We start from the raw sequence: 104758 nt of genomic DNA, 5'->3' as shown, positions 1-104758 counted from the left end.
ATCGAGGACTTAACTAAAAGAAAAGCGGAAGAAGCCCGCTTAAATCGATAGGATGTTGGAACTCGCAAGAAGAAGTCGTTCTTTGACTTCGTACGAGTGAGTGAAACAGCCGTACGATTTGGCTTCTGCAGCTGGACAAAACAAATGATTACTCATTCTTTCTTCTTACACATAATCTAGTTTTGAGGGAATAACTCTCTAAACAAATAAATAGTCTGGTGGCGATAGCGAGAAGGTCACACCCGTTCCCATACCGAACACGGAAGTTAAGCTTCTCAGCGCCGATGGTAGTTGGGGGCTCTCCCCCTGTGAGAGTAGGACGTCGCCAGGCAAAAAAAGAGTTAAAAACATAATTGTTTTTAACTCTTTTTTTGTAGATTTTTATAAATAATTAAAATATTTATAAAAATTAAAACTTCCATCATTGAGGATTTTTCACGTCCCTCAATGGTTGTTATTAAGCCAATCAGACCTTTACTCAGAAAGCTTCTACCCACCTAGGTTTCTCATTTTCTCTTATCATCCCTTAGGTGGGGAGCGAAAAGACCCGTTAATGCGTGATAAATAAAAAGCGTTAATTACTATGCTATGCTTTAAGGCGAAATTATAGGAAATCCCAACATTCTAGGCGATCAGTTTTATTGATATGCTCCTTGGAAGTTCGAGGATGTAAAACAAAACGTAGAAAAGAGATTTTACTGATACAGCTGACAAAATAAAGGGATCAAGCAGCCTTTTTTATAAAGCTAGAAGCGAGGTTAACGGAAAAATCGGCAGTTACAAAAATGTTGCATTTATAAAAACTGAAAAGAAATAATAGTATGTTGCTATCATTCCGTAATGATTTGATAAAGAGTATAAAAGACGCATATAATAATGAAAATGCATGGTATCTGAAATAATGATAAACGTTTTACAATGATTCTGTGAATGAAGTTAAGGAGGGAGTTAGGTACAAAAAGTATTAGATAAAAAAGGTACATAAATAGCCTCAATACTATTTTTTTGAAATTAAAGTACAATTGCTTAGAAAGCCTATAAAGATCCCTCTTTCATTTTTTAGAGATTTTCCACAATCAGCCCCTTCCAATGTTTACTTCCTTATCTATAGGCAATTATAATAGTAATGCCTGCTGGCCTTTCTTACATACTATTTAAAATAGCAATATTAAAGAGGAAATGGAAGTGAATTAATTGTTAGCAAATAGTGTTACAATGGTTATAATTATACTGCTTATCAATATTGTTTACGTATCTTTTTTCACAATCAGAATGATTTTAACTTTAAAGGGACAAAGATATTTAGCGGCAGCATTAAGCGCTGTAGAAGTGGTTATTTATGTAATAGGATTGGGGTTAGTATTAGATAACCTAGATCAAATCCAAAACTTAATAGCTTATGCAGTAGGTTATGCAATTGGAGTAATTGTAGGCATGAAAATAGAAGAAAAATTAGCATTGGGTTATATAACTGCAAATGTTATTACAAATGCTTATGATCATGATTTGCCTAAAGCGTTAAGAGAACAAGGTTATGGTGTGACAAATTGGGCTGCACACGGCTTAGAAGGGGATCGAATGGCTCTGCAAATTTTAACTCCTAGAAAATATGAACTCCGTTTATATGAAACAATAAAAAAAATTGACCCAAAAGCATTTATTATTGCATACGAACCAAAAACTATATACGGGGGCTTTTGGGTAAAAAGTGTTAAGAAAGGAAAATTATTTCATGGCTCAAAAAATGAAGTATGAAGTGCAAGAAGATGAAACCGTGATAGAATGTTTAGATCGTATAAAAAAAGATGGATATACACCCATTAAAAGAGTAGAAAAGCCTATATTTAAAGAAGTAATAAAAAGTGGATTAAAAACATATGAGCCCATTTCAAGTAAAATTATTTTTGAAGCAGTGAAGATTGATTAGTAAATCACGAACATTAAATGTAAAGAAAGTTTAATTGTTCGATTTTTCTTATTGACAATTTATGAAATTGCTTGTTAATATGATATAGTGCTAAACAAATAAAAAAACAAATTTAAAAATTTAATAGCCCTCATATAATATTGGGAATATGGCCCATAAGTTTCTACCCAGCAACCGTAAATTGCAGGACTATGAGGGAAAGTGAATGATGCCGGCGAAAGAAAATACCTTGTTTTTATTTTCTTTCTATTAGCCCTAGACAGATACTTTCTCTCATAAGTAGAAGCATCTGACTAGGGCTTTTTATATGTAATTTATGTATCAGGAGGGAAAAGATGACAGCTCAAATTGGCGTTATCATGGGAAGTAAATCAGATTGGGAAACAATGAAACATGCATGTGACATTCTAGATCAGCTTGAAGTGAGCTATGAGAAAAAAGTAGTTTCAGCACATCGAACTCCTGATTTAATGTTTAAATATGCAGAAGAAGCAAGAGATAAAGGCATTAAAGTGATTATTGCAGGAGCGGGAGGAGCGGCGCATTTGCCAGGTATGGTTGCAGCAAAAACAACATTGCCGGTTATTGGTGTACCTGTTCAGTCAAAAGCGCTAAATGGTCTAGATTCTCTATTGTCGATTGTTCAAATGCCAGGAGGAGTACCAGTTGCAACGGTGGCAATTGGCAAAGCAGGTGCAATAAATGCGGGACTGCTGGCAGCACAAATGCTTGGCACAACAGACCTTGCATTGGCAGAAAAACTTAATCGATTGAGAGAAAAAACGAAAAATGAGGTTATAGAAAGTAGTGATGAGCTTGTCTAATTCAATGATTCTGCCAGGTCAAACAATTGGTATCATTGGCGGTGGGCAATTAGGAAGAATGATGGCACTAGCGGCAAAGGCACAAGGCTTTCGAATTGCAGTCTTAGATCCGGTGGAAGATTCTCCTTGTGGGCAAGTAGCCGATTATAAAATAGTCGATGCATATGATAGTATTACTGCAATACAGGAACTGTCAAAGGTAAGTGACGTTATTACGTACGAATTTGAAAACATCGATGCTGCTGCATTAGATTGGCTGAAAAAAAATGCGAATGTGCCTCAAGGATCAGAATTATTGGAAATTACACAAGATCGCATCAAAGAAAAACAGGCTATAGAGCAAGCGGGCGTTAAAGTAGCTCCATACAAAATCATTGAAGAGCCTGTGGATATTAGAGAAGGTTTATCTGAATTAGGCTATCCAGCTGTTTTAAAAACAGCTCGTGGAGGTTATGATGGAAAAGGCCAATATGTTATAAAGGAAAGCAGTCAAATTGAAGAGGCGGAATTGCTGTTAAACAATGGTCCTTGTGTATTAGAGAGCTGGATTCCATTTGAGAAAGAAATATCGGTTATCGTTACAAGAAGCCAAAAAGGCGAAAACACTGTTTTTCCTGTAAGTGAGAATATTCATATCAATAATATTTTACATGAGTCCATTGTTCCTGCAAGAATAACTGAATATGCAAAAGAATTAGCGATTGAAAAAGCGAATAAATTAGCAGAGTTTCTAAATTTAACAGGTACATTGGCTGTTGAAATGTTCTTAGCAGCAAACGATGAAATTTATATTAATGAGTTGGCTCCAAGACCACATAACTCAGGACATTATACAATTGAGGCTTGTGAAACTTCTCAATTTGAACAGCATATCCGGGCTATCTGCAATTGGCCACTTGCTAGTACTAGACTACTAAGACCTGCTGTAATGGTTAATATTTTAGGGGAACATCAAGAGAAGATTATCAACAAAATAGGGGACCTTCAAGATTGGAAAATCCATCTATATGGAAAAGAAGATCCCAAGGAAAAAAGAAAAATGGGGCATGCAACATTGCTTCGGTCATCTGTTGAAATTGCTTTAGATGAAATCGAAAATACTAACATATGGAATTTACAGACAGAAAAAATCGGAGGATAAGAGATGATCGATCGTTACACAAGACCAGAAATGGGTAATATTTGGACAGAACAAAATCGTTTTCAAGCATGGCTAGAAGTAGAAATACTTGCATGTGAAGCATGGGTAAAACTAGGAGAAATTCCAGAAGAAGATGTAAAAAAAATTCGTGAAAATGCTTCTTTTGATATCAACCGAATTCAAGAAATTGAGCAAGACACAAGACATGACGTAGTTGCTTTTACAAGAGCAGTTTCAGAGACGCTTGGGGAAGAAAGAAAATGGGTGCACTATGGGTTAACTTCTACAGATGTTGTAGATACAGCACTTTCTTACTTGATTAGACAGGCGAATGAAATTATTTTAAAGGATATCGAAAGCTTCATTGAAGTATTAAAAAATAAGGCACAAGAGCATAAATATACCGTAATGATGGGACGTACACATGGGGTACACGCAGAACCAACTACTTTTGGTTTAAAATTAGCTTTATGGCATGAAGAAATGAAGCGGAATTTAGAAAGATTTAAAGCTGCTGCTGCTGGCATCGAATACGGTAAAATTTCAGGTGCAGTAGGAACTTATGCAAATATTGATCCATTTGTTGAACAATATGTATGTGAACAATTAGGTTTAAAACCAGCACCAATTTCAACACAAACATTACAGCGTGATCGCCATGCTGATTATATGTCAACACTTGCATTAATTGCTAGTTCCATTGAAAAGTTTGCAGTAGAAATTCGTGGGCTTCAAAAAAGTGAAACAAGAGAAGTAGAAGAATTCTTCGCAAAAGGCCAAAAAGGTTCTTCTGCAATGCCGCATAAACGCAATCCAATCGGTTCAGAAAATATGGCTGGTCTTGCAAGAGTTATTCGTGGATATATGCTAACTGCATATGAAAATGTTCCATTATGGCATGAAAGAGATATTTCTCATTCTTCCGCAGAACGCATTATCATCCCAGATGCAACGATTGCTCTAAATTACATGTTAAATCGCTTTAGCAATATCGTAAAGAATCTAACTGTATATCCGGAAAATATGAAACGAAATATGGACCGTACTTTAGGTTTAATTTATTCACAACGTGTATTGCTTGCTCTAATTGACAAAGGTTTAACAAGAGAAGAAGCATATGATACGGTACAGCCGAGAGCAATGGAATCATGGGAAAAACAAGTTCCTTTCCGTGAACTTGTTGATGCAGATGAATTGATTTCTTCTAAGCTGACAAAAGAAGAAATTGATGACTGCTTCGATTATCATTTCCATATTAAACATGTTGATACAATTTTCACCCGTCTTGGTCTATAAAAAAAATAATGCTGGACTCTCTCCCAAATGAGGGAGGTCTAGCAGTTCAAAAATTTTGAATCATGCTAAAATTGAGTTTATAGATTTTCGTTTTATCCCTAATTTTTTTGATAAGGAGACTCTTCAAATGGAAAAGAGAGCTTTATTGTATGAAGGAAAAGCAAAAAGAGTATACGGAACCGATGATGAAAATATTGTTTGGTTAGAATATAAGGACTCTGCAACAGCTTTTAATGGCGAAAAAAAAGCGGATATAACTGGAAAAGGCCGCTTAAATAATGAAATTACTAGTTTATTATTTTTAAAGTTACAAGAATTAGGAATTCAGTCTCACTTTGTGGAAAGAATTTCTGAAACAGAACAGTTGGTTAAAAAAGTAAGCATTATTCCATTAGAGGTAGTTGTAAGGAATGTTGCAGCAGGCAGTTTTTCAAAAAGATTAGGAATAAAAGAGGGACTACCGTTATCAAAGCCGATTGTTGAATTTTATTATAAAGATGATGCACTAGGCGATCCGCTAATTATCGAGGCCCATATCGAAGAGCTAAAACTTGCTGAGGCAGAAGAAGTTGAGTTGCTGAAGAAGAAAGCATTAGAAGTAAACGGCGTGTTAAGCAAATTTTTCTCAGCATTAGGCATTCAATTAATAGACTTTAAATTAGAGTTTGGGAAAGATAAAAATGGTGAGGTTCTTCTTGCAGATGAAATATCGCCTGATACTTGCCGACTTTGGGATAAAAATACAAATGAAAAACTAGATAAAGATGTTTTTCGCAGAGATTTAGGAAATTTAACAGAAGCATATGAGAATATCTTAACAAGATTAGGGGGACAACAACATGTTTAAAGTTAAAGTATATATCACATTAAGAGAGAGTGTATTAGATCCACAGGGGAATGCTGTAAAAGGTTCTCTTCATTCTTTAGAGTATAAGGAAGTAAGTGATGTACGTATTGGTAAATACTTAGAACTCACAATTGAAAAGTCAGAAAGAAATGTGGATGAAATAGTAAAAGAAATGTGCGAAAAATTATTAGCTAATACAGTAATTGAAGACTATAGCTATGAGATTGAGGAGGTTGTTGCACTGTGAAATTCGCAGTAATCGTATTTCCAGGATCCAATTGTGATGTCGACATGTTCCATGCAATTAAGGATGAGTTAGGGGAAGAAGTAGAATACGTATGGCATGATACTGAAAGCTTGGAAGGGTTTGACGGAATTCTACTGCCAGGCGGATTCTCATATGGAGATTATTTGCGTACTGGTGCAATTGCAAGATTCAGTAATGTGATGAAAGAAGTTATAAAAGCTGCTGAAGCTGGAAAACCAGTATTGGGTGTGTGTAATGGATTTCAAATTTTATTAGAGGCAGGACTTCTACCAGGTGCTATGAGAAGAAATGACAGTCTAAAATTTATTTGCCGTCCTGTGGAATTAAAGGTAGCAAACAATCAATCGATGTTTTCTTCCGTGTATAAGGAAGAAGAAGTGATAACTATTCCTATCGCACATGGTGAAGGAAACTACTATTGCGATGAGGAAACACTTGCTAAATTACAAGAAAATAATCAAATTATTTTTACTTACAATGGTATAAATCCAAACGGAAGTTTAGAAAATATTGCAGGAATTACGAATGAAAAGGGAAATGTCCTTGGAATGATGCCACACCCTGAAAGAGCTGTCGATGAACTATTAGGTGGAGCAGATGGTCTGAAAATATTCCAATCAATCGTTAAACAGTGGAGGGAAGCAAATGTCGTTAATGCTTGAGCCAAGTCCAGAACAAATTAAAACAGAAGAAATTTACAAACAGATGGGTGTAACGGACGAAGAATTTGCGATGGTGGAGAAAATTCTAGGCCGACTTCCTAATTATACAGAGACTGGATTGTTCTCTGTTATGTGGTCTGAACATTGCAGCTATAAAAATTCAAAACCTGTCCTAAAAAAATTCCCAACAACAGGTCCACAAGTATTACAAGGTCCTGGAGAAGGAGCGGGAATTGTAGATATTGGTGATGGTCAAGCGGTTGCTTTCAAAATTGAAAGCCACAACCATCCATCAGCAATTGAACCATATCAAGGGGCTGCAACAGGAGTAGGCGGAATTATTCGTGATGTATTCTCTATGGGTGCAAGACCGATTGCTATTCTTAACTCTTTGCGTTTTGGTGAATTAGATAATGAACGTACAAAATATTTATTTAAAGAAGTAGTAGCAGGGATTGCAGGATATGGAAACTGTATTGGGATTCCAACAGTTGGTGGAGAAATAGCATTTGACAGTTCTTATGCTGGCAACCCACTTGTTAATGCAATGTGTGTAGGATTAATCAAACATGAAGATATTAAAAAGGGGCAAGCACATGGTGTCGGTAATACAGTAATGTATGTTGGTGCCAAAACTGGCCGAGATGGCATCCATGGAGCAACGTTTGCTTCGGAGGAATTAACAGAGAATTCCGATGAAAAACGTCCAGCAGTTCAAGTTGGGGATCCATTTATGGAAAAATTGCTGTTAGAAGCATGTTTAGAATTAATTCAATCAGATGCATTAGTAGGAATTCAGGATATGGGAGCAGCAGGTCTTGCAAGTTCAAGTGCAGAAATGGCAAGTAAAGCTGGTTCTGGAATTGAAATGAACTTAGATTTAGTGCCTCAGCGTGAAACAGGGATGACAGCATATGAAATGATGCTTTCTGAATCACAAGAACGTATGTTGATTGTTGTCAAAAAAGGAAGAGAACAAGAAATAAAAGATCTTTTCTATAAATACGATTTAGAAGCAGTGTCAATTGGAGTAGTAACAGATGATAAAATGCTTCGTCTTCTTCATAAAGGGGAAGTAGTGGCAAATGTTCCTGCTGATGCATTAGCAGAAGATGCTCCAGTTTATCATAAGCCATCAAGTGAACCAAAATATTTCCGAGAGTTCCAAGAAATGGAAAATGTTATTCCTGCCGTTGAAAGCTATGGAGAAACTTTAACTAATTTATTAAAGCAGCCAACTATTTCAAGCAAAGAATGGGTTTATGATCAATATGATTATATGGTTCGCACAAATACGGTAGTAGCTCCTGGTTCTGACGCAGCCGTTGTTCGCATTCGCGATACGAAAAAAGCATTAGCGATGACAACAGACTGTAACGCTCGTTATCTATACCTTGATCCAGAAACAGGCGGAAAAATTGCCGTTGCTGAAGCAGCAAGAAATATTATATGTTCTGGTGGAGAACCTTTAGCGATTACAGATAACTTAAATTTTGGTAATCCAGAAAAGCCAGAAATCTTCTGGCAAATTGAAAAAGCAGCAGATGGCATTAGTGAAGCATGTCTTGCTCTAAATGCACCAGTAATTGGTGGAAATGTATCTTTATACAATGAAACAAATGGAACAGCAATTTATCCAACACCAGTAATTGGGATGGTTGGTTTAATAAAAGATACAGACCATATTACAACACAAGCATTTAAAGAATCAGGAGATATTATTTATCTTCTTGGAGAAACTAAGCAAGAGTTTGGCGGAAGTGAACTGCAGAAGATGGTAGAAGGTTCTATTTTCGGAAAAGCTCCTGAATTAGATTTGGAAAAAGAAAAAGCGTATCAAGCTATGGTATTAGAAGCAATTCGTGCAGGTGTAGTGGAATCAGCGCATGATTTAGCAGAAGGCGGCTTAGCGGTTGCAGCTGCTGAAAGTTTATTTGGATCTAAAGGATTAGGTGCTGATATTAAAGTGGATGGAACACCAGCTGCAGCATTATTCAGTGAGACACAATCAAGATTCCTACTTTCTGTGAAACCTGAAAACAAAGAAAAATTCGAACAACTAGTTTCTGCACAATTAATTGGAGAAGTAACAAACACAGCCACACTTACTATTAGCCAAGGGGAAAATATTCTGATTAATGAGCAGGTAGACTCATTAGAAGCTGCCTGGAGAGGAGCAATTCCATGCTTGCTGAAATAAGAGGCTTAAATGAAGAATGTGGAGTATTTGGTGTTTGGGGACATGAAGATGCTGCACAAGTAACTTATTATGGTCTTCATAGCCTGCAGCATCGAGGTCAAGAAGGTACAGGCATTGTTTCAACAGATGGAAAAAAGCTAAAAGGAATGAAAGGGGAAGGTTTAGTTTCAGAAATATTCACTCCAGAAGCAATGAGTGAATTAACTGGAAAAGCTGCTATTGGTCATGTGCGTTATGCAACAGCAGGCGGCGGGGGCTATGAGAATGTTCAGCCTTTACTATTTCATTTCCAAAGCGGCAGTATGGCACTTGCTCATAATGGGAATTTAGTTAATGCAACAGGCTTAAAAAGCCAATTAGAAGCACAAGGCAGCATTTTTCAAACAAGTTCTGATACAGAAGTTGTGGCTCATCTAATTAGAAGAGGCGGATTTCAAGCATTTAATGAGCGTGTGAAAAATGCGCTGACAATGGTGAAAGGTGCATATGCTTTCTTAATTATGACAGAGACAGAACTAATGGTTGCACTAGATCCAAATGGAATGAGACCACTTTCTTTAGGCAAATTAGGGGATGGTTATGTAGTAGCATCGGAAACATGTGCATTTGATGTAGTAGGTGCTGAATTTATCCGTGATGTTTTACCTGGAGAGTTATTGATTATTGATGATAATGGTTTCCGTTCTGAAATGTTTTCTGTAGCATCTAATAATGCGATGTGCACAATGGAATATGTTTATTTTTCCAGACCTGACAGCAATATTAATGGCATAAATGTTCACACAGCCCGCAAAAACCTTGGGAAACGTCTTGCAATTGAAGCTCCAATAGAGGCAGATGTTGTAACAGGGGTACCAGATTCCAGCATTTCTGCAGCGATTGGTTACGCAGAAGCTACAGGTATTCCATATGAATTAGGATTGATTAAAAACCGTTATGTAGGAAGAACATTTATCCAGCCTTCCCAATCATTAAGAGAACAAGGGGTTAAAATGAAACTTTCCCCTGTTCGTGGTGTTGTAGAAGGAAAACGGGTTATTATGGTGGATGATTCTATCGTTCGTGGTACTACAAGCAAACGAATTGTAACAATGCTTCGTGAAGCTGGTGCAACAGAAGTGCATGTATTAATTAGTTCACCACCAATTAAAAATCCATGTTTCTATGGAATTGATACATCGACAAAAGAAGAACTGATTGCCTCAAAATATTCTGTGGAAGAGCTCCGCGAATTAATTGGAGCAGATTCTTTAATATTCTTAAGCACTGAAGGAATGATTGATGCAATTGGCAGAACCGATGAAGGGGAAACAAAAGGGCATTGTTTAGCATGCTTTACAGGAAAATACCCTACAGAAATTTACCCATCGACACTGCATCCATATGAAAAAGTGTAATAGGTGGAATGGTTTATAGAAAAAAGAAAAAGCGGCATGTTAGGATGTCGCTTTTCTTTTGAAAAAATACTCTAGCAGGAAGAGTTTTTTTAGCTGCAAAAAATGGAATAATACGAAATTTGGATTTGTTTTAATCATAGGAGGATTAAGATGGCTGAAGCTTATAAACAGGCAGGAGTTAATATTGAAGCAGGATATGAAGCTGTAACAAGAATGAAAAAACATGTAAAGAAAACAATGAGACCAGGTGTTATGGGCGGACTTGGCGGATTTGGCGGTATGTTTGATTTATCTGTTTTAAATTTGAAAAATCCTGTATTAGTTTCGGGAACAGATGGTGTTGGAACAAAATTAATGCTTGCATTTATGATGGACAGACATGATACCATTGGAATTGATGCTGTGGCAATGTGTGTAAATGATATTGTTGTACAAGGAGCAGAACCAATTTATTTCCTTGATTATATTGCTTGTGGAAAAGCAGAGCCAGCAAAAATTGAAGCAATTGTTAAAGGAATTGCAGAAGGCTGTGAGCAAGCTGGCAGTGCCTTAGTTGGTGGAGAAACAGCTGAAATGCCTGGGATGTATAGTGAAGAAGAGTATGATTTAGCAGGGTTTGCTGTTGGTGCTTGTGAAAAAGACCAATTGATTACAGGGGAGAATATCAAGCCTGGGGATGTATTGATTGGACTAGCTTCAAGTGGCATTCACAGCAATGGTTATTCATTAGTTAGAAAACTATTTTTAGAGGAAGCAAAAATGTCTCTAACTGATTATGTGGATGAATTGGGATGCACATTAGGAGAAGAATTGTTGAAACCGACGAAAATTTATGTGAAATCTGTATTGTCTGCACTAAAGCAATTCGAAATTAAAGGACTAGCTCATATTACTGGTGGCGGATTCATAGAAAATATCCCAAGAATGTTAAAAGATGGATTAGGGATGGAACTTTATGAAAGCAACTGGGAAGTGCCAGCAGTTTTTGAATTAATGCAATCCATTGGAAAACTAGAGCGTCAAGAAATGTATAATATCTTTAATATGGGAACAGGAATGGTTGTAGCTGTAGATCAAGCAGTAGAAGAAGAGGCTTTAGCTCATTTTGCTAGTATTGGAGAAAAAGCATATACAATTGGCAAAGTGACAGGAGACGGAGAAATCAATATCGTCTTGAAATAATAGCGGAGGAAATGAAATGAAGAATATTGCTATTTTTGCATCAGGCAGTGGATCGAATTTTCAAGCAATCGTTGACGCTGTGGAAAAAAAAGAAATACAGGCAAATATTAGATTATTGGTTTGTGACAAACAGGAAGCTTACGTAATTGAAAGAGCAAAACAACATGGTATCCCTTCGTTTGTGTTTACTGCAAGTGACTATGTAAGTAAACATGAGTTTGAACAAGCTATATTAAAAGAATTACAGGCTAATGAGATAGAACTGATTATATTAGCTGGTTATATGCGTTTAATTGGTGAAACGCTTTTGAAATCATATTCGCAAAGAATAGTCAATATTCATCCTTCCTTACTTCCGCAGTTTCCGGGAAAAGATGCGATTGGACAAGCACTAACAGCAGGAGTGCAGCAAACAGGTGTAACCGTACATTATGTAGATGAAGGGATGGATACAGGTCCTATTATTGCACAGCAAGAAATTAGCATTGCAGCTAATGAAACAAAAGAAAGTCTGCAAGAAAAAATTCATGCATTGGAACATGTGCTTTATCCTAAAACGATTAAAACCATTATTTAGCAAGAACAGGGAACTCTAACGATTCCATGTTATGAAACTGGCAAAAATGCGTTAAATATTAATTTTTGGGGGAAAAACAACATGAAAAAAAGGGCGTTAATAAGCGTATCGGACAAAACGGGTATTACAGATTTTGCAAAAGAACTTCATGAATTAGGATATGAGCTAATTTCAACGGGCGGTACAAAAAAGGCTATTCAAGACAGCGGCATTCCTGTATTAAGTGTAAGTGATGTAACAGGATTTCCTGAAATTTTAGAAGGCCGAGTGAAAACATTAAATCCATATATTCATGGCGGCTTGCTTGCGAAATTTGACGAACCAAGTCATCAAGAGCAATTAAATGAACATAAAATTGATCCAATTCAGATTGTTTGTGTGAATCTTTATCCTTTCCAAGAGACAATTGCCAAACCAGATGTAACAGTCGAAGATGCGATTGAAAATATTGATATTGGCGGACCGACTATGCTTCGTGCTTCGGCGAAAAACCATCAGTATGTAACAGTAGTAGTTGATCCTAGCGATTATGCTACAGTTGTGAAAGAATTAAAAAGCAAGGACGAAGTAACCTTTGACACAAGACGCAGACTTGCTGCAAAGGTATTCCGCCATACAGCTAGCTATGATGCGATGATTGCACAATATATGACAGAATTAACAGAAGAAAGTACGCCGGAGAAACTAACAGTAACCTATGAATTAGCACAATCATTGCGCTATGGTGAAAATCCTCATCAAAAAGCAGCGTTTTACCGAAGACCACTAGGTTCGGCTTTTTCGATAGCAAATGCAAAGCAGTTACATGGCAAAGAATTATCTTACAATAATATTAATGATGCTGATGCAGCTATTCAAATTGTAAAAGAATTTAAAGAACCTGCAGCAGTAGCTATAAAACATAGCAATCCTTGCGGAGTAGGAACAGGATCTGATATTTTTACGGCCTTTTCAAAAGCATTTGCAGCAGATCCAGTTTCTATTTTTGGCGGCATTATTGCATTAAATAGAGAAGTTGATGCTGAAACAGCGAAAAAACTTCATGAAATTTTCTTAGAAATTATCATCGCTCCATCTTTCTCTGAAGAAGCATTAACTATTTTGAAAGGGAAAAAGAACTTGCGTTTGCTGACAATTCCTTTTGATGCTCTAAATACAAAAGAAATGAAATTTACTTCTATTGAAGGCGGATTGCTTACACAGGACTTTGACTGTTACACATTAGACGATGCAACAATTTCTATTCCGACAGAAAAGAAACCAACAGATGAGGAATGGGAAGCTTTAAAATTCGGTTGGAAAATTGTAAAACATGTTAAATCGAATGCTATCGTTGTTAATGATAAAGATATGACATTAGGTATTGGGGCAGGACAAATGAATCGTGTTGGCGCAGCGAAAATTGCGTTAGAACAAGCTGGTGAAAAAAGTGTTGGAGCAGTTCTTGCTTCGGATGCATTTTTCCCAATGGATGATACGGTAGAAGCTGCTGCTAAAGCTGGAATCACAGCGATTATTCAAACAGGCGGAAGTATTAGAGATGAAGATTCTATTAAAAAAGCTAACGAATATGGAATTGCGATGGTCTTAACAGGAGTAAGACATTTCAAACATTAAGGATAAGCTGGAGGATGGAAAATAGATGAAAGTACTTGTTATTGGGCGCGGCGGCAGAGAACATGCAATTTGTACAAAGATAAAGGAAAGCAATCAAGTAGATACCATTTTTGCAGCACCTGGAAATGTAGGGATGATAGATGTGGCAGAACGTATCGCAATTGAAGAAACGGAAGCAGAAAAATTAGTTGATTTTGCTTTAACAAATAAAGTAGATTTAACGATTGTTGGTCCGGAAGTTCCTTTGCTTCTAGGAGTAGTAGATAAATTTGAGGCAGCTGGCTTAAAGGTATTTGGTCCAAGACAGAAAGCTGCTGAAATCGAAGGCAGCAAATCTTTCGCAAAAGATATTATGAAAAAGTACGATATTCCTACAGGAGATTATGCAACTTTCTCTAATTATGAGGATGCAAAAGCTTATATTCAAGAAAAGGGTGCACCAATTGTTATTAAAGCAGACGGTTTAGCCGCAGGTAAAGGTGTAACAGTTGCATTGACTTTGGAGGAAGCATTAGCAAGTATTGAAGAGATGCTAGTAGAAGAGAAGTTTGGCAGTGCATCTGCAACGATTGTTGTGGAAGAATTTTTAGCGGGCGAGGAATTTTCGTTAATGTCTTTTGTTAATGGAGAGACAGTTATTCCTTTAGAGATTGCCCAAGATCATAAACGTGCATTTGATGGAGATCAAGGACCTAATACTGGTGGAATGGGAGCATATTCTCCAGTTCCTCATATCTCTGAAAGCATTGTTCAAACAGCAATTGAAACGGTTGTAAAGCCAACTGCTAAGGCGCTTGTACAAGAAGGAAGATCATTTACAGGTGTGTTATATGCGGGATTAATTGCAACAGATCAAGGACCAAAAGTAATTGAATTTAATGCGAGGCTTGGAGATCCAGAAACACAAGTTGTTCTTCCTAGAATGAAATCTGATCTGGTAAGTGTATTACTAGCTGTGCTAGATGGAGAAGTTCCTGAAATCGAATGGCATGAGGAAGATATGCTTGGTGTTGTAATTGCATCAAAGGGTTATCCTGAGGACTATGAAAAAGGCGCAGTAATTAGAGGATTAGAAAAAATGGAAGATGTGTCTATTTTTCATGCTGGGACAAATGTAAATGAAGCTGGCGAGTTCGTTACAGATGGCGGCCGTGTTCTGCTTGTAGCAGCTAAAAGCAGAACCTTAAAAGAGGCGCAGACAAAAGTCTATGCACAATTAGAAAAATTAGACAGCGATGGCATATTTTATCGCCATGATATTGGATTTAAGGCAATAAAGTAATGTTTTAAAAACCCTATGTCATAATGAAAATAGAACCAGACTAATTACTCTTGTAATTAGTCTGGTTTTTTATTAATCTTTTTTCATATCCTCTGGAGAAAATATTTTCTCTGGATTAAAATCTTCCATTATTTTTGCCACTTCTTTTGAAGAAGATGCCTCCACATGATCATTTTTTTTCTTTATTTCGTGATTATAATTTTGTGTAGAATGCACCTGTTTATTTGGAGGAAATTCTTCTTTTTTATCATATAATGCAACAAGTGGACAATATCGGACAATACCCTCTGCAATTTTCATGCCAGCGAGTAAAGCTATCCATAAATAGGATTGATTATGAGGCTTTTTTGATAATTTTGCTGTGCTCCACGCTAAGAAAGTGAAACCACATGTAATACGAATTAATGCATTAATTAAACTAATATTTGGTTTTGGATTCAAAATAAATCTCTCCTTTGTAAATTTTATGAAAAATTTCTATAATAAAGGAATATTATTGGTAAGATTCCCTTTTATAGATTAAAATTGAATATAAAATAAACATAAAAGTAAAAAAACAGAAATAGATTATTTTAAAAAATAAACAAAAACAAATGGTGAAACAAAATAAAACAGACTAAAACAAAAAGGGGGAAATCATAAATGTTAGATCAACGTTATCGCTGGAAAAGCAAAATTTTAAGAAACCATGTTGCTGTACTTAATGGTGAAAAATCGCCAACCATTATTCTCAAAGATGCTACCTACTTAAACCAAACTCTTCGCAAATGGATAGTTGCAAATATATGGATATTAGAAGATCGTATTGTATATGTTGGCAAAGATATGCCAGAAATGATCAACCAATCTGAAATAGTTGACTGTAAAAATCAACTTCTTGTACCAGGATATATAGAACCGCATGCGCATCCTTTTCAAATTTATAATCCCCTAACACTTGCACAATATACATCACAGTTTGGGACGACAACATTAGTAAATGATAACCTTATGTTAGCTATGCATTTAGATAAAAAGAAAGCGTTTACTTTAATGGATCTTATGCAAGAGATTCCATCAACTATTTACTGGTGGTGCCGATATGATTCACAGACAGAATTAGAGGATGAAGAAATGGTATTTTCACATAGCAATGTGAAAAATTGGATTCAACATGATGCCGTTTTGCAAGGAGGAGAATTAACGGCGTGGCCGAAGCTTTTGGCCGGAGATGATATGATGCTGCACTGGATGCAAGAAACGAAAAGAATGCGTAAGAAAATCGAAGGCCACTTTCCAGGTGCATCTGAAAAAACATTGGCAAAGATGATGCTTTTAGGTGTTGATTCTGACCACGAAGCAATGATAGGGAAGGAAGTGCTTGACCGCCTGCTTCAAGGATATATGGTTTCGTTGCGATATTCTTCGATTCGTCCGGATTTGCCAAGATTATTAGATGAAATTCATCATTTAGGGATAGATCAATATGATAAATTTATGTTAACAACAGATGGCTCGCCTTCTTATTTTTATGAACAAGGTCATATCGATCAATTGATTCGCATAGCTTTGAAAAAAGGAGTTCCAGTGGTTGATGCCTATAATATGGCGACAATTAATATTGCTAAATACTATCATTTGGAGCATCTTCATGGAAATATTGCAACAGGCAGAGTTGCTAATATTAATTTTTTAACAAGCAAAGAAAACCCTACTCCTATTTCTGTATTGGCAAAAGGTGTGTGGGTGAAAAGGGATGGAAAGGAAGTAGAAGGTATATATCCAACTATTGAGTGGAAAGATTGCGGATTAAATCCAATGCAAATCAATTGGGATTTAAGTTATAATGATATGCAATTCTCTATGCCTTTTGGAATTAAATTGGAAAATTCAGTTATTACAAAACCTTACTCTATTTCAATGAATGTATCAGGCAATAAATTATCTGAGGAACATGACGAATGTTTTTTTATGCTATTAGATAGGCAAGGTAAATGGAGAATCAACACTTTATTAAAAGGGTTTTCTAATGCAATTGGTGGATTGGCCAGTTCTTATACAGGCGATGGAAATATTATTTTATTAGGAAAAGATCAAAGTGATATGATGAAAGCTTTTAATCGATTAAAGGGGATTGGTGGGGGAATTGTACTCATTAAAGATGGAAGGATATTGATAGAACTTTCTCTTCCCTTAAAAGGATTGATGGCAGACATACCATTAATGAATCTAATAACAAAAGAAAAAGATTTGATTAAAATTATAAAAGAGCTAGGTTTTGTATATGAGGATCCTATTTATACTTTAGCATTTTTTTCTGCGACACATTTGCCATATATAAGAATTACACAAAAAGGATTGTATGATGTATTAAATAAAAATGTACTCTTTCCAGCAATAATGCGTTAAAATATAAAAGAGTATATTTGTTAAATTGGAATTTTCAGAAAATGCTGCAGTGGTTAAGAAAAAACTTGTTTATTATAGTAGAGAAGTTTTGAAAGCACTATTTAAAACCGGTATAGAGGTCTTAGAAATAGGAGGGCGTATGAAGAAAAGTATTATTTTTCTTTTTATGACAGTTCTTTTAACAGCATGCAGCGATGATCCAAAAAAGGTTAACGGAAATAATGAAAATCAACAAAGCAGCAATATCAGTAACGAACAACAAGAAAGTGAAGAGTTGGCATATACATATCCGCTGACAGGTTTGAAAAGCAAAAAGGAAAGTTCAAATCGAGCAATTGGTGTGATGATTAATAATCACCCTGCTGCAAGACCACAGTCTGGTTTATCGCAAGCAGATATTGTGTATGAAGTTTTAGCTGAAGGGGATATCACAAGATTTCTTGCTATATTTCAAAGTGAAAAGCCAAAATTAATTGGTCCTGTGCGAAGTTCACGAGACTATTATATTGAACTTGCAAAAGGATATGATACATTATATATTGCCCATGGCTACAGTCCAGAGGCAAAAAAGCTTTTAACAAATGGATATATTAATAATTTAAATGGCATGCAGTATGATGGAACCCTGTTTAAAAGAGCCTCATACCGAGTAGCTCCCCATAATTCTTATATTAGCTACAGCAACATTTTAAAGGGAGCAGAGCAAAAACAATATCGCCTAAATAAATCACCAGACAACCTTTTATTCATTAAAAAGGCTGATTTAGATAAAATAGCTGGGGAAGAGTCAAGTGCTGTTTCTGTTAAATTTAGTTCAGATGCTACGTACAATTCTCAGTTCAAATACAACAGTGATTCACAGAAATATTTGCGGTACTCCAATGGAGAACAAACAGTAGAGTACGAAACAAAATCTCCTGTTGCAGTAGACAATGTTTTTATCCTTGAGGCAAAACATTCTATTGTAGATAAAAAAGGAAGAAGAGAAGTAGATTTAACTTCAGGAGGAAAAGGCTACTTATTGCAAAAGGGCAAATGGAGAGAAGTAGAATGGAAAAATATAAATGGACGAATTCTTCCATTTGATAACAATAAACAGGCAGGGTTGGTTCCTGGAAAGACATGGATAGATATTATACCTTCTAATCTTGGACTGAATGCAGCCGTTTCTTTTGAAACAAGATAAAATTTAATGGAACTTTGTGGAGGTATGAAAAAATGCAAATTGATAAACTAAGAGGAAAAGAATTGGACCAATTATTTAAGTCCATTCTCTCATTAGAAAATTTAGAAGAATGTTATTTATTTTTTGACGATCTTTGCACAGTAAATGAGATTCAATCATTGTCCCAACGCCTTGAAGTTGCCAGAATGCTAAGAGAAGGAAATACGTATCATATGATAGAAAAAGAAACTGGTGCCAGTACTGCAACGATTTCTCGGGTAAAAAGATGTTTGAATTATGGCAATGATGCCTATGAAATGGCTTTAGATAGAATTAAAGAAGAAGAAAAAGCAACTGAATAGTGAGATAATGAAAAAGAGCAGGAAGGCTAATAATCCTGCTCTTTTATTATGCCAATTTATATTGAGGGACTATTTAAGAAATAAAAGAATAAATAAAGTTTTTTTAGTTTAGTCAGCCAAATGAAAAAAGAATGAAACCTTTATCTTTATTAATCGTCCTATTAGTGTAAATATTATGGAGATTTACACGCAATATTAGGGAAAAATGATTATAGTTTATCAAGAGAATCTGGAACAAATTCTATCTTTCTTTTTGGAATATATTTATATAGAAATTAACCATTGTGTATTCTTTTTAGATAGTAGCACTAGTGCTATAATGGTTTAATGTAATGGTAGAATGGAGGAAGTATGCATGTATGATGTTCAAAATTGGCGTCATGTTTTTAAATTAGATCCAAATAAAGAAATATCAGATAAGAACTTGGAAAGAATATGCGAGTCCGGTACAGATGCAATTATCGTTGGCGGAACAGATGGAGTAACATTGGAAAATGTTTTAAGCATTATGTCAAGAGTTCGCCGATATACGATACCTTGTGTTTTAGAAATCTCTTCAATTGAATCTGTTACACCAGGTTTTGATTTATATTTTGTCCCAACTGTTTTAAATAGTACGAATACATCATGGGTGACAGGGTTGCATCAAAAAGCAGTTAAAGAGTATGGAGAAATCATGAATTGGGATGAATTCTTGATGCAAGGTTATTGTATTCTAAATAAAGAGTGTAAAGCGGCTAATGTAACAGAAGCAAATACGGAATTGTCGAAAGAGGATGTTGCGGCATTTGCGATGATGGCAGAAAAAATGTTCCATTTGCCGATTTTTTATGTGGAATACAGTGGAACCTATGGGAATCCAGAGATGGTGAAGGCTGCGAAAAAGCATTTAATAAATACTACACTTTTTTATGGTGGAGGAATTAAAAACTTGCAAGAAGCAGAAGAAATGGCAAGTATTGCTGATGTAATAGTGGTAGGAAATATCATTTACACGGATATTGATGCAGCACTAAGTACTGTTCATATAAAAAGATAGTTTTTATTGAACTTCAAAGTAGGAAAAACTAAAATAGAATATATGTTCTTATGGTGGTGAAAATATGCAATTTTTAACAGACAAAATATTAAATGGTTTAAATCCTGAACAAAAACTTGCTGTAAAAGCGACAGATGGTCCTCTGTTAATCATGGCAGGAGCAGGAAGTGGAAAAACACGGGTACTGACGCAAAGAATTGCTTATTTAATGGTAGAAAAAGGAGTAAATCCTTATAATATTCTAGCAATTACGTTTACAAATAAGGCCTCAAAAGAAATGAGGCAGAGAATTGCATCTGTTTTAGGTGGAGCGAGTGAAGATATATGGATTTCCACCTTTCACTCTATGTGTGTAAGAATTTTAAGAAAAGATATCGATAGAATTGGATATAACCGCAATTTTACGATACTAGATACGACAGATCAGCTTTCTGTTATTAAAGGAATTCTTAAAGACCGCAATCTTGATCCGAAAAAAAATGATCCCAGGGCAATTCTTGGAAGCATCAGCTCAGCGAAAAATGAGCTCATTACGGCAGAGGAGTTTGCTAAGACTGCTGGTGATTACTACTCTCAAACAGTAAGTGATGTATATACAGAGTATCAAAAAAGACTACGCAAAAATCAAGCCTTAGACTTCGATGATTTAATTATGCAAACCATCCATCTTTTTCAAAGAGTTCCTGAGGTATTAGAGTATTATCAGCGGAAATTTCAATATATCCATGTAGATGAATATCAAGATACCAATAGATCCCAATATTTTTTGGTTAAACAATTGGCAAGCAGATTCCGCAATCTTTGTGTTGTTGGGGATTCGGATCAATCCATCTATGCATGGCGCGGTGCAGATATTACAAATATTCTATCCTTTGAGAAAGATTATCCGAATGCAAAGGTTGTAATGTTAGAGCAAAATTATCGTTCGACAAAAACAATTTTAAGTGCTGCGAATAAAGTAATCGGAAATAATAGTGGCCGAAAAGATAAAAATCTTTGGACGGAAAATGAAGAAGGCAATAAAATCTACTATTACCGTGCAGACAGTGAACAAGGAGAAGCCCAATTTGTTATCGGGAAAATTCAAGAATTAAGAAGAGAAACTTCCTTAAGTCTATCGGAGATTGCTATCCTTTATCGCACAAATGCTCAATCCCGTGTTATGGAGGAAATGCTTTTAAAAGCAAATATTGAATATTCCATTGTTGGTGGGATAAAGTTCTATGACAGAAAAGAAATTAAAGATATATTAGCTTATTTGCGGTTAATTGCAAATCCAGATGACGATATTAGTTTGCAGCGTGTCATTAATGTACCAAAAAGAGGCATCGGTTCTAGTTCTATTGATAAAATTTCAAATTTTGCAGGAATGCATGATATGTCTATGTACCAAGCGCTTGATGCTATTGAGTTAATAGGATTGAGCCCGAAAATTACCAAGGCGGCAACGGAATTCCGCAATTTAATTCGGCAATACAGTGAGATGCAAGAGTATCTATCTGTTACAGAATTGGTGGAAGAAGTAATTGAGAAATCTGGCTATGAGGAAATGCTAAAAGCAGAGAAATCAATTGAAGCACAGAGTCGTTTGGAAAATATTGAGGAGTTTTTATCTGTTACGAAAAACTTTGAAAGCGCAAATGATGATAAATCATTAATTGCCTTTTTAACAGATCTTGCCCTTGTTGCTGATATTGATAAGCTGGACGAAGATGGAAAAGAGGCAGATTCTGTCGTTCTTATGACCCTTCATTCAGCAAAAGGATTAGAGTTTCCTGTTGTTTTTCTAATTGGATTGGAAGAGGGCGTTTTTCCACATTCCCGATCACTGATGGAAGAAGCAGAAATGGAAGAAGAAAGGCGCTTGGCCTACGTGGGCATTACAAGAGCAGAAAAGCATTTATATTTAACGAATGCACAAATGAGAACACTTTTTGGACGAACAAATATGAATCCACCTTCAAGGTTTGTAAAAGAAATTCCAGAAGAGTTATTGGAAGGAATTATGCCGCAGACTAGGAGAAGTAATAGTTCTTTGAATAACTCAAGCAACAGCTCTTATAATCGTTCTCCGCAAGCTGCCAGAAAAGCAGTGATTCGTCCTGCCACTACAACAACTGGGGGCGAGGGAATTGATTGGAACGTTGGCGATAAGGCCGCACATGGAAAATGGGGCGTTGGAACAGTTGTTAGTGTAAAAGGAGAGGGAGACTCTAAAGAACTTGATATTGCTTTTCCAAGTCCAGTAGGAATTAAAAGACTATTGGCGAAGTTTGCGCCAATTCAAAAAACATAACGGATTTTATAATAAGTGTAAGTAATAGGGAGAACAGAGCAATATGTAGGCATGAATCGAAAAAATGCTGCATTTTTTCTAGCTTTTCCCTATGTTAGCTGATAGGTTTGTTTGGTCAAATAAAAGCCATACAAAAAATTTATACAGTATCCGATCTTTTGGAGAAAACGGCTAAGTTAATATTTTTATGATTTCAAAAATTAATCTAGCCTTAAATGGATAGAAAGGAGTGGATCTTTTGGATATACAAGCAGCGGAGAAGCGAATAAAGGAACTGCATAATCTCCTCAATAAATATAATTATGAATATCATGTGCTCGATAATCCATCTATTCCTGATGCAGAGTACGATAGATTATTAAAAGAACTTATTTCTTTAGAGGAGCTATTTCCTGCGTTAAAAACAAGTGATTCCCCGTCTCAACGCGTAGGTGGAGAGATTTTGTCAATGTTTTCTAAAGTTCAGCATCAAAAGCCTATGCTTAGTTTAGGAAATGCTTTTAATGAAGAGGATTTAAGAGATTTTGACCGAAAGATACGTCAGGCAATCGGCGATAAATTTTGTTATGTCTGTGAATTAAAAATAGATGGATTAGCAGTTTCTCTTCGATATGTAGATGGGCTATTTGAAATTGGTGCGACAAGAGGGGATGGAACTACAGGGGAAGATATTACTGCAAATTTAAAAACAATCCGGTCCGTTCCCTTGCGTTTAAAAAAGCCAGTTAGCATTGAAGTGCGGGGAGAAGCATTTATGCCAAAAAAATCATTTTTGGACTTAAATGCTGCCAAAGAAGAAAATGGAGAAGAGCCATTTGCTAATCCTCGCAACGCTGCTGCCGGTTCATTAAGACAGTTGGATCCACGTATTGCAGCATCTAGAAATCTGGATATTTTCTTATATGCCATTGGTGATGTTGGCCAAACAGGGGTTGAATCACATAGTGGAGGTTTGGACTTATTAGATGAATTAGGTTTTAAAACAAATAAAGAAAGAAGAAAATGCGACTCAATTGAGGAAGTAATGCAATATGTAGAGGAATGGCAAGAGAAACGGCCGAATCTTCCATATGAGATAGACGGTATCGTTATTAAAGTGGATGGATTAGCAGATCAGGAAAAGTTAGGAACAACTGCTAAAAGTCCAAGATGGGCTATAGCTTATAAATTCCCTGCAGAAGAAGTGGTAACAAAACTAATAGATATTACATTAAATGTTGGCAGAACCGGTGTTATTACTCCAACAGCTGAACTAGTACCAGTGAAAGTAGCGGGAACAACGGTTAAAAGGGCATCTCTTCATAATGAGGACCTAATTCGAGAAAAAGATATAAAAATTGGCGATATGGTGGTTGTGAAAAAGGCGGGAGATATTATTCCTGAAGTAGTGAATGTTTTAGTGGAAAGACGGACAGGGGAAGAAAAAGACTTTCATATGCCAACACATTGTCTAGAATGTGAAAGTGAATTAGTTAGAATTGAAGGAGAGGTTGCCCTTCGATGCATTAACCCAAAATGCTCTGCTCAGATTAGAGAAGGGCTTATCCACTTTGTTTCCCGCAATGCCATGAATATAGATGGGTTGGGAGAAAGAGTCATAAGCCAGCTTTTTAAAGAAAAATTAATAGAAGACGTCGCAGATTTATATGTTTTAACATATGATCAGCTTATTCAGCTAGAAAGAATGGGCGATAAGTCAGTCACAAACCTTCTGAATGCTATTGAAGTATCGAAGAATAATTCTCTTGAAAAATTATTATTTGGTTTAGGAATCCGGCATGTTGGGGCAAAAGCAGCCAAAACCATTGCAATGGTATTTGAATCAATGGAAAATCTTTTATATGCTACAAAAGAGCAGCTAATAGAGATTAATGAAATTGGTGAAAAAATGGCAGATTCTATTGTTACCTATTTCGAACAAGAAGAGGTAGCAGCACTAATTAGTGAACTAAAGTCTGCTGGAGTAAATATGTTATATACAGGGCCAAAATTCACTGCAGCAGAAAGTTCTGATTCTATTTTTGCAGGTAAAACAATTGTGCTTACAGGCAAAATGGAGATTCTTTCCCGTAATGAGGCAAAGGAAAAGATTGAAGCATTAGGAGGAAAAGTAACTGGGAGTGTCAGTAAAAAAACTGATTTAGTCATTGCTGGTGAAGATGCTGGAAGTAAGCTGACAAAAGCACAGGAACTAGAAATTGAAGTTTGGGATGAAGAAAAGTTGTTGGAAGAATTAAAGATTAAAGGTGTGTTCGGAGAATGAAAAAAAGCTTTGCATTAGCGTTAAGTCTCGTCCTATTGTTATCTGCTTGTGCGCCGAATTTTCAAAAGGAAGAAGAAGTGCAGGACAATACAGCAAATAATAGCTCAGAAGATACAGCGATACTTCCTAAATATAAAATATCCGATGATTATTACAGCATGAAGCTGCCATTTAAGTCGTCTGCAGCAAGAGGATTAGTAGTCAATAACTTAAATACAAGATATGATATCAGCGAATTGGAAACAGGTTTAATGCGTGTTGCCCAAAATACATTTGATCCTGACAAATATTATTTTCAAGAAGGACAGTATTTAAGCAAGGAAGTTGTTTCAAGTTGGCTTAATCGTCAATATACTGCAAAAGAACTAAAGGCAAATAAAATGTCCGAAAGTGATAATGTTGGCTTGAATCCTTCTGATGAAAATAAATCTCTAAAAGAAAGCAGTGAGATGGAGCCGATTTATTTGGCTCATATATTAGAACATGATTATTTAATCAAAAGCAAAGATTCTGATAAAGTAGTGCTTGGTGGAGTAACGATTGGACTTGCTTTAAACTCTGTTTATTATTATCAAAAGGAAAAGAATGGCGCAACCTATAGTGCTCCAATATCAAAAGCAAAACTAGAAAGTGAAGGAAAAAAAATCGCTGCTGAAGTAATAAAGCGAATGAGAAAAATGAAAGGTTTAAGTTCTGTTCCAATTACGATTGCGTTATTTGAGCAGAAGGAAAGCTCATCTGTTGTACCAGGAAACTTTATCGCTTATTCTTCAGCTGAAAAAGGAAGTTCAAATTTAGAAGATTGGAAAGACATTAATGAAGAGTATGTACTATTTCCAAATGGAAAAAGTAAATATAAGTCTGATGAAGATCCATTTTCTTATTTTAAACAAGACATTGAAGAGTACTTTCCGAATTTTAATGGGGTAGTCGGCAGAGCATTTTATGTTAATAATAAACTGCAAAATTTAAATATAGAAATACCTATCCAGTTTTATGGAAAAGCAGAGGTTATTGGCTTCACACAATTTACTGCTGGAAACGTAGTAGAACATTTCCCAGCAGATATCTCTGTACAGGTCAGTATAACGTCTGTAAATGGCGCAGAGGCGTTAATTGTGCGGGACGCTGGTGCAGATGAGCCATATGTTCATATTTATAATTAAAAAATAACTAGCACAGAAGCTTTTAGACTGCTTATTCTTTTTTAGAAAGAATAAGCAGTCTGAATGGCTTTTTTATTTTGCAGATATATTATAGAAAGAAAAATCAGGATTTTTGTTGAATAGAGCCATTTATAAAAAAGGATGTATCACAGATATTCACAAAAATTTACATAGGTACAGGTTTTTTCTCAAATGTTTAGAGTATAGTAGTAAAGAGAAATTTAAGGGAAGGAGATAGATGTAAGATGTCAAATCCAAATGTAGATGATTATATAAAACAAGGAGTTTATGGAGCAAAGGAAACAAAACCAGAGGAGCGCCGGGAATTTCTTGGCACCTTGCGAGAGCGAGTAGTAATAGCTCTTAAACAATCACAAGTTCTAGAAGATTGTGTTTATGAAGAAGTAGAAAATGCAATAAAAAGCAGCATAGGCGCCAAACTTTACTTAAATGGGCATCTTGATTATGCTTATTTGTCTAAATATATTAAGGTGGCTAATACGTATAAAATGGAATATACGATGGTTACTAATAAAGACTATGTAAGTGAGATTGGTTTATTAGTTGCTTATGGTCATGCAATCGAGAAAGCGGAAATATTTGTATCAAAGAACAAGGAAACTGAAGACCAGCAACAAACGGAAAAAAAGGGTCTTTTTTCTAGTTTAGGAAGTTTGTTTAAAAAATAAGCAATTCAAATGAGAAGACAGCTTTTAAAAATGAATTAAAATGAGGATGGGACATAAGTATTCTAGCTGAAGAAAAACACGAACCATTATACGGAAATTACGTATAATGGTTCGTGTTTTTAGGTTTTTAAAAGGGCGATTTCAGTAAAGTTTGTTGTTATTACCCGCAGCCTGAATACACTTCGCTTTCCGTGGGGCTCTTCGGCTTCGCCTGCAGGGTCTAAGCTGTCTCGCTAATCCCATAGGAGTCTACGTGTATTCAGGCTGCTCAGTTTTTCCAAATAATTAATTTTTTCTATTTTTTTAAATTTTTTTTAGATAACAACCTTTAAAAACGAAGTGGAATGGAGCGGAGGACACTCCACTCCTGCGGGAAGTAGAGGAAAGGCTGAGAACCCGCAGGTGTGCCGAGGAGGCTCAGCTTCCTCCCCGCGGAAAGGGAGCGTCTGTAGCGCAATGGAACAAATTAGTTTTTACACTTGACTATATTTAAAAACACAAGTAACCAAGATTGCGAAACCAGCCTTTATTTTAAAGCTAAATTAGAGATTATTCGTCTTTACAAACTATCTAATTAGTTGTGTCCCAACCTCATTTTTTTTTGAAAAATAGCTACTTGAAAAAAATTGAACCAAAGCATTAGAAAAATGAAGCAATGGACCAACTATTATCCATATAAAGATATCTAAGCTATACAGCTTATGGGGACAATCCTTTGAAGTCAGTTATTTAAACTAATGTAATGGCGAAAAGGATTTTAGCACTTATGTTTATAAATAAGCCTATTGTGCAATAAAAAGAAGAGGGATATTAATCAATAAAGACTTAATGCCGCCGTTAACGAGGAAGAAAATTAGAAGAGAAAATTTATATTGCACAATTAAATTGTGTGCAATATAATTAATTTAATGAAATGCAACTACAAATTTATACTGGAGGGATCTATTATGTCAGAAACAATATTTACAACGTCTGTAACAGCTATTGGCGGAAGAGAAGGAAGAGTGGAATCCGAGGATTATGTTATTCAGCTTGAAACGGCTATGCCAGGAACTCCTCGCGCTAAGGAATTAGAAGATGCAACAAATCCTGAACAACTTTTCGCAGCAGGATATGCAGCCTGTTTTGATGGTGCATTACAATTAATTGCAGGAAGAGAAAAGGTTAAATTTGATTCTGAAGTAACAGCAAGCGTTAGTTTAATGAAGGATGCAGCAGATCAAGGGTTTAAACTAGGAGTAACTTTAAAGGTTAAAGGCACTGGTATAGAAAAGGCAAGATTAGAAGATCTAGTGCATAAAGCGCATCAATTCTGTCCATATTCTAAAGCGACTAGAGGAAATATTGATGTGAAATTAGAAGTGGCTACAGCTTAATATAAAAAATGCCTCTTTACAATAAGGAGGCATTTTTTTTTACGTATTTGTAAGCTGCTGCAGCAATTGTAATAGAGAGTCCTTCAGTGCTTGAAATTCTTCTTGGTTTTTTCCAGATAAATGAAAGATTTCAATAGGAATATCTTGTGCCTTTTCTTTTAAAGAGCAGCCTTTAGCCGTTAACGTTATTAAAACAGAGCGTTCATCTTGCATGGAGCGCTCTCTTTTGATTATCTGGTTCTGCTCCATTCTTTTTAACATGGGGGTTAACGTTCCTGAGTCTAGATAAAGCTGTTGGCCAAGCTCTTTTACAGTAAATGTTTTATGTTCCCATAATAGAAGGAGAACTAAGTACTGTGGATAGGTTACTCCTAATTCATCTAATAATGGTTTATATTTTTTTGTCATTTCTCTAGAGCCAGCATATAACAAAAAACAGAGCTGATTTTCTAACTTTAATAAATCTGTTTCTTTATTCAATTTTTTCACCCCATTTTCTGCTGTATTTCTTCTATATAAGATTGTTGAAAGAGGTTAGAGTTGTTAATAATGCCTGTAATTAGGAGCAAGTTTAAAATGGACAAACTATACTATCACTTATTGTATAAGATTTTCAACGTTTTTACTAATCAAGTATAATATTGAAGAAGTTTTTATGATAAATACATCTTAAAAGTAAATAATCTATTATAATGAAGTAGGATCTTTTGCACACTTATCTACTTTTTTGCGACAAGATCGACGATAAAGTGATTTTACTTTATGGTTCTTGTTGCCTTACTTAAGCGTTGTTTGATATTATCAGATTATTGTGCTGTTCGTATATTTTGGAGGTGACAATTATGTCAAGAATTACAATTGAAGAAGTAAAGCATGTTGCAAACTTAGCCAGACTTGCTATTACGGAGGAAGAAGCAGAAAAATTTCAAAAACAACTGGATGCTATCATTTCCTTTGCTGAGGAGCTAAATGAATTAGATACAGAAGGAATTGAGCCAACATCTCATGTGCTAGATATGAAAAATGTAATGCGTGAAGATGTAGCAACAAAGGGTCTGTCGATTGAAGAAGTAATAAAAAATGCACCAGATCATCAAGATGGACAAATAAAAGTGCCATCTATTATCGAATAAGGAGGGAACTAAATGAGTTTGTTTGATCATAAGATTAGAGATTTGCATGAATTGCTGCAAAAGAAAGAAGTATCTGTTACTGATTTAGTAAAGGAATCATATAACCGCATCAAAGATGTAGATGATAAAGTACAAGCATTCGTAACATTAGATGAAGAAAATGCCTTAACAACGGCCAAATTATTAGATGAGAAGCTAGTTGCAGGGCAAATGAAAGGTTCCCTTTTTGGCATGCCTATTGGAATCAAAGATAATATTGTAACGAAAGATTTGCGTACTACATGCTCTAGTAAAATTCTTGAGAATTTTACTCCTATTTATAATGCAACTGTAATGGAAAAATTACATACTGCAGAAACAATTACGATTGGAAAATTAAATATGGATGAGTTTGCAATGGGCTCTTCTACGGAAAATTCCTATTATCAAAAAACAAAAAACCCATGGAATCTGAACACTGTGCCAGGTGGTTCTTCAGGCGGTTCAGCAGCTTCAGTTGCTGCTGGTGAAGTTTTATTTTCTCTTGGTTCTGATACAGGTGGATCCATCCGCCAGCCAGCAGCATACTGTGGCGTAGTCGGTTTAAAACCAACTTATGGACGCATTTCCCGTTTTGGTCTTGTGGCATTTGCTTCATCTTTAGATCAAATTGGCCCAATTACAAGAACGGTAGAAGATAATGCCTATCTTCTACAAGCAATTTCAGGTATGGACCCAATGGATTCTACATCTGCCAATGTAGAAGTTCCTGATTTCGTTAAAGGTTTAACTGGTGATATAAAAGGTTTAAAAATTGCGGTGCCAAAAGAATATCTTGGTGAAGGTGTACAAGAAGATGTACGAAACTCTGTGCTTGAAGCATTAAAAGTTCTAGAAAAATTAGGAGCAACTTGGGAAGAAGTTTCATTGCCTCATAGCAAGTATGCTTTAGCTACTTATTATTTACTATCTTCTTCAGAAGCATCTGCTAATCTTTCTCGTTTTGACGGTATTCGTTATGGTTATCGTGCGGAAAATGCGGAAAGCTTAATCGATCTATATAAAAAATCACGTGCGGAAGGCTTTGGAGATGAAGTAAAACGCAGAATAATGCTAGGAACTTTTGCGTTAAGTTCAGGCTATTATGATGCTTATTATAAAAAGGCGCAAAAAGTGCGTACATTAATTAAAAAAGACTTTGAAGATGTATTTGAAAAATATGATGTCATTATTGGACCTACAACGCCAACGCCAGCATTTAAAATCGGAGAAAATGTTGAGGATCCATTAACGATGTATGCTAACGATATTTTGACAATTCCTGTTAACTTAGCAGGTGTTCCTGGAATATCTGTACCATGCGGTTTTTCAAACGGTTTGCCATTGGGTTTACAAATAATTGGAAAACATTTTGATGAACAAAGTATTTATAAAGTTGCTTACGCATTTGAACAAGCAACAGACTATCATAATCAAAAACCAACACTGTAAGGGGTGAAAATTATGGAATTTGAAACAGTCATTGGACTAGAAGTACATGTAGAGTTAAAAACAAAATCAAAAATCTTCTCAAGCAGTCCGAATCATTTTGGCGCTGATCCAAATACAAATACAACCGTAGTTGATTTAGGATATCCTGGTGTTCTGCCTGTATTAAATAAAAAAGTAGTCGACTATGCAATGAAAGCATCGATGGCACTAAATTGCGAAATTGCTACAGATACAAAATTTGATCGCAAAAACTATTTTTATCCTGATAATCCGAAAGCATATCAAATATCTCAGTTTGATAAACCAATTGGCGAACACGGATGGATTGAAATTGAAGTCGATGGCTATAAAAAGAAAATTGGTATTACACGTGTGCATATGGAAGAGGATGCTGGAAAATTAAATCATGAGAATGGCTATTCATTAGTGGACTTTAATCGTCAAGGTACACCTCTTATTGAGATTGTATCAGAGCCAGATATTCGTACACCAAATGAAGCATATGCTTATTTAGAAAAATTAAAGTCCATTATTCAATATACAGATGTATCGGACTGTAAAATGGAAGAAGGATCTCTTCGCTGTGATGCGAATATTTCTATTCGTCCAGTCGGACAAGAAGAATTCGGCACAAAAACAGAATTAAAAAACTTAAATTCTTTTAACTTTGTTCGCAAAGGATTAGAGTATGAAGAAAAGAGACAAAGGGAAGTAGTAACAGCAGGCGGTGTAATTGAACAAGAAACTCGCCGTTTTGACGAGGCGACAAGCAAGACACTATTAATGCGTGTAAAAGAGGGTTCAGATGATTATCGTTATTTCCCAGAGCCTGACCTGTTAGATCTTTATATTGATGAAGACTGGAAAGCACGCATTCGTGCAGAAATTCCAGAACTTCCAGATGCTCGCAAAAAACGTTATATAGAAGAACTTGGATTGCCAGAATATGATGCAAATGTTTTAACTGTCACAAAAGAAATGGCAGATTTCTTTGAGGAAACTGTTGTCAAAGGTGCAGATGCAAAATTAGCTTCCAACTGGTTGATGGGCGATGTTTCTGCCTATATCAATGCAGAACAAAAAGAGCTAGCTGAAGTGGCTCTTACACCTGAAAACTTAGCTGGAATGATCAAATTAATTGAAAATGGAACGATTTCCAGCAAAATAGCGAAGGTAGTATTCAAGGAGCTAATTGAAAAGGGTGGAAGTGCAGAAATCATCGTCAAAGAAAAAGGATTAGTGCAAATCTCTGATGAAGGTGCATTGCTTAAGATTATTGGAGAAGCATTAGATAATAATCCACAATCCATTGAAGATTTTAAAAATGGCAAGCAAAAAGCGATTGGTTTCCTTGTAGGACAAATTATGAAAGCCACAAAAGGACAAGCAAATCCGCAAGTTTTAAATAAATTGTTAGTACAAGAAATTTCTAAAAGATAAAAAGGTAAAAAGCAAAGGAAAACATTCCTTTGCTTTTTGTCTTTTTTCGACAAGATCGTATTTCATTTCCCAGGAAAAGTGCTGATTTGCAATTTTTATCGACAAAAGAGTTCCAACATAAAAATTCATGGTTTTTTCTTCGGGTTAATTCGATCTTTTTTAAGATTTTTATCATTAAAAACTGGTTCCTGATGATGAATAAAATTGATAATATTAGAGCGATGAAGATAGATTAATAAGATTAGATAGAGAAAAAAGAGCAGTTCATGCTTTAAGCCTGGTTCAATGAGAACATATAGGAGTAGTGTCATTCCAATTGAGATGCTGCCTAAAAAAACGTATTTTGTAATAAAGATAACAAGAAAAAAAGTAATATAAGAAATAAAAAGCATCAAAGGATTTGCAATAAGCAATGCCCCAGCTGTTGTTGCAATAGCTTTTCCCCCTCTAAATCCAGCTAGTATTGGAAAACAATGGCCAAGAACGGCAGCAAGACCAAGGTACAAGGGGTCTATATCTACTTCGAAAAGAAAGGGAAGTGCAGCAGCCAGCGCTCCTTTGCTGACATCGAATAGTAAAACGGTTACTCCGGCTTTTTTTCCAAGTACTCTTAGAGAATTAGTTGCTCCTGGATTAAAACTGCCATACTTCCTGATATCAATTCCATAAAACACTTTACCGATTATTAATGCAGTAGGGAAGGAACCAACTAGATAAGCGAAAAAAAAGAGTGTAAACAAAGGCATTCTCCTTCTTGTGAATTTCTTGCTACTAATAATATATGCCAGGAGAAGTTTAGGTTTGTCCATTTATCCTTTATTTTTGTTTTTTTTGCATGAGGATAACGCTGTTGATTTTTATGCAAATAAAAAAAGGGAGAATTGTTCCCTCCCTTTTTAAAGCTATTGAAGACTTTCAATTGTGAGACTATCTACAGAAACAACTAGTTCTTCTGTATCTATATAATCAATAGATACGTTCATCCCTTTTTCGATAAAAATACTATAAGGAAAATCAGTAGATGAGACTTGGAAGATTTTATTCTGTCCAGACAACATAAATTTCACCATCGTACTATTTGTTTCCTCTGCTTTATATACATAGCTAATTTTTCCTGCTGTTTTTTTCTTGTTTGCAATATCTGTTGGAATACTTTTGTCATCCTTTAATTGTGTAGCAAGTGCGTATTTATAATCATTAAATAGTTTAGCTTTTGCATTGCTGTGACTGTATATTTTTTCATCCTTTGCGTTTACAAGCATCATTTCTCGGAGGACACTATTGCTGTCCATAAGTGGCACTACCCATGTAAATTGTCCATAAATTGTGTAAAGCAATGGAGTGCCAGCCTCATATTTTTCCGCTCGGAATGTTTTTTCAGCAACATTTATGGCAGCTTTTCCATTTAGTGATCCGTTGGCATCTGTATAGAAGGTTAATTTCCCTGTACGAGCATTCATCATGGAATAGCCAACCATTGAGCCGCTTCCGGATTTTGAACGAGTGAAATCAGTAAACCAGTTTAACTGCAAATCTTTATTAAATACACCGTTGACTTCATTGATATCTTCCCATTTTGTTGGAGAAATGATGTCTTCTTTAGAGAAGATAGTATTCCAAAAGCCATGGACATATTTTCCGTACCATTCATTCCAATCTTCGGCCACACTTGTTGGAATAACATGATCAATATATTCTGGGATATTATTTAACAAATAGTTTTGAATATCTCCTGTTTGAGGATTTACCACATAGATTCCTTTTATATCGACCATTTGGCGGAATTTATTATAATCACCATATGGAAGAACATAATATGGGTTATCTTGATCATCAGGTTCAAAACTTGCTTCTAGCAAAATAGTATGTTTATATTTGCTGCGAACGAGCCTCTTTAAGTCTTCTTGAAAATAAGCGGATGGCACATATTTCATAGCTGCTTTTACTAATACGGCATCTTTATTTTCGTCTTCTGCGCTCATTTTAATATATCCTGGTACATCTTTTCCTTTTGTCCATTTAAAAAAACCCGTATATTCAATAGGTGTGACCCAAAACAGTTCTCCATCAATTTTTTGCAGTGTAGAATCCCCAAGGTCATAGTAGGAGGAATGAGCGAGTTCTCCTAATTTTTTTTCACTTCGGTATCTGGCATAGCTTTCTGGCACTACTGCAATATGCTTTTCATCCATAGATTCTTTTTCACGACTTGCTACTGTTGTTTTTTTTACGACAAATTCATATTTATCATTTGCGATTGTATAAGGGTACACAAATTGCAAATAGGCACTTATCAATAAAAAAAGAATGGCGAGTGATCCAAAAATGAAATATCCTTTTACATGTGGATAAATTAAATCACAAAGAAAGAAAAAAGCCATATAAAGCAAACCGAATTTTATTAATGCTTCTGTAGAATAATCAATCAATTGGATATAATCTAAAATAAATAAAAAGAATAGACCGAAAGTAACACGAAAAATTTGAAAATAAATAAAGCTTCTTTTTTTGTAATAAGCGATCCAAACAAAGGGATTTAAAGTTAATGCAAGTAAAGCAAATAAATAAAGCATTGTTTTCCTCCTTTTTAATAATTCCCACCATTAATACGTAAAGAAGGATAAATAGTTTCATTATTATCCTTTTTTCACATAAAAAATGCCAAAAGGAAAAGCTATTTTTTAGCAAATATATGATAAGACAATTGTATAATTCCTCATGAATTCTTAGAACAGTAGATACTTAGCTTAGGGATGCTCCTTTAAAATGTAGTCTTAAGAAAAAAATTTTAGAGAGTGTAGGGATGATATGGATATATAACGTCTATTGGTATAGAAGCGGGTTAAAGAAGGGGGAGAGAAGGATTAGTGACTCGATATTAATTGAAAAAGTAAAGCTTGGAGACGACGAAGCATTCCGACTATTAGTGGAAAAATACCGCAATGATTTGTTTCGGGTCATCTATAGTGTTCTAAAAGATCAAAAGGAATCAGAAGATGCTGCACAAGAAGTTTTTATGAAAATCTATACTTCTCTCCCCAAATACGAAAACCAGGGCTTTAAAACATGGATTACTAGAATTGCTGTTAACCATGCCATTGATATAAAAAGAAAACAGCAAAGAAGAAGAGAAAATATCGCAGAAATCGTGGAATTTGATATGGAAGATAAAGATGGAAAAGACTTAGAAACAGAAGTTATCCATCGAGAAAGGCGGAGATTAGTAAGAGAACGGTTAAATGAACTGCCAGATAATTATCGAGATGTTATATATGGGTATTATATTGCCGAAAAAAGCTATCAGGAAATGGCACTGGAGCAAAATGTCCAAGTGAAAACAATTGAGACAAAGCTGTATCGAGCGAGAATTTGGATGAAAAAGCACTGGAGGGAGGAAGACTTTTTATGACAACCCATTATACTTATGACCAATGGCTAAAATATGTAAACGATAAATTGGATGAGGATATGCGAATTCTGTTAGAAGATCATTTATATAGTTGCGATGAATGTCTTGATTTATATGTAGGTGCGGTAGCAGAACAAGAAACAGTACTTCCTGCTATCTCTAATGAAACCACTTTTACAGATCAAATTATGATGAAAATAGCTTATGCAGAAGAAGAAAAAGAAGTCAAACAGCAAAAGAAAAAACGATTGTTTTATCAATCTTCTCTTTTTCATTATATGCTTGCCGCAGCTGCTACAATATTTTTAATGTCTACAGGGGTCTTCCAAACCGTCATTCAACATACACAGACGATTCAAAGAACCGAGGTTTCAGCAAATAAAGAATCTGAAATGAATAGATTTGTGGATAAAACATTTTCTTGGATAGATACATTGGAAAACAACAAGAAGGAGGAAAAGAAAAAATGAAAAATCCGATCGTCGCATTTATATTAGCATTTTTTCCCGGAGGAGGGTTGTTTTATATCGGAGAAAAGGTCAGGGGGTTTTTGTACGGCACTGCTGTATTTGGATTAGCATTAATGACAATTTTCATCCAAAGCACCATGTATACTGTAGGAGAGATAATAATCTTTTTGGTATTGCTTGGATTTATCATTTATTGCATCAGCATAATTGATACTTTTATTACAACAAGCAGATATTTAAAAAGGAAACTTCCTGTTGAAAAACAAACAGTTGATGGGGAGCCGTTATTAGTAAATACAGTGGAATCTGAACGATTTTATACCATTGTTCTGTCTTTTGTACCAGGTTTAGGACATATTCAATTAGGTTTAATGAACCGAGGCTTGACTTTATTAACTTCATTTTTAGGACTAGGAATGATGGTGCTGTTTGTTACATTTCTGACAAGCAGAGAAGAATTTCTTGTATTTCTTGCTTTTCTTCCTATTATATGGATATATGGATTTTTTGATGCGATGCAGCAGTTTACAAAAAAACAAAATGGAGAGCCTTTAATCGATCAAACCATTTTTCAAGATTTTGAGAAGCATAGAGAAGAGGGTAAAAAGAGCAAAGTGGTTGCTACTTTTTTATCGATTTTTCCGGGGGCTGGTCATCTGTATTTAGGGCTGCAGCAAAGAGGAATTCAGCTAATGGCAGCTTTTTTATTTTCAATCTTTATATTAAATGAATTAAGAATGGGCATTTTTTTATTCCTAATTCCTCTAATTTGGTTTTATAGTTTTTTTGATGGATTGCAAAAAGCATCTAAAGCAGGAGAGGAACGGCCGTTAGAAGACACGCCTGTTATTTCCTATCTGATTAACCATCAGAAATGGTTTGGTATAGGCCTTGTTCTCTTAGGTATATATTATTTAATGTTAAATATTTTATTGCCAATTTTTTCTCCCAAATTAAATGGGATATTTAATATCGATCTTCAATACTTGTTTTATCAATATTTTCAGACGGGAATTGTATGCATAATCCTTATTTTTGGCGGAATATATTTATTAAAGGGAAAGAAAAAAGCAACGAATAAATAGAAAAACATTCGCAGTTTTTGTTTTAAAAACTGCGAACTTAAGGGGGAGCAAATTTGAGAACATGGCGCGTTGGCACTTTTTCCATGGGGATGTCATTACTTTTTTTAGGAGTTTTTTTGTTATTATCTCAATTTCTTCATTGGGATTCCACAATGGTGCTAAGAGTTTGGTGGCCTGCTCTTTTAGTTATTTTAGGAATAGAAATTTTGATCTATTTAATTACTTCGAAACAAGAGAAACCCTATTTAAATTTTGATTTGTTTAGCATCATTATAGTCGGTATTGTGGGAACAGCAGGTATAGCAATTGTTTTTTTGCAATCTACTGGATTGATGCATTTATTCGAAGAGGAAATGACGAAAGAAGAAATAACAATGGATTTGCCGGCATTAGATGTTTCGATTAAAGATAATATAAAAAGAATTGTTATTCAAACACAAGGACAAAATATGCCCTTAAATATTGAGGGAACATCTGAAGATTTTGTTTCTTTATTTGGAACCTATCGAACGGTCAATTCAGAAAATAAAGTTATTTTAAATAAATCAAAAGATTATGTGCTTGTAAAAGAAAAAGGAGATACTGTTTACTTGCAGATGAAAGAATTGCCTAAACATTCATCAGGTTTTTCATCTTCCTATGCCACTACTAATGTGACTTTTCTTATTCCAACTTCTGTGAAATTAGAGGTTGAGGGAAATAATGAAACAAAAGTAAATCCTCGCCATTTGCAAAATGATTGGAGCATTATAAACGCATCATCTCTAGAACTGAATTTAAAAGATACAAATAATGTAATGGTTTCTGTCAAGGATACTGAGATTTTAGACAGCGAAAATCAACAATGGAAAACAGCGGATAAAAAGGAAAACGATGCGGACGGGGATTCGGTGGAAGCAGAATCTTTAACAGAAGCAAAGTATTTAAAAGGAAAACAAAATACAAAAATTTCTATCGTAAACAGTGGAACTTTACATATAACAAATAATTAATGAGGAAAGACCTGTAACATACAGGTCTTTCCTTTTAGATATACATCAGATATTCTACAAAGGATTAAAGGTAAGAACTAGGTTGAGAATATAGTGATAAGGGTATAATATGGAAAGATCTTGCTTGCGATAAGAATGTGAAGTTTATTAAAGGCGAATAAGGAAAGTAATCCTTATTTATTGTGTTAAATATTGCCTATCGAACTAGTTATCGTTTATTATGTTAGTTGGTAATATAGATCGAAATCTTGAAAAATAGGATGGATGAGTATGAAACGGGCAAGAATTATATATAATCCTACTTCGGGGCGTGAAGCATTTAAAAAGCATTTGCCAGAGGTGCTTAAAAAGTTAGAAAATGCTGGATATGAAACGTCGTGCCATGCAACAATAGGACCGGAAGACGCTACAAAAGCGGCTAGAATTGCAGTGGAAAGACGGTTTAATCTAGTTGTGGCTGCAGGCGGCGATGGTACGATTAATGAAGTAGTAAATGGATTGGCTGAACTTGATTTTCGTCCGAAATTGGGCATTATACCTGTAGGAACAACAAATGATTTTGCAAGAGCATTACATATTCCAAGAGATATAGAAGCTGCTGCAGATATTATCGTAAAAGGTGATACTATTCCTGTTGACATTGGTCGAATGAATGACAAATATTTTATTAATATTGCTGGTGGAGGCCGTTTAACAGAACTAACATATGAAGTGCCAAGCAAACTAAAAACAATGATTGGACAACTTGCGTACTATTTAAAAGGGATTGAAATGCTTCCATCTATAAAAGCGACGAGTGTAAAAATTGAATATGATGGCAAACTTTTTGAAGGCGAGGCAATGCTATTTTTAATAGGATTAACAAATTCGGTAGGTGGTTTTGAAAAATTGGCTCCTGGAGCATCTATTAATGATGGACTTTTTTCCTTGCTGATACTAAAAAAAGCGAATTTAGCAGACTTTATTCGAATTGCCACACTTGCTATTCGTGGGGAGCATATTAATGATTCGAATGTTATTTATGCAAGCGCTAATCATATAAAAATTACATCAGAAGAAAAGGTACAATTAAATCTGGATGGTGAATTTGGTGGCTTGCTTCCGGCAGAATTTGTGAATTTATACAGACACTTTGAAGTGTTTGTGCCACTAGATAAAATTCGGGAAGAAGATCGTCCGGAAAATATAAAAATGATAGATCAGTAATGTATTGGAACGGAGTGGGCCACTAGTATAAGCTCACTTCATTTTCATATTTCTCCTCTAAAAACTTCCTATAATAGATTCCCTCATTTTATGTTATGATTAAAATTTATGAACTAATTTTCTTTAATCTCCTATTTCCAATAACAATACGTAAAGGAAGAAGTATATGAGTCGAACATTACCCGTTCAAAAGAACGATATAATAGATATAGTATTTGAAGATTTAACACATGATGGTTCTGGAGTGGCAAAGGTCGAGGGTTATCCACTTTTTATCCCCAATGGACTTCCAGGAGAGAAAGCGAAAGTAAAAGTAGTAAAAGTAAATAAAAATTATGGCTTTGGAAGATTATTAGAGCTACAAGAAAAAAGCCCTTATCGTGTAGATGCGCCTTGTCCAATCTATAAAGAATGTGGTGGATGCCAGCTTCAGCATTTAAGCTATGAAGGGCAGATGCAAATCAAGCATAAGCATGTGAAAGATGTTTTAACGAGAATTGGAAAAATAAATACACTTGTTCATCCTACTATTGGAATGAGCGAACCTTGGCGCTATCGAAATAAAGCACAAGTTCCAATTGGTGAACAAGAGGGCGGTTTAATCGGTGGATTTTACCAACAGCGTTCCCATCAAATCATTAATATGGAGGCATGTCTTATTCAACAAGAAGAAAATGATGCGGTGGTGAAGCAAGTAAAAGAAATCTGCAATAAATATGGAGTAAAAGCATATAATGAGGCAAATCATAAGGGAGATTTACGCCATATTATGGTGAGAAGAGGATTGATAACGGGAGAAATTATGGTTGTATTGATTACCCGTACCAATGAAATTGTTCATAAAAATAAAATTGTGGATGAAATAGTGAACAATATTCCTTCCATAAAATCAATTATCCACAATGTGAATAATAAGAAAACAAATGTCATCATGGGTGACAGTACAAAAGTCCTTTGGGGAGAAGAAACGATTACGGACTATATTGGGGATGTTAAGTTTGCTATTTCAGCACGTTCCTTTTATCAAGTAAATCCAGAGCAAACGAAAGTTCTTTATAATAAAGCCCTTGAGTATGCTGATCTAAAAGGTGAAGAAAATGTAATAGATGCATACTGCGGTATTGGTACGATTTCACTTTTCTTAGCGAAAAAAGCAAAACAAGTGTTTGGCGTTGAAATTGTTCCGCAAGCAATAGAAGATGCAAAAAGAAATGCAGAGTTAAATGATATCCACAATGTAGACTTCGCTGTTGGAAAAGCAGAAGAAGTTATTCCAGCATGGTACAAAAAAGGGAATGAGGCAGATATATTGGTAGTAGATCCGCCAAGAAAAGGCTGTGATGATGCTCTATTGCAGACGATTGTAGAAATGAAGCCCAAAAAAGTGGTTTATGTATCCTGCAATCCGGCAACATTAGCAAGAGATTTGCGTGTATTAGAAGACGGAGGTTATCAAACTCTTGAAGTGCAGCCTGTTGATATGTTCCCGCAGACCATGCATGTAGAATGTGTTGCACAGTTAATTCTAAATTAAATAGCTACTAAAAAGACCTGAAAATTGTAAAAACTTTTGCGATTTTTAGGTCTTTTTTTGTCTTCAGTTCTCTTTATTTCGATTTTTCTTCCTAGGATAATCTTTTTCTGAGTCTAGTAGGGCGTAGAATAGAAGAGGGCAAGCAAGGACGGATACTTAATGTGAGAAAATATTACGTGTTCGACAATGAATAGCTATTGCAATACTTTTTTACTAGTCATATTATACAAAAAATTCTGATCATTTCGTAAAAAAACCTAATGATTAATTATTGTTAACTGTATAAAATGAAGTTATATCACAGATTATGTTATAAAAAATAACATTTTAAGTAATATTAAACGACGTTTGAGTATGACGGAAATCTAGTTTCAAGATCATTCTGTCTAAATATTTGGAAAGAAATAAATAGAAACATACATAGTAGACAAACAAAATGTCTTTAAAAAATAAAATCAAGAACTAGGCAATTATTAAGGGGAGGGATAACATTGACTGCTAATAAAAATCAAATCGTATCATTTCAACAAGTGGATAAAATCTATAATACAGGTACAGTAGCTTTAAGTGGTTTGGACTTAAGCATAAATGAAGGGGAATTTATTAGTTTCTTAGGTCCGTCTGGATGTGGAAAATCAACTGCGCTGCGGATGGTAGCGGGTTTAGGAGAAGCGACAAGAGGGAAGGTGGAAGTTTTTGGGGAAACTCCTAAAGAGGTGATTAAAAACAGCAATGATATAGCATTTGTTTTTCAAGATGCTAATCTGCTTCCATGGAGAACCGTTCTAGATAATGTGATGCTGCCACTCGAATTAAGGAACTCTAATAAGAAAAGCCAAAAAGAGACAGCGTTAAGAGTGCTTGAGATGGTGGGGCTAAAGGATCATGTGAAATCATATCCTAGACAGCTTTCAGGTGGGATGAGAATGAGGGTTTCTATCGCCCGAGCATTAGCAGCAAAACCTAAAATGCTTTTAATGGATGAACCATTTGCTGCATTAGATGAAATGACAAGACAAACTTTGCAAAATGAATTGTTAGAAATTTGGAAAAAAGAAAATACAACCATTCTTTTTGTGACACATAATGTGTATGAAGCAGTATTCCTTTCTACAAAAATTGCCGTGATGTCTGCAAGACCAGGAAGGTTATCATCCATTATTGATGTAAACCTCCCTTATCCGCGGGAAAGAATCGATAATCAATTTAATGAGTATGTGGATTTAGCATCCCATAGTCTGGAAAACAGTGCGATTGAAAGGAGCATTTAATATGATGACACAATCAGCAGTAACAAAAGGTCAAAATGTAGTGGTTGAACAGCCGAAGAAAAAATCATCGAATGTATGGAATATCTTTAAACGTTCATTTTTAGGACCGATTATAGCGTTAGTTCTATTTCTTTCTATATGGCAGTTTGTGCCGATGATGCTGGATATAAAACCATTTATTTTGCCAAAGCCGACAGATGTAATCAATGCAGCAATAGCTGATTGGGCGTTACTATGGCCTGCTATACGAATTACGATTACGGAGTCTCTAATTGGATTTTTATTAAGTGCTTTCATTGGAATTGCTATTTCAGTTGTATTGGCTAGTTCCAGAATTCTTGAAATTAGCATTTATCCATATGCAGTTATTTTGCAAACTATACCTGTTATTGCAGTAGCACCAATTGTTGTAATTTGGTTTGGCTCAGGGTTTAACTCTATCGTTATTATTTCTTTTTTAATTGGATTCTTTCCTATTGTTTCTAATACACTAATGGGATTGAATTCTGTTGATAAAAATATGCAGGAATTATTTACATTATATAATGCTTCCAAATGGAAAACGATGTGGAAACTTCGTATTCCTGCTGCGATGCCATATATTATGACAGGTTTGAAAATTTCTAGCACACTATCTATTGTTGGTGCCATTACTGGTGAATATATAGCTGGTATCGGTGGTGGAAAAGGCGGCTTAGGCTATGCAATTACTGTGGCAGCTGTACAGTTAAAAACTCCATATTTGTTTGCCTGTGGAATTGCTGCAGCAATTTTTGGAATTTGTTTTTATCTTATCGTAAATTTATTTTCTTATTTGATGCTTAAATCATGGCATGAATCTGCGATGAAGAATGAAAAATAAAGAGAAATAACAGTAAAGAGGGGGATATTATGAAAAAATTGCGCAAAATTAATTATTTATTGTTAGGACTAGTATTTTTATTCGCACTTACAGCTTGCGGCGGCGGAGAATCAGAAAAAACGTCAGCAGGAACAAATTCAGAAAAATCGAAAGATGTAAAAATTGTCTTAAACTGGTTTGCGAAAGCGCAGCATGGTGGAGTTTATGCGGCTCAAGAAGACGGAATATTCAAAGAAAATGGTTTAAATGTAACAATTGAACCAGGAGGCCCTCAAGTATCCTCTATCCAAATGGTTGCATCAGGTAAAGCACAATTTGGACTTGCACATGCGGATCAAATTGTTATGGCAAAAAATGAAGGGATTGACTTAGTGGCAGTAGCAACTGCTATGCAAGGAAGTCCGCAAGCATTAATGTTTCATAAAGGAGAAGGAATTAAAGATTTTGACGAATTAAATGGAAGAGAAGTATATATTCAGCCGGGTATTACATACTGGGAGTTTTTAAAATCAAAATATGATTTAAGTAAAGTAAAAGAAATGGCTTATACTGGCCAACATACTAACTTTATTGCTAATAAAGATTCAGTGAGTCAAGCATTCGTCACATCAGAACCTTTTTTCTTAGAAAAAGAGAATATTGAAACAGAAACAAAATTAATCTCAGATGCAGGTTATGATCCATATAATGTTGTATTATATGTGTCAAAAGATTATCTAGAAGAAAATGAAGATACTGTTAAAGCATTTACTGAATCCTTTGTAGAAGGCTGGAATGCTTATAAAGATTCATATGAAGAGATAAATAAAGCGATCAAAAAGGATAATAGTGATATTGAATTAGATTCTTTAAAGTTTGAGGCAGAAACACAAGCTGATTTTGTCTATGGCAAAGATGCTGAAACAAATGGAGTAGGTTATATGACAGAAGAGCGTTGGGCAACGCTTATTACTCAATTGCATGATTTAAAACTATTAGATAAAACGTTTGATGCAAATGATATTTTCACAACTAAATATTTACCTGGAAAAGAATAGGTTCCTAAAATTTAAGCTGAGTTTCCTTTGGGGAGCTTAGTTTTTTCTATGTAGGTATAAATAATTAGTTGGTTTTCTAGAAATAAAAGCTTTATATTGCACATAACGGAGGAAATTTATGTTTAAATTATGGAATAATCTTGCATTAAGCTGGAAATTTGGACTTGGACAAATGGTTACAATCTTACTATTTTGTATTTCTACTTTAATAGTTTTTAATCAGATGAATGAAGTGAAAATAAATATTCAAGAATTGCAAAAAAAGGGAGACCAATCTATCGAAATCACGGAAATAGGATCATTATTTAGAACAAAGGATATTAATATTGCTGATTATATTAGTTCTAAGACTCTTAGTACAATGGATGAATATAATAAAGTAGGAGCAGAATTCAATAAAGTATATAAGTCTATTAAAGAAGATATGAGTACGGAAGAACAAAAGAAAATGTTAGATAAAATTGCTGAAAATAATGAAAAGATGGATGTGTTATTTTTAGAAAAAATTGTACCAGCAGTTCAAACAGGAAATGAATTTCAATATTTATCCTTTCGCACACAAGCTCAAATGATTAGGACAGTTACTTTAGAGCAATTAGAAAAGCTGAATGCAATTGTAAGTAAAGAAAGGATTGTACAAATAAAAAATGCCAATGAAAGTTTACAGCAATCAATTATTGTGCTGATATTATCTATTATTATTTCAACAATACTTGGAATTATTGCTGTAACCATAATAAATGGATTAATCAAACAAAAGCTAAATCAAGTTGTAGAAATGGCAGAAGAAATAACGAAAGGAAATCTAGATATTAAGGAATTATCTTATAACGGAAATGATGAAATCTCCCAACTTGGCGGTTCTATGAATCGAATGGCCAGACAACTCCGAGAAATGGTTACGCACATCTCTCACTTATCAAAGGAGGTAACCAGTAAATCTGGCATATTAAATCAATCTGCTTTAGCGATAAATGAGGGAAGCCAGCAAGTTGCAGTGACCATGGAGGGAATTTCGGCTGGAACAGATACCCAAGCACGTTCTGCTATGACGTTAAATGATGAAATGAAAAAGTATAATTCTCTTGTAAAATCTTCTGCTGAAAATGGGGAGTATATAAATCAGGCTTCTATTACTGTATTAAACTTTACGAAGAGTGGAAATGACTTGATGAAATCTTCTATTAGTCAAATGAATGCTATCGATCAAATTGTCAGTCAGTCTGTAAAAAAAGTAAAAGGATTTGAAAAGCATACGAAAGAGATCTCAAAAATTGTTGAAGTAATAAGTGGTATTGCTAAACAAACGAATTTATTAGCTTTAAATGCAGCAATTGAAGCATCAAGAGCAGGAGAACATGGAAATGGCTTTGCGGTGGTTGCAGAAGAGGTGAGAAAACTGGCTGATCAAGTAACCTTATCTGTTAAAGATATAATAATAATTGTAGAGGATATACATGAAGAATCCAGCGGGGTAGTTTTATCCCTTGAAAAGGTTTATAAAGAGGTTCGAGAAGGCTCTAAGCAAATAGAAATGACAGGAATAACCTTCGAACAAATAAATCAATCTGCTTTAAAGATGGCAAAAATGATAAAGGATGTATCACAAAACTTAATGATGCTAGCAAACAGCAATGAAATGGTTTATCAGTCAATTGAAACAATCTCCTCTATTTCTCAAGAATCGGCAGCGGGCATTGAAGAAACAACAGCAGCAATCCAAGCATCCAATAGCTCTATTCAAGAAGTAACAAGTCAATCTAATCAACTAGCAAATCTTTCAGGTGAATTAAATAACTTAATTCTGCATTTTAAGCTATGAGAGAGGGTAAAATGTAATTTCTATGACTGAATGGAATACTGTTTTCAGTAGACATATAAAGGAAAATAATTGGATAAAAAAATCCAGCATTACGCTGGATCAACAAAAGCTATCTATTTTCAAGGGGGAACTTGAAAAAGTTTAGTGCTTGCTATAGAACTATCATACCCGTTAGTTGTGACTAAATGATGACAAAATGAATACAAATTGTTTAAAAAAAAATGAAGTTTTATAAAACAATTGCCTCAAAGTCATTTTGAGGCAATTGTTTTATTTAGATAAGCAAGGGGCTTATTTTTTTAGTTTAGCCCATGATGCATCAAGTGCTTTTTCTGTTTCTTCTTTTGATTTTTGACCGCCTACATATGCTTGAAGGCTTGCACCGAATTCTTGGCCAGCGCCATCAGGATATTTCATGAACTGCCAAGCATATGTTTTGCCTTCTTGAGAGTATTTTTGAAGGTCCGCACCTAAAGGTCCGATCTCGTCTGCTGATGCTTCAATTGTTTTAAATGCTGGCAGGTATTTAAATTCTTTTACCAATGCTGTTTTACCTTCTTCAGAAGTTACCATCCAGTTTAAGAAATCTTTTGCAGCTTCTTTATCTTTATCTGGAGCCCCGTTATAAACAACCCAGTTAGATGGTACATCAACCATTAATTTATCTGATTTTGCTTCATCGTCATTGATTGGTAGTGGAATAAAGCCAACTTCCATGTCTGGAGTGATTTTATCAATCATTGGTTGAATCCAGTTACCTTGTTGAATCATTGCAGCTTCACCAGTTGCAAATAATGTTACTTGTGTATTGTAATCTGTTGTTAAAGGATTTTTGTTTCCATATTTTACAGTAAGATCTAAGAAATTAAAGTAGTCATTGAAGTATTCGTTGCCTTCGATTTTGCCTGTACCATCATTAAGTGATTTGATGAATGCATCAGTATCATCTTGGTAAGCGAAAGGTAAGTTTAAGCCATGGTTTGCAAGCACCCACCATTCTCCATAACCGATTGCAAATGGTGTAATTCCTTTTGCTTTAAGCTTTTTCGCTGCAGCTTCTAGTTCAGAGAATGTTGTTGGAAGCTCTGTAATACCAGCTTTTTTGAATAAAGTTTTATTATAAGCTAAACCGTAGCCCTCCATATTAATTGGTTGGCCATATACTTTTCCATCGATTGTCATGCCATCTAATGCACCATCATATACATCTTTTACCCAAGGCTGATCAGATAAATCTTCAAATTTGTCTTTCCAAGCTACTGCTGCTTGATCACCGTCATTTGTGAAAATATCTGGAGCTTTATCAGAAGCGAATCTTGCTTTTAGTGAAGAGGCACCATCTGCACCGCCACCCACTGTTTCAATATTAAAAGTAACATCAGGATGTTCTTTTGTGTATTGATCTGTTAACGCTTTCAATTGATCAGCAATTTCCACTTTTCCTTGGAATATATCTACAACTACTTTGCCGTCTTTACTAGAACCATTGCTGCTAGAAGATTCACTATTGCCACATGCTGCTGTAAAAAGAAGTGAACTAGATAAAACTCCTGCTAATAATGCATATTTTTTATTTATGAAACCCATTTGTTTCCCCTCCTGGTTTTTTAGGAAATAATATATTAATCTTTAACGTTTAATTCATATCGAGTTAGACGTTAAAGGGTTAACCGTAACTAAAATTATTTAATAGAACCGCTAGTAATACCTTTAATAATATGCTTTTGCATTGCAAAGAAGAAAATCAATAATGGAACAATACCGATCATTAATGCTGCTAATGCTAAATCCCATTGTTTTGTATATTGACCAAAGAAGAAGAAGGTCGCAAGTGGGATTGTTCTTAGCTCCGGATTTTGTAATACTAGTGAAGGCAATAGGAAGTCATTCCAAATCCATAAGCTGTTTAAGATGACCGTTGTAACAGTAATCGGTTTCAAAAGTGGGAATACGATTCTCCAAAATACGCCGAATCTTGAACAGCCATCAATGATTGCTGCTTCTTCAAGTTCAACTGGAATACCTTTAATAAAACCATGATATAAGAAGATTGTCATACCGGAACCAAATCCTAAATACATGATAACAATGCCCCAAATACTATTTAGCAGATTTAAGCTTCCTGCCGTTTTAATAAGAGGAATCATGATGGACTGGAACGGAATAATCATAGCAGCAACAAATGTCATAAAGATAATATTGCTGATTTTCTTTTTTGTTCGAACAAGCATATATGCTGCCATTGAACAAAAGACAACAAGGACAATGTTGCTGGCAACGGTGATAATCAGTGAGTTAGTGAATACTTTAAAAAAATCTAATTTTTCAAATGCATTTATATAGTTTTCAAACTGAAGCACTTTTGGCAATGCTGACGTTGATGTCAGAATTTCTGAAAAAGGCTTTAATGAGTTTGAAATAACATAATAGAATGGCACTAGAAAGAGAAGGCCAAGGATAATTGCAAATATCTCGACAGTGAATTTTTTTCCAGTATATTTGTTGCCCATTAGGATTCAACCTCCTTCTTCTTATTGTAAGTTACTTGGATGATTGAGATTGCTGCAACGACAATGAAGAAGATTAAAGCTTTAGCTTCTCCTAATCCATAGCGGTTATTAACAAATGCTTCTGTATAGATATTAAGCGCTAACATTTCAGTTGATTTAAATGGACCACCATTTGTTAAAGAAAGGTTTACGTCAAATACTTTAAAGGATGATGAAATAGTTAAGAATAAACAAATCGTTACGGCTGGCGCTACTAATGGCATTGTAATATTGCGTAAGATTTCCCAGCGATTTGCTCCATCAATTTTAGCTGCTTCAATTAATTCTTGTGGAACGTTCTGTAATGCTGCGATATAGATAATCATAATATACCCTGCACCTTGCCATACACTAACAATAACGATTCCCCAAAATGCTGTATGCTGATCACCTAACCATGCTAAATTGAAAAGAGGAATACCTGTTATTTGTCCAATTGATGCAAAACCTTTAACAAAAATGAACTGCCAGATAAAACCTAATAACAATCCGCCAAGCAAGTTAGGCATAAAAAATACGGTGCGAAGAATATTGCTTGTTTTTAACATTTGTGTAACCAACAAAGCTAAACCAAATCCGATTCCATTTGTTAAAATGATTGTAACAACGGTATACTTAATAGTTAGTAAAAAGGATGCTTGGAATTGTTTATCTTCGGTAAATAAATATTTAAAGTTATCAAGTCCGACCCATGATACATTACCGGTGACTCCATTCCAATCTGTGAAAGAATAATAAACACCAGTAAAAAAAGGAATTAATACGATAACTGCAAAAGTAAGAAAAACTGGTCCAACAAATAAGGAAAATAAACCTGCATCTTTCCATTTCTTCTTTCGATTTAAAGAAACAGATTCTTTTGAATTTAATTTTTTGTGAGGAGATAATGCTGGTTCTCCTATTTTTTCTATATTATTTTGGCTATTCAATTTAAGCACCTCCTGTATGTCTTTAATTTAATGGAAAGAAGGATTTAATGAAACTGCTTACATTGTCGAGAAGGGTGGAAAATATTGAACAACTAAAATTAGAGTGATGAATATTGTGCTAAAATGAGGGATGTTATAGAAAAAATATAACAAAAGGGAGGGAAGGTTAGCGGATAAGCGGCGGCTTATAGCTAGCTGATTGAAATGAAGTGGGGCATTCGGAAAAAATTAATTTTATTATTAACATTAGCGACAATTCTCCCTTTTGGAGCAGGAATTCTCATTACGTATCATTTAACGATTGAATCAATAAATAAAAGATCTCTTTCTTATAATCATGATTTGATTGAAAAGGGAAAGGAAGAGCTGGTATCTTATTTGGATGATGTATCTCAAATGTCTACCGTATTGTACCGTTATACTCCTTTTATGAATGTTCTTGCAAAGGGGATTTCTGCAAATTTAATAGACAATCAAGAAGAAGTAAGCAGAGTACTTGCTTACCTCTTTAATACAAGGCCTGAAATTGAACAAATGCATTTATATATAGCAACTGGCAATGATTCTTATACCAATTACCATTCAAGCATAAGTGGACGGACGAAGAATACAAATGTTTATTCCCAACCTTATTATAAAAAGTATCTAATGGGAGAAAAAGGTTATTCTCTGATTGAACCTCCACATACAATCTATAGCTATAATAATCAATCATTTATACCAAATTCCCAAAAGCAAAATGTTTTAAGTTTTCATAATATTATCCGGGATATTCCATCAGATGAATTTTTAGGATTTTTATCTATTGATATTAATCTTTCTAAAATTGATGGAATTGCCAATCGATTATATACAAAAAATGAAGAAGAATTTTACATAATGGATGAAAAAGGAGTAATTATCTACTCCTCCAATGAACATGAAGAAGGAAAACAAAATAAAGAAAAATGGTATAAACAAGTAAAAAAAATGACTGTTCAAAAAAGTTTGGAATGGAAAGATGATAATTTCTCTGGTGTGATTGTATTTGATCAATTTCTCGTTCAGCATAAGAACTGGTCAATTGTCAAAAAAGTTCCTTATAATGTTTTATATAAAAGCGCACGAAGCACCGCCTTAAATAATATTGTTATTGGATTAGTTTCCCTGATAATTGTTTTAATTACTACAATGATTATTTCTTTTAGAATAACAGCGCCTATTAAAGTACTGATTGCCAATATGAAAAAGGTGGAAAAGGGGGAGTTTAAAGCGAATTTTGATTCATTAGGAAATGATGAAATCGGCAAACTCGGTGAACACTTTAAATTGATGATTGCAAAGATTAATGAATTAATTGATCGGGAATATAAGTTGGAGATTGAAAATAAAGCATCACAGCTCCGAGTTTTGCGTTCGCAAATAAATCCACACTTTCTCTATAATTCTTTACAGTCCATTGGAACACTTGCGTTAAAATCGAAAGCTGTGCAAGTTTATTCTTTGTTGACAGCACTTTCTTCCATTATGAGATACAGCATGAACATGAAAGAGGACATTGTTCCATTGGCTGCAGAGATAAAGCATGTGAAATCTTATTTATTATTGCAAAAACAGCGATTTGATGATCAATTCAATTTTGACATATCTATTGATAAGGAAGGGGCAGAGCTATTCGTCCCTAAAATGATATTACAGCCAATTGTTGAAAATACATTTAAACATGGTTTTTTAGAGCATAAAGCAGATTCTTATATTTATATAGAAGTTCTAGTAAAGGGCCAACAGATTATTTGTACGGTAAAAGACAATGGAAATGGGATAAATGAACAAGAATTAAAAATCATTAGACAGGAACTAGCAACAGGAAGCACAGAAAAAAAAGGAAGAGAGTCGATTGGCTTAAAGAATATACATGATCGATTAGCTATTTATTATAAAAATCAAGCTGAAATGACAATAGAAAGCATCGCAAATGAAGGGTTTACTGTGAGAATTTGTATGCCGAAGCATGTGCCAGGTGAGGTGGAAGAAGAATGAATGTATTAATTGTCGATGATGAAAAGCATGTTCGGGAAGGAATTCGCCTCCTTGCTGATTGGGAAGCATTTGGGATTTGTGAGATACGCGAGGCAAGTAATGGGGAAGAAGCTGTTCAAATAATAGATGAATACAAACCTGAAATAATTTTTTCCGATATGAAGATGCCTAAAATGGATGGAACAAAACTGCTGGAGTGGATTAAGGAACATATGCCTACAAGCAAAACGATTGTCGTGACAGGCTATGATGATTATCAATATATGAGGAAGGCGATTCATTATGGGAGCTCGGATTATTTATTAAAGCCAGTAGATCCAGAGATATTAAATACTACATTAGATAGAGTAGTACAAGAATGGAAAAAAGAAGAGTCGGAAAGAAAAAGCAAAGTAGACAGTTATCAGCTCATTAATAAAATGAAACCAGTATATCGGGATAGAAGGCTAACTTATTTTATTAATAATAAACATATAGAAGCAGAATTATTAGAAGAATTAGGATTTCATCTTGCAGCAAGTTATGCGATTGCCGTCATTCCCATTAGCGAAAAGGTTATGGAGGAGTTTTCCTATGATCGTGACTTGGCCTATTTTTCTGTATTAAATATCATCAACGAACTATTAATGGAAAAAAAATGTGGCATTGGATTTCGCTATTTGGCTAATAAAGGAGAAATAGTCGTTATATTCTGGGACCGATTTGAAGATATTCAAGAATATCTTAATGAAATATATGTAGAAATAAAAAAATCATTTGCTGTCTCTTGTCCAATTGGATTAGGTCCTGTAGAAGCGGTTGATAATTTGTTGCATTCTTATCATGAAGGGAAAAAAATTCTTTTAGAAAGCAATGTTTTAGAAGAGAAGGAACTTCGAGTATACACAAAAAATGATAATCCTAATGTAGAATTTAAAAGTTTGATGGTCTATTCATCAGCTATTAAATTGGCTGTACAAGCAGGTGAATTAGGTGCATTTGATGAATTAATTCAACAAATAAAGGCAGATTATATACAAGAAGGCTACTTATCGGTTAGACAGATGGAGCGTTTTGAACAGGAGTATTTGTTGATTAGCAATAGATGGTATAAAGATTATAATATTCCCGTAAAGTCAGCTAATTTGCTGGAAAAAAGAGCGATGCTTTATTTTAATAAGGACGGAAAATTTATGCTTGAAAATTATGAGCATAGAATCCAACGAGAAATTTCCGTTTTTTTGAAAAAAGTAAAGAAAAAACAGCAAAAAAAGAATACAAATATTATTTATGAGATTGAAAAATATTTACAAAATAATTTTAATCGGGAAATAAAGCTTCAAGAAATTTCGGAGCAATTTTATATAAGCAGGGAGTATGTGTCAAGAAAGTTTAAACAAGAGTTTAATGTAAATATTTCAGATTATATTGTGCAGGTGCGGATTAATAAAGCGAAGTCTTTATTAAAAAATAGTCAATTAAAAATATATGAAATTGCCAATATGGTCGGGTATCAAGATGATAAATATTTTCGAAAGGTATTTAAAAAGGTAGCGGGAATAACACCAAATGAATACCGAGATCAATAGCTTTAATAAAGGCTGTTTTTTAAAAGTTTGTTGCTTTATGAGAAGATGAGCATCAATTTAGAAACGCAAAACAGTCTGAATGCACGTAGACTTCTGCGAGAAAAGTGATCCTTTGAGATACGAGCAAAGAGGCTCACGGTCATCCGTGAAAAGTGAAGTATATTCAGACGGTGATTTAAATAACAAGAAAAAAGATAAAGACGTCCTTTACAAGAGCTACACCTTTTAAAGAACGTCTTTTTTATGGTTTAAGCTTTTTTAACAAACTCCGACTTTAATTTCATTGCACCAAATCCGTCGATTTTGCAGTCGATATTATGATCGCCATCGACTAAGCGAATACTTTTTACTTTTGTGCCTATTTTTAAAGTAGAAGAGCTGCCCTTTACTTTTAAATCCTTAATAATGGTTACAGAGTCTCCGTCATTTAAAAGATTGCCATTTGCATCTTTTACGACTTTTGCATCGTCTATATTTTCTTCTGCTTGTTCAGCTCCCCATTCATGAGCGCATTCTGGACAAACCAAAAAGTTTCCATCTTCATAGGTATATTCTGAATTGCATTTCGGACAATTTGGCAGATTAGACATCTTTTTGCCTCCTAAATAGTGTTTATTTTAAATATTTTATTAATTAATAGTGACGATATCCTTAATAGTAGGCGCCTTCTTAGTTAAAATCAGAGTTCAATATTTTCCACCCTATCTGTCAATGTAAGCAGTTTCATATGTATTCTCAATCTCTAATAATGGAGAAGAAGATATTTTTAAAGGGATAACCGACTAAATCAAGAATAATAATTATAGCAGATTTTTTATAATAAAAGAATTGGAGTTTTGTATATGAATAAGAAATGGTGGAAAGAAAGTGTAGCATATCAAGTATATCCTCGCAGTTTCATGGACAGCAATGGAGATGGAATTGGAGATTTAAAAGGTGTTACTTCTAAATTAGATTATTTAAAAGATTTGGGAATAGACGTAATATGGTTATCGCCAATGTATAAATCTCCTAATGATGATAACGGATATGATATAGCAGATTATCAGGATATTATGGATGAGTTTGGATCAATGGCAGACTTTGATGAGCTTTTATATGAAGTGCACAAACGGGATATGCGAATGATTTTGGACCTGGTGATTAACCATACGAGCGATGAACATCCATGGTTTATTGAATCAAAATCTTCGAGGGATAATCCCAAAAGAGATTGGTATATATGGAAAGATGGCAAAGACGGGAAAGAGCCAAATAACTGGGAATCTATTTTTTCAGGCTCTGCTTGGAAATATGATGAAGAAACAGATCAGTATTTCATGCATATTTTTTCTGCACGCCAACCAGATTTAAATTGGGAAAATAAAGAAGTGAGAGATTCATTGCATGATATGGTTAATTGGTGGCTGGATAAAGGAATTGATGGGTTCCGAGTGGATGCGATTTCTCATATCAAAAAGAGACCTGATTTTCCCGACATGGAAAATCCAGAAGGGTTAGACTATGTTCCATGTTTTCCAAATATGATGAATGTGGAGGGCATAGATGATTTTCTGTCAGAGTTTAAAGAAAAGACACTAAAAAACTATGATGTTATGACAGTCGGAGAAGCAAATGGAGTAGGCTTGGATGATGCTGATAGATGGGTCGGAGAAGCAAATGGCTATTTTAATATGATATTTCAATTTGAATTTTTGAATCTTTGGGAAAAGGATGCAAAAGATAAAGTAAATGTCGTAGCATTAAAGAAAATATTGTCAAAATGGCAAAATGGTTTAGAAGGCAGAGGCTGGAATGCTCTTTTTATTGAAAATCATGATCAGCCCCGCCGTGTTTCTACATGGGGAGATGAACAAAAGTACTGGAAAGAAAGCTCGAAAATGCTTGCAGCCATGTATTTCTTAATGAAAGGAACGCCGTTTATTTATCAAGGACAAGAAATTGGTATGACTAATGTAGAGTTTTCGTCGATTGATGATTATAATGATGTCGGCATGATTAATTATTATAAAGTAGAATCAGAAAAAGGGGTTCCACACGAAGAAATTATGAAAGTAGTTCGTGCACAAAGCCGTGATAATGCCCGAACGCCAATGCAATGGAATGCAGAAAACATGGGCGGATTTACAACCTTCAATCATACTTGGCTTGGTGTGAATCCAAACTATACAGAAATTAATGTGGAGCAGCAAGAAAAGGATCCAGATTCTATTTTATCCTTCTATAAGGAATTGATTAAATTAAGAAAAGGCAGTCCTTTATTCACATATGGCAAGTATGATCTGCTTCTTGCTAATCATTCTAGACTATTTGTTTATACACGTACATTAGGAGCGAGAAAAGCAATTATCATTAATAACTTCAGCGATAAACAAACAATGTTTAAAGTGCCGTCAAATGTTTCTTATAAGTATTCAGAACTGGCACTTCATAATTATGAAGTGAAAGAGAAAAAGTTAAAGAAGAATTTCTCATTAAAGCCATATGAGACAAGAGTATATTTTATCCATTAATCCTTGCAAACTCAGGAGAACCTCATTCTTTAAAAAGTCCTTTCTTATAAAGAATGGAGTTCTTTTTTTAGTTAGTAGCTAGTCAAAATGAAGAGGTGGAAGATGAAAAAACATTGGTGGAGTGAAAGTGTTGTATACCAAGTGTATTGGCGAAGTTTTTATGATTCTAATGGAGATGGTTATGGAGACTTGCAGGGTGTTATAGAAAAACTAGATTATATTAAAGCACTAGGCGTAGATGTCATATGGCTAAACCCTTTTTATGTCTCTCCAGATAAAGACAATGGCTATGATATAGCAGATTACTATGGGATTATGCCTAAAGCAGGAACAATGGAAGATTTTCTGAAATTAATGAAAGAAACAAAAAAACGGGATCTTAAAGTGATTATGGATTTAGTAGTCAATCATACTTCCGATGAACATCCATGGTTTTTGGAATCAAAAGCAAGCAAAGATAATCCAAAAAGAGATTGGTACATTTGGCATGATGGAAAGGATGGGAATCCTCCTAATAATTGGCGATCCTATTTCTGTCCTTCTGCATGGGAGTATGATGAAAAGACAGAACAATATTATTTTCATTCTTTTGCCGTAGAGCAGCCAGATTTAAATTGGGAAAATAAAGAAGTTCGTGAAGAGATTTATAAAATGATGCATTATTGGCTACAAAAGGGTATAAGTGGATTCAGGTTAGATGCAATTGCGCTGCTTGCCAAGCCAGCAGGATATCCGAACGCCAAAAATCCTGAAGATATTCGCTATTTAACAAATAATCCAGGTGTACATGAGTTTTTGCAAGAGATGAACGAAAAGGTTTTTGCTCATTATGATGCATTAACGGTTGGTGAAGTTGCATTTGTTTCCCCAGAAGAAGGTTTGCTTTATGTAGATGAAAGCAGAAATGAATTAGATACTTTATTCCATTTTGAAGTATGCGATGAAATGCCGAAATGGGATTTAAAACGATTTAAAGCTATTCAAAAACGCTGGTATGAAGGATTATGGGGGAAAGGATGGAATTCTCAATTTTTGAATAATCATGATCATACTCGATTGGTAACAAGGTATGGGAATGATAAAGAATATCGTGTTGCTTCTGCTAAATTATTCGCTACGATGCTGCATACACTGCCGGGAATACCTTATATTTATCAAGGTGAGGAGCTTGGCATGACAGGCGTCAAGTTTCCTTCTATTATGGACTATAATGATATAGCAATGATAAATAAGTATCAAGAATTAACAGAAAAAGGCATGGAACCTTCCGTAGCTTTAGCCAACCTTCAACCATTAAGCAGGGATAACAGCAGGACACCAATGCATTGGGATACTACCGTTAACGGAGGCTTTACGACAGGCAAACCATGGATAAATATGAATCCTAACTATAAGGAAATTAATGTTGCTAATGAACTAGAAAACTTAGATTCTATTTTCTATTATTATCAGCAATTAATTGCATGGAGAAAAAAACTTCCTGTATTTGTTTATGGGGACTACAAGCAAATAGTAGAAGAAGAGGAATCAATTTATGCTTATATCAGAACATATAAAGGAGAGAAACTAGTCTTCGTCGGAAACTTTTCAGAAAAGAAAGTACAAATTCAATCAAACGAATGTTTAAATCTTTCCTATGATCATTTAGTGATGTCTAATTATTCTTTAGAAGATAAGCCGCAAGCAGTAAATATGGAGCCATATGAAGCAAGGCTTTATTTGATGAAGAAATAAATAGGAGAGAAGTCGAAATCTAAAAGGATAGACAAGTCTTGTCTATCCTTTTAGATTTTTCTAGTTTCACGAAAAAATTATATAGAAAAAAATCCAGCTAAATGCTAGCTGGAATAAAAAATATATTTTTCAAGGGGGAACTTGAAAAAGTAAACTTCTTAAGATAGTTATAGCTTATCTTATAGATATGAACAAACTATGACAAGAAATGGACATTTTTTTTAAATATTTATCACGCATTAACGGGCTTTTGACCCCCATCTCAAAGATTGTAAGAGAAAACGAGAAATCTAGGTGGGGGATAACTGCCCAGAAAAGCCTGATTGAAGTTTCACTTTATGAAGCAGTTTGTTTCCTTTCTCCTTCTTTTGGTTTGGATAAAATCCATCCAAGAATCCCGATAAGCAATAACAAGGACCAAAATATAATTTTCCATGTTGTACTTTTGCCGAAGCTTTTAGAAATGATAGCAGGTTCTGGGTGCGAAAGAGCATAAACGGCTAATTTTACACCTGCCCAAGCTACTACAACAAATGCAGATGTTTTTAAACTAGGACGTTTTTTAAGCAAGATGACAAGAAAGGTTCAATATTCGTAATTCTCCTTTTAATAGCTGAAAGTAAGTTTTTTATAAAAAAATTTGTTATTATCATTTGCAAAAAGGGGTTCCTTATATCGATAATATGGAAGGGAAAAGTTTTATAGATTATTTTATTGCCATGATTAGAGGGGAATTCAAAGCTTCTTGTTGGAAGCCAGGAGGAAACAATGAAAGAGAAAGATTATGAAAAATTGCTTCATATTAATACAGAAGGTCATCAGCAAGGATTCCATAAATCTTTGCATTATCATCGATATGAGCCTACTCCTTATGAATATTTGGAATTGCTATTTAGCGAATATACATTAAGAAGCAGTGATCATGTTGTTGATTTTGGCTGTGGAAAAGGGAGATTGAATTTTTTTATTCATCATTTTTTTCAAGCAGCAGTAACAGGAATAGAATTTAATGAATTATATTATCAGGATGCCTTAAAGAATCGTAAAGATTATAGCTGTAACAGAATAAACAGCATGGAGAAAATCCATTTTCAATTATGTAAAGCGGAAGAATATGAAATTGCACCATTAGATAATCGTTTTTATTTTTTTAATCCTTTTTCTATCCAAATTTTCATCAAAATAATAAACAATATCCTGTATTCATTAGAAAAAAACAAAAGGGATGCAGAAATAATTTTGTATTATCCTTCAGATGAGTATTGTTTGTATTTAGATAATCATCCATCTTTTGGGATAAAACAAGAGATACAACTCTCTAAAACAAGGCAAAATGATAGAGAAAAGTTTTTGATTTATCAAGTGGTAGGGTATGAGTAATGATGAGGAAAAATAGATTTGTTGTGATTTCTTTATCGACCTAGTATAGTGGATAAAAATACCTATTTGTTATAGAAATATTTAAAGGAGAATGGTATGTTCCTATTACCGAGTACGGAAAAATTTATTTATTTGGACGGGCATTATTCGATTTTATTGGTTGCTTTATCGATTATTATTGCCTGTTTAGCTTCTTATACAGCCATTTCTTTAAATGAGCGAATTATATCTCATAGTTTTTTCCCTCGATATATTTGGTTAATTCTTGCCTCTATTTCGATGGGAATCGGCATTTGGTCTATGCACTTTATAGGAATGAGTGCTCTACAGCTTCCAGTTAAAATGGAATATGATCTTTTATTAACAGCCATTTCTATATTGCCAGCGATGTTAGCTTCTTTTCTTGCTTTTTTTCTTGTAAGTTTTCCGAAAAAGACATTGTTAACCTATAGTTTATCAGGCGTTACAATGGGGTTTGGAATATCTTCCATGCATTATCTCGGGATGGTGGCGATGGAAGTAGAGGCAAAATATGTCTATCATTTTGGTTATTTTGTACTTTCTATCATGATTGCCGTTCTTACCTCCTTTATCTCTTTATATGTTTTGACAAAATTATATAAATGGATGAATAGAATTTGGATAAAACTTACAACGTCTCTTGTTTTAGGAGTCTCGGTTGCAAGCATGCATTATACAGGAATGTATGCTGTCAGATATTATGTGCCTAAGGAAAAAAATATTTCTCATGAACATATGCATCACATGGATATGGGGATTTTAATTATGACTTTGACATTAGGTATTACTTTATTTTTACTGTTGCTTTTTTTATCCAGTTTATTAGACCGGTATGTGGACTATCGATTTAACTATTTCGATGCATTAACAAAGCTGCCAAATAGAAAACAATTAGAAAAAATATTGGAAATGTCTAACGTATCAAAGGGACTGGCAGTAATGCATCTCCACGAATTAAAAAAATGGAATAATTCATTTGGCTATGCTTTTGGCGATGAAATTATTAAGTATATTGCTTATTTATGTCAACAAATTAAGCCAGTAAAAGTCAGCTTGTACCGTGTAGAAGGGAATCGTCTAGCCTTTTTATTTGACCAAGCAGAATCAGCTGCATTAATAAATGAATTAAAGAAATTATCTGAGACTCTTTCTAACCCAATTACCGTGTGCGAGCAAACGATTTATGCAAAGGTTGCAACAGCCGTTTCTTTACCAAATGAAATAAATAAAGGGAAAATGCCTCTAGGGGAGGTTAATGCGGTCTTAAGTCATCATTCTATAGTATATGAACATGAAGTTATTCTATATAATCCTGCTATTCATCAGCACTCATTTGATAAACGACTACTTCAAGATATAGATGAGGCAATGAAAAATAACCACCTTTATTTAGTGTATCAGCCGAAAATAGCTGCCCATAATAATAAAACATTAGGAGCAGAAGCGTTATTACGTTGGCATCATCCTGAATATGGATCTTTATCTCCAGGAATATTTATTCCAATTTTAGAAGCGGGCGGGAAAATGTTTGATGTCACAGATTGGCTGATTAATGAAGTATGCAAACAGATTGTGGAATGGAAAAAAGACGGACGGGAAATGCAGGTAGCTATAAATATACCAGGAACATATGTGACTAAACCTAGACTTTTGGCATTCTTAAAAGATTGTCTAAAAAGCTATCAATTGGATACAAATGTTTTGGAGCTAGAAATGACCGAAACTAGTGCGGTAATAAATATAGAGGCAGCGATAAAATCTGTTTCTCGATTTAGAGAATGTGGCTTTTCCGTTGCTTTGGATGATTTTGGTACAGGTGTGTCGTCCCTTTCGTATTTAAAACGATTGCCTGTGTCTACACTAAAAATAGACAAGTCCTTTGTGGATGGAATACCAAATTCCCAAAAAGATTCAGAAATTATTCAAGCAATTATTTCACTTGGCCAATCCCTTCATTTAAATATTATTATTGAAGGAGTAGAAATACAAGAACAAGCAGATTTTTTAGCAAGTTTTAATGGAAGTATTGGTTTTCAAGGTTTTTATTTTGGGAAACCAATGAAAGTGGAAGAATTAGATCAATGGAGAGAAAGAAGCTTACTAGCTTAATTTAATGTTTACAATGCAAAATAGGCTGCATCATATATATTTATAACAGCGCAACCTATTCATTAAATGCAACGCTACATTTGTTCATCTTTAAAGATGGATTGCTGCCCATTATGATAACTCTAAATAACGAAAGAAGTAAATAGGAGAATTAACTAATATTTCCTATTGTGATTTTATTATATTTTCCACTCCAATTATGCTTAATAGTGGAAGGATGTCAAAGCATACTAAAGCCTCCATTATTAGCAATACAGCTATTATTGGACAGTAGTATAATTGCGATGATGGGGATGCATCCAAATAGAATAAAAAAATGTTGAATAGGGTAGGCTAGTGTTTTTCAGAGGTAGAAAGGAATGTTTTGTAAAAAATAAAACCAAATGCCATAGCGACTTCTAATAAAAACAAAGTATTCATTACCATCATCATTTTTGGTTTTCCTCCCTTTATTGTATTCCCATTGTTTTGGCATACTTAAAACAAGGTTAGTATGCTATATAATGAATATAACAAATCTATTTATTAAATGTATAAAGGCTATAATAAGCATTTGTAAAGAAAATGTAATTGATAAAAGCCTACTGATATATTGGCTCCATATAGTTCAATAATTGATAAAAGCATAGGAAAGGAGTGAAAATATGTATTTAACAACAAAAGAAGCAGCGGAACTATTATCTGTTGCCGAATCAACGGTGAAGAAATTAATTTTAGAAAAAAAGATTCGAGCGTTGTTTGACGGACAACAATATTTAGTAAATAAAGAACAGTTTAACACTCATTTAGAACAAGTGGAAAAATATAAAAGATATGTAGAAGAGATTCTAAATGAGCCGATTCCAGAAGATAAAGATATTAAAGATGAGGATTAGTAGTCTAGGAATAGGCGGCGGATTATTTTTTGAATCAGTATTTCCTCTATAGGCCATTAACCGTACACTATAGCATATCCTTTATTATATTTATATGAAAAAAAGAGGAGAATCATGAAGAATCCCCTCTTTTTTTCATTCATTTTTATTGTTATAGCGAACAGTACTTCCTTTATATAATCAAAGTTAGTTTGTTTAGTTGAGCTGCTGGTATTAAAGATCCTGCTCTTTTATCCATGCTTGCGACCATTTTTCTATTTCCTTCATAAGAGGCTCAAGGGTTTTACCTTTTTCCGTCAGAGAATATTCTATTCTTACGGGGGTTTCCGGAAAAACCTCTCTACGTATAATTCCTTGTTGCTCTAAATCTTTTAGACGTTCAGAAAGTAATCTTCCACTTATTCCTATAGATGATTCAAGAGAACAAAAACGCTGGGAACCATTGAGTAGTTGATAAATAATGAGACCAGTCCAACGCTGGCTTAAAATTCCCATAGCTTTTTCAAATTTTGGACAAATAGCGGATGTGTTCATTTTGCATCACTCCTTCCTATTAGTATACAACATCTATTATTTTAAGTAAAAATATTATTAAATATAATTAAATTACTTTACAATAAATACTTATTAAAATATAATTACTTACATAAAGTAAGTTGGTTGAGAATTTAATTAAACAAATTATAAAGAACATAGGGGGAATCCATTATGAAATTTCATTCATATCCTAATATATATCCGGCTAGTTTAACTTTAAAAATTCAGGACTTAGAAACATCTATAAAGTTTTATGAAAATATAATTGGATTTAAATTATTGGATAAAACCGATAAAAACGCAGTATTGACAGTAGACGGAATAACACCTTTAGTATATTTAGAACAATTAGAAAAGGCAGAGCCGAAAAATACCCGAACTACAGGATTGTATCACTTCGCCATTTTAGTTCCATCTAGAGAAGATTTAGGAATTATATTGCAGCATTTGCTGAAAAGTGGATATCCGTTGCAAGGAGCTTCTGATCACACTGTAAGTGAAGCGATTTATTTGGCAGATCCCGATGGTAATGGCATTGAAATTTATCGTGATCTTCCAGCAGAAAATTGGGAATGGCAAAATGATTTCGTTAGTATGGCTACATTGGCAATGGATGCAGAGGGAGTCTTAGAAGCAGGAAACAATGAAGAATGGAATGGTCTGCCTAAAGGAAGTATCATTGGACATATCCATCTGCATGTAGCTGACTTAGAAAAAACGGTAGCCTTTTATGTAGAAGGATTAGGATTTGATATTGTACAAAAATATGGAACACAAGCATATTTCATCTCGACAGGAAGATATCATCATCATATCGGTTTAAATATTTGGAATGGAAGAGGTATACCTGCTCCGAAAGCAGAAAATATAGGCTTGAAGTATTTTGATCTGAAGATACCAACTGAGGAAAAAAGAAATGAGATAGCAGAGAGATTGGAGAAATTAGGAGAAGTTATTGAGAAAAAAGAGAACGTTTTTTATGTATCAGATCCTTCAGGGAATAAAATTCGATTAATCAGTAAGTAAAAGGCTGCTGATAACGTTTATTCTACTGCTAATAATCAAACAAGACTTATTTTTATTATAAATCCTCTAAGTAGATAAAATACTTGTATTTTTTTCATAGAAGACTTAAGTTTAAGATATATAACTTTGTAAAAGTATAAATAGAGAAGGCGAGTTTGTCTAAAAGAGGGTGGAATTATTTGCAAAGGAATGAACAGTTATATCAGTTTTTTATTAATAATGCATCACGATTAACGGATGAATGGTATAAAAACTTGGATAAAAGTGATGCACAAGGCGTTTATTCTTCTAAAGACCCAGAGATTATAAACACATTAAAGCAACAAAATAATGAATTTCATTATTATTTGTCCAAAGTTTTTATTGAGGAAAAATCTAGTTTTTTTGAAAAATTTCAAAAGTGGATTTTAGAAATTGCCTCAGATGAAGAACACCTAAGTACACCCATTCATTATATTATTCGAGAATTTATTCGAACAAGAGAGCAATATTTTGAATTAATACAAGAATTTGCAGCAGAGGATTCGAGCGCTGAAGAGCGAATAAATAAATGGAACCGGTTAATTGTAGAAATATTCGATATTATTATTTTGAAATATACAGAGGAATATCATTCTTATTCAAGAAGGCAATTGATTGCACAACAAGAAATGATCAATGAATTAAGTTCTCCTGTTATTTTATTAAGCAAAAACCGTGCTCTTTTACCATTGGTTGGTGATATCGATACAGCACGGGCTGCTTCCATTTTAGAAAATACAATAAAGCAATGTGCGGAAAAAAAAGTATCACAATTATTTATTGACTTATCTGGTGTGGTCATCATTGATACAATGGTTGCACATCAAATTTTTCAATTAATCCATGGATTAAGTTTAATTGGGGTACATGCAACACTATCTGGAATTAGGCCAGAAATAGCTACAACTGCTATTCAGCTTGGCCTGTCTTTTGATAAAATCGCAATTGCTTCTACTCTTTCTAAGGCAATTGTTCAAGATAAAGAGTTTTTTAACTGATGAAAAATACAAGGGGCTTAAGCAAGCCCCCTAATAAAATCTACCTGCCTAAGCTGGTCTTACCCCTTCCTAAAAACTTACCCAAACTTTACGATTATTTGGAAATTGATGAATAAAGAGCACTTATAGAAGCCTCTTTAGCATGCAAATAAGTAGTATTAAATAAGGGAATATCGGTATCTTCTTCTGTAATTAGCAGGGGAATTTCAGTGCATCCTAAGATGATTCCTTCTGCTCCCTCTTCTCTTAATTTGTTCATAATTTTTTTGTATTTTTCTTTTGATTCGAAGAGGAATTTTCCTTGGCACAACTCGTTAAAAATAATGTCATGAATGATTTGTCTATCCGTTTCATTGGGAATAATAGTGGAAATTCCCCATTGGGCTAATTTTTCTTTATAAAAATCTTGCTCCATTGTAAATTTTGTTCCTAATAGTCCTACTTTTTTTAAAGCATGGTGAGTAATGTCTTTTGCAGTAGCATCTGCTATATGAATTAATGGAACAGATAAGGATGCTTGAACTTCTGAGGCCATTTTGTGCATAGTATTAGTGCAGATTACTATTAATTCCGCTCCAGCATTTTCTAGTGTTTTTCCTGCATTTATCATCAGTTCTGTTGCTTTTTCCCAATTTCCTGACTTTTGCAAGGAAACAATTTCTTCAAAATTGAAGGAATATATTTGGCATTTTGCTGAATGCAAACCACCTAATTCTTCTTTGATAAATGTATTAATAAGACGATAGTAGTCAGCAGTAGACTCCCAGCTTAGTCCCCCAATTAGACCGATTGTTTTCATATAAATCATTTCCTTCCTAATTTCTTTTTCAAATAGTAACATGTTATTCTGGTATATAATAGTGCCAGAAAATAATTAGAATTATAGTGCCAGATGAAAGGTGATGCTAAAAATAAGATGATTTTTACAACGGTTGATCGGAAAAGCTCCAAGTCTCTTACACAGCAGGTTTATGAACAAATTCGAAATGGAATTTTAGATGGGAAGCTTAAAGAAGGCCAAAAGCTATTATCTTCGAGAGAGTTAGCTAAAATTATTAATGTGTCACGAAATGTAGTTTTAGAAGCATATCATCGTCTTTTAGCTGAAGGATATATTGAAGTTAAACCAAGATCGGGGACATTTATTGCAAAAGGTACTTCTCTAGAACATATTGGTGCCAAAAAGTTGGATATAGAAAAAAAGCAAAAAGAGGAATTAGAAGATTCTATTATTGATTTTCGAGGAGGCAATCCAGCTATTGATCATTTCCCAAGAAAAAAATGGGGAGATCTAACAAAGAAGATTTGCAATGAGTCCCCACAATCCATATTTGGCTATAGCAGCGCTTGCGGCATACAAGAACTGCGTGATGTTTTAGTCAGCTACTTGCGGCGAGCAAGAGGTGTCCATTGTCAGCCAGAGCAAATTATTATTACTTCAGGAGCAACTCAGGGACTAAAGCTTATAACCGAGTTGCTTATCACAGATAAAAAAAGAGACTATATCGCAGTAGAAGATCCGGTTACAGATGAAATGCGTAATATTTTTACATATGCAAAAGCAGAAATCTATCCAGTTTCTGTTGATGAAAATGGCATTATTCCAGAATTATTGCCAAAAGAAAAACCGAACTTTGTATTTGTTATTCCATCCCATCAATATCCACTTGGCGGCATCTTATCCATTCAAAGACGTTTAAAACTGATTGAGTATGCAAGAAGGATGAATTGTTATATTGTAGAGGATGACTATGATAGTGAATTTACATATGAAGGAGCTCCAGTACCTGCCATGCAAGGTATTGATCAAGAGAGAGTACTGTATGTCGGCACGTTTAGTAAAATATTATCCCCTGCTTTAAGAATAGGATATGTAGTGTTGCCGGCACATTTAGTGGGGGAATTTCAAAAATTGAAATGGTTTACAGACCGCCATACCTCTACTCTTGAGCAGCATACCTTAGCAAGATTTATAGAAGGCGGTTATCTGGACAAACATATACGTAAAATGAGAAAAATATATCAGGAAAGAAGACTAGTGTTGGTAAATAGTATTCAAAAGTATTTCCATCAGGCAAAGATTATTGGCAAAGCTGCAGGAATGCACCTAGTTGTCGAAATGGCAGGCATTGATTTTAAAAAAGAACTAGTACAAAAAATAAAAGAAAAGGGGGTATGTATATACCCTGTTGAAGAATATAGTATAAAAAAAGGAGAACATACACAAAAAATTATTATGGGGTATGGAGGATTAACACCCGAACAAATTAAAAAAGGAATTCTTTTATTACGGGATGCTTTAAACGAATATAAAGGATAGGCTTTACTCGAATGTTTTAATTACTTGATTAAAGAGGAGAGGAAAGGGGAAGGTAAAAATTTCATATAAAAACATGTTTTTTAAGCTTATAAAAGAAAGTTATGATATAAATGTAGGTAGCAGAAATTAATCAAGGAGCAGGAAATAATATGAAAAACAAAAGAAATAGTAGAAATTTTAAAAAAGTATATATAAGCATCATTGGGATATTGTTAATATTACTATTTATACCAACGCCTTATTATCTAAACCAACCGGGGTCCATTGAACCACTTGCTTCTAAAGTAACGGTAGAAGATGGACAGAAAACAGAAAAAGGCAGCTTAAATTTGACGACAGTATATTCTATTAAGGCAAGCAATCCATACATATGGTTATACGGTTTAGTAGCTCCACATACAGAAATGAAAAAGGAAGAAGAAGTAAAGGGAGATCTCTCAGACGAAGAATACAATAATTTGCTTCTTCATATGATGGATTCCTCTAAACAAAATGCGATTATTGCAAGTTTTCATGAAGCAAATAAAGAGGTTGAATATCAATATAATGGGGTGTTTGTAGCAAATGTACTTCCTATTTCAAAAGCAAAATCCATTATTAAAGTGGGAGATATAATTCATAAAGTAGATGGAAAAACATTTAATCAGGCAAAGCAGATGATTGCATATTTAAAAGGAAAAAAAGCCGGAGATAATATAGAAATACAATATACGCATAATAAAAAAACAGAAACGGCAACGGTGGAAGTCATCAATCTTGATAAAAAAACAGGCCAAGTTGGTATTGGCATCAATCCAGAAGATAATATAAGCATCAATCCTTCTTTAGATGTAGATATCAATAGTGAGAATATTGGAGGGCCATCGGCTGGATTAATGTTTTCCTTAGAGATTTATAATCAAATTGCAAAAGGAGATCTAACAAAGGGTTATAAAGTAGCAGGCACAGGTACGATGGATGCTGAAGGAAATGTAGGGCAGATTGGCGGTATTCGTCATAAAATTGTTGCTGCACATAAAGCAGGAGTAGACATTTTTTTCTATCCGGAAGATGTAACTAGTCAAGATACAAATGAAAAAGAAATTAAAGATCAAGTGAAAAAAGAAGGATATGCAATCAAGATAGTGCCTGTTCGAACTTTGCATGAAGCAATTGAGTATTTAGAGAAACTTCCTGAAAAAAAATCGTAAGAAATTACGTTTTTTTTTATTTAATACTTCCATTTAAACCCGTTTTATTTTTAAGCAAATAGGGAATGGTATAACTATCAGTTAAAAAGTGCGAAGCGTTTTAATTTGTTGGTTTTGCGAAGGAGGTTCATAATGGTAGACTTTTTAAATAGTATTTTCGGTTTGCTTTATGGTTTAATTGGTATTCCTATTTTTTTAATATTTGTTATTATTGTCATTTTTTCTGTCATGAGAAGTAGAAAAAAACGAAAAATGAAAAGCGAAGATTGGCATGGGCATTCACCAGTAGAAAAAATAGAAAAAAGCAAAAAAGATAAATAAAAGATAAAAGAATTTTAAAAAGAATTAATGTACATTCATTAGTTCTTTTTTTTTTGCGTCTTGATACAATATGTTAAAATGAAAGATAAAAATAGAAACTAGGGTAGCAAAAAGGTAAAAAGGCACTAGAGGAAGCCTTGTTTTTTCAGTAATCTAATGATTAAGAAGAAAATATGCCAGCTATTTTTTTAGAGTTATATACAGAGAATTCTGTAATTATATTTTAACAGTAAAACAATTGTAATAGAATTGAACTATAATCGCAATAAAGAAAGAATTGAGTTTTGCTACAATGAATACAGCTTAATTTCAAAGTGATGTGAAAAGGTTATTTTCCTTATAAAATGTGCATACAATATTTTATTCATAAGATTTAACGGTCAATTTACCAAATAAGGCAGGGGGAAGTTATGACTTTAGAAAGAAAATTAATAGAAAAAAAATACTATGAAGGCTATATACAAGATAGAAATGAGTTTCCTATTGAAGTGTTAGGAAAATTATATGTAGGGGAACAAAGTAAAAATGTACCAGACCTAACGTCTATTCGGTTTGCGCAAGGAGAATTGTATTTTTACTATCAGGATTATGAAACGGCTATTTTTAAATGGGAAAATATCAGCAATGAGCTAGAACCATGGGCAAAGAAAAATTTGGCTGACGCATACATGCAATTAGGAGAATTATCTACTGCAGAAAGCATATATAAATCGGTCTTATCAGAATCAGAACTATTGAATGTGGAAATCTCTCTGCAATTATTTGCTCTTTATATCGAAAAAGAAAACTTTGAAATGGCACACGCTACAATAAAAAATTTAATTGTCAGCCATCCTGATTATAATAATATGACAACACTTGCACGTTCTTATTTTGAGGAGCAAAAAAATTGGGATGATGCTATTGAACTAGCAGTGAACGAAGGGATGCGAACGGAATCACTAATATGGTATAAAGCACTTGTAGAATATGCTGATCTAGGATTAACTTGCAAATATGAACCATTATATTTTTTAACTAGTTTAAAAAATGTTCAACAGCTTGATCATTTATTATTTGAACAATTTGCTTTAGCATTATGGAAAAGTTACCGGAAAACAGCCTATTATTTAGACTGGCTAAAAGAATTTAATCTTTTATTGCATGAAGTAATAAAAGAAGAAACAGTATCCTGGACAGATATGCCATCTATATTGGGAGAAACTTATATGCATTTAATTGCAGGAGGATACTCACTCAAAGAAATTGAAGGCATTATTCCAAGTATATTAAGCAATTTCTTATCTTCTTCTGATGATCAGTTATCTATTGTTGCAGCAGCAAGTATATTGGCATGGAATGATATGTTTCCATCTACCATAGAATCTTATTACATAGATACGGCAGAAAGTTTAGTGAATAAAATTTCTGAATCAGAAGTTGATTTAGAAGATATTCTGCGATTATTTGAAAGAGTGTTAGAATGGGCTGATCAGCATGATATTACAATCGATAAAATGTTTGCCAAAAAAGTATTGGCATGTATTCCTTCAACAGCATATCATCTGTTTATAGTCGGAGCACCAGGCAGCGGAGTAAATGAATATATTAACGAGTTAGTAGGACAAACCATTTTAGCTGAAGAGATAACTAGTCTCCTGTCAATCAAAGATGATGATTATCTTGAAATTAAGGAAATAACGGCTGAAGATGATGACATAATTGAAAATTTATCTAATTTTTATGACGAACAGTTAAGCAACAATAGAACAGATGATCAAGTACGAGCATATGAGCTAAGTGTGCCATCTAAATATTTGCATGAAAATAATTGGATTGTTACAACAGCGCCATTTAATAATAGTCACCAGTATTTAGAATATGGATTGCTAGCAGATAGTTTAATCTATGTAATAAATGAAAAGTCATTATTCTCCAATAATGAATATGAAAAACTAATAGAAATCCAGGAAAAAGTGCCACAGCTCACTATTCAGTTTTTAGTGTATATAGATGAAGTTGATAATGAAAAAGTAGCTGCCAAAAGGCTGCAAAAAGTCACGACTACCATCCAGCATTATTTCCCTGCAAGTGAAATTACCATGTATGCAAAACATGGGGAGAAAAGTGTGCAATTAAATAAGATAAGCAGATTCTATCAAGAGCATTTTGCTGCGAGAAATATACAAGAAGAGCGCATGGCAAAAAGCATTATGGTGACACAAGATATTATAACCAACTTATTAGATAAGCGAATAGATATGGAAGAAAGTTTAAAAATAACACTTGGTATGTATGAAGAAATGGTCAGCAAGCTAAAGGGAGCGAAAAATCAACTAAATGATGTAGTGGCAGAAAAGTCGCAAACAATTACGGAAGGTTTTGAATCCCTTAAGGAAAATGCAGTACATGAAATCAAAGAAGAAATTCCAAAACTTTTAAGGTCATGCAAAGATATCATTAAGGAAGAAAGCGACTTTGGAAAAATTCATCTTCTTCTTAATGACGAGATGAATAGCAGAATTAATTCTTATGTGAATCAAACATTACTCCCTAATTTATATAATAAAATCTCTGAGTGGATTGAACGTTCTAAAGAAGAGTTCATGAAAAGTCAGCAGGATCTTGATGAATTATGTGATGGATTTAATAGCCTTTACGAAAAGAATCATATGCAATTAACGGGCGAGTATTCTCTTTTGGAGGATTGGAAAAGGGATGCACATCGTATGACTAGTGGAGTTAGAATGGATAAAATGAATATATTGCTGAGATTTAAGGCTTCCCAAGTTTTATTAAAAAGTGCAGGGAAGATATTTGGAAATATTCCGCAAAATAAAAAATTACTGCACTCAAAATACCATAAATATTTGGAAACGGAAGATTTTTCAGAAGCAGTTGCAAATATTGTAGAAACATTAATTGCACCATTTGATTTCTTTGAAAAAGGAATTGACAGGGATGTTAGAATGTTCTTTTATCCGCCGCAAAATGTTCTGGAAAAAACAATAGAAGAAAATTCAAAGGAAATACAAGAATATAAAGAGGTATTAGAGAAACTGAAGAATAATCCGGAGATGTTCCACGATCCTTTAAGATTATTTGAATTGCGTTTGCTTCAATATGATTGGCTTGCAAATACGTCAAAACCTGCTATAGCTGGAAGTTTCCAAGAAAAACACTAAATAAGTAAAAGGGGAGGTTCGTAAAGAACCTCCCCCTTTTCAGGCAGTTGAAAAACGCTCGCTCTCTTCGTCACTCCTCTTTTTTGCGGTGCTCATTACCCCCAAAAAGGTAACTCCGCTCCTCGAAAAGGGGGATTCCTCGATAGTCGAGCGTTTTCATTCAGCCTGAATTTTTACTTTACAACTTTTTCGACACTCTGTAAAAGGGGGAGATTCGTAAAGAACCGCCCTTTTAATTTAAAAACATGCAAATCATTTAAAGTTTAAAGGAGCTTTTTAATGAAACAATACGGTTAAATACAGATTTTTCTTTTGTTGTATACTTTGGATCTACACTAAAGTATCCATGTCTGAAAAATTGAAACTTATCATATGGTTGAACATCCTTCATATTTGGCTCAATAAATCCTTGCACAATTTCAAGGGAATTATTGTTTACATAATCTAAAAATGTTTTTCCCTCTTCCATTTCAGCATCCTCGTCTAAAATAAGAGGTTCGTACAGACGGAATTCTGCAGGAATAGCATGTGTTGCATCGACCCAGTGTAATGTTCCTTTTACTTTTCTGCCAGTAAAACCAGATCCACTTTTTGTCTCTACATCGTATGTACAATGCAGTTCTACTACATTTCCGTTTTCATCTTTAATAACCTCTTCACATTTAATGAAATAAGCATGTTTTAAACGAACTTCATTTCCAGGGAACAAACGGAAATATTTTTTCGGCGGGTTTTCCATAAAGTCTTCTTGCTCAATATAAATTTCACGAGAAAAAGGAATTTGTCTTGTACCCATTTCCGGATTTTCTGGATTAATTTCAGCATCAAGCATTTCTACTTGTCCTTCAGGATAATTGGTAATAACAACTTTTAAAGGATTAAGGACACCCATGGTTCTTGGTGCTTTTAATTTTAGGTCTTCCCTCACAAAATGATCTAACATAGCGGAATCAACTGCTCCAGATCCTTTAGAGATGCCTAATTCTTTACAGAAAGCTTGAATAGCTTCAGGCGTTACCCCTTTTCTTCTTAATCCAGAGATGGTAGGCATGCGTGGATCATCCCAACCATCCACATACTTTTCATCCACTAACTGTTTTAGCTTACGTTTACTCATAACAGTATTCGTAATATTTAAACGTCCAAATTCAATTTGTTGTGGAGTGCTTTCCATTTCACATTCTCTAATAACCCAATCATATAATGGACGTTGGTCCTCAAATTCTGTTGTGCAAAGAGAATGTGTTACTCCTTCGATTGCATCTTCTAAAGGATGTGCAAAAGCGTACATCGGATAAATGCACCACTTATCTCCTGTATTATGATGTGATGCATGGGAAATGCGGTAAATAACAGGATCGCGCAGATTGATATTAGGTGAAGCCATATCTATTTTTGCACGAAGAACCTTTTCGCCATTTCCAAAATCTCCATTGCGCATTGCTTTAAAAAACTGCAGACTTTCATCAACGGATCTAGTTCGAAAAGGACTTTCTTTGCCCGGTTCTGTAAGGGTGCCTCGATATTCACGAATCTCATCGGCTGATAGATCATCTACATATGCAAGGCCTTTTTCGATTAATAGGATAGCACGATTATACATTTCCTCAAAATAGTCGGAAGCGAACAATAAGTTTTCCCATTTGTATCCAAGCCATTCGACATCTTTTTTTATTGCATTAACATACTCGACATCCTCCTTTAAAGGATTGGTGTCATCAAAACGCAGATTTGTTTTTCCGTTAAATTCGTCTGCTAAACCAAAATTAATAAAAATTGATTTTGCATGTCCAATATGTAAATATCCATTTGGTTCTGGCGGGAATCTAGTGATGACAGAATTATGCTTCCCTGTTTCCAAATCTTCTTTAATAATATTCTTAATAAAATTAGAATTGTTATCCAAAATATATCCACCTTTCTTTTTTTCATTTTTAGAAAGTAATCAAAAACAAAATCCATTATAATTAAGCTTTTATTGGGAGAGTTCTTGATTATATAAATAAAAAATTAGTTCTTAATATGATTATATCAATAATATAACCAAAATTTTATTATAAACTTCATAGAAAAGAAACGAAAGTACAATAATATGCAGTTTTTCAATTATTAGAGTTCTATAAGGCCAATAGAAAAAAGAGATATTCACATATCTTCTATTTATTTGCCTATAGAAGCAGTAGTGATTCATTTCAATGAACAGAAAAGAATATTCTTTTGCTATAGCTATTCTTTAGATTATTATTTCTTGATTGATTAAGTATTTTGCGTATTAATAGAAAAATGAGTAAACGTTTAATGGCTGTATGGAGAAGGTTTATTTAATTAAAGCAATTTACTTCTTTTTTAGATTCAGAAAGAATAGAAGGTTTTTCAAGAAAACATGTGGAAAAAACTTCCGATAAATACTGTTAGATTTTCTGACAATATAGTAGCATTTGACAATTTTCGCTGTTAATCTAACAATTGTAAGAAAAAGTTACATAATAAATGGCAAATGGGAGAGAAGTATTAGGGTTTTTTGTTAATAATTTTGGATTAGTTGTATAGGGATTTGCAGTTGCGTACTAAATTTTTTAGTAAACTACAAATTTAATTTTTTAAAAATTCAGAAAATGAAAAGGTTTATATTATTAATTGTCGAATAATTCTTAAATTAAGGTAGGTGTTTAAGCGAATGATAAAAAAATATGAGACAGCAGACCACTTTTTTGATGAAATGTTTATAAATGATGACAAGCCACATAAGCATTACCAATCGTTAGTGAATAATATGTCTGCATTAGATGAAGATACGATAAAAAATAGACATTTGTTGGCAGAACAGGATTTTATGCGTCAAGGCATTACGTTTACTGTTTATCATAATGATGAAGGAACAGAAAGAACGATGCCTTTTGATCCGTTGCCTCGAATTATTCCAGCCGATGAATGGGAGATCGTTGAAAAAGGGCTTTACCAAAGAGTTAGGGCATTAAATTGTTTTCTTGATGATATTTATACAGATCAAAACATTTTAAAAGATCAAGTAGTGCCAAGAGATTTGATTGTGAATTCTCCTCATTTTTATCATCAAGTATATGGAGTGGAGGTGCCAAAAAAGAATCATATTTTTATAGCTGGCATCGATTTAATTAGAGATGAGAACGGAAATTATTTAGTTCTTGAGGATAATATTCGCAATCCATCTGGACTTTCTTATGTTTTTCAGAATCGTTATATTATGCGGAAACTTTTTCCTGAACTATTTAAAGAATATACATTGCAATCATTAGATAATTATTTATACGAGATGCATGAAGCGTTAAAATATATTGCTCCAAAAGAAAAGGAGAAGCCAGTAATCGTCTTGTTAACTCCAGGAATGTACAATTCCGCTTATTATGATCATAGCTTTTTAGCAAAACAAATGGGGATTGAGCTGGTCGAAAGCAGAGATCTTCTTGTGAAAGACAGAATTGTTTATATGAAAACAACAAGGGGATTGCAGCAAGTGGATGTCATTTATCGAAGAATAGATGATGACTATTTAGATCCGATTGAATTTAAAGAAGATTCTTTAATAGGAGTACCAGGTTTATTAGACGCATATCGGGCAGGGAATGTTTCAATTGCAAATGCAATTGGAAATGGAGTTGCTGATGATAAAGCAACATATGCATATGTACCTGATATGATTCGTTATTATTTGCAGGAAGAGCCGATTCTATCCAATGTAAAAACCTATATTTTATCCAAAAAAGAAGATTATCATTATGCTTTAAACCATTTAGATGAACTTGTTTTCAAAGAAAGAAATTCTTCTGGAGGATATAATATGTTAATTGGTCCCCATGCAACTATGGAAGAAAAAGAGCTATTTCGAGCGAAAATTATCAAAAATCCTGAAAACTTTATTGCTCAGCCTACTATATCATTGTCTACACTGCCAACCTATACAAAAGAAGGTATTCAAAGCAGGCATATTGACCTTCGTGCATTTGTACTTCTCAATGAAGTGCCTCATATTGTTCCTGGTGGTCTAACAAGAGTTGCATTAAAAAAGGGTTCTCTTGTTGTCAATTCTTCACAAGGTGGGGGCAGCAAAGATACTTGGGTATTGGGAAACAACATCAATGATAGGAGGCAAAAAGGATGTTAAGCCGTGTTGCTGACTCGCTTTATTGGATTGCGCAGAATATGGAAAGAGCAGATAGTATGGCAAAACTGTTATCTGTAAGATTAGTTAGTATTTTAGAAAATCAGGATCCCCTATTAGGTACAGAAAATGATTGGAAAGAAGTTATCGAAATCACAAGCAATAAAGAAGATTATCAAGCTCTTTATACGCAATACGATCGTGAGTCTGTTATACACTATGTCGGATTTGCAAAAGAAAATAGCAATTCTATTTATTCATGCATTAAAATAGCTAGAGAAAATGCAAAAATGATCCGTGAGATGATACCGATTGAATTATGGGAAGTGATAAACGAATTATACTTACAAATACAAAAGTTCTCTTTTTCTGTAGTAAGAACAGAAGAATTGAATAACTATTTTAAGAGTATCAATGAAAAATATTTTCTATTTCAGGGAATCATATCAGGTTTAATGTCTCGAGAAGAAGGTTATTTATTTATAATATTCGGCAAATACTTAGAGGTCATAAGAAAACTGGCATGTACTCTTGATGTATATTACAATCAAAAGCGGACAGAAAGATTTGATAAAGAGGGAATCCATTATCATTATTGGAGTTCAGTGTTGAGCAGTTTAAGCGGGTATGATTCTTATATTCAGAAATATCAGGCTTCGATGGATCCCGTGAAAATTGTAAACTATTTATTGTTTGATGATTCATTGCCTCGTTCGGTAAGTTATAGTGTACAGCAGCTAGTAAACGCTTTTCAAACATTAGAGCACAGGCAAGTAAATGGATATTCTGAAAAGTTATATGCAGTACTAGAAGAATTAAATAAAGAAGTTCGCTGTAAATCAGTAGATCAACTTCCAGATTCTCTGCATAAGTATTGTCAAAGATTACAGTCTCTATGTGATTCGATTGGCCTCGCTATCATGGAGACCTATTATTTAGGAGAGATAAGTCCAAGATGAAATATGAAGTGTTCCAACGCTCCCATTATAAGTATAGTTTGCCAGTAAGCAAAAGTATTAATCATTGTCTTTTTAAACCATTATCGAACAATAATCAAATGCTATTAGAATATGATTTAATGATATCTCCAAAAGCAAATTCTTATAGTCATATTGACTACTGGGGAAATGAAGTGACAACCTTTTATATTTGGGAGCCTCATAATGAATTGCTTGTAGAAACAAAGTCGGTTTTACATGTTCAATATGAAAAGCGAAACATCCTTTTAGATGAACAGATGCTGCATAAAATGAAGCTGGAATCCTTTCGACAACAGTTCGCAGAGTTTTTAAAACCAACCGATTATACGACTTTAAGTGAAGAAATGCTGAAGTCTGTCACAAGTGCACTTGGGGAAGAAGTTAATCCATATATCTTTTTGCAAAAGTTAAATGAATATATATTTAATCATTTTTCCTATGTACCTGGAGCAACTCATGTTAAAACGATTGCAAGTGAAGTGTTTGAGAAAAAATCAGGAGTTTGCCAAGATTTTTCCCATGTAATGTTGGCAATATGCAGGCATGCAGGCATTCCTGCTCGCTACGTCAGCGGCTATATTTATGGAGGTGAGGACGCAGCAATGAGAGGGGATTCTCAAACACATGCATGGGTAGAAGGATATATTCCTGAGTATGGATGGGTTGGATTTGATCCAACCAATAATATGGTGGCAATGAATCAGCATATTCGTGTTGCTACAGGACGAGATTATGGGGACATTACACCATTAAAAGGTGTGTATATGGGCAATGGAACACAGGAATTATCGGTTTCAATTAGTGTAAGCAGATTAAAGGATAATGATAAAATCTGCTGTTAAATAAGGGCTTCCTATCAGACGGTTATACCGATGTATAGGAAACCCTTTTTTAAAAAAAGAAACGAATAATTGCCATGGAAAATACTCCAACTAAAACGGTTGTCAGCAAGCTCTTTGTAAAAATGGCAATAAGACATGTAGGGATGGCCGCAGCTAATACTGTCCAGTTTATTGCAAGGCCACTATTTGTTTTGGCAAGCAGACTTTCCACAATTAATCCTGTGAAAATGCAAATGGGAATATAGGAGAGCCATTTTTTAATTGGTTTAGAAATAGTAAAGTTTCGAACAAGAATAAAAGGAAGTATCCTTGGCAGCAGTGTAACAATGGTGCATCCAACTAAAAGCAAAACAAATGCAAGGGAGGTATTCATTTATCTGTCACCACCCCAACCGTTGCTACAATGATAGTAGAAATAATAACTGCAAGGCTGCTGTTGATGAAAGAAGAAAAGATAAGCATACAAATAATCATTAGTAACATGAGTAATAGATAATGCTTTAATTTAGTGTGTTCAATGGACTGTAATTGAAGAATAAGCAGTGCAATAAACATAGCTGTTAAAGCATAATCAAATCCTAGAATTTCTGGATTTGGAAACCATCCTCCTAAATAAGCCCCTAATGTACAAGAAAAAATCCATACAATATAGGCTGTTATATTTAAACCATTCATCCATTTGTCATTAATTGGTTGTTTTTTAGCTGCTTTTACAATAGCAACACCAAATGATTCATCTGTAAGCAAACTGCCAAAAGCGATATTTTTTCGTATGGAGTAGGCAGTAAACAATGGTGCAATTGCTGAACTAAGCAGTAAATGGCGCAAATTCACAATAAATGTTGTTAAAATAATGGCACTTATAGGGCTAGAAGCAGCAATCATAGCACAGATAATAAATTGTGCAGCACCTGCATAAACAAAGATAGACAAAAGCAGTATTTCGAAGATAGATAAACCAGATGAAATACCAACTATGCCCATTGCAATACCAATGCTAACATAGCCTAATAATGTTGGAACACAATCTTTCGCTCCGTCGAGAAAGGTAGGAGAGGGCGAAGCTGCTTTAGTAATAGAATTTAACGTTTCCACAAGGTTTCTCCTTTTGTATTATATATTGTCTGTATGTATGATATAATGAACAGTATATAAGGAATTAATCATTAATGCAACTATTCATTTAGAAGGAGAAACGACATGCAGCCTTTAGCAAATATAATTGGACAAAATCTAGAGAAATTAAGAAAAAAAAGAGGCCTTAGCCTGGATAAAACTGCTGAGTTGACAGGAGTAAGTAAAGGTATGCTTGCATCCATTGAAAAGGGGAAAACAAATCCAACCGTATCAACACTTTGGAAAATCGCGATGGGGCTGCAAGTATCATTTTCTTATTTTATGGCAGAATCTAAAACAGAGATAAAAAAAGTTAAATTAAAAGAGCTAAAGGCATTTACAGATGACAGTGATCACTATCATCTGTTTTCCCTGTTTCCTTTCCATCCAGGAAAAAAATTTGAAATCTATACGATACGATTAGATGCATATGCAAGCCATGTTTCTGAACAGCATGCGGGAGAAGAATATATTTTAGTAGGTGATGGAGAGCTATTAATAGAAATTGGAGAGAATCACTATAAACTGGAAACAGGAGATGGACTGCAATTTTCCCCGAATCAACAACATATTTATACCAATCCATTAAATAAAACTGTGACTATTTTTAATGTTATTTATTATCCAGAATAAGGAATGAAGATAAAAACCATCCTCGTTTACACAATGAGAATGGTTTTTGCATTTTTTAAACTTTTTATCAATAACTTCTGTTTTTGTTTTTTTTCGTAAACTTTGTTGTTTTATAGCGGAAATAGTCGAGGCAGCTAAATGAAACTCTATACAAAAAATAAAAATCGATGTGAAAATGGCCTATTAAATATATGAAAAACAAAATAAAAAGATATTACTTTTTTAAAATAATAATGAAAAATGATTAAAAATACATTATATTTTGAAAATAGATATTTTTTATTCGGAATGTTTTTTAAGGATAAACAAATGTTTATTTGGAGTGGAAGTGTTCTTGCTTCTTCAAAAAGAAAACGTAATAATAAAGAAAATAGATTAATATTAGCAATGGAAAAGAATACAATACTAATTTAATAATGGGAGATGTAGAAATGAAGGTTGTTAAGTTTGGCGGAAGTTCATTAGCAACGGGAAGCCAATTGGAAAAAGTATTGGAAATTGTCAAAGAAGATGCAACGCGAAGAATTGTTGTAGTTTCAGCTCCAGGCAAACGTTATGAAGAGGATATGAAAGTAACAGATCTTTTAATTGCTTGTGGAGAAAAAAAACTAGCAGGAGAAGAAATAGGAAATCTTATTGATACCATTTTAGAAAGATATGTAAATATTGCAAAAGAATTAGATCTTTCCAATGAGATAATTGCAAAAATTGAAGAAGATTTATTAGATGTGCTTAATGCAGATAACACAAATAAAAATGCTTATCTAGAAGCAGTAAAAGCATGCGGAGAAGATAATAATGCAAAATTAGTTGCTCATTTTTTTAATGCAAAAGGTGTGGAAGCTGTATATGTTAATCCTAAAGATGCTGGTTTAATTGTGAGTGATGATCCGGGGAATGCGCAAGTGCTTCCAGCGTCATATGATCGCCTATATTCTTTAAGAGAGTATAAACCTATTGTCGTATTCCCAGGTTTTTTTGGATATAGCGAAAAAGGCGATGTTATCACTTTTTCAAGAAGTGGGTCCGATATTACTGGAGCTATCTTAGCCAATGGTGTAAAAGCAGAACTTTATGAGAACTTTACAGATGTTGATGCCGTTTATTCTGTGAACCCATCAATCGTTTCTTCACCAAAAGAAATAAAAGAATTGACATATAGAGAGATGCGAGAATTATCTTATGCTGGCTTTTCTGTATTTCATGCAGAGGCTTTAATACCGGCGTATCGTGCGGGAATACCTGTTAATGTAAAAAATACGAATAACCCAGGAGTGCCGGGAACAAGAATTGTTGCTTCTAGAAATAATACAAATGGACCAGTAATTGGCATAGCAAATGATAAAGGATTTTGTTCTATTTACATAAGCAAATATTTGATGAATAGAGAAGTAGGTTTTGCAAGAAGAATCTTATCTATTTTAGAGGAATTTCAAATTTCTTATGAACACATGCCTTCAGGAATAGATGACTTAACGATTATTTTGCGAGAAGAACAATTGGCTGGAAAAAATGAACAAGAAATTATAGGGAGAATTAAAGAGGAGCTACAAGCAGAGGAAATAGTGGTGGAACATAACTTGGCACTCATAATGGTAGTTGGTGAGGGAATGCGCCATAATGTTGGTACAACGGCAAGAGCAACAAAGACTTTGGCTGATGCAGGGGTTAATATTGAAATGATCAATCAAGGTTCTTCAGAAGTAAGCATGATGTTTGGTGTAAAAGAACCGATGGCAAAAAAAGCCGTAAAAGCGTTGTATGAAGAGTTTTTTAGTCAAAAATCTCTGCAAAATTAAGGAGTCAATTATGAATATTAAAGCAATTATTTTAGATATGGATGGTACGATGCTGAATGAAGAAAGCAAAGTCAGCGAGGAATTGCATCGATATTTAAGACGCTTGCGACAAGAGGGATTAAAGATATTTATTGCGACAGGAAGAACATTGCTGGAAATAGAAAATGTTGTTCCGGAAGAGTTTGAAGTGGATGGGTTCGTCACTTCTAATGGAATGGCAGCTTTTGTAGAAAAAGAGCAATTATTTCAGCATTCCTTGGAGCCTAGTTTAGTTGAGGGGCTAATGGAGGAAGTTCAAAAAAGAAATCTTTATTATGAAATCCACCCAGCAGTCGGAAATCGTTATGTGTTGAAGGAAGATCAAGGGATGATTTTGCACATGATAAAGGGTGAACGTCCATCGTCGGTTGAGGAAAATGAGTGGCTCTCTAGAAAGTCAGCAATAGAAGAACATATCGATTGGAAAAGGGAACTTCATCCAAACAATATCAGCAAGATCTACTTCTTTCATACAGATAAAGGAAAAATAAAAAGCTGGATATCTTTTTTGGAAAAATTAAAGCTGCAGCACGGTTTCTCATCTTCATCTTCTACAGAAAATAATGTAGAGATAATGGCGGAAAACATCAATAAAGCAACAGGGGTAGAGTATCTGTTAGAAAGATACAATCTCTCGTTTGAAGAAGTGCTTGCAGTCGGAGATGGTGAAAATGATTTGCCTCTTTTAAAGCGTGTTGGTTATGCGGTTGCTATGAAAAATGCTCCAAATTCTGTAAAAGAATATGTTGATGAACAAACTGATTTTTCTTATAAGGAAAATGGTCTTTATTATTATTTATCCAATAAGTTTAAGTTGGATAAATAATGAATATTACTTTGAAATAATGAACGAAAAGAAAAAAAGACATAAAAACAAAAACATTTGTCTGAAAAATATTATATTTAAAACATTAAGGGTCTGATCTTTTTAATAAGAACAGGCCCTTTTTATATATCAATGGCAGTGTAAAAAGAAAAAAGAGAATTATTTACTTAAATGTAAAATATATAAAAATTTCAAAAAAGTTTTCTTGTATATGATTCGACAAAAAAATCTCTTGCAAAACAAAAATTGATTATTTTGTTGCATAAAATAATCTGCTGATTTAGTTGATTATCTATGCAAAAGAAAGGTATTATTAACATAATATTTAGTGTTGCTAAATAATTCTAACTATTATGAGTGGATTTTTTAGGAGGAGAATATGGCAAGGATATTTGGAAGACTTTCTGCATATTGGGTTGCTATTGCAATTGCGCTTTTTCTTATGTTTACCGAATTAGCAGTGGAACTAGTTCAACCGCTTATTATGGCGAAGATTATTGATGAGGGTTTGCTGAAGGAAGATATACATACTGTTCTTATTTGGGGAGGCATCTTGGTAGGTATGTCTTTGCTTGCATTTGCAGCAGGTATGATTAATACTTTTTATTCTGCACATGTTAGTCAAAGCTTTGGATACAGTCTACGCAAAGATCTATATAAAGTAATACAATATTTTACAAATGCAACAAGCAGTATGTTTGCTACTTCCTCTCTCATAACAAGACTAACTAATGATATTACTCAAGTGCAAAACACTATTTTTATGAGTTTAAGATTTTTGCTTCGAGCCCCGTTGTTAATCATTGGCGGTATTGTAATGTCATTAATTGTTGATGTAAAACTTGGACTTATACTTGCTGTCACGATTCCAGTCATTATTTTTATGTTTCTTTACGTTATTAATAAAGGAAGTAAATTATTTAAGCTTGTGCAAGAAAGGTTAGATCGTGTTAATAGTGTCATGCTGGAAAATTTAACAGCTATGCGATTAATTCGAGCGTATGTACGGCATCAATACGAAAAAAATCGTTTTTTACATGCAAGCAATAGCTTAAAGAAGAATACGGAAACCGCATTAAGGCTGATGGAAATAACAGTGCCTCTTGTTTTATTTTTAATGAATATGTCCATTCTTTTTATACTCTGGTTCGGTTCTATACAAATAAACAATGGAGCAATACAAGTTGGCAAAGTAGTAGCCATCATAAACTACTCATTAAGAATCACTTCTTCTTTGTCAGTTATTACGATGCTAATTATGGTCATCTCTCGTTTAAAAGCATCTACAACGCGCTTAAATGAAGTGTTTGAGCAGGAAAGCAAGGATGATGAGAAAAGTGCTGATGGAGAACAACAATTGCTGAATGGGAAAATTTCTTTTGAAAATGTATCATTCCGCTACCCCACTTCTCAATTTAATGTCCTAAACCATTTAACCTTTACCATCCAAGAAAAAGAACTAATCGCAGTATTAGGTGCAACTGGATCTGGCAAGAGTTCGCTCTTTTATTTAATCCCACGCCTTTTCGAACCAACAGAAGGACAGATATACATAGATAATCAGGAAATTGATTACTATTCATTAGAAAGTCTGAGAAAACAAATAGGCTATGTTCCCCAACAATCTTTGCTATTTACAGGGACAATAAAAGAAAATATTTTGTGGGGCAATCCAAAAGGTTCCTTTGAAGAAGTAGTAAAAGCGGCAAAGGATGCGCAAATTCATGACACTATTATGCTTCTGCCAGATAAGTATGAAACGAAAATTGGCCAAAAAGGCGCTAATCTTTCCGGTGGACAAAAACAAAGGATTGCGATTGCGAGAGCACTTGTAAGGAACCCAAAAATTCTTCTAATGGATGATAGCACTAGCGCTTTAGATATAAAAACAGAAAGACAGCTTCTTCAAGCATTAACTGCATATAACTGTACCATTTTTCTTATTACCCAAAAAATATCAACAGCACAAAAAGCTGATAAGATAATGTTAATTGATGCTGGAAAACTTCTTGTTTTTGATACACCTGAAAATGTTCAAAAAACAAGCGCCCTTTATCAAAAAATAGTGCTATCGCAAAGGGAGAAAGGGGAAGAACAAACATGTTTAAAGCCCTAACAGATCCATTTCACTATCCTAAAATAAAGATAATACCGGTTAAAAAAAGCGGAGAGATAGGAAAAAAGCCAGAAAGTATTGCCCTCACCCTTTCCAGAGTCTGGACATATATGGGAGACGGGAAAGTAATGCTGTTGATCGTATTAATCCTCGTTGCCGTTAGCTGTGCTCTAGGATTGTTAGGACCGTTTTTACTGGGAAAAGCAATTGATGCTTATATTGTAAACCAGCAAGCAGATAAGTTTGGATTCATGCTTTTAGTCTTAGGAATTATCTATTTATTCTACTCGGTCTCTTTATTTTTGCAAAATTATTGGATAATTGGTATCTCTCAAACGACAGTATATAAACTTCGAGCAGATTTATTTGAACAATTGCACAAACTTCCGATAAGCTTCTTCGATAAACGCCAGCAAGGAGAATTAATGAGCAGAATTACAAACGATATGGAAAATATTAGTTCGACCCTAAATAGTTCTATTATTCAAATATGCTCTAGTATCTTAACTTTAATAGGTACTGTATCTATTATGTTATGGTTAAGTCCTCTTTTAACCTTATTAACTTTTATGATTATTCCTTTTATGTTTTTGTGCATGAAATGGATCACCAAAAGAACAGGACCGTTATTTAAACAGCAACAAAAATATTTAGGAGAACTAAATGGATTTATTGAAGAAACGATTTCTGGTCAATCTATCGTTAAAACTTTTTCTTTAGAAGAGAAGATGATAGAAGAGCTGAATGAAAAAAATATAGCTTACAAAAATACGGGATATTGGGCTCAAGTTTACTCTGGATACATACCAAAAGTAATGAATATGCTAAATAATATAAGCTTTGCTTTAATAGTAGGCATCGGTGGATTAATTATTTTAAAATCAAACGCTATAACAATTGGCATTATTGTTATTTTTGTTGAATATTCTAGGCAATTTACTAGACCTTTGAATGATTTGTCTAATCAGTTTAATACACTGTTATCCGCTATTGCTGGCGCAGACCGTGTTTTCGAAATTTTGGACGAACAACAAGAAGCAATGGATGAAAAAGCTGCAAGGAACATTCAATCAATTAAAGGAGAAATTAAGTTTAAAAATGTATCTTTTGCTTATAGTGATACGGCATTAATACTAGATGCTATTTCTTTTACAGTAAATCCTGGTGAAACTTTGGCACTTGTGGGGCCAACAGGGGCTGGAAAAACAACAGTTATTCAATTAATTACAAGATTTTATGATATAACGGAAGGTTTAATTGAAATAGACGGAAAGGATATTTCAACGATTAAACGTGATAGTTTGCGTTCCCATATAGGATTTGTCCTTCAAGATACTTATTTGTTCGAAGGAACGGTACGAGATAATATTCGATATGGACGACTTTCAGCAGAAGATGAAAACATAATAGAAGCAGCAAAAATGGCGAATGCACATCATTTTATTTTAAAGCTGGAAAATGGCTATGATACGATTCTTAGAACGGACGGAAATGGTATTAGCCAAGGCCAAAAGCAGCTTCTCTCTATTGCTAGGGCAATGTTAGCTGATCCGGCTATTCTTGTATTAGATGAAGCAACCAGCAGTATTGATACAGTCACAGAATTAAAAATTCAAGAGGCACTAGATCGTTTAATGGCTGGAAGAACTTGTTTCGTTGTTGCCCATCGTTTAAATACCATTAGAAATGCGGATAAAATCTTAGTCATGAAAAATGGAAGTATTATTGAAGAAGGTTCACATGAGCAATTATTGAAACAAAAAGGCTTCTATTATGATTTGAATTTATCACGCATTAACGGGCAGTAAAACCCTCACCTAAGGGATGGTAAGAGAAAACGAGAAATCTAGGTGGGGGATAACTGCCCATAAAAGCCTGATTGAAGTTTCACTTTATATCAAATAGAAGGAAAAAAGGGAAGCGACTTGTAGCAATTAGATAAGAGGAGAACAGAAAATAGATACTAATATTTATCAAAATATTAGCGTGAGATTTTTCTGACCTGTAATAGTTAATTAGAAACATTATTTGACTGATTGGTCATTTTTCGTTAATATAGATATAGAGTTTTTCGTATCGTATATATTATTTCCAGATAAAGTTGTTGTCTGGTTAGTAGCATGGAGATAGGATTTTTCTAACTAGAGGTGATTAAAATTGAAAACAATTGATCAAATAATAGAATTCCTAAAAAAAATGGGAGTGAATGCGGAAAAAGTCTGCAGAAGCCCAAAGGAGACTTACTAAAGAAATGGAAAGTTTTAATCAAATTAAATCATACGCAGCGGAGAATAACGTTAACCTAGATAAACTCTCCAATGAACTAATTGGTTGGAAAAATGGTTTAATTATCTATCGATTTGCCCTAGAAGAAATTAATACGAAGCTAAAAATTTTAAATGAAGAATTTCAATTTATTCATAATCACAATCCGATAGAACATATCAAGTCACGAATTAAAGACCCAAAAGGAATTATGCTAAAGTTGCAGAGAAAAGGGTTGGAGATAAACATTGATAATGCGAAAAAGCATATTCATGATATAGCAGGTGTAAGAATTACTTGCTCCTTTGTATCCAATATTTATGATATTTATCATATGCTAAAAGGGCAAAGTGATATTAAGATTATTAAAGTAAAGGATTACATTAAAAATCCAAAACCAAATGGCTACAAAAGTCTCCACTTAATCATTAAAATTCCTGTTTTTTTAAGCAACGGAGTGGAGGAAGTTTCGGTAGAAGTGCAAATTCGCACAATTGCAATGGATTTTTGGGCAAGTTTGGAACATAAGATTTATTATAAATTTGATGACGGTGTGCCAGAACATTTGCTAGTGGAATTAAAAGAAGCAGCAGATGCAGCACATGAATTAGATCTTAAAATGAAAAGAATTAAAGACAGGGTAGATATTTATCAAACTGTCGGCAAGGATAATCCATTGATTTAATATAATAGAGCAGATTAAAAGTGAAAGGTAAAAAGAGTCTTCTTTTCTATCTTTCATTTTTTTTTTCATTATTTATCACGCATTAACGGGCAGTAAAACCCCCACTGATTAAAGTTTCACTTTATGTGGCTGTAAATCTTAAAACGATAAACATAATAGATTACGTTTTAATTTTTAGGATAATAATTTATAATAAGATAATATATTTTATTCTGCATCAAAGGGCAGTAAGCCCCACTGATTGTAGTTTCAGTTTATGCTGTAAAAAGAAGTGATGGTTATAATTTATACATCACATATAAGGAGATATCAATGAAGGATCAACCATTTTGGAATAATTTAAAACCATTTATACAAGAGAATTGGCAGAAAGCAAAGTTTGAAAGAGGTACATCAATTCAGGAACAGACGATTCCCTATCTTTTAGAAGGAAAGGATGTAATTGCGGAATCGCCAACTGGAACAGGAAAAACATTAGCTTATTTATTGCCGCTATTAAATAAAATAAATGCTGAAGAGAAAAGTATGCAAGCAATTATACTAGCGTCTTCTCAAGAGCTTGTTATGCAAATTTTGGGTGAAATCCAAAAATGGGGAGAAGCCAGTGGAATTAGGTCAGCTTCTTTTATTGGAGGAGCCAATGTTAAAAGGCAGCTAGAGAAGTTGAAAAAGCATCCTCATATAGCAATATGCACCCCAGGAAGAGCGCTTGAGTTAATGAAGCAGAAAAAGCTAAAAATGCATGAAGTCAAAATGATTGTATTGGATGAAGCAGACCAGCTGCTAGTTGCTGAACATATTGGGACAGTAAAACAAATTGTAAAAGCAACATTATTAGATCGTCAAGTAGTACTGTTCTCTGCGACTTTAACAAAGGAAACAGAAAATCTGGCGAATGAGTTAACAAAAAATGCAGAAATCATTCGAGTAAAAAAGGATGAAACGATTAAAGCTGCAATCGTGGATCATGTTTATTTTCAGGCAGAATATCGGGATAAAATAAAAGTAATGGAAAAAATTTCACGACTAGAAAACAGCAAGATACTTGTATTTGTTAAAGATATAGGCAATTTAACTGTAATCCATGAAAAATTGGCTTATAAAAATATTCAAACAAGCATGCTTCATAGTGATTTAAACAAAATGGAACGCTCGAAATCCGTTAATGGTTTTCGCAAAGGGAAAACCAATGTATTATTAGCAACAGATGTAGCAGCGAGGGGCCTTGATATTCAAAATATTACACATGTTGTACATTATGATTTGGCAAATGATATAACTCAATATATTCACCGTTCAGGCAGAACTGGCAGATTTGGTGCACAGGGCACAGTGATAAATATAGTGACAGAACGTGAAGAAAGAGAATTGAAGCAGTTTGCAAAAGAGCTGAATATCCCTTTAGCTAAAAAAGTATTTTATGATGGGAAAATAGTAGATTTTTCATCTCAAAAAATAGCAAAAAGAAAATAAGATGAATTTGTTAAATCCTCCTTGGAATAATTTTCTAAGGGGGATTTTTTTATGAAATAAGCTCTGTTAAACTTGCCTGTTGATTGCAGCGAGAGGAGTTCGCTTCCGCGGACCGTCCGAGAGCTCCGAACCGCTTAAGGGTATCCCTTTGACGCGCTCTTCTCACATATCCGCTCCAATAAACAAATTATAAGAATCAATAATAAGCGTTAACATAGCTATGAAATAAAGAGAAAAATTTTCTTTTATAAGAAAATTAGCATAAAGTTGGAGAAATTTCACAAGATATGAAAAGAAAATAAATGGTTTTAGGAGAATAAGGATGGTTACGTTTGCTTATATGCTAATAATAGGAATGTTAAGTGTACTTACAATTTCTTTAGATATGTTTGTATATCATAAAGGCTTTATGTATTGTCTAAAAAATATTTACAGTGCAGAAGTCGGAGCAGGAGCAATTACCATTGTCATTACAGCAATTTTTGGTTTTCTTTGGTCAGTTATAGTGGATATTCGTTTGAGAAAAAGCAAAAAACAGTCGAAACAAACTGGAAATTAAATAGAATAGACCTATTTATTTTATAGGATAAGATTGTTCAATTTGGCTTATTTTGGACAGCGAGTCCTTCTATCAAGAAGGACTATGAGAATTTAGGTGGATAAAAAATTCTCATAAAAGTTCGATTGTTAGTTAAACCTTATAGCTGTCTATGAAGAAAGGTAATGTGAAAAGTATGTCAAAAGAAAATATTTCTTTAAGTCAGTTAGCAGCCCTTTTATTTAATTTTCAAATAGGAAGCTCCGTTGTTATTGGATTAGGATTAAATGCAAAAGAAGATGCCTGGATTGTTATAGTAATTTCAATGATGATCGGCATATTCATAGTTGCCTTTTACTATTATATTGCTATATTACTTCCTGGGAAAAATTTATATGAGATATTCGAGTACTGTTTTAAGCGCAAAATTGCAATCATCTTATCCCTTTTGTATGCTTGTTATTTTATTTATTATGCTTGTCGCATTATAAGGGATTTTGGTGAGTTGATTGCAACCGCAGTATTGCCATTAACTCCGATTGAAGTCACCATACTTTTATTAGTTCTTTTAATGGGTTATATCCTATATTTAGGAATTGAAGTATTGGCAAGGACATCGGAGATATTTACTCCATATGGGATTATATTCACACTCTTGCTGTTTATATTTTTATACGTGAATCAAAATATTGATGTTTCTAACATGAAACCAATTCTAGGAGAGGGCCTGAAGCCAATATGGAAAACTATTTTTCCATATGAGCTAGTACGGCCCTATGGGCAAATATTAGTATTTTTATGTGTTTTTTGCAATGTAAGCAATATTCAAATAGGCAGGAGGGTTGTTATATTTAGTATTTCCATGGGCAGTATGTTATTGCTTATGTCCTCTCTTTTGATTATTTTATCTTTAGGAGAGGGCATCGCATTGCGTTCTAACTTTCCCCTGTTAAGTGCTGCAAGGCTGGTTTCTATCGGGGAATTCATACAGAGAATAGATGCTATCGTCGTTTTTTCTATGATGCTGGGAAGTTTAGTAAAAAGCTGCGTTTATATATATGCTGGAATAAAAGGTTTAGAGTATGTATTTAAATTGCCATTTCGCTATTTTTCTATTCCAATTTCGTGCACAGTAGCTATGTTTTCTATATTTATTGGTCGTAATTATACAGATCATTTACAAGAAGGCTTGTTGAGCAATCCATTTTTATTACATGTGCCGCTTCAATTTATCGTTCCTGTTTTATTAGTCTGTGTGCTGTTGTTAAAAACGTGGAAAAGTAAAAAAACAAAATATAGTTCTTCAATTACCAAAAAAAATATGTAATAAGGTGAAACTACAATCAGTGGGGGTTCGTATCCTGAGGCCTATAGGGTATGGGTCACACAGATGTTGCCACAGGACGTGGCGTCCTTAGTCTGTGTACTTTATATCGGCTTTTACGGGCAAGCTTCTGCCTACCGAGATTTTTCATTTCCTCTTAGAATTCCTTAGGTGGAGGCATATTGCCCGTTAATGCGGGATAAAAATTGTCTATATTATTTTGATACAAGGTGTTGAGAGCCGTGCTAACAGAAAAAATATCATTAACTCAGTTACTGACGCTAATCATCAATTTTCTCCTTGGTAGTTCTATCGTAATTGGAGTTGGTTTAGAAGCGAAACGTGATGCGTGGATTGTTGTTTTAATCGGAATGGTCATTGGATTAATAGTTATGTTGTTTTATTTTCAAATAAATTCCTTGCTTCCAGATAAGAATTTATTTGAAATATTTGAGTACTGCTTTAAAAGACCTATTGCTATTTGTTTTTCTGCTCTTTATGTTGCATATTTTATCTATGTATCTTGTCGGGTTATTCGAGATTTTGGAGAACTGATTTCCTCTGCTATATTGCCGCTAACGCCAACAGAAATAGTTATACTAACACTAATGCTTTTAATCGGCTATATCCTTTATATGGGCATAGAAGTGCTAGGAAGAACATCAGAAATATTTACGCCGTATACTTTTGCTTTTATGGTTAGTTTATTTATCCTTTTATATGCTGGAGGAAATATTCAACTATTTAATATAGAACCTATATTAGCAAGCAAGCCTAGTGTTATTGCACATGCAGTTATCCCATCTGTAGCAGTATTTCCGTACGGGGAACTAGTTGCGTTCACTGTGATTTTTTCTACTATAACGGATTTTAAATACAGCAAACTAGTTTGTTTAATGGGGGTAGTGATCGCTAGCATAATTTTAGCAACCTCTGTTTTTTTGATTATCGTAACTCTAGGAGAAAATACAGCTTTAAGATCGAATTTTCCTTTATTAAGTGCTACAAGGCTAGTCAGTATAGGAGAGTTTATTGAGAGAATTGATGCAATTGTTGTATTTATGATGATGCTAGGAATTTTGATTAAAAGCTCAGTGTTTATGTATGGGGGACTAAAGGGATTGGAATATATGTTTAAAGTTCCATTTCGTTATTTTTCTATTCCAGTAGCATGTATTATAAGTATGTTTTCTATTTTTATTTCTACCGATTTTTCTGATCATATTACTGAAGGAATACTTGTTAGTAAATATTTGCTTCACTTGCCGATGGAATATGGAATACCTGTCTTTATTTTGGGAATATTACTATTTAAAAAATGGAAAAAGGAACGAAGCTCCCATAAGGAGATGAATGCATGAACTACTTAAAAAGGCTGCTTGCTATCAATAGCAAAAAGGAAATTCCCACTAGTACATCACCTGATAAGGCAAAAAAGATAGACTTAGCAAAGCTGTCTGTTCTTGAATTAAAATCAGAACTATTGCATAGTTTTGGGCATACTGCAGATTTACAAGTGGATGAAGCAAAAGTTGGCAAAAGCAATGTAATGATTGTGTATTTAGAATCCGTTGTGAATACTGATTTTTTAAAAGAAATGCTAGGAAAAACACTAGAAAGTCCAGTAGAAAATGAGGTGAAAATTACTACAGTTGATGACCTCAAAGAGCTAAGCAAAAGAAGCTTTGGGGTATCAGGATATGAAATCATTAAAACACTTGATGATATTGTTTCAGGTATATTGGATGGTAGAGTCATTATTGTTTTTGAAGGGATTCCTGCCGCATTAAGTTTAAGCTATATCAACAGCGAAGGGCGTACAGTTGCAGAACCGACGACACAAACAGTTGTAAGGGGACCAAAGGATGCTTTTGTGGAAGATGCATCGGTTAATCTTAATTTAATTAGGAAGAGAATAAAAAATCATAATCTTCACTTTGAAAAGTTTATGATCGGCAATGAGTCAAGAACAACTGTTTATATGGGATATATGAATGCAATTGTTAATGATAAAATTTTGGCCGAAGTGCGAAAACGTTTAAAAAGCATTAATATCGCTGCTATTTTCGAATCCTCTAATATTGAAGAAATGATTATCGATAAAACGGCTACAGTTTTTCCTTTGGCGATGAATACAGAACGCCCTGATTCAGTCGCTTCCAATTTAATGGATGGAAAAATCGTCATTATTACAGATGGAACACCTTTTGTTTTATTAGTCCCTGTTGTGTTAACAGATTTTTTTACGTCTGCAGAAGATTATTATCAAAATTATGTGATGAGCAGTTTTGTTCGATTAATTAGATATATTTCCTTTATGATTGGATTGTTAATGCCATCCGCCTACGTTGGAGTTTTAACTTTTCACCCAGAGCTTTTGCCGACTACTTTATTATTAAGCATCATTGCACAGCGAGAAGGGGTTCCATTTCCGGCAGTTGTAGAGGTTTTTATCATGGAGATTACTTTTGAAATTTTGCGGGAAGCAGGGGTGAGAATGCCTCGGGCAGTAGGCCAGACAGTTTCTATTGTGGGTGCATTAGTTATTGGCCAGGCAGCAGCAGAAGCGGGGATCATCTCCAATATTATGGTTATTATTGTCGCAATAACAGCGATTGCAAACTTTGTTTTTCCAAATTATAGCTTTGCAAATGCTTCTCGTTTGATTCGGTTCATTCTTATTATTGTAGCATCTATTTTAGGTCTATATGGTGTTTTGCTTGTACTTGTTTTTATGGTGGCACATTTAAGCTCCCTGCGTTCTTTTGGTGTGCCATATTTGGCACCAGTTGCACCATTTGTTGTAGAAGATCAAAAGGATGTATTTATCCGTTTTCCATTATGGTCTATTAATAAACGTCCATCTTACTTAAGCACTAACGAAACAAAAAAACAGAAAAAAACGGATTCTCCTTCACCTCCACAACCGGAAGGCGGGAAGTAAAGTTGAGAAGAAAATTTTTGCTTCTTTTAATTATTTCAAGCTGTCTATTATTATGTGGGTGCTGGGATCGCAAAGAGTTATCAGAGGTTCAACTTGTAGCAGGTATGGCAGTAGATTTAGGGGAGGATGCGAAATATAAAATAACAGTAGAAGGATTAAATGCTATTGAGTTAAATAGTCAAACAGCGAGTGGAAATGCTCCTTCCACTGTGGAAAGTATTGAAGGAGATTCTTTAGCAGAAATCACTCATCAATTTAATCGATATTTACCACAAAGTCTTATTTATTCCCATATGAAAGTTCTTGTCATAAGTGAAGAAGCAGCAAAATTAGGAATGCTTGATTTTCTTGATTATGTAGAAAGAAATAGAGAATTGCGGGATGATTTTAAAATTCTGATCGCAAAAGGAAAAGCGGAGGATATATTAAAAATAACTTATCCATTTAAAAAGGCTTCCTCATTGAAAATTTCTCCTCAAGTCGATAATCTTTTAGGCGAGTGGGGGGGGGATCCTGGTGTACGGATTAATGATTTTATTTCTGATTTAACTTTAGAGGGAAAATCTGCTGTATTAGCAGCAGTGAAAGTGAACGGAGATCCCGAAAAAGGTAGAACCATGGAGAATATAACAAAAGTAGTGCCAGATGCTATAGTCGAAATAGAATCATTAGGTGTATTCAAAGGAGACAAACTAAAAGGATTTATGGATCTAGAAGCTACAAGAAGTTATTTATGGATTACTAATCAGCTGAAACAAACGGCAATTAACATACATTGTGAAGGTGATCAATATAGTGCTATACGGATTTTGCAGTCCAATACCAATGTAGATGTTAAGTGGGAAAATGGAAAACCTGATATTCATGTAAAGATAAAATCAGAGGGGCTTTTAGAGGGAACACAATGCTATAAAACAGTGGATAGCGTCAAAACTTATAGAAAGTATGAGAAATTGGTAAACACAACAGCAGCAAAAGAAATAAAAAATACGATACAAAAAGCTCAAAAAGAATTTGGGTCAGATATTTTTGGTTTTGGAGAGATATTTAGACGGCAACATAATCAACAATTTATGAAGGTGAAAGATAATTGGAATAACTATTTTGCAGAAGCGAAAGTTAAGGTGGATTATGATATTACGATTAGAAGATCAGGAATACGAACAGAAAGCTTTTTGACAAAAACAAAAGAAGAACGTTAATTTTTTTTCTAAGAATGACTATACTGAAAAAGATATTCTGCAAAAATATTTGGAAAATTTATATAAAAAAAAAGACGTGCTGTTATTGAAAAAATATTTGTATATGTTAAGATATGGGTAAATTCATCATAATATTAAGTATCACTAGGGGATCCCTTGATAAGGGCTGAGAAAAAAGTAGCTACTTTTAAACCCTCAAAACCTGAACAGGTTCGTACCTGCGTAGGAAAGTGGAATATATTTTATTTATCTGTGCATTAATGTAATAATCATAATGTATGTATAAATGTTTATGTATTGTAATTTACAACCACTTTCCTTTGAACAGGAAAGTGGTTTTTTTATGGGGAATTTTATCCCTATTTAATGTTTTTTCGACCTCACTGATTGAAGTTTCACTTTATCTTGTTATTTTAATAGTTCTAAAATTTACTTTTCTGAAGAGGAGGAGATGAAGATCAAATTAATGGCTGTTACCGATAATCAGCATAGCATGGAGAATTTGATGTCAATTATTTTAAAAATACACGAATATGTAGATTATATACAAATTAGAGAAAAAAGCAGAACAGCAAATGAAGTATATACACTAGGTAAGCGATTAATAGATGAAGGGGTAGCAAAAGAAAAATTAATTATAAATGATCGTATAGATGTCGCTACTCTTTTAAATATTAAGAATGTTCATCTGCCTGGAAATGGACTGCCTGTGGAGCAAGTGAAGAAACTTAATTCCCAGTATTTTGCAGGTGTGTCTGTACATAGTCAGGAAGAGGCACAAATAGCACAAAAAAATAAAGCAGATTATGTTTTATATGGACATTGTTTTCAAACAAATAGTAAAAAAGGGAAACCGCCTATTGAACTGCAGTCCATTAAGAAAATAAAAAAGCAACTATCTATTCCTATTTTTGTCATTGGTGGAATTACAGAAGACCGTGTGGAACAATTAGCAGATTTAGGAGCAGATGGAGTTGCGATTATGTCAGCAATATTTTCCTCATCTAATCCTTTAGAATCTGTAAAAAAATTAAATGAAAGGTGTTGGAGGTTGTGAAACAGCACTTTGATATTGTTATAGTAGGCGGTGGAATAATAGGATGTGCCATTGGTTACTATCTTGCGAAAGAAAATACAAGTGTTGCAGTATTAGAGAGTCAGAGTATTGGCGGCAAATCAACGGGTGCAGCAGCAGGAATGTTAGGGGCTCATTCAGAGTATAAGGAGTTTAAGCAGTTATACCCTTTTGCAAGAAGCAGTCAACTTTTATATCAAGAGCTATATGACGAAATAAAAGAGTTGACTGGAATCGACTTTGAAATGAAAAGAGGTGGGCTTTTAAAGTTGGCTTTTTCTGCATCAGAAAAAGAAGAGATGGCATCCATTTACAAGCTACCAGCGATTGAATGGCTTAATAGAGAAGAAGCAAAAGAAAAAGTGTCTACTCTTACAACAAGCATAATAGGTGCAGCGTTTCTAAAAGAGGATGTACATGTTACCCCAATTGCGGTATGCAACGGATTTAGTACAGGTGCTCAAACGCTCGGAGCAGAAATCTTTGAATATACAAATGTATCAGAAATAACAAAGCAAGACAGCCAATATAAGATTAAAACTTCTAGAGGAGATTTTACGGCTGCTCAAGTAGTTATCGCTAGTGGAGTCTGGAGTAATTATTTTTTTCAGAATATGGGATTAACTAATCGGATTATTCCTGTAAAAGGAGAATGTATTGCTGCAATGAATGAGGAAATACCATTAAAGCACTCGATTTTCCATGACCAGCATTACATTGTTCCAAGAAATAATGGTCAACTTATTATTGGTGCCACTAAAAAATGGAATGACTGGAACGAAAAGCCGACTCTTGAGGGTATAGAAAGTGTGATTAAAAAGGCAAAAGAAATGATTCCAGCGATAAAAGATATGAAAATGACTAATTGTTGGGCTGGACTTAGGCCACAGACGTTTGATGGAAATCCATTTATCGGGGAGCATCCCGAAATGAAAGGGATATATTTTGCTGCTGGTCATCAAAGAAACGGAATTTTATTAGCACCGGCTACAGGAAAAATGGTGCGAGATTTATTGCTTGGAAATCCTGTTGATAAAAAATGGATAGAGGCTTTTAAAGTTGAACGAAGCATAAGCAAAAGTACTGAATTAGAGGAGGTGAAACTTTGATTATTCAGTTAAATGGAAAATCGCAAGAGCTGACAGATCATATAGAAACAGTAGCAGATTTATTAGCATTTTTTGAGTTGCAGAATCGGATCGTTATTGTAGAAATAAATAAAGATATTATCCAAAAGGAACAGTATTCTATTCAAGATTTGAAAGATGGAGATGCTGTTGAACTTATTCATTTTGTAGGAGGAGGATGAAAATGGAAATGCTGAAAATTGCAAATCGTACATTTCAATCAAGATTACTTTTAGGAACAGGCAAATATCCATCATTTGAGGTCCAAAAAGAAGCAGTTGCAGTATCTGGTAGTGAAATACTGACTTTTGCTGTTCGCAGAATGAATATATTTGAACAGTCACAGCCTAACTTTTTAGAGCAATTAGATTTAAGCCGCTATACGCTTTTGCCAAATACAGCGGGTGCAAAAACAGCAGAAGAAGCGGTAAGAATCGCAAAGTTAGCTAAAAGTTCTGGTTTATGCGATATGATTAAGGTAGAAGTAATTGGCTGTGATAAATCGCTATTGCCTGATCCAGTAGAAACATTAAAAGCATCTGAAATGCTATTAGAAGAGGGATTTATTGTGTTGCCATATACTTCGGATGATGTTGTATTGGCTAGACGATTAGAAGAATTAGGTGTACATGGGATTATGCCAGGTGCTTCCCCTATTGGTTCGGGAAAAGGTATTATCAATCCATTAAACCTACAGTTTATCATCGATCAGAGTTCTGTTCCTGTTATTGTTGATGCAGGCATTGGTTCACCAAAAGATGCTGCATATGCAATGGAGCTTGGAGCAGATGGTGTACTTTTAAATACCGCGGTATCGAATGCAAATGATCCAGTGAAAATGGCATTGGCGATGAAATTAGCCATTGAAGCAGGAAGACTTGGTTATGAGGCAGGCAGAATCAAGGAAAAAAATTATGGAGTAGCAAGCAGTCCATTGACAGGAATGATCACATCTTGACCAATCGTTATTTCAAACAAGAGCTGTTCCTTGGGAGTGCTGGGCAAAACAACTTAGAAAATAATCATGCCATCATTTTCGGTGCAGGAGCACTGGGGTCTTCTATCGCAGAACTGCTTGTTAGAGCAGGCATAGGAGCGATTACTATTGTTGACCGTGATTATGTGGAATCCAGCAATTTGCATAGACAGCTTTTATATACAGAAGAAGATGCAAAGCTTAAACTCCCTAAAGCAATTGCTGCTGAAAATAGATTGAAAAAGATAAACAGCGGTATCACAATAAAAGGAATAGTTGCTGATATCAGTTTTGAAAATGTGGAGAGGATGTTGGAAGGCGTATCTATTATTATGGATGCAACCGATAATTTTGAGACAAGATTAGTAATCAATGATGCAGCTATTAAACATGATATACCATTTATTTTTGGAGCGTGTGTGTCCAGCTATGGATTAACGTATTCTGTCATGTCAAATCAAACACCTTGTCTACACTGTTTGATAGATCATATCCCAATGAATAATATTACGTGTGATACAACTGGCATCATTAGCCCAATTGTTCAGTGGACAGCAGCCATGCAAGTATCACAAGCCATGCAAATTATGACAGACCACCCAGTAAAGCCAATGCTTCGTTCATTTGATATTTGGAAAATGGAACATGCTGAGATTGATGTATTAAAATTAAAAAATAAGAAATGTCCAACATGTGCAGAAAAAGCAACTTTTCCCTATTTGTCTATGGAAAGACAAACAAAAGCAGATATTTTATGTGGGAGGGATGCTGTCCATATTAGACCGCCAGCACCTAAAGCATTAGATTTACAATATCTATCTCAACAATGGAAAAACCTTGTTTCTAACATGACAGCAAATCCATATTTACTTTCTTTTCAATATGAAGAGTATCGGGTTATTCTCTTTCAAGATGGTCGTGCCATTATTCATGGAACGGATGAGTCTAGTAGTGCAAGAAAAATATATAATAGATTATTAGGATAAAATATAAAATAATTTAATAGATGATTAAAAGAAATCCCCTTGCTTTTTAGGCAAGGGGATTTCTATGTATTACAGTAAGCAGGTCATCTGACTCCTCGCTGATTAAAGTCTACTGTGGTAGTAGTTATCCTCAGCCTTAAGTCTTAGAAAAAAATCAAGCGGAAGCACGTTATGGAAAATACTTAAGAAAGTTAACATAGTAGATAAGAAAGGAGCGATTGAGATGAAAAAATTTGGTTTATTAATCGTAGGAGGTATTGCTGCAATAATTTTATTATCACAGCTTGGACCAATTATTGGTTTAGCGATAAGTGCAGCTGTTCTCTATCTTGTATTTAAGCAATTTGTAAAAAGTACAGTAACATGGGAAAAAGTAGTATGGGGAATTGCAGGGCTTATTATGCTAACAGTAACAGCAAGTAATCTTCCTGCCATCATTGGGGTAGCTGCAGCGTATGTTCTTTATCTTGTATATAAAAAATGGAACGGCTCAACTAGTGCTAAAACAAAAAAAAATGATCCATTCACTAACTTTGAAAACCAATGGAATGAATTAAATAAACAATAAAGAGAAAGAGGGAATAAAAAATGAACAACTTTTTTAACCGAATTAAAAATACAGTATTAGCAGATATGAATGAAATTCTTGATAAAAAAGAAAATAAAAATCCGATTGGGTTGCTTAATCAATATCTAAGAGATTGTGAAAAAGAAACAGAAAAAGTGAAACAATTAGTAGAGCGCCAACTTAAATTAAAGGAAGAGTTTCAAAAAGAGCTAAAGCAGGCAGAAGAAATTGCTGAAAAGAGAAAACAACAAGCAGTAATTGCAGAAAAAGCTGGAGAAGAAGAGTTAAAGCAATTTGCTTTAGTGGAATATACGCATTATTCTAATAGAGCTGAGCGCTTAAGAGAATCACTAGCCATTACGGAAAAGCAGCAAAATGAACTAGAAATAAAATATATGGAAATGACACATAAATTAAAAGATATGCATATTAGACGTTTAGAATTGATGGGCAAAGAAAATATTACTCGTGCCCATACAAGAATGGAAAAAGTATTAGACGAAAAAAAGATGGAAGAGTATACGAAATCTTCTTTTCATGATATAGAAAAGTTTATTGAAACAATCGAGCAAAATATCAATACGTCGTATTACAAATATACAATGGATGAGAAAATTGCTGAACTAGAGAATAAGATGAAGAAGGAAGAAAATTCACTTTCTTCTTGAAAAAATGGTATGCTAAAAAAGAAGCAGTAGTTATGGTTCACAGGCTGATGAAAAAAGGTTATCCCTAAAAAAGTTAAATGTTTTCATCAGCCTAATTTCTTCGTACCAACTTTTTAGACACTTAGAGGCGTAGAAATTATACGCTTTTTTGAATTGTATCATGCATTAACGGGCAGTAAAATCCCCACCTAAGGGATTGTAAGAGAAAACGAGAAATCTAGGTGGGGGATAACTGCCCATAAAAGCCTGATTGGTTCAACTAACAATCAGTGGGGATGAAGAAAACCCCCACTGATTGAAGTTTTACTTTATCGTAATAGTATTATATTTAATGAACAAAAACAGTTATTTTCGATTACTCTGAATAGACTAAAAATTATTTTTGTCTATTCAGAGCAACCGAAATAAATAAGGGAACGGAGGAACTCGATTGTTTCAAAGACTAAAAGATAATTATGCCAATTGGGTCATCTTAATCGGGGGAATTCTCCTGTTGTTAGAAGTATTTGTCTTTAATCCAGGCATTATATTTTCTTTGCTTGCTTCTATTGGAATGATTTATTTTTCTAGACAAGGGCAAAAAAGAAAAATGGGGAAGCTGCTTTTTTGGATGGGGTTATTTATACTGCTGATAAGTGTTTTTAATATGTTTACATTTAAGTTTTTAGTAATAAGTATTGTGCTTTATTATATTATTATCTATCTTAAAAAAAATAAGGCTTCTGAATCAATCATGCCGATAATAAAAGAAAAAAAAGAATCAACGGATACATCCGAAATAGTAATTAAAAAGCCCTTTTTCCAAAATCAACTGTTTCAGCACAATGAAACGCCAGATCATGTCTATGAGTGGAATGATATAAATATACAAGCTGGAATATCAGATACGGCAATTGATTTAAGCTATACTGTGCTTCCAGCAGGAGAAACGGTTATTTTTATTAAAAATATGGTTGGAAATGTGAAGATATATGTTCCCTATGATATAGAAGCAAGTGTTCATCATTCTGTCTTATTTGGATCTTATAATATATTTGGAGAGCAAGAAAGTCATGTAATAAATAGAAATATCCAAATAAGACAATCGACATTTGACTCAGCTGAAACAAGGGTGAAAATTTTCACCAGTTTTGCTACAGGCAATTTAGAGGTGAAAAGAATATGAGCATTGTCCAAAGGCAAATTGTTTGGGGAGTTGGCGCATCATTAGTTTTTCTCCTTTTTATATCTGGAAGCTATATGGTCGTTTTTCCCCCGGAAAATTGGATACAATTATGGGATAAAGAATTAATGGGAATTCCATTTTTATTATTTGTCACAACGGCTGCAATTGCGATTGGAATTATTTTTGGAGTAATGACAGGGTATTCTTGGAAAAAACAAATAGATGCTTTGGAAACATCTTTTGATCTTTTTGATGAAAATTCCAAAAAAGATCATTCTATATCTAATTCTTTAGAAGAAATAAGTGGTTTGGCAAAAAAAATAAAAAGTTTACAAATACAATTAATGGAGCAAACAAAATTATCACAAAGGCTTGTTAATGAACAGGCGGAAAATCAAGAAGTAAGAGTACAAACGATTATTACCCAAGAACGCAATCGATTGGCGAGAGAACTTCATGATTCTGTTAGTCAGCAATTGTTTGCAGCGTCGATGTTATTATCGGCTATAAATGAAACAAGACCAAAATCTGATAATAGAGAAACAAAACAATTAGAGTTAGTAGAAGAAACCATTCATCAATCACAGACAGAGATGAGGGCATTATTGCTTCACTTGCGACCAGCGGCTCTTAATGGGAAAACATTAAAAGAAGGAATTATTGAGCTTTTATCAGAATTGCTACAAAAGGTTACATTAGACATATCATGGGAATTAGAGGAATTTCAACTTGATAAAGGAATGGAAGATCATTTGTTTCGAATTCTTCAAGAATCCGTTTCCAATACATTACGTCATGCTAAAGCAAAAAAGTTAGAAGTACGGCTAATGAAAAGAGAAGCATTTATTATTATGCGCATAGTAGATGATGGCATTGGATTTAATGTAGAGAAGCGCAAAGCAGGATCATATGGGCTGCAAAATATGTATGAGAGGGCAGCTGAGATTGGCGGGAAGTTAAAGATTATCAGTTTAGCGCAAAAGGGAACTCGCTTAGAAGCGAAAGTGCCGCTGCTGACAAATAAGGAGAGATAAAGATTGATTAAAGTTCTATTTGTTGATGATCATGAAATGGTGCGGATTGGCGTGTCCTCTTACTTGTCTGCACAATCAGATATAGAGGTAGTAGGAGAAGCAGATAATGGAAGAACAGCCGTGGAATTAGCTTTAAGTTTGCGTCCAGATATTATATTAATGGATCTCGTGATGCAAGAAATGGATGGCATAGAGGCAACTAGACAAATAATAGAAGAATGGCCAGAAGCAAAAATTATTATTGTCACAAGTTTTCTCGATGATGAAAAAGTGTATCCTGCACTTGAAGCAGGTGCGTCAAGCTATATGCTAAAAACCTCAAAGGCGAGTGAAATTGCAGATGCAGTGAGAGCTACTTTTCATGGACAAAGTGTATTGGAGCCGGAAGTAACAGGCAAAATGATGATAAAGATGAGGCAAAAAAAACAAGTGCTGCTTCATGAAGAATTAACAGCTAGAGAAATGGAAATCTTATTGCTAATGGCTGAAGGGAAAAGCAATCAGGAAATAGCTGATCAGCTATTTATTGCTATTAAAACAGTAAAAACACATGTTAGCAATATTTTGAGTAAACTAGAAGTGCAAGATAGAACACAAGCAGTAATCTATGCATTTAAACATTCTCTTGTAGACTAATTGAAAATAGAATAAAAAATTTAAAGTCATTTTAGCCTAAACAATATCAAATTTGTTTAGGTTTTTTTAATTATTTTTCTAATCAAACGTTTGATTAGAAAAGAATTCTCCCTGTCTATTTAAAAATATAAAAATATTTTAATAACTTGTCTCATATAAATGATAAAAAGCATTTGAAACTACGAATATCGTTTGGTGTTTTGTTTATTCGTGAAAAAGTACTGTTAAGGGAGAATTCGATGAAGGCATTTTATAAAGGAACGGTGTTATTAATTGTAACGGCATTTTTTGGTGAGTGCATGGAGTTTTTGATCAATATGATAATGGCAAGAGAGTTGGGGGAAAAAGGACTAGGCTTATTTATGACTGTTTTGCCGACAATCTTTTTAATCGTATTATTGGCCAGTTTTGAATTGCCTATTTCTATTTCAAAATTCATTGCAGAAAAAGATGCAGAATATCATCAAACAATGCTGCATCAAGTGATAAAATGGACGATTATCTTTACGATTTTTTTAACGATTTTAGCTGCTGTCATTATCCCTTTTGTTCCTATATTTCATTCCTATCACCCCATCTTAAAATGGCTTGTCTTATTAATGCTTCCTATTATTTCATTTACAAGCATTGCACGAGGTTATTTTATGGGAAAACAGCAAATGGGAAAAATTGCAGCATCTAATTTTTTGCGGAAGATTGTCCAACTTGGAATGCTCGTGTTTTTATTTCAATGGTTTTCCTTTGATTTAGATACCTCTGTTTTAATTGCATTTTGCACAATAGTTGGCAGTGATATTGTTGTATTTCTCTATTTAATGCATATGTTTTTTCTTCAATATCAGCGCTTGAAAAAAGGAAAAAACAGTTCCCTTGGGGGAAGGGTTATCTGGAAGGATCTATTGTCTGTTTCAGTGCCAACGACTGGGCTTCGGATTTTTCACGCCTTAACACATGCTATCCAGCCTTTTTTAATTAAAGGAGCCCTTGTTTCATCAGGAATTACAGCTGCTAATGCAACAGAACTTTTTGGCATGTTAGCAGGAATTGCTTTAACCATTGGCTTTTTTCCTTCCTTTATTGCCCACTCGTTTATGACGATGTTAATTCCAACTGTTTCTAAAGAATATGCAAATAAAGATTATCGCAAATTGCAAAAGCTGCTGCAGCAAATAGTGGGGATTACTGCAGTATATGGGATTATTGCGGTAAGTATTTTTTATTTTTTTGCAGAGCCAATAACGTCTAAATTTTTCCATTCTTCTCAGGCGGCTATTATTGTTCAGTTATTATGGCCATATTTTTTATTGCATTATTTTATTATTCCGATGCAAGCTTATTTAATTGGTTTTGGTTTGTTAAAAGATGCTGTTTTTCACACAATTTGGTCTACTGTTTTTTCCTATGCTGCCATCTATTATCTTGGGTCATTAAGTCAGTTGCAAATGGGGGGAATAGCAATCGGCATGAATTTAGGTGCAGTTATCCTAGCTGTTTTGCATTATATGACCATATGCAAAAAAATGGGCTTTTCCATTTGGCTCACTCCTGTTAATAATAGGCTGCAATGACAGGTGAATAATAAATTTTAAAAATTTTTATAAAACTGTAGGGGGTTCAATAAGGAAGTTCGTTTATTTAGTGAAGGCGTTATGAAGGGGAAGGAGGAAAAGGAAGAATGAACCCCTTATGCGAAAATGATTTTAGTGATGAAAATTGGCCATTAAAATATGAGTTAATTGTAAAAGAATACGGAAAATTAATTTTTCACTATATTTTTTCTTTAGTAAAACACAAAGAATTGGCAGAAGATATTTATCAAGAAGTATTGATATCCGCCTATATTGCTTATCCTAATTCCACAGATAATAAAAAAATAAAAAGCTGGCTGTACACCATTGCCATTAATAAATGCAGGGACCATTGGAGAAAAGAAAAAAGAACGAAAAAGTTTTGGGAAGAATCTGTCTATACATATGTTCGCGATAGCGCTGATTCTATGCCACCTCCTGAAGAAATAATAATAAATCAGTGTTCGAAAGAAGAGATGATAGATACGTTAGAGGAGTTGCCAACCATGTATAAAGAACCTCTTATGCTATTTTACTATCATAATCAAACTTTAGTAGAAATTAGCGATAAAACAAAAATTCCCCTTTCTACTATAAAAACAAGAATGAAACGGGCAAAAGGTAAATTAAAACCGAAAATGGCAAGTAAATTAGTCAATATATAAGATAATCATAAAAAAACCTTGGCGGATTGTTGGGTATAAATCTGCCAAGGTTTTTATCGTTTTATGCCTGTTTCTGAATTGAGTATAGCAATTAGAGAGAACTTTTACTTGTCTATATTTTTATTATAGTAATTTACAGAATACATGGCTCCTTCATTAACCATATTATTATCTCCTATATCCTCTGGATCTGGGTTTCCTGCTTTAACAAGCAAGTCTTTCTGATTAGAAGAAGATTGAAACATTGTTTTTATTCGATTTATCATTTCTTTGCCCCTAGGAGAGAAAATAAATAAACTGCCAATGCCAGCCCCTACAATAGCTGCAGTACGAACGGAACCTTTTTTCATTTCCATAACATGATTCCTCCTAATTATTATTTTAGGCTGTTTTCGTAAACT

At 34.1% G+C, this 104758-nt stretch carries 91 protein-coding genes, 1 rRNA gene and 2 riboswitches; of the genes, 77 read left to right on the top strand and 15 right to left on the bottom strand.

Features of this window, described 5'->3' with window-relative positions; translation table 11 throughout:
* Positions 1-214 precede the first annotated feature (214 nt).
* From rrf to purD, 15 genes are all read left to right on the top strand, one after another.
* A 5S ribosomal RNA gene (gene rrf / locus CWS01_RS03425) occupies positions 215-331 on the top strand.
* 884 nt (positions 332-1215) lie between these two features.
* On the top strand, positions 1216-1755 hold the full coding sequence (locus tag CWS01_RS03420) for a DUF2179 domain-containing protein (protein WP_168714353.1): 540 nt from the start codon (positions 1216-1218) through the stop codon (positions 1753-1755).
* A complete protein-coding gene (locus CWS01_RS03415) occupies positions 1733-1927 on the top strand; it encodes an NETI motif-containing protein (RefSeq protein WP_101175646.1) in 195 nt (64 codons plus the stop codon). The genes CWS01_RS03420 and CWS01_RS03415 overlap by 23 nt, the downstream gene beginning before the upstream one ends.
* Positions 1928-2037: 110 nt before the next feature.
* A riboswitch (purine riboswitch) is annotated at positions 2038-2139 on the top strand.
* Between the two features lie 123 nt (positions 2140-2262).
* Positions 2263-2751 (top strand): 5-(carboxyamino)imidazole ribonucleotide mutase, encoded by a 489-nt coding sequence (gene purE, locus CWS01_RS03410; RefSeq protein WP_101175645.1) that lies wholly within the window; start codon positions 2263-2265, stop codon positions 2749-2751.
* The gene (gene purK / locus CWS01_RS03405; RefSeq protein ID WP_193603749.1) at positions 2738-3892 is read left to right on the top strand and encodes a 5-(carboxyamino)imidazole ribonucleotide synthase; all 1155 of its coding nucleotides are present in this window, start codon (positions 2738-2740) and stop codon (positions 3890-3892) included. Before purE ends, purK begins: the two co-directional genes overlap by 14 nt.
* Positions 3893-3895: 3 nt before the next feature.
* On the top strand, positions 3896-5188 hold the full coding sequence (gene purB, locus CWS01_RS03400) for an adenylosuccinate lyase (protein ID WP_101175644.1): 1293 nt from the start codon (positions 3896-3898) through the stop codon (positions 5186-5188).
* A gap of 127 nt (positions 5189-5315) precedes the next feature.
* Positions 5316-6035 (top strand): phosphoribosylaminoimidazolesuccinocarboxamide synthase, encoded by a 720-nt coding sequence (gene purC, locus CWS01_RS03395; protein ID WP_101175643.1) that lies wholly within the window; start codon positions 5316-5318, stop codon positions 6033-6035.
* Positions 6028-6282, top strand: a complete 255-nt coding sequence (purS, locus tag CWS01_RS03390) for a phosphoribosylformylglycinamidine synthase subunit PurS (RefSeq protein WP_101175642.1) — start codon at positions 6028-6030, stop codon at positions 6280-6282. Before purC ends, purS begins: the two co-directional genes overlap by 8 nt.
* On the top strand, positions 6279-6965 hold the full coding sequence (gene purQ, locus CWS01_RS03385; protein ID WP_101175641.1) for a phosphoribosylformylglycinamidine synthase subunit PurQ: 687 nt from the start codon (positions 6279-6281) through the stop codon (positions 6963-6965). The genes purS and purQ overlap by 4 nt, the downstream gene beginning before the upstream one ends.
* Entirely contained in the window at positions 6949-9165 is a 2217-nt protein-coding gene (gene purL / locus CWS01_RS03380; protein WP_101175640.1) for a phosphoribosylformylglycinamidine synthase subunit PurL, read from the top strand. The genes purQ and purL overlap by 17 nt, the downstream gene beginning before the upstream one ends.
* Positions 9150-10562: an amidophosphoribosyltransferase gene (gene purF, locus CWS01_RS03375; RefSeq protein ID WP_101175639.1), complete on the top strand. Its 1413-nt coding sequence runs from the start codon at positions 9150-9152 to the stop codon at positions 10560-10562. Before purL ends, purF begins: the two co-directional genes overlap by 16 nt.
* Before the next feature lie 150 nt (positions 10563-10712).
* Positions 10713-11744 carry a phosphoribosylformylglycinamidine cyclo-ligase gene (purM, locus tag CWS01_RS03370; protein WP_101175638.1) on the top strand — a complete coding sequence of 344 codons (1032 nt, stop codon included), beginning with the start codon at positions 10713-10715 and terminating at the stop codon, positions 11742-11744.
* A 16-nt stretch (positions 11745-11760) separates the two neighbouring features.
* Positions 11761-12321: a phosphoribosylglycinamide formyltransferase gene (gene purN, locus CWS01_RS03365; RefSeq protein ID WP_101175637.1), complete on the top strand. Its 561-nt coding sequence runs from the start codon at positions 11761-11763 to the stop codon at positions 12319-12321.
* Between the two features lie 81 nt (positions 12322-12402).
* Positions 12403-13938 (top strand): bifunctional phosphoribosylaminoimidazolecarboxamide formyltransferase/IMP cyclohydrolase, encoded by a 1536-nt coding sequence (purH, locus tag CWS01_RS03360; protein ID WP_101175636.1) that lies wholly within the window; start codon positions 12403-12405, stop codon positions 13936-13938.
* 25 nt (positions 13939-13963) lie between these two features.
* The gene (gene purD, locus CWS01_RS03355) at positions 13964-15220 is read left to right on the top strand and encodes a phosphoribosylamine--glycine ligase (protein WP_101175635.1); all 1257 of its coding nucleotides are present in this window, start codon (positions 13964-13966) and stop codon (positions 15218-15220) included.
* Between the two features lie 72 nt (positions 15221-15292).
* Here purD and CWS01_RS03350 read toward each other — a convergent pair whose 3' ends face one another.
* Positions 15293-15661 (bottom strand): YgaP family membrane protein, encoded by a 369-nt coding sequence (locus CWS01_RS03350; protein ID WP_101175634.1) that lies wholly within the window; start codon positions 15659-15661, stop codon positions 15293-15295.
* Positions 15662-15862: 201 nt separating this feature from the next.
* Between CWS01_RS03350 and CWS01_RS03345 the strand changes: the two genes are divergently transcribed.
* The 9 genes from CWS01_RS03345 to CWS01_RS03305 all read left to right on the top strand — a co-directional run bounded on the left by CWS01_RS03345 (position 15863) and on the right by CWS01_RS03305 (position 27964).
* A complete protein-coding gene (locus CWS01_RS03345) occupies positions 15863-17608 on the top strand; it encodes an adenine deaminase C-terminal domain-containing protein (RefSeq protein WP_101175633.1) in 1746 nt (581 codons plus the stop codon).
* A 139-nt stretch (positions 17609-17747) separates the two neighbouring features.
* Positions 17748-18794 (top strand): DUF3048 domain-containing protein, encoded by a 1047-nt coding sequence (locus CWS01_RS03340; RefSeq protein ID WP_101175651.1) that lies wholly within the window; start codon positions 17748-17750, stop codon positions 18792-18794.
* Positions 18795-18826: 32 nt separating this feature from the next.
* Positions 18827-19135 (top strand): YerC/YecD family TrpR-related protein, encoded by a 309-nt coding sequence (locus CWS01_RS03335; protein WP_101175632.1) that lies wholly within the window; start codon positions 18827-18829, stop codon positions 19133-19135.
* Between the two features lie 355 nt (positions 19136-19490).
* Positions 19491-20174 (top strand): heptaprenylglyceryl phosphate synthase, encoded by a 684-nt coding sequence (gene pcrB, locus CWS01_RS03330; protein ID WP_101175631.1) that lies wholly within the window; start codon positions 19491-19493, stop codon positions 20172-20174.
* A 64-nt stretch (positions 20175-20238) separates the two neighbouring features.
* Positions 20239-22470, top strand: coding sequence for a DNA helicase PcrA (pcrA, locus tag CWS01_RS03325; protein ID WP_101175630.1), 2232 nt, complete (start codon positions 20239-20241; stop codon positions 22468-22470).
* A 238-nt stretch (positions 22471-22708) separates the two neighbouring features.
* The gene (gene ligA / locus CWS01_RS03320; RefSeq protein ID WP_101175629.1) at positions 22709-24733 is read left to right on the top strand and encodes an NAD-dependent DNA ligase LigA; all 2025 of its coding nucleotides are present in this window, start codon (positions 22709-22711) and stop codon (positions 24731-24733) included.
* Positions 24730-25899 carry a CamS family sex pheromone protein gene (locus CWS01_RS03315; protein WP_101175628.1) on the top strand — a complete coding sequence of 390 codons (1170 nt, stop codon included), beginning with the start codon at positions 24730-24732 and terminating at the stop codon, positions 25897-25899. Before ligA ends, CWS01_RS03315 begins: the two co-directional genes overlap by 4 nt.
* 245 nt (positions 25900-26144) lie before the next feature.
* A complete protein-coding gene (locus CWS01_RS03310; RefSeq protein WP_101175627.1) occupies positions 26145-26588 on the top strand; it encodes a YueI family protein in 444 nt (147 codons plus the stop codon).
* A gap of 947 nt (positions 26589-27535) precedes the next feature.
* Entirely contained in the window at positions 27536-27964 is a 429-nt protein-coding gene (locus CWS01_RS03305; protein ID WP_101175626.1) for an organic hydroperoxide resistance protein, read from the top strand.
* Between the two features lie 39 nt (positions 27965-28003).
* Here the strand turns inward: CWS01_RS03305 and CWS01_RS03300 are convergent, their stop codons facing one another.
* On the bottom strand, positions 28004-28444 hold the full coding sequence (locus tag CWS01_RS03300; RefSeq protein WP_235851962.1) for a MarR family winged helix-turn-helix transcriptional regulator: 441 nt from the start codon (positions 28442-28444) through the stop codon (positions 28004-28006).
* Positions 28445-28806: 362 nt separating this feature from the next.
* Here CWS01_RS03300 and gatC point away from each other — a divergent pair, with 362 nt between their 5' ends.
* From gatC to gatB, 3 genes are read left to right on the top strand one after another with little or no spacing between them, the layout of a single operon-like run.
* Positions 28807-29097, top strand: a complete 291-nt coding sequence (gene gatC / locus CWS01_RS03295) for an Asp-tRNA(Asn)/Glu-tRNA(Gln) amidotransferase subunit GatC (protein ID WP_101175625.1) — start codon at positions 28807-28809, stop codon at positions 29095-29097.
* A 12-nt stretch (positions 29098-29109) separates the two neighbouring features.
* Positions 29110-30567 (top strand): Asp-tRNA(Asn)/Glu-tRNA(Gln) amidotransferase subunit GatA, encoded by a 1458-nt coding sequence (gene gatA, locus CWS01_RS03290; RefSeq protein ID WP_101175624.1) that lies wholly within the window; start codon positions 29110-29112, stop codon positions 30565-30567.
* A 12-nt stretch (positions 30568-30579) separates the two neighbouring features.
* Positions 30580-32007 carry an Asp-tRNA(Asn)/Glu-tRNA(Gln) amidotransferase subunit GatB gene (gene gatB / locus CWS01_RS03285; protein WP_101175623.1) on the top strand — a complete coding sequence of 476 codons (1428 nt, stop codon included), beginning with the start codon at positions 30580-30582 and terminating at the stop codon, positions 32005-32007.
* A 125-nt stretch (positions 32008-32132) separates the two neighbouring features.
* On the opposite strand, the gene plsY is transcribed toward gatB, so the two are convergent.
* Both plsY and CWS01_RS03275 read right to left on the bottom strand, forming a co-directional pair.
* Positions 32133-32753 (bottom strand): glycerol-3-phosphate 1-O-acyltransferase PlsY, encoded by a 621-nt coding sequence (gene plsY / locus CWS01_RS03280; protein WP_101175622.1) that lies wholly within the window; start codon positions 32751-32753, stop codon positions 32133-32135.
* A gap of 156 nt (positions 32754-32909) precedes the next feature.
* A complete protein-coding gene (locus CWS01_RS03275; RefSeq protein ID WP_101175621.1) occupies positions 32910-34580 on the bottom strand; it encodes a hypothetical protein in 1671 nt (556 codons plus the stop codon).
* 230 nt (positions 34581-34810) lie between these two features.
* On the opposite strand from CWS01_RS03275, the gene CWS01_RS03270 reads away from it, so the two are divergent.
* The 10 genes from CWS01_RS03270 to CWS01_RS03225 all read left to right on the top strand — a co-directional run bounded on the left by CWS01_RS03270 (position 34811) and on the right by CWS01_RS03225 (position 45695).
* Positions 34811-35416, top strand: a complete 606-nt coding sequence (locus CWS01_RS03270; RefSeq protein ID WP_101175620.1) for an RNA polymerase sigma factor — start codon at positions 34811-34813, stop codon at positions 35414-35416.
* Positions 35413-35886 (top strand): anti-sigma factor, encoded by a 474-nt coding sequence (locus CWS01_RS03265; protein WP_101175619.1) that lies wholly within the window; start codon positions 35413-35415, stop codon positions 35884-35886. The genes CWS01_RS03270 and CWS01_RS03265 overlap by 4 nt, the downstream gene beginning before the upstream one ends.
* Positions 35883-36971 (top strand): hypothetical protein, encoded by a 1089-nt coding sequence (locus CWS01_RS03260; protein ID WP_101175618.1) that lies wholly within the window; start codon positions 35883-35885, stop codon positions 36969-36971. The genes CWS01_RS03265 and CWS01_RS03260 overlap by 4 nt, the downstream gene beginning before the upstream one ends.
* A gap of 53 nt (positions 36972-37024) precedes the next feature.
* Positions 37025-37963, top strand: coding sequence for a LiaI-LiaF-like domain-containing protein (locus tag CWS01_RS03255; protein WP_101175617.1), 939 nt, complete (start codon positions 37025-37027; stop codon positions 37961-37963).
* A 270-nt stretch (positions 37964-38233) separates the two neighbouring features.
* The gene (locus CWS01_RS03250) at positions 38234-39169 is read left to right on the top strand and encodes a diacylglycerol kinase (protein WP_101175616.1); all 936 of its coding nucleotides are present in this window, start codon (positions 38234-38236) and stop codon (positions 39167-39169) included.
* Positions 39170-39335: 166 nt separating this feature from the next.
* The gene (gene rlmD, locus CWS01_RS03245; protein ID WP_101175615.1) at positions 39336-40703 is read left to right on the top strand and encodes a 23S rRNA (uracil(1939)-C(5))-methyltransferase RlmD; all 1368 of its coding nucleotides are present in this window, start codon (positions 39336-39338) and stop codon (positions 40701-40703) included.
* A 491-nt stretch (positions 40704-41194) separates the two neighbouring features.
* A complete protein-coding gene (locus CWS01_RS03240; RefSeq protein ID WP_101175614.1) occupies positions 41195-41974 on the top strand; it encodes an ABC transporter ATP-binding protein in 780 nt (259 codons plus the stop codon).
* 1 nt (position 41975) lies between these two features.
* Complete coding sequence (locus CWS01_RS03235; RefSeq protein WP_101175613.1) at positions 41976-42836, top strand: ABC transporter permease; 861 nt, start codon at positions 41976-41978, stop codon at positions 42834-42836.
* A 29-nt stretch (positions 42837-42865) separates the two neighbouring features.
* A complete protein-coding gene (locus CWS01_RS03230; RefSeq protein WP_101175612.1) occupies positions 42866-43873 on the top strand; it encodes an ABC transporter substrate-binding protein in 1008 nt (335 codons plus the stop codon).
* Between the two features lie 118 nt (positions 43874-43991).
* Positions 43992-45695, top strand: a complete 1704-nt coding sequence (locus CWS01_RS03225; protein ID WP_101175611.1) for a methyl-accepting chemotaxis protein — start codon at positions 43992-43994, stop codon at positions 45693-45695.
* A gap of 291 nt (positions 45696-45986) precedes the next feature.
* Here CWS01_RS03225 and CWS01_RS03220 read toward each other — a convergent pair whose 3' ends face one another.
* The 3 genes from CWS01_RS03220 to CWS01_RS03210 form a co-directional block, all read right to left on the bottom strand.
* On the bottom strand, positions 45987-47282 hold the full coding sequence (locus CWS01_RS03220) for an ABC transporter substrate-binding protein (RefSeq protein ID WP_101175610.1): 1296 nt from the start codon (positions 47280-47282) through the stop codon (positions 45987-45989).
* A 95-nt stretch (positions 47283-47377) separates the two neighbouring features.
* Positions 47378-48205 (bottom strand): carbohydrate ABC transporter permease, encoded by an 828-nt coding sequence (locus tag CWS01_RS03215; RefSeq protein WP_101175609.1) that lies wholly within the window; start codon positions 48203-48205, stop codon positions 47378-47380.
* Positions 48205-49173 carry a carbohydrate ABC transporter permease gene (locus tag CWS01_RS03210; protein WP_101175608.1) on the bottom strand — a complete coding sequence of 323 codons (969 nt, stop codon included), beginning with the start codon at positions 49171-49173 and terminating at the stop codon, positions 48205-48207. The genes CWS01_RS03215 and CWS01_RS03210 overlap by 1 nt, the downstream gene beginning before the upstream one ends.
* Positions 49174-49377: 204 nt before the next feature.
* Between CWS01_RS03210 and CWS01_RS03205 the strand changes: the two genes are divergently transcribed.
* Together CWS01_RS03205 and CWS01_RS03200 are read left to right on the top strand one after the other, a co-directional pair.
* Positions 49378-51192 carry a cache domain-containing sensor histidine kinase gene (locus tag CWS01_RS03205; RefSeq protein ID WP_101175607.1) on the top strand — a complete coding sequence of 605 codons (1815 nt, stop codon included), beginning with the start codon at positions 49378-49380 and terminating at the stop codon, positions 51190-51192.
* Positions 51189-52760 carry a response regulator transcription factor gene (locus tag CWS01_RS03200; protein ID WP_101175606.1) on the top strand — a complete coding sequence of 524 codons (1572 nt, stop codon included), beginning with the start codon at positions 51189-51191 and terminating at the stop codon, positions 52758-52760. The genes CWS01_RS03205 and CWS01_RS03200 overlap by 4 nt, the downstream gene beginning before the upstream one ends.
* Before the next feature lie 248 nt (positions 52761-53008).
* Here CWS01_RS03200 and CWS01_RS03195 read toward each other — a convergent pair whose 3' ends face one another.
* Positions 53009-53350, bottom strand: coding sequence for a zinc ribbon domain-containing protein YjdM (locus CWS01_RS03195; protein ID WP_101175605.1), 342 nt, complete (start codon positions 53348-53350; stop codon positions 53009-53011).
* 252 nt (positions 53351-53602) lie between these two features.
* Here CWS01_RS03195 and CWS01_RS03190 point away from each other — a divergent pair, with 252 nt between their 5' ends.
* Together CWS01_RS03190 and CWS01_RS03185 are read left to right on the top strand one after the other, a co-directional pair.
* Positions 53603-55273, top strand: coding sequence for an alpha-glucosidase (locus CWS01_RS03190; RefSeq protein WP_101175604.1), 1671 nt, complete (start codon positions 53603-53605; stop codon positions 55271-55273).
* A gap of 102 nt (positions 55274-55375) precedes the next feature.
* Positions 55376-57007, top strand: a complete 1632-nt coding sequence (locus CWS01_RS03185; RefSeq protein WP_101175603.1) for a glycoside hydrolase family 13 protein — start codon at positions 55376-55378, stop codon at positions 57005-57007.
* Between the two features lie 336 nt (positions 57008-57343).
* Here the strand turns inward: CWS01_RS03185 and CWS01_RS03180 are convergent, their stop codons facing one another.
* Positions 57344-57577, bottom strand: coding sequence for a TerC family protein (locus CWS01_RS03180; protein ID WP_101175602.1), 234 nt, complete (start codon positions 57575-57577; stop codon positions 57344-57346).
* A 198-nt stretch (positions 57578-57775) separates the two neighbouring features.
* On the opposite strand from CWS01_RS03180, the gene CWS01_RS03175 reads away from it, so the two are divergent.
* The 3 genes from CWS01_RS03175 to CWS01_RS03165 all read left to right on the top strand — a co-directional run bounded on the left by CWS01_RS03175 (position 57776) and on the right by CWS01_RS03165 (position 61392).
* Complete coding sequence (locus CWS01_RS03175) at positions 57776-58387, top strand: class I SAM-dependent methyltransferase (protein ID WP_101175601.1); 612 nt, start codon at positions 57776-57778, stop codon at positions 58385-58387.
* 96 nt (positions 58388-58483) lie between these two features.
* Positions 58484-60517 carry a bifunctional diguanylate cyclase/phosphodiesterase gene (locus tag CWS01_RS03170; RefSeq protein WP_101175600.1) on the top strand — a complete coding sequence of 678 codons (2034 nt, stop codon included), beginning with the start codon at positions 58484-58486 and terminating at the stop codon, positions 60515-60517.
* Between the two features lie 644 nt (positions 60518-61161).
* The gene (locus CWS01_RS03165) at positions 61162-61392 is read left to right on the top strand and encodes an excisionase family DNA-binding protein (protein WP_101175599.1); all 231 of its coding nucleotides are present in this window, start codon (positions 61162-61164) and stop codon (positions 61390-61392) included.
* A 213-nt stretch (positions 61393-61605) separates the two neighbouring features.
* On the opposite strand, the gene CWS01_RS03160 is transcribed toward CWS01_RS03165, so the two are convergent.
* Entirely contained in the window at positions 61606-61926 is a 321-nt protein-coding gene (locus CWS01_RS03160) for a winged helix-turn-helix transcriptional regulator (RefSeq protein WP_101175598.1), read from the bottom strand.
* Positions 61927-62100: 174 nt separating this feature from the next.
* On the opposite strand from CWS01_RS03160, the gene CWS01_RS03155 reads away from it, so the two are divergent.
* Positions 62101-62955: a VOC family protein gene (locus tag CWS01_RS03155; protein WP_101175597.1), complete on the top strand. Its 855-nt coding sequence runs from the start codon at positions 62101-62103 to the stop codon at positions 62953-62955.
* A gap of 179 nt (positions 62956-63134) precedes the next feature.
* Positions 63135-63974: an STAS domain-containing protein gene (locus CWS01_RS03150; RefSeq protein ID WP_101175596.1), complete on the top strand. Its 840-nt coding sequence runs from the start codon at positions 63135-63137 to the stop codon at positions 63972-63974.
* 94 nt (positions 63975-64068) lie between these two features.
* Here the strand turns inward: CWS01_RS03150 and CWS01_RS03145 are convergent, their stop codons facing one another.
* Complete coding sequence (locus tag CWS01_RS03145) at positions 64069-64773, bottom strand: aspartate/glutamate racemase family protein (protein ID WP_101175595.1); 705 nt, start codon at positions 64771-64773, stop codon at positions 64069-64071.
* A gap of 117 nt (positions 64774-64890) precedes the next feature.
* On the opposite strand from CWS01_RS03145, the gene pdxR reads away from it, so the two are divergent.
* From pdxR to CWS01_RS03125, 4 genes are all read left to right on the top strand, one after another.
* The gene (gene pdxR / locus CWS01_RS03140) at positions 64891-66294 is read left to right on the top strand and encodes a MocR-like pyridoxine biosynthesis transcription factor PdxR (RefSeq protein WP_101175594.1); all 1404 of its coding nucleotides are present in this window, start codon (positions 64891-64893) and stop codon (positions 66292-66294) included.
* Between the two features lie 149 nt (positions 66295-66443).
* On the top strand, positions 66444-67484 hold the full coding sequence (locus tag CWS01_RS03135; protein ID WP_101175593.1) for a SepM family pheromone-processing serine protease: 1041 nt from the start codon (positions 66444-66446) through the stop codon (positions 67482-67484).
* Positions 67485-67616: 132 nt separating this feature from the next.
* Entirely contained in the window at positions 67617-67805 is a 189-nt protein-coding gene (locus CWS01_RS03130; protein ID WP_101175592.1) for a hypothetical protein, read from the top strand.
* A gap of 410 nt (positions 67806-68215) precedes the next feature.
* The gene (locus tag CWS01_RS03125; RefSeq protein ID WP_101175591.1) at positions 68216-70969 is read left to right on the top strand and encodes a tetratricopeptide repeat protein; all 2754 of its coding nucleotides are present in this window, start codon (positions 68216-68218) and stop codon (positions 70967-70969) included.
* A gap of 256 nt (positions 70970-71225) precedes the next feature.
* Here the strand turns inward: CWS01_RS03125 and CWS01_RS03120 are convergent, their stop codons facing one another.
* Entirely contained in the window at positions 71226-72875 is a 1650-nt protein-coding gene (locus CWS01_RS03120) for a glutamine--tRNA ligase/YqeY domain fusion protein (RefSeq protein WP_101175590.1), read from the bottom strand.
* 771 nt (positions 72876-73646) lie between these two features.
* Here CWS01_RS03120 and CWS01_RS03115 point away from each other — a divergent pair.
* Genes CWS01_RS03115 through CWS01_RS03105 form a run of 3 tightly spaced genes read left to right on the top strand, consistent with a single transcriptional unit; the run spans position 73647 to position 76929 of the window.
* Positions 73647-75110: a circularly permuted type 2 ATP-grasp protein gene (locus CWS01_RS03115; protein WP_101175589.1), complete on the top strand. Its 1464-nt coding sequence runs from the start codon at positions 73647-73649 to the stop codon at positions 75108-75110.
* The gene (locus tag CWS01_RS03110) at positions 75104-76066 is read left to right on the top strand and encodes an alpha-E domain-containing protein (protein ID WP_101175588.1); all 963 of its coding nucleotides are present in this window, start codon (positions 75104-75106) and stop codon (positions 76064-76066) included. The genes CWS01_RS03115 and CWS01_RS03110 overlap by 7 nt, the downstream gene beginning before the upstream one ends.
* Positions 76063-76929 (top strand): transglutaminase family protein, encoded by an 867-nt coding sequence (locus CWS01_RS03105; protein ID WP_101175587.1) that lies wholly within the window; start codon positions 76063-76065, stop codon positions 76927-76929. Before CWS01_RS03110 ends, CWS01_RS03105 begins: the two co-directional genes overlap by 4 nt.
* Before the next feature lie 49 nt (positions 76930-76978).
* On the opposite strand, the gene CWS01_RS03100 is transcribed toward CWS01_RS03105, so the two are convergent.
* Both CWS01_RS03100 and CWS01_RS03095 read right to left on the bottom strand, forming a co-directional pair.
* Positions 76979-77302 carry an AzlD domain-containing protein gene (locus tag CWS01_RS03100; protein WP_101175586.1) on the bottom strand — a complete coding sequence of 108 codons (324 nt, stop codon included), beginning with the start codon at positions 77300-77302 and terminating at the stop codon, positions 76979-76981.
* Entirely contained in the window at positions 77299-78024 is a 726-nt protein-coding gene (locus tag CWS01_RS03095; RefSeq protein WP_235851961.1) for an AzlC family ABC transporter permease, read from the bottom strand. Before CWS01_RS03095 ends, CWS01_RS03100 begins: the two co-directional genes overlap by 4 nt.
* 105 nt (positions 78025-78129) lie before the next feature.
* Here CWS01_RS03095 and CWS01_RS03090 point away from each other — a divergent pair, with 105 nt between their 5' ends.
* The 24 genes from CWS01_RS03090 (at position 78130) to CWS01_RS02975 (ending at position 104357) form a co-directional block, all read left to right on the top strand.
* Complete coding sequence (locus CWS01_RS03090; protein WP_101175585.1) at positions 78130-78678, top strand: helix-turn-helix domain-containing protein; 549 nt, start codon at positions 78130-78132, stop codon at positions 78676-78678.
* A gap of 431 nt (positions 78679-79109) precedes the next feature.
* Positions 79110-80477, top strand: a complete 1368-nt coding sequence (locus CWS01_RS03085) for an aspartate kinase (RefSeq protein ID WP_101175584.1) — start codon at positions 79110-79112, stop codon at positions 80475-80477.
* Positions 80478-80487: 10 nt separating this feature from the next.
* Positions 80488-81342: an HAD family hydrolase gene (locus CWS01_RS03080; RefSeq protein ID WP_157827530.1), complete on the top strand. Its 855-nt coding sequence runs from the start codon at positions 80488-80490 to the stop codon at positions 81340-81342.
* A gap of 379 nt (positions 81343-81721) precedes the next feature.
* Positions 81722-83458: an ABC transporter ATP-binding protein gene (locus CWS01_RS03075; RefSeq protein WP_101175582.1), complete on the top strand. Its 1737-nt coding sequence runs from the start codon at positions 81722-81724 to the stop codon at positions 83456-83458.
* Positions 83443-85266: an ABC transporter ATP-binding protein gene (locus tag CWS01_RS03070; RefSeq protein ID WP_101175581.1), complete on the top strand. Its 1824-nt coding sequence runs from the start codon at positions 83443-83445 to the stop codon at positions 85264-85266. Before CWS01_RS03075 ends, CWS01_RS03070 begins: the two co-directional genes overlap by 16 nt.
* A gap of 443 nt (positions 85267-85709) precedes the next feature.
* Positions 85710-86408 (top strand): GTP pyrophosphokinase, encoded by a 699-nt coding sequence (locus CWS01_RS03065; protein ID WP_101175580.1) that lies wholly within the window; start codon positions 85710-85712, stop codon positions 86406-86408.
* Positions 86409-86720: 312 nt separating this feature from the next.
* Complete coding sequence (locus CWS01_RS03060) at positions 86721-87881, top strand: DEAD/DEAH box helicase (protein WP_101175579.1); 1161 nt, start codon at positions 86721-86723, stop codon at positions 87879-87881.
* A 322-nt stretch (positions 87882-88203) separates the two neighbouring features.
* Positions 88204-88440, top strand: coding sequence for a hypothetical protein (locus CWS01_RS03055; RefSeq protein WP_101175578.1), 237 nt, complete (start codon positions 88204-88206; stop codon positions 88438-88440).
* Positions 88441-88615: 175 nt separating this feature from the next.
* Positions 88616-89746, top strand: a complete 1131-nt coding sequence (locus tag CWS01_RS03050) for a GerAB/ArcD/ProY family transporter (protein ID WP_101175577.1) — start codon at positions 88616-88618, stop codon at positions 89744-89746.
* Positions 89747-89985: 239 nt separating this feature from the next.
* Positions 89986-91104, top strand: coding sequence for a GerAB/ArcD/ProY family transporter (locus CWS01_RS03045; RefSeq protein ID WP_101175576.1), 1119 nt, complete (start codon positions 89986-89988; stop codon positions 91102-91104).
* Positions 91101-92687, top strand: a complete 1587-nt coding sequence (locus tag CWS01_RS03040) for a spore germination protein (RefSeq protein ID WP_101175575.1) — start codon at positions 91101-91103, stop codon at positions 92685-92687. The genes CWS01_RS03045 and CWS01_RS03040 overlap by 4 nt, the downstream gene beginning before the upstream one ends.
* Before the next feature lie 2 nt (positions 92688-92689).
* The gene (locus CWS01_RS03035; RefSeq protein WP_101175574.1) at positions 92690-93889 is read left to right on the top strand and encodes a Ger(x)C family spore germination protein; all 1200 of its coding nucleotides are present in this window, start codon (positions 92690-92692) and stop codon (positions 93887-93889) included.
* A gap of 136 nt (positions 93890-94025) precedes the next feature.
* A riboswitch (TPP riboswitch) is annotated at positions 94026-94135 on the top strand.
* Positions 94136-94340: 205 nt separating this feature from the next.
* Positions 94341-94946, top strand: a complete 606-nt coding sequence (locus CWS01_RS03030) for a thiamine phosphate synthase (protein WP_235851960.1) — start codon at positions 94341-94343, stop codon at positions 94944-94946.
* Positions 94943-96073: a glycine oxidase ThiO gene (gene thiO / locus CWS01_RS03025; protein ID WP_101175573.1), complete on the top strand. Its 1131-nt coding sequence runs from the start codon at positions 94943-94945 to the stop codon at positions 96071-96073. The genes CWS01_RS03030 and thiO overlap by 4 nt, the downstream gene beginning before the upstream one ends.
* Positions 96070-96273: a sulfur carrier protein ThiS gene (thiS, locus tag CWS01_RS03020; protein WP_101175572.1), complete on the top strand. Its 204-nt coding sequence runs from the start codon at positions 96070-96072 to the stop codon at positions 96271-96273. Before thiO ends, thiS begins: the two co-directional genes overlap by 4 nt.
* Before the next feature lie 8 nt (positions 96274-96281).
* Positions 96282-97049, top strand: a complete 768-nt coding sequence (locus CWS01_RS03015) for a thiazole synthase (protein ID WP_407938529.1) — start codon at positions 96282-96284, stop codon at positions 97047-97049.
* Entirely contained in the window at positions 97046-98053 is a 1008-nt protein-coding gene (locus tag CWS01_RS03010; protein ID WP_101175570.1) for a ThiF family adenylyltransferase, read from the top strand. The genes CWS01_RS03015 and CWS01_RS03010 overlap by 4 nt, the downstream gene beginning before the upstream one ends.
* Before the next feature lie 223 nt (positions 98054-98276).
* Entirely contained in the window at positions 98277-98621 is a 345-nt protein-coding gene (locus CWS01_RS03005) for a lmo0954 family membrane protein (protein WP_101175569.1), read from the top strand.
* 20 nt (positions 98622-98641) lie between these two features.
* Positions 98642-99289, top strand: a complete 648-nt coding sequence (locus CWS01_RS03000) for a PspA/IM30 family protein (RefSeq protein ID WP_101175568.1) — start codon at positions 98642-98644, stop codon at positions 99287-99289.
* A 430-nt stretch (positions 99290-99719) separates the two neighbouring features.
* Positions 99720-100454 (top strand): cell wall-active antibiotics response protein LiaF, encoded by a 735-nt coding sequence (gene liaF, locus CWS01_RS02995; protein WP_101175567.1) that lies wholly within the window; start codon positions 99720-99722, stop codon positions 100452-100454.
* Positions 100451-101488 (top strand): sensor histidine kinase, encoded by a 1038-nt coding sequence (locus CWS01_RS02990; RefSeq protein WP_101175566.1) that lies wholly within the window; start codon positions 100451-100453, stop codon positions 101486-101488. Before liaF ends, CWS01_RS02990 begins: the two co-directional genes overlap by 4 nt.
* A 3-nt stretch (positions 101489-101491) precedes the next feature.
* On the top strand, positions 101492-102124 hold the full coding sequence (locus tag CWS01_RS02985) for a response regulator transcription factor (RefSeq protein WP_101175565.1): 633 nt from the start codon (positions 101492-101494) through the stop codon (positions 102122-102124).
* 239 nt (positions 102125-102363) lie between these two features.
* Positions 102364-103692, top strand: coding sequence for a polysaccharide biosynthesis protein (locus tag CWS01_RS02980; protein ID WP_101175564.1), 1329 nt, complete (start codon positions 102364-102366; stop codon positions 103690-103692).
* A 107-nt stretch (positions 103693-103799) separates the two neighbouring features.
* Positions 103800-104357, top strand: coding sequence for an RNA polymerase sigma factor (locus CWS01_RS02975; protein ID WP_101175563.1), 558 nt, complete (start codon positions 103800-103802; stop codon positions 104355-104357).
* 104 nt (positions 104358-104461) lie between these two features.
* Here CWS01_RS02975 and CWS01_RS02970 read toward each other — a convergent pair whose 3' ends face one another.
* Positions 104462-104713, bottom strand: coding sequence for a hypothetical protein (locus CWS01_RS02970; protein ID WP_101175562.1), 252 nt, complete (start codon positions 104711-104713; stop codon positions 104462-104464).
* Positions 104714-104758 lie beyond the last annotated feature (45 nt).

Source organism: Niallia nealsonii (assembly GCF_002835805.1).
GTDB classification, from domain to species: Bacteria; Bacillota; Bacilli; order Bacillales; family Cytobacillaceae; genus Niallia; species Niallia nealsonii.
This window is presented reverse-complemented; position numbering and strand designations above follow the sequence as displayed.

Coding starts and splice junctions, on each gene's coding strand:
- CWS01_RS03420 (WP_168714353.1), top strand. CDS start 1,216: ATGGTTATAATTATACTGCTTATCAATATTGTTTACGTATCTTTTTTC.
- CWS01_RS03415 (WP_101175646.1), top strand. CDS start 1,733: ATGGCTCAAAAAATGAAGTATGAAGTGCAAGAAGATGAAACCGTGATA.
- purE (WP_101175645.1), top strand. CDS start 2,263: ATGACAGCTCAAATTGGCGTTATCATGGGAAGTAAATCAGATTGGGAA.
- purK (WP_193603749.1), top strand. CDS start 2,738: ATGAGCTTGTCTAATTCAATGATTCTGCCAGGTCAAACAATTGGTATC.
- purB (WP_101175644.1), top strand. CDS start 3,896: ATGATCGATCGTTACACAAGACCAGAAATGGGTAATATTTGGACAGAA.
- purC (WP_101175643.1), top strand. CDS start 5,316: ATGGAAAAGAGAGCTTTATTGTATGAAGGAAAAGCAAAAAGAGTATAC.
- purS (WP_101175642.1), top strand. CDS start 6,028: ATGTTTAAAGTTAAAGTATATATCACATTAAGAGAGAGTGTATTAGAT.
- purL (WP_101175640.1), top strand. CDS start 6,949: ATGTCGTTAATGCTTGAGCCAAGTCCAGAACAAATTAAAACAGAAGAA.
- purF (WP_101175639.1), top strand. CDS start 9,150: ATGCTTGCTGAAATAAGAGGCTTAAATGAAGAATGTGGAGTATTTGGT.
- purM (WP_101175638.1), top strand. CDS start 10,713: ATGGCTGAAGCTTATAAACAGGCAGGAGTTAATATTGAAGCAGGATAT.
- purN (WP_101175637.1), top strand. CDS start 11,761: ATGAAGAATATTGCTATTTTTGCATCAGGCAGTGGATCGAATTTTCAA.
- purH (WP_101175636.1), top strand. CDS start 12,403: ATGAAAAAAAGGGCGTTAATAAGCGTATCGGACAAAACGGGTATTACA.
- purD (WP_101175635.1), top strand. CDS start 13,964: ATGAAAGTACTTGTTATTGGGCGCGGCGGCAGAGAACATGCAATTTGT.
- CWS01_RS03345 (WP_101175633.1), top strand. CDS start 15,863: ATGTTAGATCAACGTTATCGCTGGAAAAGCAAAATTTTAAGAAACCAT.
- CWS01_RS03340 (WP_101175651.1), top strand. CDS start 17,748: ATGAAGAAAAGTATTATTTTTCTTTTTATGACAGTTCTTTTAACAGCA.
- CWS01_RS03335 (WP_101175632.1), top strand. CDS start 18,827: ATGCAAATTGATAAACTAAGAGGAAAAGAATTGGACCAATTATTTAAG.
- pcrB (WP_101175631.1), top strand. CDS start 19,491: ATGTATGATGTTCAAAATTGGCGTCATGTTTTTAAATTAGATCCAAAT.
- pcrA (WP_101175630.1), top strand. CDS start 20,239: ATGCAATTTTTAACAGACAAAATATTAAATGGTTTAAATCCTGAACAA.
- CWS01_RS03315 (WP_101175628.1), top strand. CDS start 24,730: ATGAAAAAAAGCTTTGCATTAGCGTTAAGTCTCGTCCTATTGTTATCT.
- CWS01_RS03310 (WP_101175627.1), top strand. CDS start 26,145: ATGTCAAATCCAAATGTAGATGATTATATAAAACAAGGAGTTTATGGA.
- CWS01_RS03305 (WP_101175626.1), top strand. CDS start 27,536: ATGTCAGAAACAATATTTACAACGTCTGTAACAGCTATTGGCGGAAGA.
- gatC (WP_101175625.1), top strand. CDS start 28,807: ATGTCAAGAATTACAATTGAAGAAGTAAAGCATGTTGCAAACTTAGCC.
- gatA (WP_101175624.1), top strand. CDS start 29,110: ATGAGTTTGTTTGATCATAAGATTAGAGATTTGCATGAATTGCTGCAA.
- gatB (WP_101175623.1), top strand. CDS start 30,580: ATGGAATTTGAAACAGTCATTGGACTAGAAGTACATGTAGAGTTAAAA.
- plsY (WP_101175622.1), bottom strand. CDS start 32,753: ATGCCTTTGTTTACACTCTTTTTTTTCGCTTATCTAGTTGGTTCCTTC.
- CWS01_RS03275 (WP_101175621.1), bottom strand. CDS start 34,580: ATGCTTTATTTATTTGCTTTACTTGCATTAACTTTAAATCCCTTTGTT.
- CWS01_RS03270 (WP_101175620.1), top strand. CDS start 34,811: ATGATATGGATATATAACGTCTATTGGTATAGAAGCGGGTTAAAGAAG.
- CWS01_RS03265 (WP_101175619.1), top strand. CDS start 35,413: ATGACAACCCATTATACTTATGACCAATGGCTAAAATATGTAAACGAT.
- CWS01_RS03260 (WP_101175618.1), top strand. CDS start 35,883: ATGAAAAATCCGATCGTCGCATTTATATTAGCATTTTTTCCCGGAGGA.
- CWS01_RS03250 (WP_101175616.1), top strand. CDS start 38,234: ATGAAACGGGCAAGAATTATATATAATCCTACTTCGGGGCGTGAAGCA.
- rlmD (WP_101175615.1), top strand. CDS start 39,336: ATGAGTCGAACATTACCCGTTCAAAAGAACGATATAATAGATATAGTA.
- CWS01_RS03235 (WP_101175613.1), top strand. CDS start 41,976: ATGATGACACAATCAGCAGTAACAAAAGGTCAAAATGTAGTGGTTGAA.
- CWS01_RS03230 (WP_101175612.1), top strand. CDS start 42,866: ATGAAAAAATTGCGCAAAATTAATTATTTATTGTTAGGACTAGTATTT.
- CWS01_RS03225 (WP_101175611.1), top strand. CDS start 43,992: ATGTTTAAATTATGGAATAATCTTGCATTAAGCTGGAAATTTGGACTT.
- CWS01_RS03220 (WP_101175610.1), bottom strand. CDS start 47,282: ATGGGTTTCATAAATAAAAAATATGCATTATTAGCAGGAGTTTTATCT.
- CWS01_RS03215 (WP_101175609.1), bottom strand. CDS start 48,205: ATGGGCAACAAATATACTGGAAAAAAATTCACTGTCGAGATATTTGCA.
- CWS01_RS03205 (WP_101175607.1), top strand. CDS start 49,378: ATGAAGTGGGGCATTCGGAAAAAATTAATTTTATTATTAACATTAGCG.
- CWS01_RS03200 (WP_101175606.1), top strand. CDS start 51,189: ATGAATGTATTAATTGTCGATGATGAAAAGCATGTTCGGGAAGGAATT.
- CWS01_RS03195 (WP_101175605.1), bottom strand. CDS start 53,350: ATGTCTAATCTGCCAAATTGTCCGAAATGCAATTCAGAATATACCTAT.
- CWS01_RS03190 (WP_101175604.1), top strand. CDS start 53,603: ATGAATAAGAAATGGTGGAAAGAAAGTGTAGCATATCAAGTATATCCT.
- CWS01_RS03185 (WP_101175603.1), top strand. CDS start 55,376: ATGAAAAAACATTGGTGGAGTGAAAGTGTTGTATACCAAGTGTATTGG.
- CWS01_RS03175 (WP_101175601.1), top strand. CDS start 57,776: ATGAAAGAGAAAGATTATGAAAAATTGCTTCATATTAATACAGAAGGT.
- CWS01_RS03170 (WP_101175600.1), top strand. CDS start 58,484: ATGTTCCTATTACCGAGTACGGAAAAATTTATTTATTTGGACGGGCAT.
- CWS01_RS03165 (WP_101175599.1), top strand. CDS start 61,162: ATGTATTTAACAACAAAAGAAGCAGCGGAACTATTATCTGTTGCCGAA.
- CWS01_RS03160 (WP_101175598.1), bottom strand. CDS start 61,926: ATGAACACATCCGCTATTTGTCCAAAATTTGAAAAAGCTATGGGAATT.
- CWS01_RS03155 (WP_101175597.1), top strand. CDS start 62,101: ATGAAATTTCATTCATATCCTAATATATATCCGGCTAGTTTAACTTTA.
- CWS01_RS03145 (WP_101175595.1), bottom strand. CDS start 64,773: ATGAAAACAATCGGTCTAATTGGGGGACTAAGCTGGGAGTCTACTGCT.
- pdxR (WP_101175594.1), top strand. CDS start 64,891: ATGATTTTTACAACGGTTGATCGGAAAAGCTCCAAGTCTCTTACACAG.
- CWS01_RS03135 (WP_101175593.1), top strand. CDS start 66,444: ATGAAAAACAAAAGAAATAGTAGAAATTTTAAAAAAGTATATATAAGC.
- CWS01_RS03130 (WP_101175592.1), top strand. CDS start 67,617: ATGGTAGACTTTTTAAATAGTATTTTCGGTTTGCTTTATGGTTTAATT.
- CWS01_RS03125 (WP_101175591.1), top strand. CDS start 68,216: ATGACTTTAGAAAGAAAATTAATAGAAAAAAAATACTATGAAGGCTAT.
- CWS01_RS03115 (WP_101175589.1), top strand. CDS start 73,647: ATGATAAAAAAATATGAGACAGCAGACCACTTTTTTGATGAAATGTTT.
- CWS01_RS03110 (WP_101175588.1), top strand. CDS start 75,104: ATGTTAAGCCGTGTTGCTGACTCGCTTTATTGGATTGCGCAGAATATG.
- CWS01_RS03105 (WP_101175587.1), top strand. CDS start 76,063: ATGAAATATGAAGTGTTCCAACGCTCCCATTATAAGTATAGTTTGCCA.
- CWS01_RS03100 (WP_101175586.1), bottom strand. CDS start 77,302: ATGAATACCTCCCTTGCATTTGTTTTGCTTTTAGTTGGATGCACCATT.
- CWS01_RS03090 (WP_101175585.1), top strand. CDS start 78,130: ATGCAGCCTTTAGCAAATATAATTGGACAAAATCTAGAGAAATTAAGA.
- CWS01_RS03085 (WP_101175584.1), top strand. CDS start 79,110: ATGAAGGTTGTTAAGTTTGGCGGAAGTTCATTAGCAACGGGAAGCCAA.
- CWS01_RS03080 (WP_157827530.1), top strand. CDS start 80,488: ATGAATATTAAAGCAATTATTTTAGATATGGATGGTACGATGCTGAAT.
- CWS01_RS03075 (WP_101175582.1), top strand. CDS start 81,722: ATGGCAAGGATATTTGGAAGACTTTCTGCATATTGGGTTGCTATTGCA.
- CWS01_RS03070 (WP_101175581.1), top strand. CDS start 83,443: ATGTTTAAAGCCCTAACAGATCCATTTCACTATCCTAAAATAAAGATA.
- CWS01_RS03065 (WP_101175580.1), top strand. CDS start 85,710: ATGGAAAGTTTTAATCAAATTAAATCATACGCAGCGGAGAATAACGTT.
- CWS01_RS03060 (WP_101175579.1), top strand. CDS start 86,721: ATGAAGGATCAACCATTTTGGAATAATTTAAAACCATTTATACAAGAG.
- CWS01_RS03055 (WP_101175578.1), top strand. CDS start 88,204: ATGGTTACGTTTGCTTATATGCTAATAATAGGAATGTTAAGTGTACTT.
- CWS01_RS03050 (WP_101175577.1), top strand. CDS start 88,616: ATGTCAAAAGAAAATATTTCTTTAAGTCAGTTAGCAGCCCTTTTATTT.
- CWS01_RS03040 (WP_101175575.1), top strand. CDS start 91,101: ATGAACTACTTAAAAAGGCTGCTTGCTATCAATAGCAAAAAGGAAATT.
- CWS01_RS03030 (WP_235851960.1), top strand. CDS start 94,341: ATGAAGATCAAATTAATGGCTGTTACCGATAATCAGCATAGCATGGAG.
- CWS01_RS03015 (WP_407938529.1), top strand. CDS start 96,282: ATGCTGAAAATTGCAAATCGTACATTTCAATCAAGATTACTTTTAGGA.
- CWS01_RS03005 (WP_101175569.1), top strand. CDS start 98,277: ATGAAAAAATTTGGTTTATTAATCGTAGGAGGTATTGCTGCAATAATT.
- CWS01_RS03000 (WP_101175568.1), top strand. CDS start 98,642: ATGAACAACTTTTTTAACCGAATTAAAAATACAGTATTAGCAGATATG.
- CWS01_RS02990 (WP_101175566.1), top strand. CDS start 100,451: ATGAGCATTGTCCAAAGGCAAATTGTTTGGGGAGTTGGCGCATCATTA.
- CWS01_RS02980 (WP_101175564.1), top strand. CDS start 102,364: ATGAAGGCATTTTATAAAGGAACGGTGTTATTAATTGTAACGGCATTT.
- CWS01_RS02975 (WP_101175563.1), top strand. CDS start 103,800: ATGAACCCCTTATGCGAAAATGATTTTAGTGATGAAAATTGGCCATTA.
- CWS01_RS02970 (WP_101175562.1), bottom strand. CDS start 104,713: ATGGAAATGAAAAAAGGTTCCGTTCGTACTGCAGCTATTGTAGGGGCT.